The sequence below is a fragment of the Variovorax beijingensis genome (assembly GCF_007828835.1).
Taxonomy (GTDB): Bacteria; Pseudomonadota; Gammaproteobacteria; order Burkholderiales; family Burkholderiaceae_C; genus Variovorax; species Variovorax beijingensis_A.
Genome location: NZ_VIVL01000001.1, coordinates 551472 through 662615, shown reverse-complemented (window position 1 = coordinate 662615; position 111144 = coordinate 551472). Strand labels below are relative to the sequence as shown.

Sequence of the window (111144 nt, the reverse complement as noted above, 5' to 3'; positions counted from 1 at the left end):
TGCTTCAGTTGGCATCGTTTCCGATACCGCGAGAGCCATTCCGGACTCTCACTTACTCGACCCGGGATTGGGTCACTTCGTTCGATGTGCCCGCCAAGGCAACCGAACACCGTTTGTTTTTTGGCAACAGGAAGGCTTAAGCCTTCTTGGGACGCTTCGCGCCGTACTTGGAGCGCGACTGCTTGCGGTCTTTCACGCCCTGCAGGTCGAGCGAGCCGCGCACGATGTGGTAGCGAACACCGGGCAAGTCCTTGACACGACCGCCGCGAACCAGCACGACGCTGTGTTCCTGCAGGTTGTGGCCTTCGCCGCCGATGTAGGAGATGACTTCGAAGCCGTTGGTCAGGCGGACCTTGGCAACTTTACGAAGCGCCGAGTTGGGCTTCTTGGGCGTCGTGGTGTAGACGCGGGTGCAGACACCGCGGCGTTGCGGCGAGTTCTGCATGGCAGGGCTCTTCGAATTGATCTTTTCGACCGTTCGACCCTGACGCACCAGTTGATTGATGGTTGGCATGAATGAATTAGTCCCAAAACAACCCGGCTTTTGGCTGTGAAGCCGCCCCTGCCTTGTCGTGACGCAAGAAAAGGAAACCGGGAATAACGAAAACGTGAAACCCTTCGGAAAATTCCGAAAAGCCCACGAGTATAGCAGGCGGGCTTGAAACGGCAAGGACAGCGTCGGCCGGCGTTGCCTGGCGCTCTTCCTTACTTGATCCAGAGCCGGACAGCATCCCAGGCGCGGCCGAGGATGCCCGCCTGCTCGACGCCTTCCAGCGCCACCAGCGGCACGTCCGCCAGCGGCTGGTCGTCCAGGGTCACCTTGAGCGAGCCCACCGGCTGGTACTTGGTGAACGGCGCCACCAGCGGATCGGGACGCGCCACCTGGGTCTTGATCTTGCTGGCGGTACCGGTCGGTACCGCGACCACGATGGCTTCCGGGCGGCCCAGCTTGAGCGTGTTGGCCTTGCCTTTCCAGACCGCCGGCGTGGCGGCCGGCTGGCCGGCGTCGAACAAGCGCACGGCGTCATAGGCGGTGTAGCCCCAGTTCAGGAGCTTTTGCGATTCGTTCGCGCGCACGGTCTCCCCCGAGGTGCCCAGCACGATCGACAGCAGCCGGCGCCCGCCGGTCAGGTTGGGGAAGTCGCGCTTGGCGGTGGCGATCATGCAGTAGCCGGCCGCTTCGGTGTGGCCGGTCTTCAGGCCGTCGACGGTCGGGTCGCGGAACAGCAGCAGGTTGCGGTTGGTGTCGTTGGTCGACGGTGTGCCGGGATAGCGGTATTTCTTGATCGCGTAGTACTTGGCTTCCTCGGGGAAGTCGCGCACCAGGCGCGTCGCGAGAATGCTCAGGTCGCGCGCCGTGGTGGTGTGGCCGGGCGCGGTGAGGCCTTCGGGGTTCTTGTAGGTGGTGTTCTTCATGCCCAGCGCCTTGGCCTGGGCGTTCATGAGCTCGACGAAATGCTCCACGGTGCCGCCAACACCTTCGGCCAGCGCCACGGTGGCGTCGTTGCCCGACTGCACGATCAGCCCCTTGATCAGGTCTTCGACCGGCACCTGCATCTTGGGATCGATGAACATGCGCGAGCCGGGCATCTTCCAGGCGCGCTGGCTGACCGGCATGGTCTGGGTCAGCGTGATCTTCTTGGCGCGCAGCGCGTCGAACACGATGTAGGCCGACATCAGCTTGGTGAGCGACGCCGGTTCGACCGGGCTGTCGATGTCCTTCTGCGCAAGGATCTGGTTGGCCGTGACGTCGAGCAGCAGGTAGCTGCGCGCGGCGATCTCGGGCGGCGCCGGCACCTGGGCAGCGGCGATCATGCAAGCCGATGCGGCGGCGGCCAGCACCAGCGCGCGAAACGCGTCAAAAAAACGATTCATGGGAGCAATAGGAGAGAAGCGGGGAGGAGACGAAAACACAAGCCCGTGAGGCTTTTCATGCGGCGCCCGCGCGCAGATGGCGGACAACCAGGCTTTTGAGGAGGGGCAATTGTCCGTGAAAGAAATGGCCGCCCCCCGGAATAACCGTGACAGGCAGTGACTGCGGCCGCGCCCAGTCCATGACCGCCGCCAGCGGCACCGTGTCGTCGGCCTCGCCGTGGACCACCAGCGTGCGCTCGTGCGCCTCGGCCGGCAGCGTGGCGACGGAAAAGCGCGAAGCCGCCGTTCCAACGAGCACGAGCTGCCGCAGGTCGCGGCCGGCCCAGAGCTTTTCGGCCGCGCAGCTTGCCACGAAGGCGCCGAACGAGAAGCCGGCAATCGCCAGCGGGCCTTGGGGCGCGAGCTGGGAGATGACGTCCAGCATGTCTTCGCACTCGCCGCGCCCCTCGTCGTGCACGCCTTCGCTCGCACCCACACCGCGGAAGTTGAAACGCACCGCGGTCCAGCCGCAGGAGACGAATGCGCGCGCCAGGGTCTGCACCACCTTGTTGTCCATGGTGCCGCCGAACAGCGGATGCGGATGGGCGATCACGGCGATGCCGCGCGCAGCCTCGGCCGGCTGGTCGCGCTGCACCTCGATGACGCCGGCGGCGCCCTGGAGGCGAATCTTCTCGGTCTGGGAATTCATGGTGCGAGGAATGGAAGCACCCGGCCGCGAGGGTCCGGGCGCAGGGTACGAGCGCCGGACTTCGCGAAAAGTTCAGCGCCCGACATCGGGAGGCAGCAACAGGCGCTCGACGACCTGGCCGTTCTTCAGGTGCGAGTCGACGATCTCGTCGATGTCGTCGGCATCGACGAAGGTGTACCAGACCGCTTCGGGATAGACCACCGCCACCGGGCCGCCGGCGCAGCGGTCCAGGCAGCCCGCCTTGTTGACGCGCACCTTGCCGGGACCGGCCAGTCCAGCCTCCTTGACCTTCGCCTTGCAGCGGTCGAAACCCGCCTGGGCGTTGTGCAGGGCGCAGCAGTCTTCCCCGTTCTTGCGCTCGTTCAGGCAGAAGAAGATGTGGCGGCCGTAATAGCCGCGCGGCGCGGCGGAAGAGGAACTGGGCATCGGGAGATTTTAGTGACGCCCGCCGCAAGCCATCAGCCTGCCGGCCGCCCCCGGCGCGACAGCGCCGCCACCACATAGGCAAGGACCGCGAACGGCCACAGCCACCCGAGCCACTGCGCCAGGCCGTGGAAGCGGATGAAGCGCCCCTGCTCCCAGGTGGCGAGGGTCTGCGCGAAATAGGCGCTCTCGGGCGCCTGGTTCAGCAGGCTCAGCTGGATCACCAGCGCCACCAGCAGCAAGGCCGCGCACAGCCGGCGCGGTGCCCCGAGCAGCAGCACGCCGGCCACCATCGCCGTCGCAATGCCAACCTGCACCGGCAGGCCCAGCCAGGCCCATGCGTGCTCGGGGCCGTAGCTCAGCGCGGCCGACAGCGCCGAGGCGGCAATGCCCGCCAGCAGCGTGAGCGGCAGCAGCACGGCACGCCGGGCGACCGTGCGCGTCACCATGAAAGCCAGCAGGCATGGCACCAGGGCGCCGAGCATCACGCACAGCAGCTCGACGGCCGGCACCAGCGGCTCCAGCTCGAACTGGCGCAGCGGCATCCAGTCGATGAAAGGCGTGTCGAGCAGCCACTCCGAGACCGCGACCTCGAGGCGTTCGAACACCTGGCCGAGCCCGAAGGTGACGGCGGCCGGGAACAGCAGCGCCAACGGCCACAGCGCGAGCAGCACCAGCGCGCCGCGCGAGTCGTCGACGAACCACTGCGAGCGCGTGCGGCTCCAATGCGCCACCGCGCCGAGGCGCTCGAGCCCCGCCGCGAGCAGGGCCCCCAGCAGCGCGCCGGAGCTGTTCAGGCCCAGGTCGACATTGGAGGGAATGCGCGCGGGCAGATAGCTCTGCAGCGTTTCCATGGCAAAGGCCACGGCCGCGCCGGCCAGCGTGGCGCGCAGCACCGCGCGCCAGACGCTGGCGTCGCGCCGCGTTCGCAGCACCGCCAGCGCACACAGGAAGCCGAAGGGAACGTAGCCGCCCACGTTGATCGCGAAATCGAAGCCCGTCCAGTACTTGGGCCACGACGCCGACAGGTAGGCCCAGGGGGCGATGCCCTGGTCGCGCCAGTCGGCGAACGGGTACAAGCTGGCATAGACGATCAGCGCGGCGTAGGCCAGCGCCAGGGGCAGCGCGGCGGACTTGTGCTGTGTCTCCACCGTGGCTTTCGGGCTCAGAACGGCTTGACGACCACCAGCACCACGATGCCGAGCAGCAGCAGCACCGGCAGTTCGTTGAACCAGCGGTACCAGCGGTCGTTGCGCTGGGTGCCTCCGGCCACGAAACGGCGCAGCAGCACGCCGCAGGCATGGTGATACCCGATCACTGCCAGCACCAGCGCCAGCTTGGCATGCAGCCAGCCGTTGCCGGGGCCGCGCCCGATGCCATAGCCCAGCCAGAGCCAGAGGCCGAAACCCAACGCCGGAATGGCCAGGAAGGTGGTGAAGCGCAGCAGCTTGCGTGCCATCAGAAGCAAGCGCTCGCGTTCGGCCACGGACTCGGGCGGCACCATCGCCAGGTTGACGAAGATCCGGGGGAGGTAGAACAACCCCGCGAACCAGCTGGCAATGAAGACGATGTGAAGAGATTTAACCCAGAGCATGGGGCCAGTTTAGTGGCGGGACCGCACCATGCACGTCGGGCTTTGGCGCCGGCGCGGATGCAGCGGGCAAAAAAAAGCCCGACGTCTTCACGTCGGGCTGGGAAGCCCTTTTGCTGTCACACATCAAGGCACCCGCTCAGGGAGGAAAAGCGGGGAGCGGTAAACCGCCCGCTTTTGAATTTAACAAAGGCGAAACAAAGTTTCAAGCGGCTCGGGCCAGATTCTTTGACAATTCCGCGCAAAAAAAGAGAACCTTTGGTCTACGCATCCGGAGGGTTGTCGGACAACACTTGGCCAGCCGCTCAGCGCACGGGCGGAGGCTTCAGGCACAATTTTCCGCCTATGACGCCATCTTCCTTTGCCATGTATCCCGCCGGCCGGCCGCGCCGCCTGCGCCGCGACACCTTCACCCGCAACCTGGTCAGGGAGCATGCGCTGACGGCGCACGATCTCATCTATCCGGTGTTCGTGCAGGAAGGCGAGAAAAAACGCGACGCGGTGGCGTCGATGCCCGGCGTGGATCGCCTGAGCCTGGACCTGCTGCTGCCGGTGGCAGAACAGTGCGTGGAGGCCGGCATTCCGGTGATGGCGCTTTTTCCGGTGATCGACGCCAGCCTCAAGACGCCCGCGGGCGACGAGGCCTTCAATCCCGACGGACTGATCCCGCGCGTGGTCGCGGCACTCAAGTCGCGCTTTCCGGAACTCGGCGTGATGACCGACGTCGCGCTCGACCCCTACACCAGCCACGGGCAGGACGGCCTGCTCGACGACACCGGCTACATCCTCAACGACGCCACCGTGGAAGTGCTGGTGAAGCAGGCGCTCACACAGTCGCAAGCCGGCGTCGACATCGTGGCGCCGAGTGACATGATGGACGGCCGCATCGGCGCGATCCGCACCGCGCTGGAGGCCCGCGGCGACATCCATACCCGCATCATGGCCTACAGCGCCAAGTACGCGAGCGCCTTCTACGGCCCGTTCCGCGACGCCGTGGGCTCGGCCGCGACACTCGGCAAGAGCAACAAGAAGGTCTACCAGATGGACCCGGGCAACAGCGACGAGGCGCTGCGCGAGGTCGGCCTCGACATTGCCGAGGGCGCCGACATGGTGATGGTCAAGCCCGGCATGCCGTACCTCGACATCGTGCGCCGCGTGAAGGACGAATTCCGCGTGCCGACCTTCGCCTACCAGGTGAGCGGCGAATACGCGATGCTCAAGGCCGCAGCCCAGAACGGCTGGCTCGACCACGACGCGGTGGTGCTCGAGAGCCTGCTCGCCTTCAAGCGCGCCGGCGCTGACGGCGTGCTCACCTACTTTGCGCTCGACGCCGCGCGGCTGCTGCAAAAACAATAGCGCATGCGCATCTTCGAAATCGACCGCTCGCGCGTGAGCGAGCATCCGGCGCTGGCGCCTCTCGCACTGCCCGGGGCCTGTGCCGCGCAAGGCTATCTCTGGATTTCGCTCACACGCGAGGAATTCCGCGCCTCGCTGTCCGAGGTCCAGCAGATCCTGCAGTCGCTCTGCCAGGCGCAGCTGGTCGACCTGCACGTGGCGGACCTGCTCAACGACCAGCTGCCGTCGCACTACGACTACACCTCGCAATATGACGTGCTGGTGTTCCGGCGCCTCTCGAGCGGCCCTGGCCAGGCGGCGCTGGGCAACGGCAAGGGCACCACGGGCGGCGAGCCGCCCCTTCCCGCGCCGTTGCGCCGCGGCCCTCCCGTATTGCGCCGGGTCGACACCCGCCCGGTGGGTTTCGCGCTGTTCGACCGCGTGCTGCTGTCGGTGCACCCCGAGGACGGCGCGGTGCGCGATGCCTTTGCCGCCCGGCTGCTCGCCGCGGGATCGCCGGACGACAAGGGCGCCCCCGCGCTCGACGTGCGCGCCACCTCGGCCCGCGTGCCCACCGGCACCGCCGACCTGATGCTGCGCGTCGTCAACCAGATCGTCGACGGCTACCTGGACATGCGCCGCGAACTCACGCGCCAGCTCGACCACTGGCAGACCGAGCTGATCGATCCGCGCAGCCGCTTCACCAACTGGGGCGCGCTGATGGAAGCCCGGCAGTCGCTGCACCACCTGGACGAGATCTGCGAAGACCAGCGCGCGGCCATCCAGGACTGGATCGATTCGCTCGAGACGCTGCCCCCGGTCAAAGGCGAGGCGGAGCAGCGCGAGCGGGAACTGATCATGGTGCGAAGCCGCGACGTGCTCGAGCACATCGAGCGCGTGGTGCACCACGTGCACCGGCTCGAACAGAACGCGGAAACCGCGGTGCAGATGCATTTCAGCGTGCAGGGCCACCGCGCCAACGACATCATGCGGGTGCTCACGGTGCTGACGGCCATCTTCCTGCCGCTCAATCTCATTGCCGGCATCTTCGGCATGAACTTCGAGTTCATTCCGCTGGTGCACAAGGCGGATGGCTTCTGGATCGCCATGATCGCGATGCTGGTGATCGCGCTGCTGCTGGTGCTGGTGTTCTGGCGCAAGCGCTACCTGGCGCGCACGCGCTGAGGGCCCCGTCCCGCTTCAAAGCAAAAAAGCCACGCAATTGCGTGGCTTTTTTGCTTACCCGCGAGGGCCAGCGGTTTCGCCGGTCTTACTTGGCGACGGCGCCCGAGCCTTGCTGGGCCTGGACGCGTGCGTCCATCGGGTGGGGCATCGTCGAGATGACCTTGCTGTTGACGCGCGAGCCGCCGGTCACGTTCTGGTCGGGAGCGTAGGCCGTACGGACGGCTTCGGCTTCGACGAGCGCGCGGTCCTTCGACACGGCGACGGTTTCCGGGCCGCGCGAGCCGCGGGTCACGTTCTGGTTGGGAGCCGATGCGGTGCGCACGGCTTCGGCGTTGACTTCGTCGCGGCTCTTGGTCGAGACGGCGGTGTTCACGCCTTCGTAGGATTCGGCTTGGGCGCCGGTGGCGGCCAGCAGGGTCAGGGCAGCGGCGGCGAGGATGTGCGAAGTCTTCATTTCAATTCCTTGTATTGGTTGGATGGTTCGTCCACCAGGCTCGCTCGTTCATTCGTCCGTGCTCACCTGTGCGGCGAGTTTCCAACTGAACGGCCTGTGTAAATCACGCGGAACAGAGACACGGTGTTTCCTCTATTGAAACAATGACGCACCGGCAGCATGCACACGAACCGGGCGCACCGGCGCCTGCAAATGCCGGGGCTTCCCCGAGAATCGAAGCGGGCCGGCCGCGGAACGGAAACAATGGGCGCTTTGACTTTGACATGGACAGTCTCGATCTGATCAGAACCTTCCGGGAAGTGGCCTCGCATGGCAGCTTCTCGCACGCGGCCAAGAAGCTCGACATGTCGAAGGCGACGGTCAGCAAGTACGTGGCGGAACTCGAAACCCGCTTCGGCGTGCGGCTTCTCAACCGCTCCACGCGCTCCGTGAGCCTGACCGATGCCGGGCAACTGCTGCTCGAGCGCAGCACCCCGGTGCTCGAAATGGTGGAGCTCACCCAGGCCGAGCTGCAGGAGCGCGCCAGGCAGCCCGGCGGCCGGCTGCGGATTTCAGCGCCGCACGGCATGGGCAACGGCGAGTTTCCGAGCCTGCTGGCCGACTTCATGCGCTACTACCCGGACGTGAGCATCAGCCTGCAGCTGACCAACCGCACGGTCGACCTCGCGGAAGAAGGCATCGACGTCGACATCCGCAGCGGCCCGGTCGAGGACGCCAACCTGATCGTGCGCAAGCTGATGCTCATGGAGATGGTGGTCTGCGCCTCGCCGGTGTACTGGAAGAAACACGGCAAGCCCGAGCATCCACGCGACCTCTCGGCGCACGAGGCGCTCACGCATTCGCTGCTGGGCGCCCAGCCGGTCTGGCGCTTCGACGACGGCGGCGAGCCGCTGGACGTGCCGGTGAAGAGCCGCATGGACTGCACCGAGGGTGCGCCGCTGATCCGGGTCGCGATGCACGGCTTCGGCGTGATCTACCTGCCCTCGATCCTCGTGCAGTCGCACATCGAGCATGGCGAGCTGGTGCCGGTGCTGCAGGGCTATGCGCGCAAGGACATGTGGCTGTCGGCCGCCTACCTGCAGCGGCGCCACAACAGCGCGGCGCTGCGCGCGCTGCTCGACTTTCTGCAGACCCGCGTCGGCAAGGGGCCGGGCTCGCGGAAGAAATAGGCCGGGCCCCGGCCGCACTCAGCCGACGTGTTTGGCAAAGAACCCGAGCGTGCGCGTGCGCGCGAGCTTGGCGGCCTCGGCGTTGTAGGAGCCGCGCTGGTCGCAGTTGAAGCCGTGGCCCGATTCGTAGACGTGCACCTCCACCTCGGGATGCGCCTTCTTGAAGGCCTCGATGGTGTCCAGCGGGATCCAGTGGTCCTGGTTGCCGAAATGCGCGAGCACCGGCACCTTGGGCTGGCGCGCGGTTTCCTCCGGCGTGGTCATGCCGCCGCCGTAGTAGGGCGCCGCAGCGGCAATACCCGGAACCAGGCTGGCGGCGCGCCAGACCAGCAGGCCGCCCCAGCAATAGCCCACGATGCCGACCTTGCCGGCTTTCGACGCATAGGCCACGGCGGCCTCGATGTCCTGCAGCACGCCGGGCGCGGGCAGCGCCTCGACCGCGGTCTTCAGCGCGAAGCCGGCCTTCATGTCCTCGTCGCTGTAGCCGAGCTCGACGCCGGGCTTCACGCGATGGAAGGTCGAGGGCGACACCGCCAGGTAGCCGTCCGCCGCATAGCCGTCGGCCACCGAGCGGATGTGCGAGTTGACGCCGAAGATCTCCGGCACCACGACCACCGCGCCGCGCGGCTTGCCGGCCGGTTCGGCCACGTAGGCGGGAAAGGTGAAGCCGTCCTTGGCTTTCAGATCGATGAATTGACCCATGTTGTCTTGCTCCTTGAATGGCAACTGAAAGGAAAAGGAATGCCGGTTACTGGCGCAGCGCGCGTTCGACGAAGTCGAGCCGGTCCTGGCCCCAGAATATCTCGCCATCGATGACATAGCTTGGCGCACCGAACACCTGGATGTCGATCGCTTCCTGCGTGTAAGCCTCGTAACGCTCCTGCACCGCCTGGCTCTGCGACTGCTCCGCGCGCTTGGGCGACAGCCCGCATTCGACGACCAGCGAATCGAGCACCTTCGGGTCGCCGATGTTGCGCTCCTGCACCCACACGGCCGCGAACACTGCCGCGCACATGCGCATGGCGGCCTCGGTGCCGTCGTGCATGTCGACCGCGATGATGACCCGGGCCGCATCGTCGCTGGCCACCGGAAAGAACTTCGGCCTGGTGTTCAGCGGCAGGCCGAGGTGGCGCGAACAGCGCGCGAGGTCGACCAGCCGGTAGGCCTGGCGCTGCGGCGCGCGCTTGCCCAGCGGCAGCCCGCCCGACACCGGGAACACGCTGCCCAGGTCGATCGGCCGCACGCGCACCGTGGCGCCGGCAGCCGCAGCGATCGCGGCAAAGCGGGAATGCCCCAGATAGGTCCATGGGCTCTGTGGCGCAAAGTAGTAGTCAATCGTCTTGTCAGTGCTCATGCGCGTGCCCCCGATGATGTAATCCAAGCCAACGGTTTTAACTGACACGCAGTTTCTCTGCAGGAGGTAGGTTTTGGACCAGGTGCTCTTGATCACGGGCGGCGGCCGCGGCATCGGCGCCGCCACCGCCCTGCTGGCGGCGCAGCGCGGCTACGCGGTGGCTGTCAACTACGCGAGCAACTCGCTCGCCGCCGACGAGGTGGTGCGCGCCATTCGCGCGGGCGGCGGTACCTCCATTGCCGTGCAGGCCGACGTGGGCGACGAAGCCCAGGTGCTGGCCATGTTCGAGAAGGTCGATGCCAGGCTCGGCCGGCTCACGGCTCTGGTCAACAACGCCGGCGTCGTCGACGTGCAGGCCCGCGTCGACGAAATGAGCGTGGCGCGGCTGGAACGCATGTTCCGCATCAACGTGATCGGCAGCTTCGTCTGCGCGCGCGAAGCGGTTCGGCGCATGAGCACCCGGCACGGCGGATCGGGCGGCGCCATCGTCAACGTCTCGAGCGCCGCCGCGCGGCTGGGCTCGCCCGGCCAGTACGTCGACTACGCGGCCAGCAAGAGTGCCATCGACACCTTCACCATCGGCCTGGCCAAGGAAGTGGCCGCCGAGGGCATCCGCGTCAACGCGGTGCGCCCGGGCCTGATCGACACCGAGATCCATGCCTCCGGCGGCATGCCCGAGCGCGCCTTCGAGCTCGCGCCCACCGTGCCGATGCAGCGCACCGGCAGCGCGGAAGAAATTGCCGGCGCGATCCTGTGGCTGCTGTCCGCCGAGGCGAGCTACACCACCATGGCCCTGCTCGACGTGACCGGAGGGAGGTAGAAGTGAGCACCTCGATGGACCTGATCAAGCCGCTGGTCACGCTGGTGGCCATCGTCAACCCGCTGGCCATCGTGCCCTTCTTCATCCATTACACGCAGGGCTACTCGGATGCGCAGCGCCGCCACACGGTGCGCATGTCGGCCTTCAGCGCCTTCGTGGTGATTGCGGTCAGCGCGCTGATCGGGCTGCAGCTGCTGGCGTTCTTCGGCATCTCGATTGCCAGCTTCCAGGTGGGCGGCGGCCTGCTGCTGCTCATGAGTTCGCTGTCGATGCTCAACGCCAAGCCGGCCGAGAGCAAGACCAATGTCGAGGAACTGCGCGCCACCGAGGTCAAGGCGTCCATGGGCGCCTCCATTGCGGTGGTGCCGCTCACCATTCCGCTGCTCACCGGGCCGGCCACGATCTCCACCGTGGTGATCTATGCCGACAAGACGCAGCACCTGTGGGAGCTCGGGCTCCTGGTGGGGTATGGCGTGGTGGTGGCGCTGGCCACCGCGCTGGCGTTTTCGCTCGCGCAGCCGATCGCGCGCGTGCTCGGCAAGACCGGCATCAACATCATGACGCGGCTCATGGGCCTGATCCTCGCGGCGCTCGCGGTCGAGGTCATGGCCGACGGCCTGGGCAAGCTGTTTCCGATCCTGCAGCGCGTGGGCTGACCGAATCAGCCCAGCATCTTCTCGATGACTCGCCAGTGCGCGGGCTCGACCGGCGTGATCGACAGCCGGTTGCCCTTGCGCAGCACGACGAGCTCGGCCAGCTCGGGCCTGGCACGCAGCTCGGGCAGCGGCAGCAGGCGCGTCTTGCGAACGGCCTGCACGTCGACCAGCAGCCAGCGTGGATCGTCCTTCTTCGAGGCCGGGTCGTAATAAGGCGACGTCGGGTCGAACTGCGTCGGGTCGGGCTTGATGCCCGAGGCCACGCGCGCAAGGCCTGCGATGCCGGGCTCGGGGCAGCTCGAGTGGTAGAACAGCACGCCATCGCCGACCTTCATGCCGTCGCGCATGAAGTTGCGTGCCTGATAGTTGCGCACACCGGTCCAGGCCACGGTGGCGTTGGGCGCGGCGAGCGCATCGTCGATCGAGACCTCGTCGGGCTCGGATTTCATCAACCAGTAGTTGGGCATGGTCCCGCTATGGTGTCACATAGTCGGACACGACGACCCATTTCCCATCCTTGATCTGGGACAAGCGCGACTGGTCGTTGCCCAGGCGCTTGGTCGCGGTGTACGAGCTCTTGGGGCTGCCGAACATGTCGGGCTCGAAGGTCATGCTGTCCATGGACTTGATGAAGCTGTCGGTCGTGAGGTTCGGGCCGGCCTTCTGCGCCGCCTTGATGAACGAATCGATGATGACGTAGCCATACACCGAGAACACCGTCGGGTCTTCGTTGAACTTGGTCTTGTACTTGTTGGCCCAGAAGCGCAGCGGCTGCGACTGCTCGTCGGTGTAGGGGTTCTGCACCGTCATGGTGGCGTAGATGCCGTCCATGGCCTTGCCGCCGAGCTTGTGGATCAGGTCGGTGTAGGAGGCGCTGGAGCCCAGGAAGGTCGGGTTGAAGCCGGTCTTGCGCGCCTCGCCCACGGTGCCGATGGTCTCGCGGATGATGGTGCCGAGCACCACGAGGTCGCAGTTGGCGGCCTTCATCTTGGCGACCTGCGAGCTGAAGTCGGTGGCGCCGCGCTTGAACGAGGTCTTCTCGGCCAGCTCCATGCCGGCGGTCTTCAGGCCCGCCTCGGCGCCGCGCAGCACCTCGAGCCCGAATTCGTCGTCCTGGTAGATGGTGCAGACCTTCTTGGCGCCCTTCTCCTTGATCATCTTGGGCAGCGCCAGGCGGATCTGGTCGTAGTAGGTGGCCGCGAACGAGTACTTGAGCCGGTTCAGCGGCTCGTACATTTCGCGCGCCGCGGTGATCGGCATGAAGTTGACGATGTTCTTCTCGAACTGCACCGGCATGGCCGCCATGTTCTGCGCCGTGCCGATGTGGCCAGCCATGATGAAGATCTTCTCCTGGTTGACCAGCTTCTGCGCCGCGAGCACGGCCTTCTTCGGGTCGTAGCCCGAGTCCTCCACGAAGAGCTTGAGCTTGCGGCCGTGGATGCTGCCCTGCTCGTTGAGCTCGTCCACGCGCAGCTGCATGCCGTTGCGCGCCTGCTTGCCGAAGCCCGCGAGCGGGCCCGACAGGTCCTGGATGGTGCCGATGCGGATTTCGTCCTTGCTCACGCCCTGCTGCTGCGCGGACGCGAACGTCGCGACCAGGCCCAGCACGGCCAGGGTCGTCACTGTCTTGAGCTTCATCATGGCGTTGTCTCCTCGGGTTGACGAAAAATGAATCAGCGGTACATGGCTTCGATGCGCTCCGCGTACTTGGCCTGCACCAGCTTGCGCTTGAGCTTCATCGTCGGCGTGAGCTCTTCGTCCTCGGCGCTCAGCTGCGTTTCGAGCAAAAAGAATTTCTTGATCTGCTCGACCCGCGCGAACCTGGCGTTGACACGGTCGATCTCGCACTGGATCAGGCCCAGCACCTCCTGCGCGCGCGTCAGGCTTTCGTAGTTGCTGAATGGCACGTCGTGATCCTGCGCAAACTTCTCGACGTTCTCCTGGTCGATCATGACGATCACCGTGAGGTAGGGTTTCCTGTCGCCGATCACCACTGCGTCGGTGATGTAGGGGCTGAACTTGAGCTCGTTCTCCAGCTCGCTCGGCGTGATGTTCTTCCCCCCTGCCGTGATGATGATGTCCTTCATGCGGTCGGTGATGCGGAAATACCCTTCCGCGTCGACCGTTCCCACGTCGCCGGTGTGCAGCCAGCCGTCGGCGTCGATGGTCTCGGCGGTCTTCTCCGGCAGGTTGAGGTAGCCCATGAAGATATTGGGGCCGCGCACCAGGATTTCGCCCGTCTGCGGATCGAGGCGCACCTCGTTGTAGCTGGTGGCCGGGCCGATCGAGCCCGGCCGGATGCGCGAAGGCGGCACGCCGGTGGAAGCGCCGCACGATTCCGTCATGCCCCAGACCTCCAGCATGGGCACGCCCAGCGCGAGGTACCAGCGCACGAGCTCGGGCGAGATCGGCGCCGCGCCGGTCACGAGGAAGCGCGCGCGGTGGATACCGATGAGCTTGCGAACGTTGTCGAGCGCCAGCCAGCGCGCCAGGCGGAACTTCAAGCGCAGCCAGGCGCCCACCGGCTGGCCCTGGAGCACGCGCTCGGCAATCTGCCGGCCGACGCCGATGCTCCAGCCATAGGCGGCCTGCTGCAGGCGGCTGGCTTCCTTGAGCGCGATCATCACGCCCGAGTAGAACTTCTCCCACACGCGCGGCACGGCGGTGAACACCGTGGGCGAAATCTCGCGCACGTTCTCGGGCACCGTTTCCGGGTTCTCGACGAAGTTGAGGATCGAGCCGGTGTACATCGCGAAGTATTCGCCGCCCATGCGCTCGGCGATGTGGCACAGCGGCAGGAAGCACATGCGCTCGTCGCCTTCGCCCTGCGCGAGCAGCGTGTTGTAGCCGCGCATGGTGTAGACCAGCCCACGGTGGCTGTGCATCGCGCCCTTGGGCTTGCCGGTGGTGCCCGAGGTGTAGACCAGGATCGCGAGGTCTTCCGGGCGGCAGGCGGCGATGCGCTGCTCCAGCGCCTGCGGATGGGCCTGCAGGTGGTCGCGGCCGAGTGCGCGCAGGGCGTCCAGGCTGATGACGCCCGGGTCGTCGAGGTCGCGCAGGCCTTTCATGTCGAACACGACGACCTTGCGCAGCATCGGCAGCCGCGCGCGCACTTCGAGCGCCTTGTCGAGCTGCTCGTCGTCCTCGACGAAGAGCACGGTGGTGCGCGAGTCCTCGCAGAGGTAGCGCACCTGCGAGGCCGCGTCGGTGGGATAGATGCCGTTGGACACGCCGCCGCAGCTGAGCACGGCGACGTCGCACAGCACCCATTCGATGACGGTGTTGGCGAGGATCGACGCGCATTCGCCCGGCCCGAAGCCGAGCGCCAGCAGGCCGCCCGCAATCTCGCGCACGGCCTCGGCGGTCTGCCGCCAGGTCCAGGCGCGCCAGATGCCGAATTCCTTCTGCCGCATCCAGACCTTGTCGGCGCGCAGCTCCACGGCCTTCCAGAACACGGCGGGGATGGTCTCGCCCGGCACGACGATGCCGGGACTCGGCTGCAGATGCGCGAGGTCCCAGAGGCCTGCTGGAGCGCGCAGGGCAGTTGTGCTCATGCCTTCATCTCCAGGTCTTCTTCTTTTTCCAGCGCCGCTCGCCGCGCACGCCGTCGTCCTTGACGCCGAGGTAGAACTCCTTGATGTCCTCCTTTTCGCGCAGGCGTTCGCAGGTATCTTCCATGACGATGCGGCCGTTCTCGAGCACGTAGCCGTGGTCGGAAGCGTTGAGCGCCATGTTGGCGTTCTGCTCCACGAGCAGGATGGTGGTGCCGCGCTCGCGGTTGATGCGCACGACGATCTCAAAGATCTCCTTCGTCAGCTTGGGGCTGAGACCGAGGCTGGGCTCGTCGAGCAGGATCAGATGCGGCGCGGCCATGATGGCGCGCGAAATGGCGAGCATCTGCTGCTGGCCGCCCGAGAGCAGGCCGGCATCCTGCGCGGCTCTTTCGCGCAGGATGGGGAAGTAGGTGTAGACGCTCTCCATGTCGCGCGCCACGCCGTCGCGGTCCTTGCGGGTGTAGGCGCCCATCAGCAGGTTGTCCTTCACGGACAGCAGCGGGAACACCTCGCGGCCTTCGGGCACATGGCTCAGGCCCTGCTGCACGATGTAGGCCGGGTCCTTGGCAGTGATGTCCCTGCCCTGGAACTCGATGCTGCCCTTTCTCGGGTCGATGATTCCCGAGATCGTTTTGAGGATCGTCGTCTTGCCTGCGCCGTTGGAGCCCAGCACGGTCACGATCTCGCCTTGCCTGACTTTCAGGCTCACGCCGCGGATGGCCTTGATGGGGCCGTAGGCGCTTTCGACGTTGAGTAGTTGGAGGACGACGTCGGTCACTTCGTTGTCCCTTGAGGATTTGCTCGATCGTTTGACAAGAACGGGGAGCGGCGTTGGGGCCCCTGCCCCGGGCCGGCCGACGTCACCGGCCCTTCGGGCTTCCCTGCGCTGCTCGCGACAAGCGGGGTCTCGCAGAACTCGCTTCGCTCAAACAGCTGCGAGCCCTGATCCGCTTGTCGCTCCGCTGCTCGGCGGCGCCTCAACGGCCCGCCCGGGGCAGGGGCCCCAACGCCGTGGACACGCTCAGGGTGGTTCCACCTCCGACCGAGCCCGGTGTGCGGTGCGGGGTGGGCGCCCCCTCTGTGCCGCTGAGGAGCGCAGCTTTCCGCGGATAAGGGCTCGCCCTTGTTTGAGCGAAGCGAGTTTGGGCGAGACCCCGCGGAAAGCGAGCACCGGAAGGGAGCCCGAAGGGCCGGCATAGTGGGGGCGACCGCGCCGCACCGCATACCGGGCGCCGCCAACGAAGCGGCGAACAGAACATTCACGCCCCAACCCTCCTCAAGCTGCTCACGTCATCCACAGTCCCGAGATAAGCCTCGATGACACGCGCATCCGCCTGCACCTCGCGCGGCGTGCCGGTAGCCAGCACCTCGCCCATGTTCATCGCGAGCACGCGGTCCGACACCTTCGACACCAAGGACATGTCGTGCTCGACCATCAGCACCGACACCCCCAGCTCATGCTGGATGTCCTGGATCCAGAACGCCATGTCCGCCGTCTCTTCGACGTTGAGCCCGGACGATGGCTCATCGAGCAGCAGCAGCTTGGGCTCGGTGCACAGCGCACGCGCGAGCTCCACCACCTTGCGCACGCCGTACGGCAAGCCGGCCACCATCGAATCGCGGTGATGCTGCAAATCCAGCAGATCGATCACCTGCTCCACCTTCTCGCGTGCCGCAATTTCCGCGCGCCGCGTGGCCGGCGTGAAGAACACCTCGCTCCAGAACCCCGTCTGCCGATGCGTGTGGCGGCCGATCAGCAGGTTGTGCAGCACCGTCGCATGCTCGAAGAGTTCGATGTTCTGGAAGGTGCGTGCAATGCCGAGTGCCGCAATCGCGTGCGGCGCCTGATGTGTCAGCGCCAGCGGCCCGGCCGCCCCGCCATGCCACGTGATCTCGCCCATGGTCGGCGTGTAGATCCGACTGATCAGGTTGAACACCGTCGTCTTGCCCGCGCCGTTCGGTCCGATCAGCGTGAACACCTCGCCGCGCCGCACGTCGAAGCTCACCTTGTTGACCGCGAGCACGCCGCCGAAGCGCACGCTCAGGTCCCTGGCCGAAAGAAGGATGTCGCCGCTGCTCGTCATCTAAGGCGGTCCGACTTTGTGAAGGATTTCTGCCGCTTGAACAACCCCTTGCGGTAGAACGGAAAGAGCTGCAGCCAGGTGCGGATCTTGAGCCAGCGGCCATACAGCCCCAGCGGCTCGAACAGCACGAAGGCGATCAGCACCAGCCCGTACACCAGCCCCTGCAGACCCGGCGCCTGCCCGATCACGGCCGGCAGCCAGTCCTTGCCCATCGAGATCAGCTGCGGCATCGCGATCAGGAAAATCGCGCCCAGGAACGCGCCATGCACCGAGCCCAGGCCGCCGATCACCACCATCAGCAGCAGGTCGATCGACTGCAGGATGTTGAACTGGTCGGGCGAGATGAAGCTCAGCTTGTGCGCATACAGCGCGCCGCCCAGGCCCGCGAGCGCGGCCGAGATCGCGAACGACATCGTCTTGTAGCGCGCCAGGTGAATGCCCATGCTCTGCGCCGAGATTTCCGAATCGCGGATCGCCACGAAGGCGCGGCCGGTCGGCGAACGCAGCAGGTTCAGGATGCCGAGCGTGCTGAGCACCGCCACCACCAGGCACAGGAAGTAGAAGCCATTGCCCGACCCGAGCGACCAGCCGAACAACTGCGGCGGCTTCACATGCAGCCCCGCGTTGCCGCCCGTCACGCTCTCCCAGCGCGCGAACACTTCCTCGACGATGAAGCCGAACGACAGCGTGGCGATGCCCAGGTAGATGCCCTTCACGCGCAGGGCCGGCAGCGCGACCACCACGCCCACTGCCGCCGACAGCGCCGCGGCCGCGAGCAGCGCAATCGGAAACGGCACGCCCAGGTTGGTCAGCACCCCTTGCGTGTAGGCTCCCGCGCCAAGGAAGGCCGCATGCCCGATCGAGAACTGCCCCGTGAAGCCCGCCAGCAGCATCAGGCCCAGCCCGACGATGCCGTAGATCAGCACGAAGGTCAGCTGCGCGAGCCAGTACTCGTCGATCGCCCAGGGCGCGGCGACGAGGAACGCGGCGAGCAGGCCGTACCAGAACACATGGCCGCCGTGCTTGGCGAGGCGGATGTCCTGGTCGTAGCTGGTCTTGAAGATGAAGCGCATGAATCAGGTCCGTCGCCGGGCCGCCCCAAGGCGGACCTGCGCCCCCTCGGGGGGCAGCGAGTACACGAAGTGACGAGCGTGGGGGCACATGCTTCTACACCTTCTTGCGCAGCTTCTCGCCAAAGAGACCGTTCGGCTTGATCATGAGCATCAGCAGCACCACGATGTACGGCGCCGTGTCCTTGAAGCCGTCGGGCAGGTAGAAGCCCGCGAACGATTCGACGATGCCGATCACCAGCCCGCCGACGATGGCGCCCGGCAGGCTGCCGAAGCCGCCCACCACCGCGGCCGGAAAGGCCTTGAGTCCGATGAAGCCCATGTTCGCGTGCACGAAGGTGATGGGCGCGAGCAGCATGCCGGCAATGGCCGCGACCGCCGCCGCGAGCCCCCACACCAATCCGTTCAAGCGCTTCACCGGAATGCCCATGTAGTACGCCGCGAGCTGATTCTGCGACGAGGCCTGCATCGCGATGCCGAGCTTGCTGTAGCGGAACATCGCGAACAGCAGGCCGCAGAGGATGGCCGTGGCGATGATGATCGCGAGCTGCTCGAGGTTGACCACCAGCCCGCCCAGCTTCCAGATCTGGTCCTTGTAGGGCACGGGCAGCGTGTGGGTGTCGGTGCCGATGCCCGGCACCATGGTGATGAGCCCGCGCGCCACGTAGGCGATGCCGATGGTGAGCATCACGATCGAGAATTGCGGCTGCCCGAGGATCGGGCGGATCACCACCAGTTCGAGCAGCACGCCGAAGGCCGTCATCGCCACCACCGCGAGCAGGGCCGCGAGCCAGAACGGCATCCCGAACAGCGACATGCCGGCAAACGCGCCGAAGGCGCCGAGCATCATCAGGTCGCCCTGCGCGAAGCTCACGGTTTCGGTGGCCTTGTAGATCAGCACGAAGCCCAGCGCGATCAGCCCATAGATGCAACCTTGTGCAATGCCCGACAGCAGGAGTTGGAGGATCTGCATGGGGCCTCTTCTTGCGGCTACTGCCTGAAGCCGCCGGCTGCGTCGTGCAGCGCGAGGCGGCGCGAGCCGGCCAGGATGTCGCTGGGCTTCAGGCCGTAGACCTGGCGGATCGAATGGCTGAAGTGCGTCGAGTCGGGGTAGCCGGTGTCCAGCGCGATGTCGGTCAGCGTGCTGGCCTGGCGCACGTGGCGCAGCAGGCTGCGCGCGCGCTTCCAGGCGCGGAAGGCGCGAAACGCCATGCCGGTTTCCTGCTTGAACAGATGCAGGAAGCGCGAGAACGACAGGTGCACCGAGGCCGCGCAGTCTTCCGCCGAGGTGGGTGCGGCCGGATCGGCGTTGATGGCGTCGATCACCTTGCGGATGCGCGCATCGAGCGCGCGCGGCGCCAGCGGCCCGCCGAAGAACAGCGCATCGAAATCGAAGCCGTCGAAGTCCGTGCCGCGGCCCGACGCGGCGAGCAGGTGCGCATGGGCGTTGCGCATGCGCCGCACGAAGGCCGGCGCATCGACCGGCCCGCAGTGCTGCATGAAGGCCGGCATCCGCGCGGGATCGACCGACTCCGATTCGATCAGCAGGTTGAAGATGAGCGGATGCGCGCTTTCCACGCGGTGCGGCACCTGCGGCGGCACCACCAGCAGCTCGCCCGCCTGCCAGGCGCCGCCGCCGACGCACAGGCGGTTCGGCGGCGCGCCGGCGGGCGACACGTACACCCCGTACCCGCCCATGGTGCGCTCGGCCGCGGCCCCGAGCAGTCCGGCGTAGAACACACGCTGGTGCGTGAGCCACATCAGGCGCTCCCCGCGCTGCGCGCCGCCGCTTTCCGGCGGCGCCGCCTTCGTTCGCTGCATGGTGTCTGTCTCCTGCATCGGGCCGCCGCCGGCCCGGGACCGGCGCTGCGTTGGCTGGATCGTAGCGGCGGGGGCCGGCTGCGCGGCGTGCATTTGCGCGGGGACTTTCCCTAGGGCTTGCTGGCGCTATGGCGCGAGCGCGCGGCGAAGCTCGGCGCAGCACAGCGCGACGGCCGTGTCGGCCTCGTCGAGCACCTTGCCCATGGTGATGAAGCCATGGATCTGGCGCTCGAAGCAGACGTATGCGGCGCGGTTGCCGGCGGCGGTCAGCGCCTCGGCGTAGGCCATGCCTTCGTCGCGCAGCGGGTCGTAGCCGGCGGTGAGCACCAACGCAGGCGGCAGGCCCGAGAGATCGGCGCACAGCAGCGGCGACGCGCGCCAGTCGAGGTCGTGCCGGGGGTCGTCGATGTAGTGGTCGTGGAAGTACGCCATCGTGTCGCGGGTCAGCAGGTAGCCCTGGCCGTTGGCCTGGTGCGAGGGATGGCCGCGGCGCATGTCGGTGGCGGGATAGACCAGCAGCTGGAAGGCGATCGGCAGGTCGCCGGCATCGCGCGCGGCAATGGCCGCCACCGCGGCGAGGTTGCCGCCTGCGCTGTCGCCGCCCACCGCGAGGCGGCTTGCATCGAGGCTGAGCGAGGCGGCTTCGCGGCGCACCCAGCGGGTGGCGGCCAGCACGTCGTCGACGGCAGCCGGGAAGCGGTGCTCGGGCCCCATGCGGTAGTCGATCGAGGCGACCGCGCAGCCCGCGCCGTTGGCAAGCGAGCGGCACAGCACGTCGTGCGTGTCGAGGTCGCCGATGACCCAGCCGCCGCCGTGGAAGTACACGAGCACCGGCAGCGCGGCATGGGCCAGGGAACCCAGCGGGCGGTAGAGCCGCACCGGGATGGTGCCGTACGGCCCGTCGGCCTCCAGTCCGCGGACTTCGGCGACCGGCGGGGCCTCGGGTTGGGTGGTGGCGCGGCGCTCGCGATAGAAGGCGCGCGCCTCGGCCGGCGAAAGCGTGTGCGTGGGCGGGATGCCGCGCGCCTCGATGAAGTCAAGCAAGGCGCGCGCCTGGGGGTGCAGCATGGTGTCTCCGGTGGATCGGTCCGACCATGCCCGCGCCGCCCTGGCGCGGCTTGCGAAAACTGGCTAAGCCTTGCGCGGCTTCACGCGCGCTGCGGCTTCCTTGGCCAGCCTGCGGGCCGTGCCGGTATCGGCCGCATGCACCAGCGCCACGCCCATGCGGCGCTTGGCAAAGCTCTCGGGCTTGCCGAACAGGCGGATGTCGCTGCCGGGCACCTGCAGCGCCTCGGCCACGCCGTCGAAGGCGATGCCGGCAGCATCCACGCCGCCATAGATCACGGCGCTGGCACCGGGGCTCTTGAGCGAGGTGTCCACCGGCAGGCCGAGGATGGCGCGCGCATGCAGCTCGAACTCGTTCTGCCATTGCGTGGCCATGGTCACCATGCCGGTGTCGTGCGGACGCGGGCTCACTTCGTTGAACCAGACCTCGTCGCCCTTCACGAACAACTCGACGCCGAACAGGCCCTGGCCTCCCAGGTCGGACGTGACGGCCTCGGCAATCTGCTGCGCCTTCTGCAGCGCGGCCGGCGCCATCGGGTGCGGCTGCCAGCTTTCGACGTAGTCGCCGCTCACCTGCACATGGCCGATGGGTTCGCAGAACCGGGTCTGCACCGCGCCGGCCGCGTCCCTGGCGCGCACCGTGAGCAACGTGATCTCGTAGTCGAAGTCGATGAAGCCCTCGACGATCACGCGGCCGTGGCTCACGCGGCCGCCGGCCATGGCGTAGTCCCAGGCCTTCTGCACGTCGGCCGGGCCGTCGATCTTGCTCTGGCCCTTGCCGGAGCTGCTCATCACGGGCTTGACGATGCAGGGATAGCCGATGCCCGCGTCGATGGCCGCCTGCAACTCGGCCAGCGAGTCGCAGAACTTGTAGGGGCTGGTGGGCACGCCCAGCGTCTCGGCGGCCAGGCGGCGGATGCCTTCGCGGTCCATCGTGAGGCGGGCGGCACGGGCGGTGGGAATCACGCGCACCACGCCGGCGTCCTCGAGCTGCTGGAGCATCGGCGTGGCGATGGCCTCGATCTCGGGCACCACGAGCTGCGGCTTCTCGGCCTCGATCAGCGCCTTCAGCTGCTCGGGGTCGCTCATGGTGATGGTGCGCGCATGGTGGGCCACCTGCTGGCCCGGCGCGTTCTCGTAGCGGTCGACCGCGATGGTCTCCACGCCCAGGCGCTGCAGCGCGATCAGCACCTCCTTGCCGAGTTCGCCGGAGCCCAGCAGCATCACGCGGGTGGCCGAGGGGGAAAGAGGGGTGCCGAGGGTGGTCATGGTCGGAGTCGAAAAGAGGGAAGAAAAAGCAATCGCAGCACTGTAAGCCACCCGCGGGCCACCGGTGTCACGCGCGGCAACGGCGGCCGGGCGGGGCTGCTTCACAATCGATCTCCTGCCGCGGTGGCGCGTCCACCCGCTCCCTCTTTTTTCGCTTTCATTCTTCAAGGAGTTTTCTCATGACGATTCAGACCGTCGGCATCATCGGCGCCGGAACAATGGGCAACGGCATCGCGCAGGCCTGCGCGGTGTCGGGCGTCAACGTGGTGATGATCGATGTCGCCCAGGCGGCGGTCGACAAGGGCCTGGCCACCATCTCGGGCAGCCTCGACCGGCTGATCAAGAAGGAAAAGCTCACGGCCGAGCAGAAGACTGCCGCGCTCGCGCTGATCAAGGGCTCGACCGATTACAACGACCTGAAGGGCGCGCAGCTCGTGATCGAGGCCGCCACCGAGAACCATGCGCTCAAGCTCAAGATCCTCAAGCAGGTCGACGAGCTGCTGGCGCCCGAGGTGATCATCGCCTCCAACACCTCCTCGATCTCGATCACCCAGCTCGCGGCCGCCACCTCGCGCGCCGACCGCTTCATCGGCATGCACTTCTTCAACCCCGTGCCGATGATGGCGCTGGTGGAGCTGATCCGCGGCTACCTCACGAGCGACGCCACGCACGACGCCGTCAAGGCGCTGGCCGAGAAGCTCGGCAAGTCGCCGATCACGGTGAAGAACGCGCCGGGCTTCGTGGTCAACCGCATCCTGGTGCCGATGATCAACGAGGCCTTCTTCGTGCTGTCCGAAGGCATCGCCACGGCCGAAGACATCGACGCCGGCATGAAGCTGGGCTGCAACCAGCCGATCGGCCCGCTGGCGCTGGCCGACATGATCGGGCTGGATGTGTGCCTGGCCGTGATGGAGGTGTACCTCGAGCAGTTCGGCGATTCCAAGTACCGGCCCTGCCCGCTGCTCAAGGAGATGGTGGCTGCGGGCCAGCTCGGGCGCAAGACCGGGCGCGGCGTGTACACCTACTGATCTGGCGTCCGACAAGAACAAGGAGACAAACGCCATGACCGCGACACCCACCACCCCGCCGGCAGAAGGCTGCATCGACACCCAGGTGCTCGACCACGTGCTCTTGATCGGCATCAACCGCCCCGCCAAGCGCAACGGCTGGACGCCGCCGATGTTCAGGCAGCTGGCCGAGGCCTACACCCGGCTCGACGACGACCCGGCGCTGCGCGTGGGCGTGCTGCATGCCTTCGGCGACCACTTCACGGCCGGGCTCGACCTGCCGGCGGTCACCGAGTACATGAAGCGCGGCGAGAAGGCGATTCCGGCGGGCCTGGTGGAGCCGCACGACTTCGGCCTGCCCGGCTACCGCCGCCGCACCAAGCCGATGGTGGCGGCGGTCAAGGGCATCTGCTTCACGGTGGGCATCGAACTGATGCTGGGTGCCGACATCGTGGTGGCGGCCGACAACTGCCGCTTCTCGCAGATGGAGGTGCAGCGCGGCATCATGGCCACGGGCGGCGCCACGCTGCGCATGGCCGAGCGCGCGGGGGTGGGCAACGCCATGCTGCATTTGCTCACGGCCGACGAGTTCGACAGCGCCGAAGCCTATCGCCTGAACTTCGTGCAGAAGGTGGTGCCGGCCGGACAGGAGCTCGACGCGGCGCTGGCCATTGCGCAGCGCATCGCGGCGCAGGCCCCGCTGGCGGTGGTGGCCACGCGGCTCAACGTGATCAAGGCCGTCGAACAAGGACCGCTCGCGGCCGTCTCGGAATTCATCGAGACACAGAAGCGGCTGTCGAACAGCGAGGACGCGGCCGAAGGCGTGCGTTCCTTCGTCGAGCGGCGGCCCGCGCGCTTCAGCGGCCGTTGACGCTGCCGGCGGGTCAGCCGCGTGCCTGGGCAATCACCAGCAGGCCGTCCATGATCAGGCTTTCGACCAGCTCGAAGTCCCCGTTCATCACGGGCGCCATCTTCCAGCCCGCGCCGCCGGTCATGTAGCAGGCGGGCTCGGCGCCGCAGTGCGAGCGCACGTGCTGCACCATGCGCTCGACCGCGCCGGCAATGGCATAGGTACCCCCGCTGGTGAGCGCGTCGCTGGTGTTGGTGGGGAATTCGCGCACCTCGCCGGTCGGCACGTGCAGGCCGGCCGTGCCCGACTCCAGCGCACGCAGCATGATGCCGTGGCCCGGCAGGATCAGGCCGCCCAGGAACTTGCCGCCGGCATCGATGGCCTCGACCGTCACCGCGGTGCCGATCATCACCACCACCATCGGCCGCGCCGGCCCCGCGTCCAGCATCCGGTGGCGTGCACCGATCATCGCCACCCAGCGGTCGGCGCCCAGCCGCGTCGGATGGTCGTAGCCGTTGACGATGCCGGCCTCGGCCGCGCTCGACACCACCCAACGCGGGGCGCAATCGAAGCGCTCGACGATCTGCTCCTCGGCGCGGCGGCGCACCGCGTCGCCGGCCACCACGCAGCCGAGCATGGAGCCGGGCGCGGGCAGCTCGGCCCAGGGGCCGTCGGCCAGCCGCTCGATGTGGTCGAGGAACTCCGCCCCATGCGCCTGCAGCGCGGCCCCCGGATGCGCCGCATCGTAGAGCGCCCATTTGAGGCGGGTATTGCCGATGTCGATCGCGAGGAAGGGGGATGCCATGGGCGGGATTATTGCGACTTTGTCGTGATCGATGCTGGCACGTCTTTGACACACGCGGCGCGGACCTACGCGCCCATGCCCGGTTTCGCCGCTACATTCGCGATTCCCCTCAACCAAGGCGCAAGGAGAGAACCATGGGTTTGCTCAGTTTCATCAAGGAAGCCGGCGAGAAGCTGTTCGGCGGATCGTCGGCGCAGGCGGCCGAGCCGGATGCCAACGCCAAGGCCGCGGCGGCCATCAAGACCTACATCGAGACGCAGAATCTCGGGCTCACGGGCCTGGAAGTGACCTACACCGCGAGCAGCGGCGTGGTGACCCTGGCCGGCCAGGCGCCTTCGCAGGAAGCCAGCGAAAAAGCCGCGCTGGCCGCGGGCAACGTGGCCAATGTGACGAGCGTCGACAACAAGCTGGTCGCCCCGCCCGCACCGCCGGCCCAGTACCACGACGTGGTGAAGGGCGACACGCTGTCGGCCATCTCCAAGAAGTACTACGGCGACGCCAACAAGTACAACGTGATCTTCGAGGCGAACAAGCCGATGCTGAGCCATCCGGACAAGATCTATCCGGGGCAGAAGCTGCGCATTCCGGTGCTGTGAGCTGATTCAGCCAGCTGCAATGAAAAAGGCCCACTGGTTTCGGTGGGCCTTTTTGTTTAGTTCTGCTTCCAGGGCAGCCCGCGCTTGCGCCAGCCGCCGATCTGCCCGCGGTGGCCGCTCTCATCCGGATTGCCCTCGAAACCTTCGAGGATGTTGTAGGCCTCCAGCCCCAGTTCGGTGGCGCGCCGTGCGGCGGCGATGGAGCGCACGCCGCTGCGGCACAGCAGCACCAGCTTCTTTTTGCCGTCCTCGCCCGCCGCGCGGATGCCGCCGTCGAAGGCCGGGTTGAGCGCCATGCCTGGCCACTGCTTCCAGGCCAGCGGCACGGCGCCGGGCACGTAGCCGACCCATTCGCGCTCGGCGTCGGTGCGCACGTCGACCAGCACGGCCTCGCCGCTGGCCATCCACTGCGCGGCCTGCTCGGGCGTCACGTCGCCGGCATAGCCTTTTTCCCCAACGGGTTCAGTCATCTCTTTCATTCCTTCCAATCGATAGGGTTACTTCACTGGCAACAGCCGTCTTCACGCTGTTCGGCGTCCTCGCCGGATGATGGAATTTTTCACCAGTTCGTGAAAACCCTGTTTGTCACATATTCCAGCGCGCCAAAGATGCGGATGGGCCTGCCGAACATCGCGCCAAGAAGGCGGGCAGGGTTTCTTCGGTCAGAAATTGTATGGAGAGAGACAAGATGACAGACAGCAAATCGCCCGGCCGCCGCAACCTCCTGAAGGGTGCCGCCGTTGCCGCAGGCGCCATGTCGGCGCCGATGGTCAGCATGGCCCAGACCACCTCCCTGCGCTTCCAGAGCACCTGGCCGGCCAAGGACATCTTCCACGAATATGCGCAGGACTTCGCGAAGAAGGTCAATGACATGGCGGGCGGCCGCCTCAAGATCGAGGTGCTGCCCTCGGGTGCGGTGGTGCCGGCGTTCCAGCTGCTCGAAGCGGTGAACAAGGGCACGCTGGACGGCGGCCATGGCGTGGTCGCCTACCACTACGGAAAGAACTCGGCGCTCGCGCTGTGGGGTTCGGGTCCGGGCTTCGGCATGGACGCCAACACGGTGCTGGCCTGGCACAACTACGGCGGCGGCAAGGCGCTGCTCGACGAAATCTACAAGAGCCTGAACATGGAGGTGGTGTCGTACCTCTACGGCCCCATGCCCACGCAGCCGCTGGGCTGGTTCAAGAAGCCGGTGGCCAAGGTGGAAGACATGAAGGGCCTGAAGTTCCGCACCGTGGGCCTGGCGGTCGACATGTTCACCGAGATGGGCACGGCGGTGAACCCGCTGCCCGGCAGCGAGATCGTGCCCGCGCTGGACCGCGGGCTGATCGATGCGGCCGAGTTCAACAACGCCTCCAGCGACCGCGTGCTCGGCTTTCCCGACGTGGTGAAGAACTGCATGCTGCAGAGCTTCCACCAGTCGGGCGAGCAGTTCGAGGTGCTGTTCAACAAGGGCAAGTACAGCGCGCTGCCGCAGGAACTGCGCTCCATCATCGACTACGCCGTGCAGGCCGCGAGTGCCGACATGAGCTGGAAGGCGGTGCAGCGCAACTCGCAGGACTATGCCGACATGAAGAAAGCCGGCATCAAGTTCTACAAGACGCCCGACGCGGTGCTGCGCGCGCAGCTTGCTGCCTGGGACAAGACGGTGGAGAAGAAGTCCGCAGAGAACCCGCTGTTCAAGAAGGTGCTCGACTCGCAGCGCGTGTTCGCGGAGCGCGCGCTGCAGTGGCAGAACGACTACGGCGTCGATTTCAAGATGGCCTACAACCACTACTTCGGCAAGAAGAAGAGCTGACACCGGTCGGTGTGCGCTTCGTGTCGCTTCGCCAAACCTCTTGCAGGGAGCAACACCTGTGGCCCGGCAAAGCCGGTTCCACGGTGTTCCACGGATGGGTCCTGCCTATCAACATGACATGAACACCCAACGCTTCCTCCACGCCGTCGACCGGTTCAGCATGGTCGTGGGCAAGACCTTCTCTTGGCTCATCGTGGCGCTGATGCTGCTGGTGTGCGGCGAGGTCTTCAAGCGCTACGCGCTCAACGCACCCACCGCCTGGATCTTCGATGCCAACAACATGCTCTACGGGACGCTCTTCATGATGGGCGGCGCCTACACGCTCTCGCAGGCCGGCCACGTGCGCGGCGACTTCCTCTACGGCAGCATGAAGCCGCGCACGCAGGCCGCGCTCGACCTGGTGCTGTTCATCCTCTTCTTCCTGCCCGGCGTGGTGGCGCTCACCTGGTCGGGCTGGACCTACTTCGGCGAATCGCTGGCGATGCGCGAGCAGACCTTCAATGCCGTCCCGATTCCGCTCTATCCCTTCAAGTTCGTCATTCCGGTGGCCGGCGCCGTGCTGCTGCTGCAGGGCATTGCCGAGATGGTGCGCTGCGTGCTGTGCCTGAAGACCGGCGCGTGGACGCCGCGCCTGAAGGACGCGGAAGAGATGGACGTGGTCGGCGAGCAGCTCGCCGGCAGCACCCATGTGGACGAAGCCGACAAGCGCGAGGTGATCGACAAGGCCAAGGCCATCGAGCAGGCTGCGCAGCAGCGCAAGAGCGGCACGGCAGGAGGTACCCAGTGAGCGACCCCGCACTCGGCCTCTCGATGCTCGGCCTGATCGTGGTCGTGATCATGCTGGGTTTTCCCACGGCGTTCACGCTGATGGGGCTGGGCATGTTCTTCGGCTTCATCGCCTTCCACGATCCCGCCGCGCACTGGCTGGACAACAGGATCTTCGACCTGATGGTGCAGCGCGCCTTCGGCGCCATGACCAACGAGACGCTGCTGTCGATCCCGCTGTTCGTGCTGATGGGCTATGTGATGGAGCGCGGCGCGCTGGTCGACAAGATGTTCCACAGCGTGCAGCTGGCCTTCCGCCGCGTGCCGGGGTCGCTCGCGGTGACCACGCTGATCGTCTGCACCTTCTGGGGCATTGCGAGCGGCCTGGTCGGCGCGGTGGTGGTGCTGATGGGCGTGATCGCGATGCGGCCGATGCTCAACGCCGGCTACGACACGCGCCTGGCGGCCGGCGTCATCACGGCGGGAGGCACGCTCGGCATCCTGATTCCGCCCTCGGTGATGATCATCGTGTACGCGGCCGTGGCCGGGCAGTCGGTGGTCAAGCTCTATGCGGCGGCGATGTTCCCGGGCTTCTTCCTCGCCTTTCTCTACCTGATCTACGTGATCGGCTGGGCCATGCTGCAGCCGAAGGTCGCGCCCAAGCTGCCGCCCGACCAGCAGCGCGCACCCATCTCACCCTGGGTCGCGCACATCGCAGCCAGCTATTCGCCGCGCATGCTGCCCGCGCTCGCAGCGGCCGTGGTGTCGCCGGCGCGCGCGCTGCGCGGCGCGGCCGAGGGCGTGCGCATCACCTGGTGGATGCTGCTGCGCAGCCTGCTGAGCGCGCTGGTGCCGCTGGCGCTCGCGGCCGCGACGCTGGGATCGGTCTGGTGGTACGTGGCGATCTACTCGCAGGCGGACAACAACAGCGGCAACGCGCCGGTGGCGCAGCAGCAGCAGCAGCAGGCGGCGCCCGAAGCTTCTTCCGGAACCGGGCTGGCCGAGCCGCCGGCGTCCGACGCGCCGAAGGAGCCTGCCGCGGAAGGCGGCCTGCAGGAGCCGCCGGGCGGCGTCGAGGAGCCTCCCGGCAGCGAAGCCCCGGCCCCCGCGGCGGCCGAGGGCGGCCTGCGGCAGCTCGGCGAAGCGGTCGATGCGCCGAAGACCGCCGCCGTGCCCGAGGCCTTCTACACCGGCTTCCTGCTGGCCAGCCTCTTCACGCTCGCGCTGCTGGCCTGGTACTACTGGCGCATGGACGCGGAGCAGTTCGAGATCCTGCGCATGCTAGTGTCGTCGGTGATGCCGCTGGCCACGCTCACCCTGGTGGTGCTGGGCGTGATCCTGTTCGGCATCACGACCGCCACCGAGTCGGCCGCGGTGGGCGCGGCCGGCGCCTTCCTGATGGCATGGCAGGCCGGCACGCTGAACTTCAAGAAGATCAAGGAGGCCGTGTTCCTCACGCTCAAGACCACCTCGATGGTGTGCTGGCTGTTCGTGGGCTCGGCGCTGTTCTCGGCGGTGTTCGCGCTGCTGGGCGGCCAGCGCATCGTCGAGGAATGGGTGCTGGGCATGAACCTCAGCCCGCTGCAGTTCCTGCTGCTGTCGCAGGCGATCATCTTCATCCTGGGCTGGCCGCTCGAATGGACCGAGATCATCGTGATCTTTGTGCCCATCTTCCTGCCGCTGCTCGCGCATTTCCAGATCGACCCGCTGCTGTTCGGCGTGCTGGTGTTCGTGAACCTGCAGGCGGCGTTCCTCTCGCCGCCGGTGGCGATGTCGGCCTTCTACCTGAAGGGCGTGTCGCCGCCGCACGTGACGATCAACCAGATCTTCGCGGGGATGATGCCCTACATGCTGATCGTGATCCTGTGCATGGTGTTCATGTACATCTGGCCGGGGCTGACGCTGTGGCTGCCACAGTACCTGTATGGATGAGGCGCCGCCGGTGCCGCGGCGGCACTGCGAGCGGAACCAGACGGAGAACGCCGGCGCTCAGCGGCGCCGCTCCACGTACGGCCGCGCCTGCAGCAGCACGATGCGCTCGCCCACCGTGGCCCATTCGATGTCCTGGTCGACGCCGTTGAACGCGCGCTTCACGGCCGTCCCCACGGTGGCCAGCCGCACCACCAGCTCGTCGGTCAGCACGTTGCGCCCGGCCTCGACCGGCACCTCCTTCACGCCGCCGTCCCTGTCCAGCTGCAGCGCCGTCTCTTCGGCCGAGCGGCTCAGCACCTGGATCGCTTTGGACCAGCTCGAATACATCACCTGCTCGGCCACGCGCCGCCCCTCCACCACGCGGATGCCGATGCCGCGCTTGGCCGAGATGTAGGTGGCGTGCGGATGGCCGGCGTCGAAGGGGTCGCGCGTGATCATCACGCCGGCGCTGGTGGAATCGATGGCCGTCTGCACGAACACGCCCATCAGCACCGACTCGGCGCCGAAGCCCGCGGCGCTGCGCGCCTCCCAGGCCTCGGGGTTGAACACCGAGGCCCAGACCTTCTTCACCGCGAGTTCGAGCGCGTCGCCGGTCTTGACGTTGGGCACGGTGGTGTAGAGCCCCGCGCCACTGAAGCCGGGCAGGTCTTCGGAGTTGGACGAGCTGCGCACGAACACGCCGCCACCGCCGAGCTGCGCCTGCCATGCGGCCCGCCATGCCGCAGCGCTGGCCGCATCGACCGGCCACTGCACGATCTCGTCGCGCAATTGCGCCAATGCCTTCTGCCGGATCTGCGGATCGCCCGCGAAACCGGGCTGCTGCCGCATGCTGGCGATGCGCCCGGCCAGGCCGTTCGCGCGCATGAAGCGGTCGTAGTGCGCGAACGGAATGCAGAAGCCGTCGGGCACGGTCGTGCCCGGAATGCGCGCGGCCAGCATGGCGCCGAGGTTGGCAGCCTTGGCGCCGCATTGCGCACTGTTCCGGGCGCGCAATGACGCCAGCGGCAGCAGGCGCGTCTCGCGCAGGTCCGGCTTCGCGGCCTTGCCGCTGCCCGGCAGTGCGCCGGTGGCCGCCGCACGCGCCGCGCGCGGCGGCAGCGCGGCGATCTCTTCCGCCGTGAGGCGGCGCACCTGGTAGCCCGACGCGGCCACCTTGAGCGCCACCCACTGCCCCGCGTGCTCGCGCAGCACGGCCGCGGCATCGCGCACATAGGCGTTGGGAATGCCCCAGCCCTTGGCCAGCAGGTTGACGTGCGACAGCGCGGTGGACGGCCGCTCGGTCAGCACGCCGGCCACGGGCGGCAGGCCGATCGGCACCTGGCGCAGCACGGCAATGTCGTCGGGCAGCAGCGCGTTCAGCGCATTCGCGCCCGAGGCCTCGTCCACGATGCGCACGCGGCCCGTGGCCGTGCCCAGGTTCATCGGCATGTAGGGCTGCTCGCGGATCAGCGCCTCCTGGCTGACGAAGCCGATGCCCGCCTCGTTCGCGATGCGTTCATGCAGCGTCGAGTTGGTCTTGAATTTCACGGACGCGAAGAAGCTGGCCTTCACCTGCGCATCGGCCTCGCGCAGCAGCGCGGGCGTGAGCCGGTCGCCTTCCCAGAACTCGTAGGTGAAGCTGCCGATGTTCTGCTGCCAGCTCAGCGTGCCGAACAGGAAGCGGCGATCGGGCACGAGGTAGTTGCGGTCGATCTCGCGCTTGCCCGCGCGCGGCGCGAGCCCGGTCTCGCGCACGAAGCGCACATGCAGCTGGTAGCGCGGCGTGTCGATGTAGTAGGTGCGCACCGGCCTCGCATGGCGGTCGACCGCGAACAGGACGTGGGCCAGTTGCATCGGGGTGCCGGCGTCGTACACGCGGGCCAGGGTGTCGAAGTCGCCGCGGCTGCGCAGCATCGGCAGCGACGCGGGTGCGGCCGGCCGCGCCGGAGGCTGCGCGCCTTCCGGAGCCGCCTTGTTGTTCTGCTGCTGGTAGTAGGAAGGCTTGCGCGCGAGCTGCGCGCCCGCGGGCGCGGCGGCAACAATGGCCATCGCGGCGCAGGCGAGCGCTGCCGCCCACCGGGCCGCACTATTGTTTCGGTAGCGCAATTCGCCCAGTGCACAGGCGTTCTTGTTGTTTTTCATGCCGAGTCCTCGATTACAAGCGGTTGCCGAATGTGCGTGCGCTTCACCAAGCAGGGGACATGCGCTGACAGCGGCAGCGGATTCTCGCGCGTTACATATCCAACGCTTTCATCCGGCCCCGGGAACCAGAGACAAACCCATGAACCGCCCCGCCTTTCCTGATCTTCACCGGCCATGGCACCGATGGCTGCTCGGCTTCGCGCTGCTGTGCCTCGGTGCGGCGGCCAGCGCACAGCAGGACCCGCCGGGACGCGTGGCGCGCCTGAACCTGCAGCAGGGCACGGTGAGCTTCGCGCCGGCCGGCGAAGACAGCTGGTACGACGCACAGCCCAACCGCCCCATCACCACCGGCGACCGGCTCTGGACCGACCGCAATGCGCGCGCCGAAGTCCACATCGGCTCGGCCGCGCTGCGCATGGACGGACAGACGCATGTCGAATTCTCCGAACTCGACGACGACACCGTGCGCCTCACCGCGAACCAGGGCAACCTGCAGCTGCGCGTGCGCGACGACCTCGCGGGCCAGCGTTTCGAGGTGGACACCGGCAACCTCGCGGTCGTGATCGACGCGCCCGGCGAATACCGCGTGGCGGCCGACCCGGCGGCCGGCACCACCTGGATCGCGGTGGCTTCGGGCCGCGTCACGCTCTATGGCGAGAACGGCGAATCGCAATCGCTGGGTGCGCGGCAGCAGCTCACCGTATCGGGCCGCAACCTGGCCGCGGTGGGCGGTGCGCCGGCGCAGAGCGGGAGCTTCGACGCGTGGGTGGCCGAACGCAACCGCATCGAGGACCAGTCGATCTCCGCACGCTATGTGTCGCGCGAGGTCGTGGGCTACCAGCAGCTCGACGCCTACGGCGACTGGCAGAGCGACCCGACCTACGGCGACGTCTGGTTCCCGCGCGGCGTGGACGCCGACTGGGCGCCCTACCGCGACGGCCAGTGGGTCAACATCGCGCCCTGGGGCCTGACCTGGGTCGACGCCGCGCCCTGGGGCTTTGCGCCTTTCCACTACGGCCGCTGGGCACGCGTGGGCCCGCGCTGGGCCTGGGTGCCGGGACGGCCGGCCGCACGGCCCGTGTATTCGCCCGCGCTGGTCGGCTTCGTGGGCGGCGGCGGCGCCAACGCCGCCTTGCAGATCGGCGATGGCCGCAGCGGCGTGGGCTGGTTCCCGCTGGCCCCCGGCGAGGCATGGCGGCCCGGCTATCGTGCGAGCCAGCGCTACCTCGACCAGGTGAACCGCATGGCGGCCTACCGCAACCGGCAGGCCGAGCTGCGCAACGGCTTCTATGCCAACCAGCAGATGGCGGGCGCCGTGACCGTGCTGCCGGCCGATCGCTTCGGCCGCGGCCCCTTCGGCCGGCGCGACCTGGTGCGGCTGCCGGACGACCGCTTCGCGCGCGTGCCGGTCGCGCCGGCGCCGGGCATCCCGATGCACAACTTCGGCGGCGGCTTCGGCCGGCCGGCCGCGGTGGCACCGCCGACGCAGCTGATGGCGCGCGAGCAGCAGGAACTGCGCTACGAACAGGCGCGGCGAACCCAGCAGATGCAGCAGGCGCAGGCGATCCAGCAACAGCAGCAGCAACAGCAGCAGATGGAATGGCAGCGCCAGCAGGGCTTGCGCCAGCAGCAGGAATGGCCGCAACGCGGCGCCCAGGACCAGTGGCAACAACGGCAGCAGCAGCAGATGCAGCTCCAGCAACAGCAGCAACAGGCTTTGCGGCAACAGCAGGAGGCGCAGCAGCGTGCAGCCCAGGCGCAGGCCCAGGCACAAGCCCAGCAGCAGATGCAGCAGCAACAACGCGCGGCACAGCAGCAGGCCCTGGCTCAGCAACAGATGCTGCGCCAGCAGCAGGAGGCGCAGCAACGCGCCGCCCAGGCGCAGCAGCAGATCCAGGCACAACAGCAGGCCCAGCGCCAAGCCCAGGAAGCGCAGGTGCGCGCGATGCAGCAGCAACGCGGCTTCACCGCACCAGCTCCAGCGCAGCCTCAACCTCAGGCCCAGCCGCACCTCCCTGCGCAACCGGGCCAGTCCGGCGCCGACGACCGCCGGCGGCTCTGGACCTCTCCCGACCAGCGCTGAACGCCGGTCTCACGGCGCGGCAGCGCCACCGCGCCGTGCAAGCCCCGCCGCAAGCGGCGCTCTTGGCCGGCGGCTACAGTCGCCGCCAAGGAGCGTCTTTCCATGCGCACATTCGACTTCGATCTTTTCGTCATCGGCGGCGGCAGCGGCGGCGTTCGCGCAGCCCGCATGGCGGCCCAGCAAGGCGCACGCGTGGCCTTGGCCGAGGCGGCCGAACTCGGCGGCACCTGCGTCAACGTGGGCTGCATTCCGAAGAAGCTCTACAGCTACGCGGCCGGCTATGCCGAATCCTTCGAGGAAGCCGCGGGCTATGGCTGGCAACTGCCGCAGGCGCCGCAATTCGACTGGGCGCACCTCAAGGACCAGCGCGCAAAAGAAATCAAGCGGCTCAACGGCGTGTATGCCTCGCTGTTGAAGAATTCCGGCGTCGTGCTGGTCACGGGCTGGGCGCAGCTGCTCGACGGCCACACGGTCGAGGTCGACGGCAAGCGCCACACCGCGCGCCATCTGCTGGTGGCCACCGGCGGCACGCCCTACGTGCCCGACATCCCGGGCCGCGAGCACATCGCCACCTCCGACGCGATGTTCGACCTCGACCCGTTTCCCAAGCGCCTGCTGGTGGTGGGCGGCGGCTACATCGCCTGCGAGTTCGCATCGATCTTCAACGGCCTGGGCGCCCAGGTGACGCAGCTGCATCGCCGCGCACACCTGCTCACCGGCTTCGACGACGACGTGCGGCAGTTCCTGGCCAACGAGATGGGCAAGGCGGGCGTCGAGGTGCGGCTGAACTGCGAGGCCACCTCGATCACGCGCGGGGCGCACGGGCTCACGGTCACGCTCGCGCGCGGCCAGCAGATCGAAGCCGACACGGTGCTGTTTGCGACCGGCCGCGTGCCCAACACCCAGGGATTGGGCCTCGAAGCGGCGGGCGTCAAGCTCGACGAGCGCGGCGCCATCGCGGTCGATGCGCACTACCGCAGCTCGGTGCCGTCGATCCATGCGGTGGGCGATGTGTCCACGCGCGTGCAGCTCACGCCGGTGGCGCTGGCCGAGGCGATGGTGGTGGTCGATGAACTGTTCGGCAAGGGCCGGCGCCGGCTCGACTACGAGTTCATTCCGACGGCCGTGTTCACGCACCCCAACATCGGCACCTGCGGCTACACCGAGCTCGACGCGCGCGCGAAGTTCGGCGACGTGGCGGTGTTCTCGAGCGAGTTCAAGTCGCTGCGCCACACGCTGTCGGGCCGCACCGAGCGCACCTTCATGAAGCTGGTGGTCGACAAGGCCAGCGACCGCGTGGTCGGCCTGCACATGGTGGGCGCCGATGCGGGTGAGGTGGTGCAGGGCTTTGCCGTGGCGATGCGCGCGGGCGCGACCAAGGCGCTGTTCGACAGCACCATCGGCATCCACCCGACGGCGGCCGAAGAGTTCGTGACGATGCGCGAGCCCATGCCGGGCTAGCGCTGCTTGTTTTCGAGCAGCTTCACCATCACGAACAGCACGCGGTTGGCGGGCGTGGGCACGCCCAGCGCCTCGCCGCGGCGCACGACGAAGCCGTTGAGGTGGTCGATTTCGCTGGGCTTGCCGCGTGCGAGGTCCTGCGCGGTCGATGAATACTGCGAGGGCATCGACTGCGCAATGCCGCGGATGGCCGCATCGGTATCGCCCGGGATTTCGACGCCGTCGGCCTTGGCCACGGCCAGGCATTCGGCGACCACGTCGCGGATCACCTCGGCCACGCCCGTGCCCTTCACGAGTTCGCCGTAGGGCAGCTGCGACACGGCCGACAGCGCGTTGTAGGCGCAGTTCAGCACCAGCTTGGCCCAGAGCGAGCCGCGCACGTTGCCGGAAATCTGCGTGGGCACGCCGGCGGTCACCAGCTGCTGCGCAACCTGTTCGCTGCGGCGCGAAGGCGCAATCACCAGCTCGCCGCGGCCGTGGTGCTTCACGTGGCCGGGGCCGGCCATCTCGGTGGCCACATAGACCACGGCGGCGGCCACCTCGCTGGACGGCAGCACCGCGCGCACCCGCTCGTCGTTGTCGACGCCGTTCTGCAGCGTGAGCACCAGCGCATCGGGCGAGAGATGCGGCTTGATCTGCGCCGCGGCCGCTTCGGTGTCGGTGGACTTCACGCAGAACAGCACAAGCTGGGCGCCCTGCACCGCGCTGGGCTCGGTACTGGCGCCGAGCGGCACCTGCTCGTCGAAGGCCTTCGTCTCCAGCCGCAGCCCGTTCGCACGAACCGCCTCCACGTGCGAAGGCCGGCCGATCAGCACCACCTCGTGGCCCGCGCGCGCCAGCATGGCACCGTAGTAGCAGCCGACTGCGCCGGCGCCCATGACTGCGACTTTCATCGTTTCGCTTCCTTGGTTGTCTGACTGTTCGAGTACAGAGATTAGCGAAGCCTGCTGCCTCATGCCTGCGTGCCGCGCGATTTCACGCCCTCCTCCATCAGCCATTCCCGAAACGCCACGAAGGCCGGCAGGTCGAGCCGGTCCGGCCGATAGCAGAGGTAGTGCCCCTGGTCCACGCGCACCGGCATGCCGCAGGGGCTCAGCAGCGATCCCTCTGACAGCTCCTCCTGCACCAGCAGCTTCGGCACCAGCCCGATGCCCAGGCCGCTGAGGGCCGCCTGGATCAGCGCCGAATACTGCGCGAAGCGCGGCCCGGCCACGGTCTGCACCTCGGGCACGCCGTGCTGCGAGGCCCACTGGCGCCAGGCGGTGGGCGCGCCCTCATGGTGCAGCAGCGTGTGGGCGACGACGTCGGCCGGCTGCGCGATGCGGTGGCGCTGCTCGACCAGCGCGCGCGCCGCGATCAGCACGAATTCCCTGCCCGCGATGTATTCGGACACCACGCCGGGCCAGCCGTCGGGGCCGTAGCGAATGGCGGCATCGACGCCGGCCGGGATGCCGTCGCTGGGCTCCAGGTGGCGGCTGAAGCTCAGCATCACATGGCGGCTCTTCTGGCTGAAGGCCGGCAGGCGCGGGATGAGCCACTTGGTGAGGAAGGTGGGCACGCTCGCGAGCGTTAGCAGACCGGCGCCGGCATCGCCCGAGCGCGCCTCGAAGGTCGCGGTCTCGATGGCGCGCAGCCCGCCCGAGATCTTCTGCCAGTACACCCGCCCCTGCGGCGTGAGCTGCACGCCGCGGCCGTTCTTCTGCAGCAGCTCGCGGCCCAGGAAGGCCTCGAGCCCCGCGATCTGCTTGCTGACCGCGCTCACCGTGATGCACAGGGCGCCGGCCGCGAGCGTGATGCTCTGGTGGCGCGCCACGGCGTCGAAGGCCAGCAGTTCCTGGATGGTGGGGCAGTCGCGCTTCATGCATGGCTCCGGTTGATGAAAGCTCCGTGAAAAACACTTTCCGATTGCTCAAGCGTCGTCATCCAGCTTTCACCCATAAGTACGCATGTGCTTCCTAGAATTCGCTGGAGCGCGGCAACTGGCCGTGCGCGAAAAAGTAGCGCACCCGGAAAGTATGCCGGCTGCACAAGACATCGGGAGACATCCACTTGGTTCGCGGCATCTCGCTCATCTACGGCCTGTACCTGCTGCTGCCGATCGCCCTGCTGCTGGTCGGCAGCTTCGGCGGCAACTGGACCAACACGCTGCTGCCCACGGGCATCACCGGGCAGTGGTACCTCGACCTCTGGCTCGACAGCTCATTTCGCAAGGCCTTCGTGAGCAGCCTGGTGGTGGCCATGTCGGCCTGCGCGATCAACACCGTGCTGGCGCTGCCGCTGGCCTATGCGCTGTACCACGGCGCTGGGCGCGGCAGCAGCCTGGCGGCGCGCATCGTGAGCGCCATGCCGATCGCGGTGCCCGCCATCACGCTGGCCTTCGGCTACATGATCGTGTTCAACACCGACCTCGCGCCATGGCTGGGTTCGATGCCGCTCTTGATCGCGGCGCACGCGATCCTCACGCTGCCCTACCTCACCAACACGCTGCTGGCCGACCTGCGCCACCTGGACCTGGGCCGGCTGGAGCAGGCGGCCGCGACGCTCGGCGCCTCGGGCTGGCAGCAGTTCACCGGCATCGTGCTGCCCAGCCTGCGGCAGAGCCTGATCAGCGGGCTGGTGATGGTGGCCGCCATTTCGGTGGGCGAGTTCGGCGTGTCGAACCTGCTCACGAGCTTCCAGAACCGCACCTACCCGGTGGTGCTGCTGCAGGCCTTCTACGGCGCGACGGGTTTCGCCTGTGCGGCCACGGTGATCCTGCTGGTGCTGGCGAGCGCGTCGGCCCTTCTTTCTTCCTCCCTTGTGAAGCAGCGCGCATGAGCCTCCTCCTCGACAACGTTAGCTACAACTACCCGGGCAGCACGCACGGCCTGCACGAGGTGTCGCTCGATGTGCGCACCGGCGAGCTGGTGGCGGTGATCGGGCCGAGCGGCTCGGGCAAGTCGACCCTGCTCAAGCTGGTGTCGGGCCTGGAAACCGGCCACACCGGCCGCATCGCGCTCGACGGCGAAGACATGTCGCGCACGCCGGTGCACCAGCGCCACATCGGCATGGTGTTCCAGAGCTATGCGCTGTTCCCGCATTTGAGCGTGCTCGACAACGTGGCCTACGGGCTCAAGCTGCGCAAGGTGGCTGCGGTCGAGCGCCGCAAGCGCGCGCAGGAGCTGCTCGACGTGGTGGGACTGGGCGAATACGCGCAGCGCGCCGTCGCGCAGCTCTCGGGCGGCCAGCAGCAGCGCGTGGCCCTGGCGCGCGCGCTCGCCATCGACCCGCGCGCGCTGCTGCTCGACGAGCCGCTCTCGGCCCTCGACGCCAGCGTGCGCGGCCACCTGCGCGACCAGATCCGCTCGATCCAGCAGCGCTTCGACGCCACCACGCTGCTGGTCACGCACGACCAGGAAGAGGCGCTCGTGATGGCCGACCGCGTGGCCATGCTCAAGGACGGCCGGCTGCTGCAGATCGCGACGCCGCGCGAGATCTACGAGAACCCCGCGAGCCGCGCGGTGGCGGAGTTCGTCGGGCTCTCGACGATCCTGCCCGCGAATGTCGGCGCGCCGGACCGGCTGGACCTCGGCTTTGCCGAGCTCGCCGCACCCACGGGCGGCCGCACGGCCGGCAGCGCGGTGCATGTGCTGGTGCGGCCCGAGCACATCCAGGCCGATCCGCCGGCCGGCAGCATCAACCGCCTCGCGGGCCGCACCGGCGCGCAGCGCTACCTGGGCGCGCTCACGCGCTACGACTTCGAGGTGGCGGGTGCGGGCAAGCCCTTCCTCGCCGAATCGGCGACGCCCGCCGCCGAAGCGATTGCCATCGCGCCCGAACACCTTCGCCTGCTCGACCACTGACCTTTTTTCCCCTCCAAGGAGCCACCCCATGCAACGCAGACATCTGATCCAGGCCGCCGGCGCACTGCCCGCACTGTCATTGGCCTCCCTCGCGGCCCGCACCGCCTTCGCCTTCGACGGCCCGGAGCTCTACGCTGGCGAGAAGGCGCTGTACGCCGAGGCGCAGAAGGAAGGCCTGTGCGTCTCCTTCGACACCGGCCCCGAGTGGGCCAACTGGAAATCGCTGTTCCGCGACTTCAAGAAGCGCTACCCCGAGATCGAGCTGACCTACAACGACATCGGCTCCGCCGCCACCGTGGTCGCACTCGAAAAGACCAAGCGCCGCCCGCAGGCCGACACCGCCTACTACTTCGCGGCCTCCGCCGTCGACGCCGCGAAGAAGGACGTGGTCGCGCCCTTCAAGCCCGTGAACTTCGACAAGCTGCCGCCGGTGTTCCGCGAGGCCGAGGGCCGCTGGTTCACCATCCACACGCTCAACATCGCCTTCCTGGTCAACAAGAAGCTGGTGAAGAGCGTGCCCACCGGCTGGGCCGACCTGCTCAAGCCCGAGTTCAAGAGCACGGTGGTCTACCTCGACCCGCGCTCCACCGGCATCGGCCAGGTGCTGACCTTTGCCGCGGCCTATGCCAACGGCGGCAGCGTCGACAACGTACAGCCCGGCACGGACTACCTCGGCAAGCTGCATGCGGCCGGCAACGTGCTGCGCGTGGAAGGCACGACGCCGTACGCCAAGTTCCTCAAGGGCGAGATCCCGGTCTGGATCAGCTACGAGAACGATGGCCTCAAGGCCAAGCACGTCGACGGCATGGGCGACGCGGTGGAGGTCGTGATCCCGAAGGAAGCGAGCGTGGCCGCGCCCTATGCGATCAGCCTCGTGAAGAACGGCCCCAACCCCAATGCCGGCAAGCTGTGGCTCAACTTCATCATGAGCGAGGCCGGCCAGTCGCTGTTCGCGCAGGGCTTCGTGCGGCCTGCCGTGCCGGGCACGCCGCTCTCCGCCGATGTCGCGGCCAAGATGCCGGCCGCGCCGCAGATCCGTCCGCTCGACGTGGTGAAGGCCTCGGAACGCAAGGCCGAAGTCGACAAGCTCTGGGCGCAGGCCGCACTGGGCAAGTAGGCCGCCATGCGACGCTTTGGCGCCTGGCCGGCCTGGGCCTTCATGGCGCTGTTCTTCGCGGTGCCGCTGGCGGCGCTGCTGCCCGAGGCCTTCGGCGACGGCGGCAGTGCCTTCGGGCGGCTGTTCGGCAACCCGCTGTTCCTGGGCGCGCTGCGCAACACGCTGGGCCTGGGCCTCGCGGCGGGCGCGATCTCGGCGCTGGTGGGCACCTGCATCGCGATCGAACTCGCGCGCCAGCCCGAGGGCCGGCGCCAGTGGATGATGACCCTGCTGGGCTTGCCGCTGGCCTTCTCGGGCCTCGTGATCGCCTACGGCTTCATCCTGGCCTTCGGGCGCGCGGGCTTCGTGACGCAGCTGCTGGCCGGCCTGGGTGCGGACCCGGCCGCGCTCGGCAGCTGGATCTACAGCGTGTCGGGCCTGGGTTTTGCATATGCGTACTACCTGATCCCGCGCGTGGCGCTGTCGCTGTACCCGGTGTTCGCCAACCTCGACCTGCGCCCGGCGCAGGCGGCGCGCACGCTGGGCGCCTCGCGGGCGCGGGCCTTCCGGGATACGGTGCTGCCCGAGGTGATGCCCTCGGTGCTGTCGAACGCCTGCATGGTGGCCGCGATCGCCATGGGCACCTATGGCACGGCGTTGGCGCTGGTGGGCACGCAGCTCAACATCCTGCCGCTGATGCTGTTCGCGCAGGTGGGCGACGGCGGTTCGGATTTTGCGGTGGCAGCGGCCTTGTCGCTGGTGCTGATGGTGGTGTGTGTGATCGTGATGGGAGTGGGCGATGTCCTTACGCGAAGGCGCGAGCGCGGTGCGGCCGGCGCCGGTCATTGAGGCGCTGGCGCGCCTGGCGCAGAAGCAACAGGGACCGGCGCGCCACCGCCAGCCGGTGGCCATCCTCGGCCCCGGCGACGGCGGCCCGGCCGAATGCGAGGCGGCCTACGCCGTGGCGCATGCGCTGGCCGGTGCTGGCATGGCGGTGGTCTGCGGCGGACGCGGCGGCGTGATGGCCGCGGCCTCGCGCGGCGCCGCCGAGGCCGGCGGCATTGCCGTGGGCATCCTGCCCGAGGACGACGACCGCAATGCCAACGAATGGCTCAGCGTGGCCATTCCCACCGGCATGGGCGAGATGCGCAACGGCATCATCGCGCGCAGCGGCGTGTGCCTGGTCGCCATCGGCGGCAACATGGGCACGCTGTCGGAAATGGCGATGGGGCTCAAGTGGGGCAAGCCGGTGTTCGTGATGCATGGCGACGTCGAACTGCCGGGCGCGGTGCAGGCTGCGGATGTGGACGACATGCTCGCCAAGGTGCTGGCCTGTCTTCTCGCCTGAGCCGGTTGCGGGGGCAGCAGCCGGCACGGCCGCATTGCACAATGCCGTCATGCCCTACATGCCCACTTTCGTCGCCCCCGCCCGCTTCAACGACGCCGCCGCCGCGCTCGAACAGGTCAAGTCCATCTACCAGGGCGGCCTGGCGCATCTGCGCGAATCGATGCTGCGCTTCGTGGCCGGGGAGGCGCTGCCGGGCCGGGTGCGGGCCTGCTACCCCTTCGTGCGGGTGCACACGCATACCGTCTCGCGCCACACGCCGCCGGCCAACGCGGGGCTGAGCTACGGCTTCGTCGCCGGGCCCGGCCGCTACGAGACCACGCTGACGCGGCCCGACCTGTTCTCGCGCTACTACCTCGACCAGTTCCGCCTGCTGCTGGAAAACCACCAGGTCGAGATCGAGGTGGGCACCAGCACGCAGCCGATTCCCATCCACTTCTCCTTTGCCGAGAACGACCACATCGAAGGCACGATGAGCGAGGAGCGGCGCGCGCTGATGCGCGACGTGTTCGACCTGCCCGACCTGGGCGTGATGGACGACGGCATCGCCAACGGCACCTACGAGGCGCTGGCGGGCGAGGCGCAGCCGCTGTCGCTCTTCACGGCCGCGCGCGTGGACTACTCGCTGCACCGGCTGCGGCACTACACCGGCACCGCGCCCGAGTGGTTCCAGAACTTCGTGCTGTTCACCAACTACCAGTTTTACATCGACGAGTTCGTGCGCCTGGGCCACGAGGCCATGGCCGATGAGAAGAGCGAGTACGTCGCCTTCATCGAGCCCGGCAACGTGGTCACGCGCCGGCGCGGGCTGGCCGCCGGCGCCAGCACCAGCTATGGCGGCCTGCTCGACGGCAGCCAGGGCACGGCGCCGCCGCGCCTGCCGCAGATGCCGGCCTACCACCTGGTGCGCGAGGACTGCAGCGGCATCAGCATGGTGAACATCGGCGTCGGCCCGGCCAATGCCAAGACCATCACCGACCACATCGCCGTGCTGCGCCCGCATGCCTGGATGATGCTGGGCCACTGCGCGGGCCTGCGCAACGCGCAGCAGCTCGGCGACTACGTGCTGGCGCATGCCTACGTGCGCGAGGACCACGTGCTCGACGAGGAGCTGCCGCTGTGGGTGCCGATCCCGGCACTCTCGGAAATCCAGCTCGCGCTGGAAAAGGCGGTGGCCGACGTCACGCGCTACACCGGCCCCGACCTGAAGAAGATCATGCGCACCGGCACGGTGGCGAGCACCGACAACCGCAACTGGGAGCTGCTGCCGGGCAACCAGCCGCAGCGCCGCTTCAGCCAGAGCCGGGCCGTGGCGCTCGACATGGAAAGCGCCACCATCGCGGCCAACGGCTTCCGCTTTCGCGTGCCCTACGGCACCTTGCTGTGCGTGAGCGACAAGCCGCTGCATGGCGAGATCAAGCTGCCGGGCATGGCCAACCACTTCTACCGCGAGCGCGTGGAGCAGCACCTGCGCATCGGCATGCGGGCCATCGACATCCTTCGCGAGCAGGGTTCGACCCGGCTGCACAGCCGCAAGCTGCGGAGCTTCGCGGAGGTCGCTTTTCAGTAATAGTTGGCACTTCCTAGGGTTTACACCTACTACCAGATGTAGGCGGGCGACGCATTTCGCGGACATCATCTGGAAACATTGTTCACAACTGGAAACAAAATGCCTCGCTCGTCGCCCGAGAAGCTTTCTCGCCGCAACTTCAATGCATGGATGGCGGGCGCGGCCGCCGCTGCGGGCGCGGGGCATGCCGTCCTGTGGCCCCGTTCGGCCGGAGCGGCGGAGCCGCAACTTGTTTCCAGGCTGCGCATCGTCATTCCGGCCAACGAAGGCGGCGGCTGGGACCAGACCGGCCGCGCGCTCGGCGCGGCGCTGCTGGCCTCGGGCGCGGCAGGCGAGGTGGTCTATGAGAACATCGGCGGCAAAGGCGGCACCATCGGTCTCGCAAAGTACGTCGAGAAATACGACGCCGACCCCGACACGCTGCTGATGAGCGGCATGGTCATGGTCGGTGCGGTGGCACTGCAGAAACCGGCCGTCACCATGGCCCAGGTCGCGCCGGTCGCGCGCCTCACCAGCGACTACGAAGTGGTGGCCGTGAAGGCCGACTCCCCCATCAAGACACCGAAAGACCTGATCGCCCAGCTGCGTGCCGATGCGGCCAAGGCCGTCATCGCGGGCGGTTCGGCCGGTGGCGTGGACCACATGTACGCCGGCATGCTGGCCCGCGTGGCCGGCAACACCGCGGGCCTGGTCTACCAGCCGTACCCCGGCGGCGCGCAGGTGGTGGAAGCGCTGGTCACCGGCAAGGCCGTGGCCGGCATCTCCGGCTTCAGCGAATTCAGCGCGGGCCTGTCCAACGGCACGCTGCGCGCCATCGGCGTGTCGTCGAAGCGGCCGTTCCTGGGCATTCCGTCGGTGCGCGAGCAGGGCGTGGACGCTGACCTGGCCAACTGGCGCGGCGTGCTCACCGGCAAGAAGGTGACCGAGCAACGCCGGGCCGTGTTGCTCGAGGCCGTGCACCGCGCCACCAACGCCGATGTCTGGCAGAAGACCATCAAGCGCAACAACTGGGATGCGTACTGGATGGCAGGCAAGGATTTCGAGAGCTTCCTCGAACTCGACCTGGCGATGGCCGGGCCGATGATCTACCTGCTCAAACTCAAGGCCTGACGGCGCTCTTCAGGCAAAGAGCTCGGGCATCTCGCGCTGCGCCCTGGGCGTGAGCGCCAGCGCGCGGCCGTCGAGTTCCTGGCGTACCCAGCCACGGCGCAGCGACAGCTGGAGCCAGGCCGCGCCGAGCGCGCCGCCCAGGTGCGGGCGGCGCTCGCTCCAGTCGAGGCAGGCGCAGGCAAAGCGCCGGCGCGAGCGGCGCACCGCATCCACCTCGACCCCCAGGCTCTCCAGCGCGATCGCGCCCTCGGGCGTGAGTTCGTACGCGCCGCTGTGCAGGCCGCTGAGCCAGCCCTGCGCATGCAGCCGGTCGTGCAGCGCGACGCCCGCCGTGCCGGCCATGTGGTCGTAGCAGGTGCGCGCGGCGCGCAGGCGGCTCGGCGTGCTGGGCTTGAACTGCTCGGCGCGCGGCGCGCCGGCCACCACCATCAGGCTTTCGAGGGCGGCCGCCACGTTGTCGCCGGCCAGCCGGAAGTAGCGGTGCTTGCCCTGCACCAGCAGCTCGACCAGCCGCTCTTCCTTGAGGCGCGCGAGGTGCGCGCTGGCGGTGGAGGCGGCCACCTCGGCGACGGTGGCCAGCTCGGTCGCGGTGCGCGCGTGGCCGTCCATCAGGCAGCTGAGCATGCGGGCGCGCGCGGGTTCGGCGATGGCGCCTGCAAGGCGGGCCAGCTGGAGATCCACGGTGGAGGATGAGTGCGTGTCCATGCGCCGATCGTAAGACCCGCCCGCAATCGACACTTCGTTCACGGGCGAAGTGTGGCCGCGGTGCCGGCTGCACACTGGACGCCATGAACACCAGCCCCACTTCCCTCGCCGGCCGGCCTGCCGATCCGGTCGCGGCCGTCACGCATGCCGATCCCTATCCCTTCTATGCCGAACTGCGCGCGGGGCCGCCGCTCGCGTGGAACGAGACGCTGCGCCTGTGGGTCACGAGCCGCGCGGAGGTCGTCGAATCGCTGCTGCTCGCGCACGGCGCGCTGCGCGTGCGGCCGGCGGCCGAGCCGGTGCCGCGCGCCATCGTGGGCAGCGCGGCGGGCGAAGTGTTCGGCCATCTCGTGCGCATGAACGACGGCACGGCGCACCAGGCCCATCGGCCTGCGCTGCAGCGTGCGCTGGCGGGGCTGGACCTCGGAGCCGTTCGCGCAGCGGCATTGCGGGTCGCGCACGGCGTGCCGGTGCAGCCCTTGTCGGACGCGCTGTTCTCCATGCCGGTGCGGGCCGTCGCGCACCTGCTGGGCTTTGGCGATGAAGCGCTGCCGCGGGTGGACCGGTGGATGCGCGATTTCGTCGCCTGCCTGTCGCCGCTGTCGACAGCAGAGCAGCTGCAAGGCGCCAGCGCCGCCGCGGGCGAGCTCATGGCGCGCTTCGAAGCGCTGGCCGCCGGCGCAGCGCCGCGCGATGGAACACTGCTCTCGGCCGTGCTCGCCGAAGGCGAAGCCAGCGCGCCGCTCCCGCGCTCACTGCTCGCGAACCTCGTCGGCCTGCTCTCGCAGACCTGCGATGCGACGGCCGGCCTGCTGGGCAACAGCCTGATCGCGGTGATGCGCGAACCATCGCTGCCGCAGGCAGCGCAGACCCAGGGCGGGCTGCAGGCCATCGTGGAAGAGACGGCGCGGCACGACCCCTCGGTGCACAACACGCGGCGCTTCGTGGCCGAGCCCGTCACCATCGCGGACACGCCGCTGGCAGCGGGCGACACGGTGCTGCTGGTGCTGGCCGCGGCGAACCGCGATCCCGCGCTCAACCCCGAGCCCGAGCGCTTCAGCCTCGTGCGCGCGCGGCGCCGCATGCTCGGCTTCGGCCACGGCGTGCACGCCTGCCCGGGCCAGGCGCTGGCCTGCACGCTGGCCGCCGCGGGGCTGGAGGCGGTGCTGCATCGCAGGCCTGACCTCGCGGCACTGCGCGAACGCGGCTGGCACTACCGGCCTTCGGTCGCCGCGCGCATTCCGGTCTTTCATTGACGGGAATGCGAAGGCCGTTCAGGCGCGCGCGGAAGCCCAGCGTCCGGTGCCTTCCAGATGGGGCGACAGCGCCGCATCGCCCCAGCGCAGCGGCAGGGCCGCGGGCCGGCGCAAGGCGTGCTCGACGTGCAGCCGCAGCAGCCGCTCGGCACCTTCGAACTCGGCGATCTCGGGGCCGTTGAGCACCAGCTCCGCGGTGGCCGCCACATGCAGCAGATCGCCGCTGTCGTAGTCGATGAACAGCAGGCCCGCGCGCGGATGGGCCGCCAGGTTGCCCAGCGTGTTGAAGAAGCGGTTGCCGTTGAAGTCGGGCACCGTGAGCACGCCACCGTCGTCGACGCGAACGAAGCCGGGCCGGCCGCCGCGGTGCGACACGTCGACGCCATGCGAACGTGCATCGGCTTCGTCGCCGGCAGCCGCCTCGTCCGGGTAGGCCGTGGCGATGAACAGCGTGTCGGCGCTGCCGATGAGACGCTGCGCGTCGAGATCGAGCGTGTCGAGCCGCTGCACGGGCGCGCTGCCGTCGCGCGCGGGCACCAGTTCCGGCTCGCGCGCCTGGATGTAGCGCGGGCAGTTGCCGAAGCTCTGCTGCACCGCGACCATGAAGCCGCGAGCATCGAGCGCCTCGACCGTGCCGTTCATGCGGTTGCGCCGCCGCGTGTGCGGCTCGATGCCCAGCAGGCCGAGCGCGGCGCCCTGGGCGAGCTGCCCGGCCAGCGGATCGCCAGTTGCCGGCAGCGCGTCGACGCGCAGGTGCGTGGCACCGGGCGAATGCGCGAAGCCCGCGGGCGCCGCAAGCACGCTGGCCCAGGGCTGCAGATCGGCATCGAGGCTGCCGACCACGAGGAACGGCAGCTGCGCGAAGAATTCGCGGTGCTGGTCGGGCATGTAGTCGCGGATCACGCGCGGCCCCATGGCCTCCATGCGCTCGCGCCAGCCCGTCTGCAGTTGCAGTGCGCGCTCGCCGGCGTGGAAGGGCGCGGCGATCATGATTCAGCCGCCGCCAGCCCGACCGGCGTGCGCACCATCGGCACGAAGCCGGGCAGGGCCTCCACGCGCGCGAGCCAGGCACGCACCTGCGGGTAGGCATCGAGCGCCACGCGGCCTTCGGGCGCATGCGCCACGTAGGCGTAGTTCGCGATGTCGGCCAGCGTGGCCGCGGGCCCGGCCAGGAAGGGCTGCTGCCCGAGGTGGATCTCCATCACCGCGAGCAGCGCATGCGAACGCGTGACGGTCTCCGTGGGATCGGCGGCCCGGCCGAACAGCACCATGACGCGTGCGGCGGCCGGCCCGTAGGCCAGCGGCCCCGCGGCCACCGAGAACCAGCGCTGCACGCGCGCCGCGCCCACCGGGTCGCGCGGCATCCAGCGCGCCGGGTCGGCCGAATAGCGCTCGTTGAGGTAGACCAGGATCGCGTTGGAATCGGCCAGCGTCGTTTCGCCATCCTCGATCACCGGCACCTGGCCGAAAGGGTTGCGCGCCAGGAACTCGGGCGTGCGGTTGTCGCGCTTCTTCAGGTCGAGCTCGATGACCTCGAAGGGCAGGCCGAGCATCGAGAGGAACAGCCGCACCCGGTGCACGTGGCCCGAGATGGCGCTGCCATAGAGCTTGATGGGTTGGGCGGGAAGGGAGGCGATGGCGTTCATGGTGGTTCTCTGCAATGTGGAGTGGGCGTGATCGGGATTCTTCTCTCTTGCGCTGAATGAAGGAATAGCCATTCCTGCATTTGACTGCTGCGTCAATCGGTTTAATCCTGTTTAATCGCGCCATGGATCGTTTCAAGGCCATGCAGACCTTCGTGCAGATTGCCGACCAGGGCAGCCTGACCCGCGCCGCCGAGGCGCTCGGCAGCTCGCTGCCCGCGGTGGTGCGCGCGCTCGCCGCGCTCGAGGCGCACCTGGGCGTGCGCCTGTTCCACCGCACCACGCGCCGCCTCTCGCTCACCGAGGAAGGCCGCCACTACCTGCCGAGCGCGCGCGAGGTGCTGCTGGCGGCCGATGCCGCCGACCTCGCGCTCAAGGCCGAGGCGCGGGAGCCCGCGGGCCAGCTCACCATCACTGCGCCGGTGCTCTTCGGCCACATGTACGTGGCGCCCGCCATCACGCGCTTCATGCAGCGCCACGACAAGGTGCGCTGCAGCGTGCTGCTGCACGACCGCACGGTGAACCTGCTGGAGGAAGGCATCGACGTGGGCATCCGGATCAGCCCGCTGGCGGATTCGTCGCTCGTGGCGCAGACGCTCGGCACCATCCGGCGCGTAGTGGCGGCGAGCCCCGAGTACCTCGCGCGCCACGGCACGCCACGCCATCCGCGCGATCTCCATGGCGCCCCCTGCGTGCGCGGCCGCATCGACGCGCCGCCGCAGTGGATGTTCCACGACCGCGGCAAGACCGTCAGCGTGACGCCGAGCTGCCGCCTCGAGTTCAACCACCTCGCCCCGGCCATCGAGGCCTGCGCCGCGGGCATGGGCTTCGGCACCTTCTTCTCCTACCAGGTGCTGCCGCATGTGGCGCAGGGCCGGCTGCAGCTGGTGCTCGAGGATTTTGAGCCGCCGCCGCGGCCGGTGAGCGTGATCTATCCGAACGCGCGGCTGCTGCCGGCCCGCACGCGGGCCTTCATCGACTGGATGAAGGCCGAGTTCAACGGCCTGCGGATGTGACGCCCCGGTTGCCGGATACGGTTCCGAACCTGCGCTGCTTGTCCATCGGTTGAAGCGATTGCGGCAGCGTTCGCGAGCCTGGGCCAGAATGGCCGCGTGCCATCCTCCTCTTCCACCCCCCTCTTTCACGCCAGCCATCTGCTCAAGCGCTATGGCGGCACCACGGTCGTGGACGACCTGTCGTTCGAGATCGCGCCCGGAGAATGTCTTGGCGTGATCGGCCCGAACGGCGCCGGCAAGACCACCACGATCCGCATGTGCCTGGGCCTGACCGCGCCCGACGGCGGCGAGATCTCCGCGCTGGGCCTGCAGATGCCGCGCGATGCGCTGGCCATCAAGGCGCAGCTCGGCGTGGTCTCGCAGTTCGACACGCTCGACCCCGACTTCAGCTGCGCCGAGAACCTCGTGGTGTATGGCCGCTACTTCGGCTTCAGCAAGGCGCAGGTGCGCGAGCGCGTGCCGCAGCTGCTGGAGTTTGCGGCGCTCTCGCACAAGGCCGATGCAAAGCCGGGCGAGCTCTCGGGCGGCATGCGCCGGCGCCTCTCGCTGGCGCGTGCACTGGTGAACGACCCGAAGCTGCTGATGCTCGACGAACCCACCACGGGACTCGACCCGCAGGCCCGCCACCTGATGTGGGAGCGCCTGCAGGTGCTGCTGCAGCAGGGCAAGTCGATTCTGCTGACCACGCATTTCATGGACGAGGCCGAGCGCCTGTGCTCGCGCCTGCTGGTGCTCGACCACGGCCGCAAGATCGCCGAGGGCCGCCCGCGCGATCTGATCGCCGAGCACCTGGAACCCGACGTGGTCGAGGTGTATGGCAACGGCGCGCTCTCGCTGGCCGAGTCGCCGGAACTGAAGGCGATGGCGGCGCGCGTGGAAGTGAGCGGCGAGACGGTGTTCTTCTACACGCAGGACGCGCGCCGGCTGCTCGATGCGCTCACGCGGCACGGCCGCCTGCGCACCTTCCACCGGCCCGCGAACCTCGAAGACCTTTTTCTCAAGCTCACGGGCCGGCAGATCCGCGAGGACGGCTAGGGTGAAATCATGAACACGACGACTGCAAGTTCTTCTGCTGCCGCGGCACCGCCGCCGGCCCGTTCCGTGTGGCGCGCGCCCGAGATCTCGTTGCGCTGGTGGCCCGTGTTCCTGCGCAACCTGCTGGTGTGGCGAAAGCTCGCGATACCGAGCCTGATCGGCAACATCGCCGAGCCGCTGATCTGGCTCGTGGCCTTCGGTTACGGCATGGGCGCGCTGGTGGGACAGGTGGCGGTGGACGGCGTGAAGGTGCCCTACATCCTGTTCCTCGCGAGCGGCTCGATCTGCATGAGCGCGATGAATGCCGCGAGCTTCGAGGCGCTGTACTCGGCGTTCTCCCGCATGCAGGTGCAGAAGACCTGGGACGGCATCATGAATGCGCCCGTCGGGCTGGACGACATCGTGCTGGCCGAGATGCTGTGGGCGGCGTTCAAGTCGATCTTCACCGTGACCGCGATCCTGTTCGTGATGCTCGGGCTGGGCATCAGCCACAGCCCCAAGCTGATCGTCGCTTGGATGGTGCTGATCGGCGCGGGCATCACCTTCTCCTCGATCGCACTGATCTTCAATGCGCTTGCCAAGAGCTACGACTTCTTCACCTATTACTTCACGCTGTTCATGACGCCGATGATGTTCTTGAGCGGCGTGTTCTTTCCTTTGGAACAACTGCCTTCCGCCGTGAGGGCCGTGGCGGCATGGCTGCCGCTGACCAATGCGGTGGCGCTGGTGCGGCCGCTGTTCATGGACCAGTGGCCTGGCGACTGGTGGCTGCATGCGGGGGTGCTGGCGGTGTATGCGGTTGCGGCTTTCTGGGTGGCGCTGGCGTTGACTCGGAAGAGGTTTGGGGGGTAGGTGTTTTTTTTGGGTTTCGGGGCCGGGTCTCGCCCCGGCGGGCGACTCACTTTCTTTGCTTCGCCAAAGAAAGTAAGCAAAGAAAGGCGACCCCTACTGTCTGCGTCCCTCCGCTTCGCTGCGGGCAACCTGCGGTGCTCGATTCCGGCGGGGGTCCGCAGAACTCGCTTCGCTCAAACAGCTGCGGCCCTGATCCCGCCTCCATCTGCGCTCCTCGGCGCATACAGAAGGGGTGGGAGCGGGTGGCCTTCGCTTCGCTCGGCCCCAATACCAACAGCCCAACTCAATACCAACAGCCCAACCACCGCAGGCGCTGCGCGCCTGCGGTGGCTTGGTGGCCGAGCGCAGCAATGGCCCGTTCGGTTTGCCCTCCCCTCTGGCTGCGCCGAGGAGCGCAGGGTTTCGCGGATCAGGGCTCTCAGCTGTTTGAGCGAAGCGAGTTCTGCGAGACCCCGCGAAACCCGAGCACCGCAGGTTGCCCCGTAGCGCAGCGAAGGGGTCGCAGACAGTGGGGTCGCCTTTTCTTTGCTTACTTTCTTTTGGCGAAGCAAAAGAAAGTGAGGCCGCCGCCGGGCGGAATCCCGGCCCCGGAAAGCCAACACCCAAAATGAGCCCAAAACAATTACATTGCACACAATTAAATTGCTCGCTACAATTCCAGCCATGCGCAGCAGCCCCACACAAGCCACAGACGAAATGCTCAAGCTGGACAACCAGCTCTGCTTCGCCGTCTATTCCGCCTCGTTGGCCATGACCCGCCTCTACAAGCCGGTGCTGGAAAAGCTGCAGCTCACCTATCCCCAATACCTGGTCATGCTCGCCCTCTGGGAACATGACGGGCCGATGGTCTCCGAGCTCGGCGAGCGCCTCTCGCTGGATTCCGGCACGCTCACCCCGCTGCTCAAGCGGCTCGAAGCCACCGGCTACGTGGCCAGGGTGCGCGACGCGGCCGACGAACGCCGCGTGCACATCACGCTCACCGCTGCGGGCCGCAGGCTCAAGGCCCGCGCCGCGAACGTGCCCGAATGCCTGATGGCCGCCGCCCAGTGCTCGGTGCCCGAACTGATTTCGCTCACCCAGCAGATTCAGTCGCTGCGCGACCGCATCAAGAAGGCGGCCTGACAGGCACACCGGTTTTCTCCCCGCTTCGATCGAAAGAGAGAGAAGCTTTTTTCACCCTCCCTCCATCATCAAAGGAATCACCATGACCACCAAGCTCGACAAGGTTCTCTACACCGCTGAAGCCCACACCGTCGGCGGCCGCGACGGCGCAGGCAAGTCCAGCGACGGCGCCATCGACGTCAAGCTCAGCTCGCCCGGTTCGGGCAAGCCCGGCACCAACCCCGAGCAGCTCTTCGCGGTCGGCTATGCCGCCTGCTTCATCGGCGCAATGAAGGCCGTCGGCCCGAAGATCGGCGTCAAAGTGCCTGAAGACGTGGCCATCGACTCCAGCGTTTCGCTTGGCCCCACGAACGGCGGCGCCGCCTACGGCATCGCCGTGAAGCTGGCGATCACGCTGCCCGGCCTCGACGCCGACCAGAAGCAGAAGCTGGTCGACACGGCCCACCAGGTCTGCCCGTACTCGAACGCCACGCGCGGCAACATCGACGTCGAGCTCTCGATCGCCTGATTCCGCGCCCTGCGCAACAACAAAAAAGCGTCCCGGCCACAAGCCGGGGCGCTTTTTTCATGGCCGAGCTTGTCTCACGGGTGACGCGGAAAAGGGAAGCGCGATAGCGCCTTTCATCGAGCTTGGCTAATGTGGCTGCAGCACGCGCCATCCCCGCAACCCACACCACCACCATGGAGATCGACACCATGAGCAGCACCACCAGCCTCCTGATCCGCAAGGGCGAACTCGCCACCACGCGGCTGCACACCGCCGCCGACCAGCCGCTCGCAGACGGCCAGGTGCGCGTGCGCATCGACAGCTTTGCGCTCACCTCCAACAACATCACCTACGCCGCCTTCGGCGATGCGATGAGCTACTGGCAGTTCTTCCCGTCCACGGAAGAAGGCTGGGGCAGCATCCCGGTATGGGGCTTCGCCAGCGTGGTGCAGTCGCTGCACCCGGGCGTGGCGGTGGGCGAGCGGCTCTACGGCTACTGGCCGATGTCGTCGGGCGCCGTGCTGAGCCCCGACCGCCTCTCGCCCGGGCGCTTCACCGATGCCGCCCCACACCGCGCCGAGCTGCCCGCGGTCTACAACCAGTACTTCCGCTGCAACGCCGACCCGCTCTACACCTCGGACACCGAAGACGTGCAGGCGCTGCTGCGCCCGCTGTTCATCACCTCGTGGCTGATCGACGACTTCATGGCCGACAACGATTTCTTCGGCGCCAACACCCTGCTGCTGTCGAGCGCATCGAGCAAGACGGCCTATGGCACCGCCTTCCAGCTGCACCAGCGCGAAGGCATCGAGGTGATCGGCCTGACCTCGCCCGCCAACGCGGCCTTCTGCGAGAGCCTGGGCTGCTACCACCGCGTGGTCACCTACGACGCGCTCGAGGGCATCGCGGCCGGCACGCCCTGCGTCTATGTGGACTTCGCGGGCAACGCCGGCCTGCGCAACGCGATCCACGCGCGCTTCTCCAACCTCAGATACAGCTGCTCGATCGGCGGCACGCACGTCGAGCAGCTCGCGGCCAAGGGCGCGGGCAAGGACCTGGCAGGCCCGCGCGCCACGCTGTTCTTCGCGCCGGCGCAGATCAAGAAGCGCACCGCCGAGTGGGGCGCCGACGAATTCGGCCGGCGCATGGTGGCCGCCTGGCACCACTTCCTGGCCACGGTGACCGACGCGAAGAAGCCCTGGCTGCGCGCCGAGCACCACCACGGCGGCGAAGCGGTGCAGGCCGCCTATGCGCAGGTGCTGGCCGGCAAGGGCGACCCGCGCACCGGCCATATCCTTTCGCTTTACAAACAACCGGGCGGCCTCTGACATTCCGGGGGCCGGGGTAGCGACAATCGCTGCATGACCCTTTCCCCCGCAGCGCCCGCGAACACCCATCCTTACGAGAGCCTCACACCCGACGTGGTGCTCGACGCCCTCGCAACGCTCGGCCTGCACGGCGACGGCCGGCTCACGGGTCTGAACTCCTATGAAAACCGGGTCTATCAGGTCTACCTGGAAGACCGCAGTGCGGTGGTGGTCAAGTTCTACCGCCCCGAGCGCTGGAGCGAGGCCGAGATCCTCGAGGAGCACGGCTTCTCGCTCGAGCTGGCGGCGGCCGAAGTGCCGGCCGTGGCGCCGCTGGCTTTCGACGGCGCCACGCTGCACCGCCACGGCGGCTTTGCCTTCAGCGTGAGCCCCTACCGAGGCGGCCGCGCGCCGGAGCTGGACGATTTCGAAGTGCTCGAATGGGTCGGCCGCTTTCTCGCGCGCATCCACACGGTGGGCAGCGCCAGGCCTTTCGAGGCCCGGCCCGCGCTCGACCTGCAGACCTTCGGCATCGCCTCGCGCGACTGGCTGCTGGCCCACGACAAGGTGCCGCTCGACGTGCAGCGCGACTGGGAAAAGGCCTGCAACGAAGCGCTGGACATGATTGCCGCCACCGCGCTGGCGGTGAACGCCCCGGCCTCCGACTTCCAGCCGCGCAAGCTGCGCCTGCATGGCGACGTGCATCCCGGCAACATCCTGTGGACGCCGACCGACCGGCCCGGCGGCGGCCCGCACTTCGTCGACCTGGACGATGCGCGCACCGGCTTCGCGGTGCAGGACCTCTGGATGCTGCTGTCGGGCGAGCGCGCGCAGCGCACCGCGCAGCTCTCGGGCCTGCTCGACGGCTACGAGCAGTTCCGCGAATTCGACCGCCGCGAACTCGCGCTGATCGAGCCGCTGCGCACCCTGCGGCTCATCCACTACAGCGCCTGGCTCGCGCGGCGCTGGGAAGACCCGATCTTCCCGATCAACTTTCCGTGGTTCGGCTCCAGCGACTACTGGAAGGGCCAGATCCTCGTGCTGCAGGAGCAGTGCGAGCAGATGGCCGAAGAGCCGCTCTACGCTTAGGGCGCCGCTTCGGCCGCGAGGCTTTCTGCCACGCCCTGCAACAGCCGCTCGGCCAGCACGTTCGGCGGCCCGCTGCGCCACACGCCGTAGGCCTCCGATTGCGCCACCGCGCGGTCGAGCGGCCGGAACACCGCCCCGCGCAGAGCCGAATGCCGCATGGCCTGCGGCACCAGCGCGACGCCCATGCCCTGCGACACCAGCGAGACCACCGCGAGCCAGTGGCGCACCTCGTGCCGCACCTCGGGCAGGAAGCCGGCGTCGGCGCAGATCGACAGGATGCGCTCGTGGTAGTCGGGCGAGGCCTCGCGCGAGAACAGCACGAAGGGCTGGCTGCGCAGGTCGGCCGGCGCGAGCACGCGCTTGCGCGCCAGCGCGTGGCCTGCGGGCAGGCAGCACACGAAGGGCTCGGACAGCAGCAGGCGGTGCTGCAGCTCGGGCGGCATGCGGCTGGTGTGCACGAAGCCCAGGTCGAGACGGTCGTGCAGCAGCTCGGCGATCTGCACGCCGGAATTGATTTCGGCGAGCGTGACGCGCACCGCCGGGTGCCTGGCCTGGAACGCGCGCAGCGCCTGCGGCAGGCCGCGGTAGAGCATCGCACCGACGAAGCCGATGCGCAGCCTTCCCGCCGAGCCCGCGGCCACGTCGCGCGCCTCCAGCGCCGCCTCTTCCGCCTGCAGCAGCAGCCGCCGCGCCGAGATGCGCAGCGCCTCGCCCGCATGCGTGAGCCGCACCTCCTTGCTGTTGCGCTCGAACAGCCGCGCCCCCACCGACTCCTCGAGCTGGCGGATGGCCACCGACAGCGGCGGCTGCGAGATCGACAGGCGCCGCGCGGCGCGCCCGAAATGCAGCTCCTCGGCCAGCACGGAAAAGTAGCGCAGGTGTCGCAGTTCCATGGATAGGTAAATCGAATCGAACAAGACCTAATCGATATTAGACACGGATCGTCGGGGCCCCAACAATGCGGCGAACCAGGAGACAGACGCATGGCCCAGAACGACGCCACCGCCGCGCACGCCCACCCGATCCCCGACCGCCACGGCCAGAACCTGTTCACGGCCGACACCGAGCTGCACAGGCTGCTCGCGCTCTACCTGCCCGCCGATCTGCTGGCCCACATGCAGCCGCATTTCGAGCGGCTGGGCGGCCTCGCGGGCGGCCTGCTCGACGACCTGGCCGGCACCGCCGACCGCAACCCGCCCACGCTGAAGCAGCGCACCCGCACCGGCCTGGACGAGCAGAAGGTCATCAAGCATCCGGCCTACGTGGAGATGGAGCGCCTCGCGCTCAGCGAATTCGGCCTGGCCGCGATGTCGCACCGCGAGGAGACGCTGGGCTGGAAGGGCCGGATGCCGCCGCTCGTCAAGTACGTGCTGACCTATCTCTTCGTGCAGGCCGAATTCGGCCTGTGCTGCCCGGTGTCGATGACCGACTCGCTCACGCGCACGCTCAAGAAGTTCGCGAGGCCCGAGCTGGTCGCGCGCTTCCTGCCGCGGCTCACGTCGCTGGACTTCGACGAGCTTGCGCAGGGCGCGATGTTCATGACCGAGCAGGCCGCGGGCTCCGACATCGCGGCCACTGCGACGATGGCGCGGCAAGAGACTGATGGCAGCTGGCGCATCACCGGCGACAAGTGGTTCTGCTCCAACCCCGATGCCGACTTCGCGATGGTGCTCGCGCGCGCCGAGAACGGCCTGCCCGGCATGAAGGGCGTGTCGCTGTTCCTGCTGCCGCGCCGGCTCGAAGACGGCAGCCTCAACCACTACCGCATCATCCGGCTGAAGGACAAGCTGGGCACGCGCTCGATGGCCAGCGGCGAGATCCGGCTAGAAGGCGCGATTGCGTATCTGGTGGGCGAGGAAGGCCGCGGCTTCGTGCAGATGGCCGACATGGTCAACAACTCGCGCCTGTCGAACGGCGTGCGCGCCGCCGGCCTCATGCGCCGCGCGGTGGCCGAGGCCGAGTACATCGCCGCCGAGCGCCGCGCCTTCGGCCGCACGCTCGACCAGATGCCGCTGATGCAGCGCCAGCTCGACAAGCTGCGCCTGCCGGCCGAACAGGCGCGCACCATGGTGTGCCAGACCGCGCTGGCACTCGCGCGCTCCGATGCCGGCGAGCCCGATGCCTACTCGCTGCTGCGCATCCTCACGCCGCTCATCAAGTTCCGCGCCTGCCGCGATGCGCGCAAGGTGACGGGCGATGCGATGGAAGTGCGCGGCGGCTGCGGCTACATCGAGGAATGGAGCGATCCGCGGCTCGTGCGCGATGCGCACCTGGGCTCGATCTGGGAAGGCACCAGCAACATCGTGGCGCTGGACGTGATCCGCGCCGTCAAGCGCGAGGGCTCGCTGCCGGTGCTGCGCGCGCACTGCGAGAAGCTGCTCGCCGATGCGGAACTGGCACCGGCTTTTGCGGCGGCGCTGCGCGATGCGCTGGCGCGCGCCGCCGCGCTGGCCGAGACGGCCGCCCGCGAAGGTGGCGACGTGCTGGCGCGGCAGGCCGCCTCGGCGCTCTACCACTGTACGAGCAGCATCGCGATGGCCTGGGAGGCGGCACGCAGCGGTTCGGCCGCGCGCCTGCGCTGGGCCCAGTTGGTGCTGCTGCACCGCGTGCTGCCGCGCGACCCGCTTGCGCCCGACGCGATGCCCGCGGACTGGAACCTCACCGCGATGCACGCCGCCAACGTCGTCGCCTGATTCACGACACAAAAAACGGAGACATCACCTTGCGACACCTCACTCACTTCTTCGCGGCCCTGGCCGCCTGCGCCGCGCTGCTGGGCGCCGCACCCGCCGTGCAAGCCCAGGGGCCCTTCCCTTCCAAGCCCCTGATGCTGGTCGTGCCCTTCCCGCCCGGCGGCCCGACCGACGCCATGGCCCGCACGCTGGCCGCCGAGATGAAAGACCGCCTCGGCCAGCCGATGATCGTGGAGAACCGTGCGGGCGCAGGCGGCAACATCGGCGCCGACTACGTGGCGCGCGCTGAGGCCGATGGCCACACGCTGCTGTTCGGCACCTCGGGCCCGCTCGCCATCAACGCGAGCCTCTACCGCAAGATCGGCTACGACCCCGTCAAGAGCTTCGCGCCCGTGATCCAGGTCGGCTACCTGCCGAACATCCTGGTGGTGAACCCCGCGCTGCCGGTGAAGGACGTGCGCGAACTCGTCGCCTATGCCAAGGCCAACCCCGGCAAGCTCAGCTATGCGTCCTCGGGCAACGGCGCCTCGTCGCACCTGGCGGGCGTGCTGTTCAACTCGGTGGCCGGTACCGACCTGCAGCACATCCCGTACAAAGGCACCGGCCCCGCACTCAACGACCTGCTCGGCAACCAGGTCGGCATGACCTTCACCGACATCCTCACCGCGCTGCCGTACGTGAAGGCAGGCAAGCTGCGCGCGCTGGGCGTGGCAACGGTCGCGCGTTCGCAGGCGCTGCCCGATGTGCCGACGATTTCGGAGCAGGGCTACAAGGGCTACGACGTGAGCGTGTTCTTCGGCATCGTGGCGCCGGCCGGCACGCCCGCGGACCGCGTGAGCAAGCTCAACCAGGCCTTCGCCGAGGTGCTGAACTCGCCCAAGGTGAAGCAGATGTTCGCGGCGCAGGGCCTGGAAGCCTCGGCGGACACTTCGCCGCAGAAGCTCGGGCAGTTCATCGTGAGCGAGTCGGCCAAGTGGAAGGACGTCGTCAAGAAGTCAGGGGCGCAGCTGGATTGATTTCGCCTTGTTGTTCGGGGCGCGCTCACGCCGACGGGGTACCTTGCTCCGCGAATGTCCTCCGGCCTGCGGCCTCCCCCTTTATTTCGCTGCGCAAGGCACCCCATCGACGCGAGTGCTTTCAGAGCACTGCTTGATCGGCGGCAAACCAGCAGCGTGCCCCGGTGCACAGGGCATCGGGTGCTCCCCGCAGCGAAATCAAGGAGGAGGCCGCAGGCCGGGGGACATTCGCGGAGGGGAGTACCCGGTGGCCTGTGCACGCGCCCCGGACAACAGCACCAAGAACAACAGCGCCAGGAACAAAAGCCCCACACACAAAAGCACGGAACATCGAAATGACACAACCCCAAGGCGCCCTCGCCGGCATCCGCGTCCTCGACATCTCGCGCATCCTCGGCGGCCCGTACTGCGGCCAGATCCTCGGCGACCACGGCGCCGACGTGCTCAAGGTCGAACCGCCGCAGGGCGACGACACGCGCACCTGGGGTCCGCCCTTCAAGGACGGCGTGGCCTCGTACTACCACGGCCTGAACCGCAACAAGCGCGTGCAGCACCTCGACTTTTCCACCGACGAAGGCCGCAAAGCACTGCTCGCGCTCGTGGCCGAGGCCGACGTGCTGATCGAGAACTTCAAGACCGGCACCATGGAGCGTTGGGGCATCGGCTACGAGACGCTCTCGCAGCGCTTTCCGCGCCTCGTCTGGTGCCGCGTCTCGGGCTTCGGCGCCGACGGTCCGCTGGGCGCGCTGCCCGGCTACGACGCCGCCGTGCAGGCCATGACCGGCATCATGAGCATCAACGGCGAGGCCGACGGCGGCCCGCTGCGCGTGGGCCTGCCGGTGGTCGACATGGTCACGGGCCTGAACGCGGTGATCGGCGTGCTGCTCGCGCTGCAGGAGCGCAACCGCAGCGGCCGCGGCCAGTTCGTGGAGGCGGCGCTGTACGACAGCGGGCTCTCGCTGCTGCATCCACATGCGGCCAACTGGTTCATGGATGGCACCGAGCCCCGCCGCACCGGCAACGCACACCCCAACATCTATCCCTACGACGCGCTGGCCACGGGCACCGACCCGGTGTTCGTGGCGGTGGGCAACGACCGCCAGTTCGCGAGCCTGTGCCGCTGCATCGGCCTGCCCGGGCTGGCCGACGACCCGCTCTACCGCACGGCCGGTGCGCGCTCGGTGCACCGCGCAGGGCTCAAGCAGCAACTCGAGGCGGCGATGGCTGCGTTCGACGGCCGTGCGCTGGTCGAGCAGCTGATGGCCGCGGGCGTGCCGGCCGCGCCGGTGCTGCCGGTGGATGCCGCGCTCGCGCATCCGCACACGGCGCATCGCCAGATGGTGGTCGAGATGGAAGGCGGCTACCGCGGCATCGGCGCGCCCGTGAAGCTCAGCCGCACGCCGGCGAGCTACCGGCACGCGCCGCTCACGCCAGGCGAGCGCTTCCTGCCCGAATCCGCGGCCGGCGCCAGCGCCTCATGACTCGGGCCGCACGCCCGCGCCCGCCTTGGGCGCATGGAAGGCCTGCATGAACGCGCCCTGCAGTTCCGCCGGCAGGTCGGGCCGGTGGCACATCGCATAGCCGAGGCTCGGCGGATCGTCGGCGAGCGCAACGAAGCGGATGTCGGGCCGCGCAATGCAGGCAAGCGATTCCACCACCAGCCCGATGCCCGCACCGGCCGCCACCAGCCCCACGAGCGAGATCGACGAACTCGCGCACTGGTTGACCTGAGTGGTGATGCCGGCGCGCGCAAGGTACGAAGCAATGCGGTCGAACACCACCGGCCCGATGTCGCGCCGCACCCCGACCAGCGTCTGCTGGCGCAGGTCCGCCGCCGCGATGCGCCCGGCGCCTGCCAGCGGATGCGCGGCCGGCACCACGGCCATGAAGCGGTCGCGGGCCACCTCGCGCACCACGAGGTCGTCGCGCGAGGACGGCGGATGCACCACCGCCAGGTCGAGCCTGCGGTGCGCCACGGCTTCCTCGAGCTCGTCCGACAGGCCTTCGGTCAGCGCCAGCACCACGCCCGGGTGCGCGGCCGAAAAGGCACGCATCGCATCGGGAAAGAAAGACAGCGCCGCGATGGGCGTGACGCCGATCTCCAGCCGGTCGAAGGCGCCGCGCCCGATGGCGCGCGCGGCCTCGTCGGTTTCGGCGGCGCGCGACAACAGGCGCCGGGCATGCGGCAGCAGGCGCGCGCCCTGCTCCGTCAGCCGGACGCCGCGCGCCTGCCGGTCGAACAGCGCAAAGCCCAGGGCCTCCTCGAGCCGCTGCACCCGCACGCTGAGCGCGGGCTGCGAGATGGCGAGCAGCGAAGCCGCGCGGCGGATGTTGCCGATCTCGGCGAGCGTGACGAAGCATCGCCATTGCTTGAGTTCCAAGGAGCGGTCTCCAGCACAGCGCCGCAGGCAGCGGCGATCAGGGTGCGATCGGATTGCCCGGCGTGCCGGGGCTACCGGCTGCAGGAGCGGCGGCATCGGCCACCGGGCGGTAGGAAACACGCACCGAGGAAGGCGGCGGCACCGCTCGCGGCGCAGAGGCGGCGGCCGGCTGGGTCACACCGCCCTTGGTGACCGTGACCGGCGCAGCGGTTGGAATCGCCGCCACGGGCGCCACACCCGTGATGCCGGAGGTACCGGAAACCGGGACCGTGGCCCCCACCGCCGCCGTCGTGACCGGCGCGGCGCCGCCTGCAGGCGCGTAGCCGGCCTTTCCGGCATTGGGATCGTGCAGCACCACGCTCTTGCCCACGCCCACGCCGGTGCCGATCGGACCGATGCCGACGCCGACACCCACGCCCGCATTGCCGGCCACCACGCCGGTGTTGTTGACCGCCACGCCCGCGCCGAGCGGACCCCAGCCGGTGTTGAGCCCGACGGAGAAATTGCCGTCCTTGGTGGCGCCCAGCCCGAGCGAGAGTCCGGGCACCAGCGGAATGCCAATGTGATAGTGCGAACAGCCGCTCACCGCCGCCAGCAGCAGCGCCGCCGCGACGGCGGCCGCTGCACGGGCGGTGCGCGGCCGGGCGTTCACACCAGCAGCGCGTTGACGCGCCTCACGTAGGCCGCGGGATCGGCCGGCAGGCCGCCTTCGGCCAGCAGCGCCTGGTCGAACAGGATGTTCGCAAGATCGTCGAAGTGCTCGGAGCCGTCGAGCTTCTTCACGAGCGCGTGCTCGGCGTTCACTTCGAGCACGGGCTTCAGGTCGGGTGCCGGCTGGCCGGCCTGCTTGAGCATGCGCGCGAGCTGCGTGCTCATGCCGCCGTCCTGCACCACCAGGCAGGCCGGTGAATCGACCAGGCGCGTGGTCACCCGCACGTCCCCGGCCTTGTCCTTGAGCGCTTCCTTGAGCTTCTCGAGCAGCGGCTTGAAGGATTCGGCGGCTTCCTCGGCGGCCTTCTTCTCGGCCTCGTCCTGCAGCTTGCCGAGGTCGACCGCGCCCTTGGCCACGCTCTGCAGCGGCGTGCCGTCGAACTCGGTGAGGTAGTTGAGCGCCCATTCGTCGACGCGGTCGGTCATCAGCAGCACCTCGATGCCCTTCTTCTTGAAGACCTCGAGCTGCGGGCTGTTCTTGGCGGCGGCGAGCGTGTCGGCCGTGATGTAGTAGATCGCGTCCTGGCCTTCCTTCATGCGCGCCTTGTAGTCGGCAAAGCTCACGCTCACGGTGTCGCTCGTGGTGGAGGCGAAGCGCAGCAGCTTGGCGATGCGGTCGCGGTTGCCGAAGTCCTCGCCCAGGCCTTCCTTGAGCACGGCGCCGAACTCGGCATAGAACTTGGCGTACTTGCCCGATTCGTCGGCCGCGGATGCCGCTGTTTCGGCGGCCGTCGGCGCATTCTTGTCGACCACGTCGGTCACGGACTCGGTCGGCTCGGGGGCCGGCACCGATTCGCCGGAGCCCACGTCGATCTTGCCCTCTGCGCTTTCCGGCCCGGTCTTCTGCTTCTTGGCCAGGTCTTCGAGCATGCCGAGCACGCGCTTGGTGCTGCCTTCGCGGATGGCCTTCACGTCGCGGCTTTCCTGCAGCAGCTCGCGGCTCACGTTGAGCGGCAGGTCGGACGAGTCGATCACGCCCTTCACGAAGCGCAGATAGCTGGGCAGCAGCGCCTCGGCGTCGTCCATGATGAAGACGCGCTTCACGTAGAGCTTGACGCCCGCGCTCTTGTCGCGGTTCCACAGGTCGAATGGCGCCTTCGACGGAATGTAGAGCAGCTGCGTGTACTCGGTGCTGCCTTCCACGCGGTTGTGGCTCCAGGCGAGCGGCGCCTCGTAGTCGTGGCTGATGCTCTTGTAGAACTCTTCGTACTGCTCGGGCGTGATGTCCTTCTTGGGGCGGCTCCAGAGCGCGCTGGCCTTGTTGACGGTTTCCCATTCGCCGGTCTTGACCATGTCGCCGGGCTGGTCGTTCTCGCCTTCCTTCCACTCCTCCTTTTCCATGAGGATGGGCAGCGAGATGTGGTCCGAATACTTGCCGACGATCTGCTTGAGCTTCCAGGCGTTGAGGTATTCGTCGGCGTCGTCGCGCAGGTGCAGCGTGATGCGGGTGCCGCGCTCGGGACGCGTGATGTCGGCCACCTCGAAGTCGCCGGCGCCGCCGCTCGTCCAGCGCACGCCCTGCTCGGGCGGCAGGCCCGCGCGCCGCGACTCGACGGTGATCTTGTCGGCCACGATGAAGCCCGAATAGAAGCCCACGCCGAACTGGCCGATGAGCTGCGCGTCGGCCTTCTGGTCGCCGCTGAGCTTGCTCACGAAGTCCTTGGTACCACTTTTGGCGATGGTGCCGAGGTTCTCGATGGCCTCCTGGCGCGACAGGCCGATGCCCTTGTCAGTGATGGTGATGGTGCGCGCGGCCTTGTCGAAGGAAAGGCGCACGTCCAGCTCGGGCTGGTCCTCGTAGAGCTCGGGACGGTCGATGGCCTCGAAGCGCAGCTTGTCGCAGGCGTCCGATGCGTTCGAGATCAGCTCGCGCAGGAAGATTTCCTTGTTCGAATAGAGCGCATGCGTGACGAGGTGCAGCAGTTGCGCGACTTCAGCCTGGAACGGGAGTTTCGTGTTGGAAGAATCAGCCATGGGAAGAGAAGAAATATCGAAGCCAAAAAATTCTAAGCCGGGCGGCCTTGACCGCACGCTCGACTCGCCAACTCTGCGAGTTGGGGCTTTCGCCCCGAAAAACAATAGGCCTACCTGGCCTGCGATTCCACCTCGCGGGTCCAGCGGTCGATCAGCCGCTTGCGCTCGGCGGCCCTGCCGTACTTCTCGAAGTCGTACTTGATGAGCTTCACGTCGCTCATCGACGGAATGCGCGCATCGGGCTTGAAGGTCTTGTTGGCGGGCGACTGCAGGCTGCCGACCTGCCCCCCGATCGCCTGGCCGGCCGGGCTCATGAGCCAGTCGTAGTAGCGCTTCGCATTCTCCTTGTTGCGCGCGCCCTTGACCAGCGCGATGCCGCCCACCTCGTAGCTGGTGCCCTCGCAGGGCGCGGCGGTCTTGACCGGAAATTTGTCATACCGCCAGCGCTCGAAGCCGAAGATGAAGCTCACGCCGATGGCCACCTCGCCCTTGGCGACGTTGGGCGCCTGCGCCTGGCCGCTGCGGGTGTAGCTGGTGACGTTGCGGTGCAGCTTCCTCAAATAGTCGAAGGCCGCGTCCTCGCCCATCTGCTGCACCAGGCCCGCGATGATGGTGTAGGCCGTGCCGCTCGAGGCCGGGTGCGAGATCTCGATCTCGCCCCGGTATTCGGGCTTGACCAGGTCGGCCCAGCATTTGGGCTCGTGCAGCTTCTTGCGCTTGAGCAGCTCGGTGTTGAAGCCGAAGCCGATGGCGCTGGTGTAGAAGCCGCCCACCATGTTCTGCGACATCGCGTACTGGCGCACCGACCAGTCGTGCAGGTCGTTGATGTAGGCCGGCCGGTAGGCTTCGAGCAGGCCCTGCTCGGCGGCCTGCAGGAACGGGTCGCCGGTGCCGCCCCACCAGATGTCGGTCTTGGGATTGGCCGCCTCGGCGCGCAGCTGGGCGCCGATCTCGCCGGTGCCCTTGTGCGCCTGCTGCACCCGGATGCCAGTCTCGCGCGTGAAGGCCGCGGCCGCGGCTTCGCACCAGCCCGCGTCGGTGCTGCACAGCGCGTTCACCGTGCCCTGCGCGGCGGCGCCGGCAGAAAAAAGCAGGGCCATGGCGCCCGCGCATGCGGCAAGGGCCGCGGCATTCCTCTGGACAAAGGGGCGCATGCGTTCTCCGGTGAATGAGTGACTGGCTGGCTGAAGGATGAAAGGCGACGAAAGGATAGCGGGCAAAGCCGCTCAGCGGGCCGCCAGCAGCGGCGGCAGGTGCTCGGCCAGCCAGTCGACCACCACCCGGGTCTTGTGGGGCAGGTAGCGGCTGCGCGAGCGGATCACGTTGAGCTCGAAGCCGAAAGGCCGCGGCTCCTCGAACACGCGCACCAGCGTGCCGGCCGCCAGCGCATCGGCTGCCAGCCAGGCCGGCAGGCGCGCGAGCCCCATGCCGCCGATGGCGGCTTCGAGCAGCACCTCGGCGCTGTCGCAGCGCAGCCGCGAGGGCAGCACCACTTCGGCCAGCCGGCCTTGCGCGTCGTGGAAGCGCCAGGGCGAGATCTGCCCGTCGCGGGCGTAGAACACCGCCTCGTGCGACGGCGATGCGCCCAGTTCGGCCACGCTGCCCGGGCGCCCGCGTTCGGCCAGGTAGGCCGGCGCGGCGCACAGCACCATCCACTGCACGCCGACCGGCCGCGCGACCAACTCGGCGCTGTCGGCCAGCTCGCCGCTGCGGATGGCCAGGTCCAGCCCGTCTTCGACCAGGTCCACGCGCCGGTCGTTGAAGGAAAGCTCCAGCGACAGCCCCGGATGCCGGCGCGCCAGCGCGAGCAGCAGCGGCCCGACCTTCAGCCGCCCCAGCATGGCCGGCATGCTCAGGCGCACCAGCCCGGCGGCGGTGCTGCGCGCGGCGTCGGCCATGGCCTCGGCGGCATCGAGTTCGGCCAGCACGCGCCGGCAGCGCTCGTAGTAGCCATGGCCTTCCTCGGTGAGGCTCTGGCTGCGCGTGGTGCGCAGGAAAAGCCGCGTGCCCAGCCGCGCCTCGAGCCGCGCAATGCTCTTGGCCACCGCGGAGCGGGTGACGTGCAGCCGCTCTGCCGCACGCGCAAAGCTGCCGGCCTCCACCGCGGCCACGAACTCTTCGATGCCTTGGAGGCGTGGACTCATTGGATACTTTCAGGCGCCATAGAGTTGAAAATTATCCACCACTGGATATATCAACTCGCCAATAGCATGAAGGCTTCTTTTTTTGTGGAGGCTTTTTCATGCAGGCAAGCAGAACGCTCAGGCGCTGGCAACTTTCTTCCTTCGGCCGCGAGCAGCTCGAACAGGTGGCGCTGCCGCTGCCCACGCCCGGCCCGGGCGAGGTCCTCGTGCAGGTGGGCGCGGTGTCGCTCAACTACCGCGACCTGCTGATGATCCGCGACGGCATGGGCATGAAGTTCGACCTGCCCTTCACGCCCGGCTCGGACATGGCCGGCACGGTGGTGGCCGTGGGCCCGGGCGTGCAACGCCTGGCCGTGGGCGACCGCGTGGTCAACACTTTCTGGGGCGGCTGGATCGACAGCCACTGGCCGGCCGAGGCCGTGCCGATGGGCGGCCCCGGCCCGGGCATGCTCGCCTCGCACGTGCTGATCGACGCGGCCTGGGCGGTGGCCGCGCCGGCCACGCTCGATTTCGCGCAAGCCAGCACGCTGCCGTGCGCCGGCCTCACGGCCTGGTTCGCGCTGGCCGAGACCGGCGCGCTGCGGCCCGGCCAGACCGTGCTGGTCCATGGCACCGGCGGCGTGGCGCTGTTCGGCGTGCAGCTGGCGCGGCTCCATGGCGCGCGAGCCATCGTGGTCACGGGCAGCGAAGAGAAGCGTGCGCAGACGCTGGCGCTGGGCGCCAGCGAAGTGCTGATGCGAGACAGCGACTGGCCGGCCGAAGTGCGCCGGCTCACGCAGGGCCGCGGCGCCGACCATGTGCTCGAACTCGCGAGCGGGCCGAACCTCGACCGCTCGCTGCAGGCGGTGGCGCAGGGCGGGCGCGTGTCGATCATCGGCATGCTCGGCGGCGAAACGCTCAGCGCTTCGTACTACGCGGTGGTGCTCGGCCGCGTCACGGTGCAGGGCATTGGCGTGGGCCATCGGCGCGCGCTCGAAGACCTGGTGCGCGCCGTCGACGCCAATGCGCTCGAGCCCGTGATCGCGGCGCGATACGCCTTCGATGACTTGCCCGATGCGCTCGACCATCTCGCGCGCGGCGCCTTCGGCAAGATCGTCGTCGTGCCCTGACCAAGCCCTTTAGCGGTTTGCGCAACGCGTGTCAGAAACAAAAGACCGCTGAACTGTGAACAGGTTCCGCCAGCTGCAACAACATGCGTGACGCATGCTGTTTACGTTCCTAGAATCCGCCCGCGCGCGGCCCCCGGCCACGCAATTTTTTTCAACTTCTGGAGGGATGGAGCAGATGGAACATAGCACCTACAAAAAGTGGTCGGCCGAGTTCATTGGTACTTTCTGGCTCACGCTGGGCGGCTGCGGAAGCGCGGTCCTGGCGGCGGCCTTTCCGAACAACCTGGGCATCGGCTTCCTGGGCGTCGCGCTGGCGTTCGGCCTGACGGTGGTGACCGGCGCCTATGCGCTCGGTCCCATCTCGGGCGGCCACTTCAATCCGGCGGTGTCGATCGGCCTCGCGGCCGCGGGGCGCTTCAAGGCCTCGCAGCTCGCGGGCTACATCGTCTCGCAGGTGCTGGGTGCGATTGCCGCGGCCGGCGTGCTCTACCTGATTGCCACCGGCAAGCCCGGCGCCGACATCGGCGGCTTCGCCACCAATGGCTTCGGCGAACACTCGCCCGGCAAGTACGGCATGACGGCCGCGCTGGTGTGCGAGGTGGTGATGACCGCGGTGTTCCTGATCGTGATCCTCGGCGCCACCGCCAAGCGCGCGGCCGGCGGCTTCGCGGGCCTGGCCATCGGCCTGTGCCTCACGCTGATCCACCTGATCTCCATTCCGGTCACCAACACCTCGGTGAATCCCGCGCGCAGCACGGGCCCGGCGCTGTTCGGCCCGTCGTACGCGGTGTCGGAGCTATGGCTGTTCTGGGTGGCGCCCATCGCGGGCGCGATCATCGGCGCGCTGATCTACCGCGCGCTGCTCGGCAACAGCGACGACTGATCAACTGCCGCTGGCCGACTGCACGAGCGGCAGCGCGGTCGACTGCCCGATCGACTCGGTGCCCGTCGCATGCGAGGCCGCATAGGCGCCGGCCTGCACGTCGGACACCGGCGTCGTCGAGTTCATGGCCGGCGCGCTGGTCGACTGGCCGATGGACTCGGTGCCGTCGGGACGCGCGGCGGCCATCGCGCCGGCCTGCACGTCGGGGTTCTCGGGCGAATTCATCTGCAGCGGGTGGTAGTCGGAGCCGTCGGTGGTCTCGGCCGACGCATTCACGGCACCGAGCGCCGCGAACGCGGCGAAGGAGCCAAGGGCAAGAAGCTTGAAGGAAGTGCGCATGGTGTGTGCTCCTGAGGGTTTGTCTCCGGCCGCGTGCCATCGCGCGAACTGCGCGTGGCAGGGCCTGGATGCACTCTAGGCAGCCCGGCTGAGCGCGCCGTGAGCAGGAAATTAGCCGGGCGTGAGCGGCGCCGTTGCCGCAGTCGCCGCCGGCGGCAGGTGCACCCGGGCCAGCAGCCCCGGCCCGCCGCCACCTTCTGCCTCATCGCGGTTGCGCAGCTCGATGCGCAGGCCATGCCGCTCGGCGGCCGTGCGCGCAATCGCCAGCCCGAGCCCGCTGCCGCCGGCCGGAGCGCCCGGCACGCGAAAGAAGCGGTCGAACACGCGGCCGATCGACGAGGCCGGAATGCCCGGCCCGTTGTCGAGCACGTCGACCACCGCATGGCCGTCGACCTCGTGCAGCCGCACGTCGACCACTCCGCCTTCGGGCGCATAGCGCAGCGCGTTGTCGATCAGGTTGTCGAACACGCTGCGCAGCTCGGCGGCCGGCGCCTGCACCACGGGCGCGATCGATCCCTCGAAACCGATGTCCACGCGCCGCGCGTCGGCCAGCACCATCAGCTGGCTCACGCTCTCGCGCAGCAGGGTCTCGATGTCGACCGCTTCGCGCGAGGGCGCGAGCGGGCGTCCCGGCGCGTCCTGCCGCGAGAGGCTCAGCAGCTGCTCGATCAGGTGCTGCGCGCGCGTGACGCCGGCCTCGAGCTGGTTGAAGCGCTCGGTGGCTTCGCCCGCGGGCACGTGCGCGCGCAGGTTCTCGATCTGCAGGCCGATCGCGGCCATCGGCGTGCGCAGCTCGTGGGCCGCGTCCTGCACGAAGCGGCGCTGCGTGGCGAAGGCGCTGCGCATGCGCGACAGCAGGTGGTTGAAGGCCTGGACCAGCGGCGCGATCTCGTCCGGCACGCGCGCCAGCGACAGCTCGGTGGGGCTGCGCTCGTCCTGCGAGGCCACGTCGCGCGCCACCGCGCGCAGCGAGCGCGAAGCCGCCGACACGATGAGCCAGAGGATCAGCAAGGCCAGCGGCAGCAGCAGCGCGATGGGCAGGCCTTCGAGCAGCGCGCGGCGCAGCGCCCGGCGCCGGCGGTAGTCCTCGTTCTGCAGCACCTGCACGCGCGGCTGGTCGGCGCGCGGCCCGGCCTCGGCCGTGAACACGCGCCAGCGCGACGGCGTGGGCGCATCGGCGCGCGCATCGCTGAAACCCGGCCGCGGCTGCAGCGGCACCACGGCCAGCGGCGGCCAGGAGCTTGCGCGCAGCGTGCGGCCATCGGCGCTCCAGAGCTGCACCACGAAGGCGCCGCGCACCAGGGCGGCGTTGCCGTCGAGCGGACGCGGCGTGCGCGGCGGATCGCTGCCTGCATAGGAATCGGCGACCAGCCGCATCTGCTCGTCGAGCGCGTTGTGCACCAGGTCGCCATAGGCCACGAAGGTGAACCACGCCGTCAGCGCCGCCGCCACCAGGTGCAGCGTGACGAGCCAGAACAGCAGTTGGGTGCGCAGCGAGCGCGGGCGCCACCAGCGGCCGCCGCGCACAGAGGTCATTGGCAAACCTCCGTGCTTCGCACTGCGGTGCGAGCCCCCTTCGGAGCGGCCGGGCGGGGGCTCATGCCGCAACGCGCCAGCCGAGCCCGCGCACGTTGCGGATCGAATCGGCACCGAGCTTGCGGCGCATGCCGTGGATCAGCACGTCGATGGCGTTGCTGGTCACTTCCTCGCCCCAGCCGTAGATGCGGTTCTCGAGCTGCTCGCGCGAGAGGATGGCGCCGGGCCGCTCGAGCAAGGCGTGCAGCAGCGCGAACTCGCGCGCGGTGAGCGCCTCGCGCGCCCCATCGACCAGCACCTCGCGCGTGGTGAGGTCCAGCTGCATCGTGCTGCCGCCGATCAGCGAATGCGCGGCGCCGTCGCGCCGGCGCACCACGGCCCGCATGCGCGCGAGCAGTTCGCGGAATTCGAAGGGCTTCCGCAGGTAGTCGTCGGCGCCCAGGTCGAGGCTGTGGATGCGGTCGTCCAGGCCGTCGCGCGCGGTGAGCACCAGCACCGGCGTGGCATCGCCGCGTTCGCGCGCGCGGCGCAGCACCTCGGTGCCGTCCTGCCGCGGCAGGCCCAGGTCGAGCAGCACGCAGGTGTAGCCGCCGTCGCCGAGCGCGCTCTGCGCCAGTTCGCCGTCGCGCACCCAGTCGGCCGACCAGCCCGCGCCCTCGAGCGCCTGCTTCAGGCTGCGCCCGATCATCTCGTCGTCTTCCACCAGCAGCACACGCATTGCGGCGACTCCTTGGGCGCCAAGGTAGCACGCGATCGGGATGACCGGTAGTGCCCTGCGCCGCGGCGCAGCGTAGAGGCGAAGTCTTAGGCGGGGCTTAGCACGCGAACCTCGTGCCGCTCGCCCTCGCCATCCGCTGCAAAGGCCAGCAGGCGCATGGCCTCTTCCTGCACGCCGAGCCGCTCGGCCTTCGGCCAGCGGGTGAAGGGCTCCAGCACCACCGCGGCCGTGTTGTTCTTCGCGCGCTCGATCTTCCAGACGCCCGCGACGAAGCCGTCGAGCAGCACCGTGCCACGCACGATGCCGTTGGCAGTGAACACGCGGGCGCGGTGCGCCTCGCTCATCACGCGGCTGCGGTCGGCATGCGAGAGCAGCAGGTTGTCCCATTCGGCGACGAGGCGCGGCGGCGCGGGCGTGTCAGGCCCGGGGCGCGGCGCGCGCGGCAGGTCGAACAATTCCTGGCCCTGCTCGCCGATGAAGCTGCGCAGCTGCGGCTGCAGGCGCTCGGCCACGGCCTTCCAGCCCGCGAGGCCCGACCATGCGCCGGCATCGGCGAGCGTGGCGGGGCCGAAGGCCGCGAGGTAGCGCAGCAGCAGCTCGTCCTGCGTGGCCGGTGCGGCATCGGCGGCGGATTCGCCGAGCCACTGCGCGATGGGCTGCAGCCGTGCGCTCTGGTGCGAGTCCCAGCTGCCCGCGGGCGGCAGGTGCACCAGCGGCACGCTGTTGCGGATGAGTGCGGCGAGCGAAGCGGGCTCGCGGTCTTTCCAGCGCGCCGCAAGAGCCTGGCCGAGTTCGGAGCTGGTGAGCGGGCCTTCGCGCAGCAGCGCGAGGCCCGCCTGCACCACCACCGCACGGTCGATGCCTTCGAGCGCCCGCGCGTGGCTGCTGCCCTTCAATCCGCGCTGGTGCACGGACTCGAGCAGCGGCCGCCAGGCCAGTGCGTCCTTTGCGGCCATCAGGTGCAGGGTCGCGCGCATCGTCGACATGCGCACGACGCGTCGCTGCTTGAGGGCTTCGGTCAACTGCTCGCGGCGAAAGCCTTCGAGCCGGCTCCACAGGCCGATGTAGGGCGGGTTCGGCGCCTGCGCCTGCAGCCCCGCGAGCTTTTCGATGGCCTGCGCGGGCGTCGCCTTGCGCCGCTCCAGCAGCATCTGCCGCGCCAGCGTGGCCCGGTTCAGCGCGCGCTGGCTCAGCACCACGGCCATCGGCAACGGCTCAGAACTTCTCGTGCGGAGCGAGGTAGCGCCACTGACCGACGGGCAGGTTGCCGAGCATCACGCGGCCGATGCGCACGCGCTTCAGGCCCACCACCTTCAGGCCGACCAGTTCGCACATGCGGCGGATCTGGCGCTTCTTGCCCTCGGTGAGCACGAAGCGCAATTGCTCGGGGTTCTGCCATTCGACCCGTGCCGGCTTGAGCGGCTGGCCGTCGAGGCTCAGGCCGTGGCGCAGCCTGGCGAGCATTGCGGGCGGGAAGACCGCCTGCACATTGGTCGTGACGGGATCGTCGTCGTCCATGCGCACCAGCTGCCCGGTGGGCGCGGGCTGGCCCAGGCCGTGGTAGGCCACGCGCACCAGGTACTCCTTCTCCATCACCGAGTCTTCGCCGATCAGCTGGCGCGCGATGCGCCCGTCCTGCGTCATCACCAGCAGGCCGATGGAATCGATGTCGAGCCGCCCGCACGGCGCGAGGCCGCGCAGCTGCTGCGGGCTGAAGAAGAAGCGCGCGTTGTCCTCGGCCCAGCGGTTCTGCGGCGTGAAGAGGGTCACCGCGGGCTCATGGCCGTCCTCGGCCTGGCCGCTCACATAGCCGATGGGCTTGTTGATGAGGATGGTGACCTGGTTCGCCTGCTGGCCCTTGGCGGCCTTGTCGACCTCGATGCGGTCGGACGGCGTGACCTTCACGCCCATTTCGGCCGGCTTGCCGTTGACGCGCACCCAGCCGTTGGCGATCCACTCATCGGCCTCGCGGCGCGAGCAGAGGCCGAGCTCGGCCATGCGTTTGTTGAGGCGGATCGGGGCGGGGGCGTCGGTCATGCGGGGCGCGGTCGGTTGGGGGCGGGTCACGCCCGGTGAAGCGGTGCGCAGCCGCATTTTCGCCGATGGGCGGCCGCCCGCGGGATGTGTCGCAATGCATGGGGATAATGCGCGCCAATGGCCCGCCGACGGCCCGGACCCGCATGACCAAAATCCTGATCCTCAGTGTGAGCGCCGGCAACGGCCACGTGCGCGCAGCGCAAGCCCTCGAAGCCGCCGTGCAGTCGGCCCCGCCGCACACGGCGGTCCATATCGATGCCATGGCCCATGTGGCCGGCGGCTTCCGCAAGGTGTACACCGACTGGTACATCCAGCTCGTGAACCGCGCGCCCGAGCTGTGGTCCTACCTGCACCAGCGCACCGACGCCACGCCGCACCACGCGCCTTCGCAGCGGCTGCGCCGCGGCATCGAGCGGCTGAGCACCGGCGCCCTGCTGCGCGAGATCCGCCGCGAGAAGCCCGACGCCGTGATCTGCACCCACTTCCTGCCGGCCGAGCTGCTGATGCGCGAGCGCAACCGCGGCCGCATCGACTACCCGGTGTGGCTGCAGATCACCGACTACGACCTGCACAACATGTGGCTGGTGCCGGGCATGGCAGGCTACCTGGCCGCCACGGAGGAAGTGGCCTTCAGGCTGCAAGCGCGCGGCATTCCCGCGGAGCGCATCCACGTGACCGGCATCCCGGTGATGCCGGCCTTCTCCGAGCCCGACGCGCCGGCGCTCGCGCGCAATGCCTGCGCCGCGGCGCTCGGCCTCGATCCCGCACGGCCGGTGCTGCTGATGGCTTCGGGCGGCGCCGGCGTCGGCGACCTGGCGAGCATGGTCGAGCGCGTGCTTTCGCTCGGCGGCGACAGCGGCTTGCAGGTGATTGCCGTGGCCGGCCGCAACACCGAGGCGCACGGCAGGCTGCAGGCCCTGGCCGCGCGCCATCCGGGGCGCGTGGTCGCCATCGGCTTCACCCACGAGATGCACAGGCTCATGGCGGCGGCCGACCTGGTCGTGACCAAGCCCGGCGGGCTCACGGTGTCGGAATGCCTGGCGCTCGGCAAGCCGATGCTGCTGATCTCGCCGATTCCGGGCCAGGAAGAGCACAACGCCGGCTTCCTGATGGAAGAAGGCGCGGGCTGGCTGGCCTACGACGCCATCGGCCTCGACTACAAGGTGGCACGCCTGATGGCCGACCCCGCCAAGCTCGCGGACATGGCCGAATGCAGCCGCGCGCTCGGCAAGCCGCGCGCGGCGGCCGCGGTGCTGCGCCACGTGCTGGGCGAAGCCGCATGACGGGCGCCGTGGAGAAGACGGGCGTGGCCCGCACGCTCGGCTACCTGGCATGGGTGGTGGTGATGGCCTTCTTCTTCGCCAATGCCGAGATCCAGATCGAAGGCGGCGCCGGCTGGGCCACCTCGCTGCCCACCTGGCGCATCGAGAACAGCATCTGGCTCGACATCTTCTGGGGCGGGCGCGCGATGACGGGCTACCACGCCTGGGTCTTCACCTTCATGGTGCTGGTGTTCCTGGCGCCGCTGGCCTTCAACGGACGCTGGACGTGGCGCGATTTCGGGCTGGCCGTGGCCGGCCTGATCGTGTTCTGGGTCTGCGAGGACTTCCTCTGGTTCCTCATCAACCCGGCCTTCGGCTGGGCGCGCTTCAATGCGGTGGATGCCTTCTGGCACAAGCACTGGATCTGGGGCGCGCCGGTCGACTACTGGGGCGGCCTGGCGGTGGCCCTGCTGATTTTGGTGACGCGGCACTGGCGGCGCGCGAAATGAGCGCAAGGAAATACAAGCGCAGGAACGGCAGCGGCGCCGCCGCGGCGCACGCCGCGCCGCGCCCCGGGCACTGGGCCGATCCGCTCGACGCGCTCGGCGTCGAGAACCTGCACCGCATCACGCCCACGCTGTACCGCAGCGCGCAGCCGCGCATCGCCAACGTGGCGGCGCTGAAGGCGCTGGGCATCGGCACCATCGTGAGCCTGCGCTCCTTCAACGACGATCGGAAGGTGTTCGCGGGCAGCGGCATCCGCCTGGTGCGCGTGCCGATCAACACCTGGTCGATCGACGACGCCAAGGTGCTGCGCGCGCTGGTGGCCATTCGCGAGGCCGAGAAGCAGGGGCCGGTGCTGATCCACTGCATGCACGGCGCCGACCGCACCGGCGTGGTCGCGGCGGCCTACCGCATGGCGGTGCAGGGCTGGGACAAGGAGAGCGCGCGCCAGGAGATGTTCCGCGGCGGCTACGGCTACCACACGCTGTGGCGCAACATTCCGCGCTACATCGATCGCTTCGATGCAGAGAAGATGGGCCATGCGCTGGCCCACGCACCGACGGTTCCCGCGGTGTCTTGAAGGCGTCTGCAGCTTTCGCACGCCGCTCCTATACTGGCCGCCCCGTGGCCCTGGGCCACCTTCGAACCTGCCTCTTTCACGAGGCTCAAGGGGCTCATCCATGGCACTGCAACTGCGCTCCCTCATCCGTGCGAACGGCGAACTCGAACTCTCGCTGCACGACGAGCCGATTCCCGAACCCCAGGCGCACGAGGTCGTGATCCGCGTCGAGGCCTCGCCGATGAATCCGTCGGACCTGGGCCTGCTGTTCGGCGCGGCCGACATGGGCACTGCCAAGGTCTCCGGCACGCCCGAGCGGCCGATCGTCACGGCCACCGTGCCCGAGCGCGCCATGCCGGCCATGGCCGGGCGGCTGGACCAGTCGATGCCGGTCGGCAACGAAGGCGCCGGCGTAGTGGTGAAGGCCGGTTCGTCGCCCGCGGCGCAGGCGCTGCTGGGCAAGACGGTGGCCGCGATCGGCGGCGCGATGTATTCGCAGTACCGGGCCGTGGCGGCGGCCCAGTGCCTGGAACTGCCCGCGGGCACCGCGCCGGCCGAAGGCGCATCATGCTTCGTGAACCCGCTCACTTCGCTCGGCATGGTCGAGACGATGCGGCGCGAAGGCCACAAGGCGCTGGTGCACACGGCCGCCGCATCCAACCTGGGCCAGATGCTCAACAAGATCTGCCAGAAAGACGGCATTGCGCTGGTCAACATCGTGCGCAAGCCCGAGCAGGAAGCACTGCTGCGCGGCATCGGCGCGAAGTACGTGTGCAGCACGAGCTCGCCCACCTTCCTCGACGACCTGACGCAGGCCCTGGTCGAGACCGGCGCCACGCTGGCCTTCGATGCCACGGGCGGCGGCAAGCTCGCGGGCCAGATCCTCGGCTGCATGGAAGCGGCGCTGAACCGCACCGCCAAGGAATACAGCCGCTACGGCTCGACCACGCACAAGCAGGTCTACATCTACGGCGGCCTCGACCGCTCGCCGACGGAGTTCGTGCGCAACTTCGGCATGGCGTGGGGCATGGGCGGGTGGCTGCTGTTTCCGTTCCTGCAGAAGCTCGGGGACGAAGGCGCGCAGCGGCTGAAGGCGCGCGTGGTGGCGGAGTTGAAGACCACGTTTGCGAGCCACTACACGCGGGAGGTTTCGTTGCTCGAGGCCTTGCAGCTCGATGCGATCGGGGTGTATGGGAAGCAGGCGACGGGGGAGAAATTTCTGCTCAATCCGAACAAGGGCGTGGCGGCTTGAATGCCGCTGCCCTCACCCCTGCCCTCTCCCGGAGGGAGAGGGAGCAATAGCCCGACACCATCTCGCCGCTCCGTCTTGTCCCCTCTCCCTCCGGGAGAGGGCTAGGGTGAGGGCTCTGTGCCCCCGACAAAGCGCGGCGCCCGCCAGCTAAACCACCAACCGATACCCCACGGCCGTTTCGGTCAGCAGATGCCGCGGCTGCGCCGGATCCGCTTCCAGCTTCTGCCGCAAATGCCCCATGTAGATGCGCAGATAGTGGCTCTGGTCGGTATGCGACGGGCCCCACACCTCGCGCAGCAGCTGGCGCTGCGTGAGCACGCGGCCGGCGTTGGCGACCAGCACTGACAGCAATCGGTACTCGGTCGGCGTCAGGTGCACCTCGGCACCAGCGCGCCGCACGATGCGCGCGGCGCGGTCCAGTTCGACCTCGCCGAAACGGAACACCGCTTCTGCCGTTTCGTCGCCGCCCGCCGCGCGCGGCCGGCGCAGGTTGGCGCGCACGCGCGCGAGCAGCTCGCCGGTGCCGAAGGGCTTGGTCAGGTAGTCGTCGGCGCCGGCATCGAGCGCGGCGATCTTGTCGGCCTCGTCGCTGCGCGCGGACAGCACGATGATCGGCACGGCCGACCAGCCCCGCACATCGCGGATCAGGGAGACGCCATCGCCGTCAGGCAGGCCGAGGTCGAGCACCAGCAGGTCGGGCTGGCGCGTGCCGGCCGCTGCGAGCCCGTCGCGCAGCGTGCCGGCCTCGTGCACCAGCCAGCCTTCGGCCTCGAGCGCACCGCGCACGAAGCGCCGGATCTGCGGCTCGTCCTCGATCACGATGGCGGTGGGCGATGGCATGGATTCAGAATTGTGCTTCGGCTGTTTCCGGTGGTTCCCGGCGCGGCAGGGTGACCGTGAATTCTGCACCGCCGCCCTGCGCATTGGCCGCGGCAATCTCGCCGCCGTGCGCGCTCACCACGGCGCGGCAGATCGCCAGCCCCAGGCCCACGCCCGGCGTGGCCGACTCGGTTTCGCCGCGCGTGAACTTGTCGAACAGCTTCTGCTCGCGGCCCAGGAGCGCGGCGGGCAGGCCCGGGCCGTGGTCGCGCACCGTGAGCCTCAGCGTGCCGGGCTCGGCCCGCGCGCCGACCACGATGGGCGGCGCGCCGTACTTGGTGGCGTTCTCGATCAGGTTGACCAGCACGCGCTCGATCAGCACGGCATCGAATTCGACCAGCGCAAGCCCGGGCTCGAGCGCGGTCTGCACCACGGTATGGCCGAGCGCGGTGCGCGCCGCGCGGATGGCCGAGCCGACCACCTCCTCCACCGACTGCCAGTCGCGCCGCAGGTTCACCGCGCCGCCCGCAATGCCGCTTTCGAGCCGCGCCATGTCCAGCAGGTTGTTGACCAGCGCATGAAGCTCGTGGGCCTGCGCGACGATGGCGCGCGCCGCCTCGGCATGCGCCTCGGGCGGCAGCGTCTGCAATGATTCGGCCAGCGCGATCAATGCGGTGAGCGGCGTGCGCACGTCGTGCGAAATGGCGCCGAGCAGCGCGTTGCGCAGGCGCTCCGATTCCATCTCGACCACCGCCTGCTGCGCCACCTCCACATAGTGCACGCGCTCCAGCGCAATCGCGATCTGCCGGGCCAGCGTGTCGAGCTGCTGCGCCTGCTCCGGGATCAGCAGCCAGCGCGGCTGCGCCGGCGAGAGCGCGAGCACGCCGCGCACGCGCATCGGGGCCTGCAGCGGCACGTAGTGCCAGGGCTGGGCCGCCAGCGTGGCGGTGGCCAGGCCCGCAGGCTGGCCGTGGCGGAAGGCCCAGTCGGCCACCTGCGCATCGAAGCCCTCAGGCGGGCTCTTGGGCAGCACGAGCTGGTCGGCCGCATCGGTGACCAGCACCAGCGCCTGGCCGCCGAAGTGCCCCTGCACCGCGGCGGCGCCCAGCGCCACCACCTGCGTGCTTTCCAGTGCGGCCGAGAGTTCGCGCGTGAGTTCGAACAGCGAGCGCGCGCGCCGCTCGCGGCTGGTCGACACGCCGGCCGCAAAGCGCAGCCCCGCCATCAGCTGGCCCACGAGCAGGCCCACGCCGAGCATGACCGCGAAGGTCAGCACGTACTGCACGTCGCTCACCGCGAACGACAGGCGCGGCGGCACGAAGAAATAATCGAACGCCGCCACGTTGAGCAAGGCCGCAAGCGCCGAGGGCCCGCGGCCGAAGCGCATGGCCACGCCGACCACGCCCAGCATGAACAGCATCACGATGTTGGACAGCTCCAGCACGCGGGCCAGCGGCGTGCAGACCAGCGTGAGCACGACGCTCGCGGCCGTGGCCCAGGCATAGCCCGGCCAATGGACAGGCGCCTTCTCGTGGTCGTCGTCATCGGCGCGCGTGGCGGCGATGGGCGCGCGCGCCAGGCGGCGCGAGCTGTCGGCGCGGCCGACTTCCATGATGTCGAGCGCGGGCGCGCGCCGTGCCAGCGCGCGCGAAAGCGGCATTGGCGTGGCGGGCCACCAGCGGCGCCAGCCGCCGGGCCGCTCCGGGCGCCCCAGCACCAGCGTGGCGCAATTGAGCCGCCGCGCCTCTTCGGCCAGCTGCTCGGCCACGTCGGAGCCGGTGAGCACCGCGGTGGCCGCACCCAGTTCCTCGGCGAGCTTGAGCACCGCGAGGATGCGGTCGCGCTCCTCGGCGGCGAGCCGCTGCAGCCGCGGCGTCTCGACATATGCGGCGTGCCAGCGCACATTGAGCTGCCCCGCAAGCCGCGCCGCAGTGCGCACCGTCTGCGCGTCGCCCTCGTGCGGCCCGACGCACGCGAGGATCGCGCCCGAGGTGTTCCAGGCCTGCAGCGCGCCGCCCTGCCCGTCCTTTCCGTTGCGGCCGGCCGCGCCCGACTGCTCGACGCGCCAGCCGCGCACGTCGTCTTCCACATGCTCGGCGGTACGGCGCAGCGCAATTTCGCGCAACGCGATCAGGTTGCCCTTGCGGAAGAAGTTCTGCGCGGCACGCTCGGCCTGCTGGGGCAGGTAGACCTTGCCGGCGGCGAGCCGCGCCGCGAGTTCGTCGGGTGTGACGTCCACCAGCACCACCTCGTCGGCTTCGTCGAGCACGGTGTCGGGCACGGTCTCGTGCACCCGCACGCCGGTGATGGCGCCGACCGTGCCGTTGAGGCTTTCGAGATGCTGCACGTTGAGCGCCGACCAGACCTCGATGCCCGCGGCCAGGAGCTCCTGCACGTCCTGCCAGCGCTTGGCATGGCGGGAGCCGGGCGCATTGGTGTGGGCCAGCTCGTCGACCAGCAGCACGGCGGGCTTGCGCGCGAGGGCGGCATCGAGATCGAATTCGGCGAGCCTGCGGCCGCGGTGGTCCACCTCCCGCAGCGGCAGCAGCTCGAGCCCCGCGAGCAGCGCCGCGGTTTCGCTGCGGCCATGGGTCTCGGCCACGCCGACCAGCACGTCGCGCCCCGCGGCACGCTCGCGCTGCGCGGCGCTCAGCATGGCCCAGGTCTTGCCGACGCCCGCGCTCGCGCCGAAGTAGATGCGCAGCTTGCCGCGCAGTGCGCGCGCCTCGTCGCTGCGCAGTTGCGCAAGCAGGGCATCGGGATCGGGGCGGGTGTCGGGCATGGTGCTGGCGGTGGCTGCGCAGGTTAGCGCATCGGCGCGCCCTTGCGGCGCTTGGCATGCCGCCGCGCGGTGCGCGAAAGCGCCCACCAGGCAAAGACCAGCGGCGCGAAGAGTGCTGCAAATGCCAGCAGCAAGTGGAAGAGGTCAGTGGCCATCGAGCGCGAGATTCAATGCCAGCACATTGACGCGCGGCTCGCCCAGCCAGCCCCAGAGCGGCGCCTGCGTGTGGCTGGCGACCAGCGCCTTCACCTGCTCGGGCGGCAGTCCGCGCACGCGCGCCACGCGTGCTGCCTGGTAGAGCGCGGCGGCGGGGCTGATGTCGGGGTCGAGCCCGCTGGCAGAGGCCGTGACCAGATCGACCGGCACGGCCGCGGTATTGCCCGGGTCGACGGTGCGCAGCGCCTCGATGCGCGCCTTGACCGCATCGGCCAGCGCCGGGTTGAGCGGCCCGAGGTTCGAGCTGCCCGAGGCGCTCGCGTTGTAGGGCTGCGGCGCGGTGGCCGAGGGCCGGCCCCAGAAGTGCTTCGGATCGCCGAAGTTCTGGCCGATGAGGCTGGAGCCCACGGCCCTGCCGTCGCGCACGACCAGGCTGCCGGCCGCCTGCGACGGAAACAGCGCCTGGGCCGCGCCGGTGACGGCCAGCGGATAGACCAGGCCGGTGAGCGCACTCAGCAGTGCGAAGAGCACCAGCGCGGGACGAATGATGTTGTTCATGGTGAAGAGCTCCTCAGACCAGATGGACTGCGACCAGCAGCCAGTCGATCAGCTTGATGCCGATGAAGGGAACGAGCAGGCCGCCGAGGCCATAGATGGCCAGGTTGCGGCGCAGCAGCGCGGCCGCGCCCACCGGCCGGTAGCGCACGCCCTTGAGCGCGAGCGGAATCAGGAACACGATGACCAGCGCATTGAAGATCACCGCCGAAAGAATCGCCGACGACGGGCTCGCGAGCCGCATCACGTTGAGCGCGCCGAGCTGCGGATAGGTCGAGACGAAGATCGCCGGAATGATCGCGAAGTACTTCGCCACGTCGTTCGCGATCGAGAAGGTGGTGAGCGAGCCGCGCGTCATGAGCAGCGCCTTACCGGTTTCCACCACCTCGAGCAGCTTGGTCGGGTTCGAGTCCAGGTCGACCATGTTGCCGGCCTCCTTCGCCGCCTGCGTGCCGCTGCCCATGGCCACGGCCACGTCGGCCTGCGCGAGCGCGGGTGCGTCGTTGGTGCCGTCGCCGGTCATCGCGACCAGGCGGCCTTCGGACTGGTACTGGCGGATCAGCGCGAGCTTGTCCTCGGGCGTGGCTTCGGCCAGGAAGTCGTCGACGCCGGCCTCGGCCGCAATGGCCGCGGCGGTGAGCTTGTTGTCGCCGGTGATCATCACCGTCTTGATGCCCATGCGGCGCAGCTCGGCAAAGCGCTCCTTGATGCCGGTCTTGACGATGTCCTTGAGCTCGACCACGCCGAGCACGCGATTGCCCTCGGACACGGCCAGCGGCGTGCTGCCGCGGCGGGCGGTTTCCTCGGACGCGCGCAGCACCTCGGCCGGCATGCTGCCGCCGATCGATTCGACATGCCGGCGGATCGCATCGACCGCGCCCTTGCGCAGCAGCACCGCGTCGGCATCGAGGCTGTTCGGCGCGGCCGGCAGGTCGACGCCGCTCATGCGGGTCTGGGCAGTGAACGGCACGAAGCGCGCGCCTTCGACAGATGCGGCCTCCAGGCCATCGCGGCGAGCGAGTTCCACGATGCTGCGGCCCTCGGGCGTTTCGTCGGCCAGAGACGCGAGCATCGCGGCGCGTGCGAGGCGGCCCTTCGGCACGCCGGGCGCGGGCAGGAAGGCACTCGCCTGGCGGTTGCCGTGCGTGATGGTGCCGGTCTTGTCGAGCAGCAGCACGTCGACGTCGCCGGCCGCTTCCACGGCGCGGCCCGAGGTGGCGATCACGTTGGCCTGCATCATGCGGCTCATGCCGGCCACGCCCACGGCCGAGAGCAGGCCGCCGATGGTGGTGGGAATCAGGCACACCAGCAGCGCCACCAGCGCGGTGAGCGACACCACGGCGCCCGCGCCTGCGGCCTCCACGCTGAACAGCGAGAACGGCAGCAGCGTGACGGTGACCATCAGGAACACGAGCGTGAGCGCGACCAGCAGGATGGTGAGCGCGATCTCGTTGGGCGTCTTGTGGCGCTTGGCCGCCTCGACCATGCCGATCATGCGGTCGAGGAACGACTCGCCCGGGTTCACCGAGATGCGCACTACCAGCCAGTCGGACAGCACGCGCGTGCCGCCGGTCACCGCCGAGAAGTCACCGCCCGATTCGCGCACCACGGGCGCCGATTCGCCGGTGATCGCGCTCTCGTCGACCGAGGCCACGCCTTCGATCACCTCGCCGTCGAGCGGGATGACGTCGCCGGTCTCGACCAGCACCACGTCGCCCCTTCGGAGATTCGGCGCCTGTTCGGGAAGCCACTGCGCGCCGTGGTGCGGCTCCTTGAGCTTCTTGGCCCAGGTGTCCTTGCGCAGGCCGCGCAGCGAAGCGGCCTGCGCCTTGCTGCGGCCCTCGGCCAGGGCTTCCGCGAAGTTGGCGAACAGCACGGTGAACCACAGCCAGATGGTGATGGCCAGCACGAAGGCAGGCCTCATGCCGGTGTCGCCCGGGAAGCTCAGCGAATGCACCCAGAGCAGCGTCGTCAGGATGCTGCCGACGTAGACGATGAACATCACCGGGTTGCGCCACTGCGCGCGCGGGTCGAGCTTGACGAAGGCGGCCCATAGCGCGGGCTTGACCAGCGACGCATCGAGCAGCGAGAGAGTTGTCTTTGTATGAATCATGGTGCGCTCCTTCACTTCCAGAGCACGAGGTGTTCGACCACGGGCCCGAGCGCCAGCGCCGGCACGTAGTTGAGGAGGCCGACCAGCAGCACCGTGCCGATCAGCAGCGAGACGAACAGCGGCCCGTGCGTGGGCAGCGTGCCGCCGGTGACGGGCAGGCGCTGCTTGGCCGCGAGCGAGCCGGCAATGGCCAGCACCGGCACGATTACCGCGAAGCGGCCGAGCCACATCGCAAGCCCGAGCAGGCCGTTGTAGAACGGCGTGTTGGCCGAGAGGCCCGCGAAGGCGCTGCCGTTGTTGTTGGCAGCCGAGCTCAGCGCATAGAGGATTTCGGAGAAGCCGTGGGCGCCGGGGTTCGCGATGCCGGCCTTGCCCGCACCGGCCAGCACCGCCATCGCCGTGCCCGCCAGCACCAGCACGGGTGTGACCAGGATGGCGATGGAGATCAGCTTCATCTCGCGCACCTCGATCTTCTTGCCGAGGTACTCGGGCGTGCGGCCGATCATCAGCCCCGCGATGAACACCGCGAGCATCGCGAAGATCAGCATGCCGTACAGGCCGCTGCCCACGCCGCCGAACACCACCTCGCCCAGCTGCATCAGCACCATGGGCACCATGCCGCCGAGCGGCGTGAAGGAGTCGTGCATCGCAATCACCGCGCCGCACGAGGCGGCCGTGGTGACGGCGGCGAAGAGCGCCGAGGCATCGATGCCGAAGCGCACTTCCTTGCCTTCCATGTTGCCGCCGCTTTGCAGCACGCCATGCAGCTGGTCGACGCCGAGCGCGCCGAAGAGCGGATTGCCGGCCTGCTCGGCGGGAATGACGACCATCACCGCGGCCACGAACATCACCGTCATCGCCGCGAGCACCGCCCAGCCCTGGCGCAGGTCGCCCACCACGCGGCCGAAGGTGAAGCACAGCGCCGCCGGGATCAGGAAGATCGCGAGCATCTGCAGCAGGTTGCTGAGCGCGGTCGGGTTCTCGTAGGGATGCGCCGAGTTGGCGTTGAAGAAGCCGCCGCCGTTGGTGCCGAGCATCTTGATGGCTTCCTGCGAAGCCACCGGCCCCATAGCGAGCGTCTGCGTCCTGGTGGTGGCGTCTTCCATCACCGGCTCACCCTTCTCGTTCTTCAGCGGCTGGCCGTCGGCACCGTTCTTCGGCTGCTGGAAGGCCGTGGCCTCGACCGTTTCTACGGTCTTGTAGGCCTCGAAGTTCTGGATCGCGCCCTGGCTCACGAAGAACACCGCGAGCACGAACGACAGCGGCACCAGCACCCACAGCGTGATGCGCGTGAGGTCGGCCCAGAAGTTGCCGACCAGGCCCTTGGCCTTGCCGTCGCCGCGCCGCGCGAAGCCGCGGATCAGCGCGAAGGCCACCGCGATGCCCGTCGCGGCCGAGAAGAAGTTCTGCACCGCGAGCCCAAGCATCTGCGTGAGATAGCTCATGGCCGACTCGCCGCCGTAGCCCTGCCAGTTGGTGTTGGAGACGAAGCTCACCGCGGTGTTGAAGGCCGAATCGGGCGAGATGGCACCCATGCCCGCGGGATTCAGCGGCAGCCAGCCCTGCAGGCGCTGTAGCGCATAGACGAAGACCGCGCCCACGGCATTGAAGGCCACCAGCGCGAGCGCGTAGCGCAGCCAGTGCATCGATTGCTCGGGGCGCGTGCCTGCGAGCCGGTAGAGCGGCGCCTCGACGCGCTGCATCCAGCGCGGCACGCGCTCGTTGCACAGCGCGGCAAGGAATTTGCCGACAGGCCAGGCCAACACCAGCAGTGCGGCCAGAAAAAGAGCCAACAGGCCCCATGCGGAAGAAGTCATTTCAGAACTCCTCGGCACAGATCAGCGCGAACACGAGGTACGCGAACAGGAGCACGGCCACCAGCGCGCCGAAGCCGTAAAGTGCTTCGAGGCCGATCACGATGCGGCCCCTTGCGCCGTTCCCGCCGCATTCTTCGGCGCGCCAAGCCGGTCCAGCCCGACGGCCATGGCCGCGGCCACGGCCCACAGCGCCAGAAGGGCGCCCATCCAGACGAAGTCCATTCATCACTCCTCAAGCGAAAACAAGGACTCGAGTCTCGGCAGGCGTCCGTAAAAACGGGAAACAGAGTCGGCCAGGGCGCATAAAGAAACCGTAAAAGCGTCCCCTCTTTTCCAAGGGGCTCGACAACACCTCGGCCGCCGCTTGATAATCAAAGCAGCTTCTTTGAATAAGAAAGATGACCTCGCGCCCCCTCGACGCCAAGCCCGCCTGGATGCCGCACCAGCCGGCGGACCGCATCCTGTCCACGCTCAAGACCCGTGGCGCGCTCGGCATTCCCGACATCGCCAAGGTGCTCGACGTCACGGTGGAGGCCGTGCGCCAGCAGATGGCCAAGCTGCAGGCCGAGGGCCTGGTCGATGCCGAGAGCCGCCCCGCGGGCCGCGGCAGGCCCACGCAGATATGGCGCCTCACCGGCGCCGGCCACGCGCGCTTTCCCGACACGCATGCCGAGATGACGGTGCAGATGATCGGCGCCGTGATCAGCGTGTTCGGCGAGAAGGGCATGGACCGGCTCATCGGCGCGCGCGAGGAGGCCATGCGCGCCAACTACCGCGAGGCCATGCGCGGCACGCGCAGCCTCAAGAACAAGCTCGAGCGGCTGGCCGACATCCGCAGCCGCGAGGGCTACATGGCCGAGTTCCGGCCCGAGGGCGACGGCTTCCTCTTCATCGAGAACCATTGCCCCATCTGCGCCGCGGCGCGCGCCTGCACCGGCTTTTGTCGCAGCGAGCTGCAGCTCTTCGACGAAGTGCTGGGCCCCGGCGTGAGCGTGAGCCGCGTCGAGCACGTGCTCGCGGGCGCGCGGCGCTGCGCCTACCAGGTGAGCCCGAAGAGCGCGCCCTGATTCGATTCGATTTCTAAACCCGAAAGGAAAGCCCCACCATGGAACACACCCTGCCGCCCCTGCCCTACGCCCTCGACGCGCTGGCACCCGAGTACTCGAAGGAAACGCTCGAGTACCACTACGGCAAGCACCACAACGCCTACGTGGTGAACCTCAACAACCTGCAAAAGGGCACCGAGTTCGAATCGATGCCCCTTGAGGAAATCGTCAAGAAGTCCAGCGGCGGCATCTACAACAACGCCGCCCAGATCTGGAACCACACCTTCTTCTGGAGCTGCATGAAGCCCCAGGGCGGCGGTGCTCCGAGCGGTGCGCTGGCCAAGGCCATCGATGCCAAGTGGGGCAGCTACGACGCGTTCAAGGAAGCGTTCGTGAAGTCGGCCGTGGGCAACTTCGGTTCGGGCTGGACCTGGCTGGTGAAGAAGGCCGACGGCTCGCTGGACATCGTGAACATGGGCGCCGCGGGCACGCCGCTGACCACCGGCGACACCCCGGTGCTGACGGTGGACGTCTGGGAGCACGCCTACTACATCGACTACCGCAACCTGCGCCCGAAGTTCGTCGAGACCTTCCTGGCCAAGCTGGTGAACTGGGACTTCGCGGCCAAGAACTTCGGCTGAGGAACCGGGTTCGGCCCGGCGGGCATCCTCATCACCCGTTGATGAGGTTGAGGATGTTGCCGTCCGGGTCCTTGAACCACGCGACCTTCATGTCGCCCATGACATGGATGTCGCCTTCGAGCCTTGCGCCGGGCATGTCGTAGTGCTCGAAGCGCACCCCCTTGGCCTTGAGCGCGCCCACGAGCCGCTCGATGTCGCCACCGACCGGCCAGGTCACGGCCGTGGCCTGGTTGGTGCCCGCGAAGGCCGAGCGGTACACGTTGATGCGGGAGTTGCCGCTGCGGTAGACGATCACCTCGTCGCCCTCGGCATCGACCTGCGCCAGGCCCAGCGTGTCTTCATAGAAACGGCGCGCCACGGCGAGGTCCTTCACCGCAAGATTGGCCACCGCGTTGATGTTTCCGAGCATGAGAGTCTCCTGTGAAGCCCAGCGCGCAGTGGACGCGCGGCGGGCGAGCCAAAAATACTCAACCATTTGGTGGAGTATTTGACTCGCGGCGGCCCGTGTCAAGACCGCGCTAGTTGCTCGCGTGCTCGTGAAGCTGGGGGGCTGTTTTGTAGGAGGATGATGTAAGCCGCTGTTGCAGGGCCGAAAGCAACCCAAAGTAGTCATCGCGAACGCACACGCGCAATTCGTGAAGGAATACACATCGCGCGGCCGCCGCAGCTTGAGCGGTTTTCAACGAAGCGTTCAGCGCCGGGCAACCACGTTGCGCGCCAGCAGGCACAGGATCTCGTACATCAGCGTGGCGCCCAGCAGCGCCGTGTTGCCCGACGGGTCGTAGGGCGGCGATACCTCGACCACGTCACCACCCACGAGGTTCAGGCCGTCCAGGCCGCGCAGCAGCCCCAGGGTTTCGCGCGTGCTCATGCCGCCAACTTCGGGGGTGCCGGTGCCGGGCGCATAGACCGGGTCCAGGCCATCGATGTCCAGCGACAGGTAGGTGGGTCCGTCGCCGACGATGCGCCGCGCTTCCCGCACGATGGCTTCCACGCCCTTGGCCTCGAACTCCTCGATGAAGACCACGCGCATGCCGCTGTCCAGCGAGTAGCGCCAGCCTTCGTCGGAATTCTGGGCCCCGCGGATACCGATCTGGATGGTCCGCCTGGGGTCGAGCAGGCCCGCCTCGACCGCACGGCGGAACGGTGAGCCATGGCTGAACTTGGAGCCGCGGAAGTCGTCCCAGGTGTCGGTGTGCGCGTCGATGTGCACCATGCCCAGCGGTTCGCGCGGCGCCATGGCCTGGAATATGGGGAAAGTGATCGAGTGGTCGCCGCCCGCGGCCAGCACCGTCTTTCCGGCCGCGAACAGAGGCTCGAAGAAGCGGCGGATGTCTTCGTGCGAATGCTCCAGGTGGAACACGTCGGTGAAGGGCACGTCGCCGACATCGGCCACGCGGCAGGCTTCGAAGGGATTGAAGCCCGTCACGTGATGGATGGCGCGTGTCATGGACGACATGTTGCGGATCTCGCGCGGACCGTAGCGCGCGCCCGGACGCGCCGTGACGCCGCCATCGAAGGGCACGCCGGCGAGGGCGATGTCGAGATCTTCGAGGCGCTGCGCGAAGGGCACGCGCATGAACGTCGGAATGCCGCTGTAGCGCGGCAGCGCCTGCATGGCAGTGTCTGTGCTCATCGAAGGCATGAGGTCTCGATTGAAATCAGAAGGTGGCGGGAGTGTTGACCCACAGCACGCGGGCCGGCGTTTTGCCGGGATTTCGGTAGCTGTGCGGAACGTCGCTGGAGAAGTAGAACGAGTCGCCGGTGGAGAGCCGGTAGACCTCGTCGCGCAAGCGCAGCTCGAATTCGCCTTCGATCACGTAGCCCACCTCCTCGCCGGAATGCGCGATCTGCTCCAGGCTTTCGGCCTTGGGCTCGAGCACGTGGATGTCGGCCTGCATCAGCTGGCCCCGGATGGGCACGATCACGCGCTCGAGCTTCACGCCGCTCTTCTTGCCGCGCGCGCCCGTGAACTCGATCACCGGCCGCTCGGCCGCGCGCGTCACTGGCGAGCTGGGCGGCGCGAAGGCGGCCGTGAGCTCGGCCACGTTGGTGTCGAGCGCGCGCGCCAGGCGGTGCAGGTTGGCCAGCGACGGCATGACCTGGCCGCGCTCCACCCGCGACAGCAGGCTTTCGGAGCAGCCGGCCGCATCAGCAAGTGCCTTCAGCGTGAGGCTGCGCACCATGCGCGCATGCTTGAGCCGCGGCCCGAGCGCGGTGAATGCGAGCGAGTCGTCGTCAGGCAGCGGGGCGCTGCTGTCGGCGGTGTTTTTCTTCGTTGTCTTGGCAGTGCGCATGGAGTGGTCAGGAGGCCGGCCTCGTGCCGGGAAGGTCAGGCATTCGCCATCACGGTGAAGTGCACTTCGACCGGGCGGTTGTCGTTGATCGGAATGATGTCCTGCGGGCAGGCCGACATCACGGCGACGCAGTCCATTTCGGCGCGAAGGTCCACGTAGTCCCCTGCCTTGGAAACGGGCGGGAGCCAGTCTACGCCGCCATCGGCGGCCACCGGAATGTTCATCCAGAGGTTGAGCGGCTGCGGCACCTCGCGCGCGCGCAGGCCAATGGCTTTCAGCGCCATTCGCATGTTGTCGGCGCAGTTGTCGTGATAGTCCGCCACGCCCAGGTTCTGGTAGCGGTAGGCGTCGCAGGCGGCCATGAGCGTGTCGTGCACGCCGGGCGAGGTGTCGGCCAGCAGGGTCATGATGGGCCGGCGGCGGTTGGTGGCCAGCGGGTCGCCGGCCTTGGGGATGATGCGGTCGATCACGGCGCGCGCGTGCTCCATCGACATGAACTCGCTCAGGTCGTCGGCCTTGAAGGCCCAGAAGTCGCACACCTGGCTGCCGTGCGTGTTGATGACGCGGATCACCTGGCCCTTGGCCAGCCGCACGGCGCGGCCGTTGCGCGCCGGCACTTCGTAGACCTTGCCGAGTTCGGGCGTGCCGTCGGCGGACACGGGTTCGCGCAGCGTGTTGTTCGCGCCGACGGGTTCGCCGTTGTCGGCCACGGCGGCGGGGGAAGCGGAGGACGGATGTTCCATGGTTCTATTCCTTGGGGTGCTCGGGAGGGGTGGAGGGAAAGACCGGCTCGGCCAGACGCACCAGGCACCAGGCCAATGCGCGCGTACAGGCCGTGAGGTCTGCGATGGGGGTGTCTTCGTCCGGGTGATGGCTGATGCCGGCGCAGCTGGGCGCGAACAGCATCGCGGCAGGGCAGAAGCCCGCCAGCGGCATGGCGTCGTGGAAGGCGCCGGACACCATGTCGCGGTGGCTCAGCCGCAGGGCGAGGCAGGCTTCGCGCGTCAGGTTCACGAGTGCGCCGTCGAACTGCACGGTGGGCTTGTCCTGCAGCACCTCGATGCGGCCGCCGGCAGGGAGCGTGGCGTCGAGCAGCGCGCGAACGGCATCGAGTGCGCCCGCTTCGGGGTGGCGGGCATCGACGGTGAAGGCGACGCGGTCGGCAATGGTGTTGATCGAACCGGGGCTGCATTCCCAGCGCCCGATGGTCACGCGCAGCCGCTCGTCGCCGCACTGCGCCGCGTGTTCGAGCAGCGCGTGGGCCATGCCTATCGCCTTGGCCTGCGCGTCGTCGCGCGCGGCCAGCGGCGTGGTGCCCGCATGCGCGCTGCGCCCTGGCACAGTGACGCGAAACCAGCGCACGCCCTGAATCGCCGCCACGCAGCCCACCTGCAGGCCGTTGGCTTCCAGCACGGGGCCTTGTTCGATGTGGGCTTCCACGTAGCTGTGGACGGGACGCGCCAGCGGCGTCTCGAGGCCGATCCAGCCCTGCCGCCGGGCCTCGGCATGGAAGTCTTCTCTCGCCGCATCGCGCGCGGCCTCGAAGCGCACACCTTCGCCGTCGCACGCGTCGAGGAATGCCCCCAGGCGTTCCGGTGCGGTGAAGGACACCGAACCCATCAACCCGGGCGCGAAGCGCGAGCCCTCCTCGTTGGTCCACATGACCACGTCGAGCGGCCTGTGGGTGCGCACACCGAGCCGGTCGAGCGCATCGAATACTTCCAGCCCCGCCGCGACACCAAAGGCGCCGTCGAGCCAGCCACCCAGGGGCTGGGTGTCGATGTGGCTGCCGGTCATCACGGGCGCAAGGCCCGCATCCTGGCCGTCGCGGCGCACGAACACGTTGGCCGCCGCATCGATGCCGACGCGGTAGCCGGGTCGTTGCCCGAAGGGCTGCACCAGCCAGCGCCGCGCCGCAAGCTCCGGCGTGCTCAGTGCCTGGCGCGCCACGCCGCCTGTGGCCGCGCCGCCGTGCACCGCCAGCCCGCGCAGGCGCGCGTCGAGGCTCGCGGCAGCGACCGCACCAGCCACGTCGTCCGCGACGGCGTTGGCCCTCATGATGTCGATGGCCTTCATTGCACGCTCCCCATCGCGGTGTTGTTCAGGCTGCGGCGAATCCAGGGCTGGAGAAAGGACTGGATCCGCGGATGCGTCGGCTGGTGGATCACCTCACGCGGAGTGCCGATCGTCACGATGCGGCCCTTCTCCATGAACACGATGCGGTCCGACACCTCGGCCGCGAAGCTCATCTCGTGCGTCACCATGATCATCGTCATGCCGCCGCGCGAGAGCGACTTGATGACCTCGAGCACCTCGTCGACCAGTTCGGGGTCGAGTGCCGAGGTCGGTTCGTCGAGCAGCATCACCTCGGGCCCGACCGCCAGTGCCCGCGCGATGCCCACGCGCTGTTGCTGCCCGCCGCTCAAGTTGGGCGGCCGCGCGTCGGCCTTGGCCGACATGCCCACGCGCGCCAGCGCCTCGCCGGCCACGGCGCGGGCCTGGTCCTCGCGCAGGCCCTTGGCCAGCGTCAGCGGCGCCATCACGTTGGCCAGCACCGTCATGTGCGGCCACAGGTTGAACTGCTGGAACACCATGGCGACCGGCGCACGCACCTCGGCAATGATCCGCTCGCTCTCGCGCGCCAATGCACCGGCCGCGTTCCTGCGGTAGCCGAGCAGCGCACCACGAATGCGGACCTCGCCCTCGTCGTAGGCTTCGAGAAAGTTCATGCAGCGCAGCAGCGTGGTCTTGCCCGAACCCGAGGGCCCGATGAGCGAAACGACCTCGCCCTTGCGGACGTCCAGGTCGATGCCGGCCAGCACGCGGTTGTCGCCGAAGGACTTGCCGACGCCGCGCATGGAAACGATGGGGATGGTCACGGGTGCGTTCATGGAGGGAGGCTTCTCAGAGGGCCGAACGCGTACGCAGCGCCCTGGCCGCGCGGTTGATGAGCAGCGAGAGCCCCCAAATAGCTCAGTGCCAGCAGCAGGTAGGGTTCGACATAGACGAACTGCTCGGACACGACCTTGCCCGCCGTCATCGTCAGCTCCGGGTAGGTGATGACGGAGGCCAGCGCGGACTCCTTCATCAGCAGGATGGTCTGGCTCGCGATCAACGGCAGGCTGGCGCGCAGGGCTTGCGGGCACTCGATGGTGGTGAATATCTGCCGCGACGACAGCCCCATGCAGCGGCCGGCCTCGATCTGCCCGCGCGGAATGCTTTGCCAGCAGGCGCGAAATATCTCTGCGAAGTACGCGCCGCCGTAGACCGCCAGCGTCAGGCCCGCGGCAGCGAAGGGGTCGAGCGAGATGCCCGCATTCGGCAGACCGAAGTACACGATGAAGAGATGGATCAGGAACGGTACGCCGCGCCAGATGCCCGTGTAGCCCCAGTAGAGCCACGCCGCCGCGCGCCACCCGGTTTCGCGCAGCGCATGAAAGCAGAAGCCGACGACGAGGCCGCCCGCCAGGCCGGTGAGCGTGAGCATCACCGTGCGCCAAGCCGCGGCGCCGAAGGCAGGCAGCAGCTCGCCGAGCAGCGAAAAATCGATCATGTGCGCCCCATCCGGCTGCGCAGCCAGCTGCCCAGCAGCAGTACCGCACCAGTCATCAGCAGGTAGCAGGCCCCCACTGACAGGTACACCTCCAGTGGCCTGAAGTTGGACGCCACGATCTGCCGGCCGCCGCGCGCGAGGTCGGCCACCGAAATCACGGAGACGATGGCCGAGCTCTTCACGACATCGATGCCCTCCGACACCACCGCCGGCCACACTGCCCGCGCAAGCTGCGGCAGTTGCACGTGCCTGAAGATGCGCGATGGCGAGATGCCGAACGAGGCTGCGGCCTCGATCTGCCCTGCCGGCACCGCGACCAGGCCGGCTCGCAGGATCTCGCACTGGAACGCGGCGGAGTTCAGGCCCAGCGCCACGATGGCCACCAGCAGCGGCGGCAGGTCGATGCCGTAGGCGCTGGGCAAATAGAACAGCATGAGCAGCTGCACGAGCAGCGGCGTGCCGCGAAAGAAGCTCAGGTAGGTGCGCACCGCGGCGGGCACCAGGCCTCGGCCGCCGCGGCGCAGCGACAGGCCCAGCAGCACGGCGCCCCACGCGAAGCCCAGCAGGATGGCCGCCACCGCGACCGCCAGCGTCATGGCGGCGCCCTGCAGCAGCACCGGCAGGTAGGCGGCCAGGCGCTCGGAGAGTGTCGCGGCGTTCATCGCGGGCGGGCTTCGTTGGCTATGCGTTGGCTAAGTGTCGGTCGCGGCTTCGCTCACATCTGGGGCACCGGCACCGCATCGGTGGGCACATCCATCGTGAAGCCGAACCACTTCATCTGCAGCGCCTTGAGTTGCCCGCTCTTCTGCGCACGCGCGATGCCGTCGCTGAAGAACTTGACCAGCGGCGCGCTGTCCGCGTCCTTGCGGCCGACCCAGCCGAAGTAGGTCTTGGGGCCGATCGGCGCGGGGATGACCGCATAGACGTCGCCGCGCGTCTTGACCAGCGTCGCAAGATTGGACAGCGACTGCGCCACCGCTGCCAGCCGGCCGGCAGCGAGGTCGGCATAGGCCTCGTCGAAGCTCACGTATTCGCGGATGGTGACCGCCGGCTTGCCTTCGGCCTGCAGCTTCTTCGCGTACTCCTGCAGGGCGCGCAGCTGGGCCGAACCGGCTTGCGAGCCGACCGTCTTGCCGGCGATGCCCGCGGGATCGGTCAGGGCCGCGTCGTCCTTGCGCTTGACCAGCGCAGTGGTCGCATCGGCGATGGGCACGGTGAAGGCGAACTTGTCGGCGCGCTCCTTGGTGAGCGTCACCGAGGTCACGACGAAGTCGAAGCGCTTGGTCGCCAGCCCCGGCAAGATGCCCTGGAACGGCACGTCGAACTGCTTGACCTTGACGTCCGGCAGGTCGGCCAGGATCAGGCGCATGAGGTCGGGCCCGTAGCCCACGATCTTTCCGTCCTGCAGGTACTCGAAAGGCGCGAACTGCGCCTCGGTGCCGATGACGATTTCCTTCTTGCTCTTCACCGTCTCCAGCATGTCGGCGCTGTGCGCGGCACCGATCAGGAACAGGGAAAGAACGCCAGCGAATGCGCGACTGAACAGCATGACAAGGCCCTCGAATGTGAAGTAAAGGCGGGTGCGTTGGGTGGAGTTCCACAAGTCACTTGCATTTGTGCAAGTGACTTGCATAAAAAGCATACAAGTTTCGTGCCAGGCAAGATGAGTTCTCGCGGCACAGGCGTGGTGCAAAAAAGCGCGTCGGGCGCACTGGCGGAGTGCCCGAGCCCCCCGCAAGTCGATATGAGGCCCATCGCGAACGAAGAAATCCGCCGAGCGCGGGTTCCGGCACACTGCACCTTTGGTGCAGTGGGGTCATGCCCGAAGACTGCAACCCTGAAATCGCCCCGATAAAGAGACAACACCCATGATCCGCAAGCTCACCTGCTCGCTGGCCCTCGCGCTGGCACTTCCCCTGGCCTTCACCGCCCCTGCACAGGCGCAGTCCTACCCCGCCAAGCCCATCCGCATGATCGTGCCCTTCCCGCCCGGCGGCGGCACCGACATCCTGGCGCGGCTGGTCGCGCAGAAGCTCACCGAGGCCAACCACTGGACCGTGGTGCCCGACAACCGCGGCGGCGCCGGCGGCACCATCGGCATTGCGGAGGCCGCGCGCGCCGCGCCCACGGGCTACGACATCGTGATGGGTCAGAAGGACAACATGGTCGTCGCGCCCTGGCTCTACAAGAACCTGAGCTACCACCCGGTGAAGGACCTCACGGCCGTGGCCCACGTGGCCTACACGCCTGTGGTGATCGTCACGCAGGCCAACTCGAAGTTCAAGACGCTCGACGACGTGGTGAAAGCCGCGCGCGCCGCGCCCGACACCGTCACCTACGGCTCGCCGGGCAACGGCACCACCATCCACCTGGCCGGCGAGATCTTCAACGGCGCCGCCCAGATCAAGATGCGCCACGTGCCCTACAAGGGCTCCAACGCGGCCATGATGGACGTGCTCGCGGGCAACGTCGACCTGATGGTGTCGTCGGTGCCCTCGGCGCTGGCGCAGATCAAGGCGGGCAAGCTGCGCCCGCTGGCCGTGACCTCGGCCAAGCGCAGCACCTCGCTGCCCGAGACGCCCACCGTGGCCGAGCTCGGCTACAAGGGCTTCGACGTGTCCACCTGGTACGGCCTCTTCGTGCCCGCCAAGACGCCGAAGGACGTGATCGCCACGCTGAATGCCGAAGTCAACAAGCTGCTGGCCACGCCCGAGATGAAGGCCGCCATCATCGCCCAGGGCGCCGAGCCGCAGGGCATGACGCCCGAACAGTTCGAGTCGCTGCTGAAGACCGACTACGAGAAGTGGAAGGGCATCGTGCAAGCCTCGGGCGCGACCATCGAATAAGCCCGGCGTCGCGGAATGGCGTCTCCACCACAGGCCGCACCGACGGCACGGAGACACCGATGGCAGCACAGCGCAAGAATTCGAAGAACGCCTTTCTGCTGAAGACATCCGCCCTGGCAGCGGTTGTTGCCCTGGCGCAGGGCTGCGCGCAGACGCCGCCCGGCACCACCGCGCCGCTGGCCGCCATCCCCTCGGAGGCCAGTGTGGCGGCCCACGTGGCCACTGCCACGCGCGCGGCCGGCACCGACCTCAAGCCCCTGCTGACCCTGTGCCAGCCCGCCCCCGCGGCCCGGCCGCCGCAGGACGCGCTCGACAAGAGCCTCACCGCATTCATCAACCGGCCCGCGCCGCCGCCGGGCCAGGCCTTCGACAACCTGTACTTCGTGGGCGCCGACTGGGTCAGCGCCTGGGCGATCAAGACCTCGCAGGGGATCATCCTGATCGATGCGCTCAACACCGAGGCCGAGGCCGCGGCGCTCATTGAAGGCGGCATGCGCAAGCTGGGGCTCGACCCGGCGCAGATCAAGTACGTGATCGTGACGCACGGCCACGGCGACCACTACGGCGGTGCCGGCTACCTCGCGCAGAAGTACCGTGCGCGCGTGGTGATGAGCGAGGCCGACTGGACCATGACCGAAACCCGGCTCGAGTTCGCGACGCCGATCTGGGGCGCACCGCCCAAGCGCGACATTTCGGTGAAGGACGGCGACCGCATCACGCTCGGCGACACCAGCGTGACGCTGTACCTCACGCCGGGCCACACCATGGGCACGATCTCGCCGGTGTTCGACGTGAGCGCGGGCGGGCGCAAGCACCGCGCGATGCTCTGGGGCGGCACGGGCTTCAACTTCGGCAAGGACGTGCCGCGGCTGGACGCCTACATCGGCGCCACGCAGCGCATGGGCGCGATCGCGCAGAGCCAGCGTGTCGACGTGCTGCTGTCGAACCATTCGAACATCGATGGCTCGCAGGCCAGGCTCGCCGCCCTGCGCCAGCAGCCTGCGCCGGCCGCGAACCCCTTCGTTCTGGGCACACCGACTGTGGAGCGCGCGCTGGCCGTGATGGGCGAATGTGCGCAGGCGCAGCGCGACCGGTTTTTGCTGTAGCGACGTCGCCTTGCTCCTTCCCCCTCTGGGGGAAGGTTGGGATGGGGGCTGCCCCGCATTTGGCGCTGCGAGGGAATTGATGCCGCCGTGCCCCCACCCCTGCCCTCCCCCGGAAAGGGAGGGAGAAATGCGGGATCAGTCCGGCGTGAACTTCTTGTTGAAGATGTCGACGTCCGATGCCAGCTCGAAGGTCGCCACCTGGCCCATCTTGCCGTCACTCAGGCGGCAGGCGGAGAACAGGCTGTAGCGGCCCTTGAAGTAGAACTCGTCCATCACGATCAGCGCGTACGGATACGGCACGAAGACCTGGTGCTCGAAGATGACGCGGTGCACGTTCCTCGGCGACGGAAAAAGCTTGTAGTCGCCGGTATCGATCGACTTTGCGGTGGCCATGGTGTGCTCGCCTTGCCGGCGCTCAGGCCGGGTCGCGCACGTCGGCCACGGGGTTGCGGCCGAAGTCCTCGCGCGCCAGGTACTTGAGCACCTTGGCCGCGGCGGTGGCGGGACTGTCTAGCCGGCCTTCCTCCTTCATGCTCACGAAGCGCGTGCGGTCCGGGAACTTTTCGGCCGATGCGCCGCGCAGCTGCACCTGCATGTCGGTGTCGATCACGCCGGGTGCGAGCGAGACGATGCGTGCGCCGTTCGGTGCGGCAGCCTCCTCGAGCGCGACGGCGCGCGAGAAGTGGTCCATGCCGGCCTTGGCGGCGCAATAGGGCGCCTGGCTTCCCATGGCATTGCGCCCGAGGCCCGACGAAATGTTCAGCACCTTGCGCGTGCCGCGCCATTCGCGGGTCGCGCCCAGGAAGGCGGCCGTCAGCAGCATCGGTGCTTCGAGGCCGATGCGCAGCGCCTGCGAAAGATCGCCATCGGCCGCGGCCGAGAGCGGCGCCGGATTGCCCACCGTGCCGGCGTTGTTGATCAGCGTGGCGCTGTCGAAGCGCCGGGCGTCCTGCGAGGCGAGCCAGTCGCGCACGCGCGCAGCGGCCGAAACCGGGTCGGCCAGGTCCTGTTCCCATTGCATGATTTCGACGCCACTGCCTGCCTTGGCCGCTTGACCGGCGAGTTCGGGGCTCTGGCGGCGCGAGATGCACAGCAGCAGGTTGCCGGGCTGGAGAAGCTGCTCGGCCATGGCGCGACCGAGGCCTCGGGAAGCGCCGGTGATCAGGTAGAGATGAGAGGTGGGCATGGGCGATGTATGAGGGTCGGGAAAGCCGTTCGACGGAGCCGGTGAATATAGAAGATGCCGATCCTGCGGGTAATGGCCTGGCTCATTCTCGTTCGCCGGTCCGCTCGCGTTTCCGCCATTTGACAACTCACCGCTCCAGCACTAGGCTGAGCTTGCAGAACGTAATACTTTTGCTTTACCCAAACCTGGGTCAGGAGGCATCATGCTAAGGATCATTGCAGCCCTGAGCGCCACGCTCATGCTCGCTACCGTGACCGCGGTGGCGCAGGAACCAGCCCCATCCAGCCACAAGGGCATGGCCAAGGCCGGTGGAGCCAAATCCGACGCCGCCGCCATCAGCAAGGCAACGAGTGCCGCGCCGCCGGACATCGGCCGCCATGCCGCGGTCATGGCCATGGGCGCCGACGGCAAGATGAGGGAGTTGCGCCCCGGCACCAATGGTTGGATGTGCATGCTCGATCTCGTCGGCGATTCGATGTGCCTCGACAAGACGTGGCAGGCCTGGGGCGACGCCTGGATGAACAAGAAAGACCCGCCGAAGCCGCAGGCGGTGGGCGTGGCCTACATGCTCAATGGCGACAAGGGCGCCAGCAACACCGATCCCTATGCGACCAAACGAACGGCTGACAACCAGTGGGTCGTGAGCGGACCGCACATCATGATCCTGCCGACGGAGGCGAGTCAGCTCGAGTCGTATCCGACGGACTGGACCAAGGGTGGTCCGTGGGTGATGTGGAAGGGAACGCCCTACGCCCACATCATGGTGCCTACGAAGGCAATGGCGAAATAGGTGCGCGCCGCCCACCCTACCCGCCGCGAAACTGCCCCCTCAAAAAACCCCGATGGCGCGCAATATGCGCCATCTGCGCCGGCGCAATCGTTCCGTCCAGGTCGTGCTCGTCGGCGCCATTGAGCACCGCGTTCGCATGCCCCATCGCGCGCTCGACGATCTCATGCTCGCTCACGCCGAGCTGCGCGCCCAGGTCCATGGCCACGCGCCGCATCGCGCGCTGCGAGAGCATCCACATGGCGCCGAAGCGGTCCCATGCGAGCGCGGCCTGTTCGGCTTTCTCATGGTCGGCCAGGATGTCCTTGAGCGGCCTGGCGAGCAGTTCGTCCATGGCTTCGAGCCGCTCGCTCAAGGCGGCGTTACGCTGCGCCAGCTGATCGGGCGTCGGGCCTTCTTCTTCGTTCTTCGAAGGTTGTCGAGGCGGCGGCACATAGCCCGCCAGGTCGGCATCGGCGGGCACGATGCGGAGTTGGTCGTCGAGGCTCATGGCTTGCGTTCCCGTTCTTCAATGTCAATGCCGGTGTCGGCGGATGCGTTCTTGCGGCCGCTCATCGCGCTCGCGCGCAGGCCCGGCAGGTCGAGCACGCGCAGCCCACCGTACTCCACGCGGATCAACCCTTCTGCCGACAGGCCGTTGAGCGCCTCGTTCACGCGCTGGCGCGACAGGCCGACCAGGTAGGCCAGCTCCTGCTGCGTGATGCGCAGGACCTCGCCCACGCCCGGATAGAGCACCGGGTTGAACAACGACACGAGGTTGCGTGCCACGCGCGCGTCGGGGTTGTTGAGCCGGTCGATCTCCAGCGCCGCGATGAACTGCCCGAGCCGTTCGTTGAGCTGGTTCATCACGAAGCGGTTGAAGCCGATCGAATGATCGAGCAGCCAGTGGAAGCTCTCGATCGGCAGCCCCGCCACCACGCTGCGCCGCAGCGCCTGGATGTTGTAGCGGTAGGGCTCGCGCTTCATGACCGTGCCTTCGCCGAACCAGCCGCCGGGCGGCACGCCGGTGTAGGTGACGGAGCCGCCGTCGGCGTTGTCGTTGCTCATCTTGAGCAGGCCCTCGACCACGCCGAACCAGTAGGTAGGCGAGCGGCCGACGCGGCAGACCAGGTCGCCGACCTCGGCCTCGCCCACCACCAGCGCGGCTTCGGCGCGGCGGCGCTCGGCCGGTGTGAGCGTGGGCAGCCAGGGAATGCCGTCGAGCTCGGCAGCGTTGGCAGGGCGCACGCGGTCCTTGATCGAACCGCCGAGCACGCTGTGTTGGGAATTGCCGTGAGGCATCGGGAAACTCCGGGGAGTAGTGTCCCTAGGATTGTCGTTGGAACGACAACCTGGCGTCAAAGTGGGGCCTACGATCCGCCCACTGTGCAAACTACCGCCCCCACCTTTCCCCGTCTGCTGCTTGCGCACGCGCAAACCCAGCCCCAGGCGCCCGCCATCCGCGAGAAGGACCTCGGCATCTGGCAAACCTGGAGCTGGAGCGCCGTGGCGCAGGAAGTGCGCGAAATGGCCTGCGGCCTGGCGAGCCTGGGCTTCAAGCCCTTCGACAACCTGTCCATCGTGGGGGCCAACCGCCCGCACCTGTACATGGCGGTGCTTGCGGCGCAGAGCCTGCGTGGCGTGCCGGTGCCGCTCTACCAGGACGCGGTGGCCAGCGAGATGGTCTTCATGCTGCAGGACGCGGCCATCGACTTCGTGATCGTCGAGGACCAGGAGCAGGTCGACAAGCTGCTCGAGTGCCGCGAGCTGCAGAAGGACCAGCAGCACGGCATCCGCCACATCATCTACGACGACCCCAAGGGCCTGCGCCACTACGACCAGCCCGGGCTCATGAGCTACGAGCAGCTGCGCGAACTGGGCCGCGAATTCGACAAGGCCCACGTCGGCTACTACGACCGCGCGGTGGCCAGCGGCGAGGCCACCGATGTCGGCGTGATCCTCTACACCTCGGGCACCACCGGCCGGCCCAAGGGCGTGTGCCAGACGCATGCGAGCTTCATCGCGGCGGGCCGCGGCGGCGTGGAGACCGACAGGCTCGGGCCCGGCGACAACATCATGAGCTACCTGCCGATGGCCTGGGTGGGCGACCACCTGTTCTCGGTGGCGCAGTGGCTGGTGGGCGGCTTCACGCTCAACTGCCCGGAGTCGAGCGAGACGGTGATGAACGACATGCGCGAGATCGGACCGAGCTATTACTTCGGCCCGCCGCGCACCTTCGAGGGCCTGCTCACGGCCGTGTCGATCCGCATGGAAGACGCGGCGGCTCCGAAGCGCTGGCTGTACGGCAAGTTCATGGCGCTCGCGCAGCGCGTGGGTGCGGACATTCTCAACGGCGCGCCAGTGAGCCTGGGCGACCGCCTGATGTACGGCCTCGGCAACCTGCTGATCTACGGACCGCTGCGCAACGTGCTGGGCATGAGCCGCATCCGCGTGGCCTACACGGCCGGCGCGGCCATCGGGCCCGACCTGTTCCGCTTCTACCGCTCGATCGGCGTCAACCTCAAGCAGTTCTACGGCCAGACCGAGACCTGCGCCTACGTCTGCCTGCAGCAGGACGGCAAGGTCAAGCTGCAGACGGTGGGCACCGCGGCACCGGGCATCGAACTGAAGATCGCGGACGACGGCGAGGTGCTGGTGCGCGGCGTGTCGGTGCTCAAGGAATACTACAAGCGCCCCGACGCCACGGCCGAGGTGCTCGACGCCAACGGCTACTTCCACACCGGCGACGCCGGCGTGCTCGACAGCGAGGGCCACCTGCGCATCATCGACCGCGCGAAGGATGTGGGCCGGCTCGCGAGCGGCGCGATCTTTGCCCCCAACTACATCGAGAACAAGCTCAAGTTCTTCCCGCAGATCAAGGAAGCCGTGTGCTTCGGCAACGGGCGCGACGAGGTCTGCGCCGCCATCAACATCGACTTCGAGGCGGTGGGCAACTGGGCGGAACGGCGCGGACTGGCCTACGGCGGCTATGTCGATCTGGCCGGCAAGCCCGAGGTGCTGGCGCTGGTGGGCGAGTGCATCGCCAAGGTGAATGCCGACCTTGCGAGCGAGGACGGCATGGGCGAGACGCAGATCGCGCGCTTCCTGGTGCTGCACAAGGAGCTCGATCCCGACGACGACGAGCTCACGCGCACGCGCAAGGTGCGGCGCGGCTTCATCGCCGAAAAGTACGCGGTGCTGGTCAGCGCGCTCTACGGCGGCAGGACCGAGCAGTTCATCGAAACCCAGGTCAAGTTCGAGGACGGACGCACCGGCGCGGTGAGCGCCACGCTGAAGATCGTCGAGGCCAGGACCTTCCCCATCGTGAAGGCCGCGGCATGAGCAGCAACAGAAAAGTCGGCGACGTCATCCTCGACGTGCAGAACATCAGCTTGAGCTTTGGCGGCGTGAAGGCGCTCACGGACATCAGCTTCAACGTGCGCGAGCACGAGGTGCGGGCCATCATCGGCCCGAACGGCGCGGGCAAGAGCTCGATGCTCAACTGCATCAACGGCGTCTACTGGCCGCAGCAGGGCTCCATCACCTTTCGCGGCCAGACCTTCAAGCACATGAACTCGCGCCAGGTGGCCGAGATGGGCGTGGCGCGCACCTTCCAGAACCTGGCGCTGTTCAAGGGCATGAGCGTGCTCGACAACATCATGACGGGACGCAACCTCAAGATGAAGAGCGGCCTGTTCGCGCAGGCACTGCGCTGGGGTCCGGCCGAGCGCGAGGAATTGCGGCATCGCGAGTTCGTCGAGCACATCATCGACTTCCTGGAGATCCAGGCGCACCGCAAGACGCCGGTAGGCCGCCTGCCCTACGGCCTTCAGAAGCGCGTGGACCTGGGCCGCGCGCTCGCGATGGAGCCGCAGGTGCTGCTGCTCGACGAGCCGATGGCCGGCATGAACGTGGAAGAAAAGCAGGACATGAGCCGCTTCATCCTCGACGTGAACGACGAGTTCGGCGCCACCATCGTTCTCATCGAGCACGACATGGGCGTGGTGATGGACATCTCCGACCGCGTGGTGGTGCTGGACTACGGCAAGAAGATCGGCGACGGCACGCCGCACGAGGTTCGCAACAACGAAGACGTGATCCGGGCGTACCTGGGCGTGGAGCACTGACATGGGCTTTTTCCTCGAAACCCTCTTCGGCGGCCTCATGGTCGGCATGCTCTATTCGCTGATCGCCATCGGCTTCGTGCTGATCTACAAGGCCTCGGGCGTCTTCAACTTCGCGCAGGGCGCGATGGTGCTGTTCGCGGCCCTTGCGATGGCGCGCTTCGCCGAATGGTTCCCGCAGTGGTTCGGCTTCGAAAGCCAGGTGCTCGCGAACATCCTGGCCTTCATCGCGGCCATGGGGGTGATGGTGATCGTGGCCTGGCTGATCGAGCGGCTCGCGCTCAGCAAGCTGGTGAACCAGGAAGGCATCACGCTGCTGATGGCGACGCTGGGCATTGCCTACTTTCTCGACGGCGTGGGCCAGACGATCTTCGGCAACGACATCTACAAGATCGACATCGGCATGCCCAAGGAACCGCTGATGGTGCTGCAGGGCACCTTCCAGGGTGGGCTGCTGCTGAGCCAGGAAGACCTGGTTGCCGCGCTGGTGGCCGCAGGCCTCGTGGTGGTGCTGGCGATCTTCTTCCAGAAAACCGCCACGGGCCGCGCCCTTCGCGCCGTGGCCGACGACCACCAGGCGGCGCAGTCGATCGGCATTCCGCTCAAGCGCATCTGGGTGATCGTGTGGTCGGTGGCGGGCTTCTCGGCACTGGTGGCCGGGATCATCTGGGGCTCCAAGCTGGGCGTTCAGTTCTCGCTCTCGCTGGTGGCGCTGAAGGCGCTGCCGGTGGTGATCCTCGGCGGGCTCACCTCGATACCGGGCGCGATCATCGGCGGCCTGCTGATCGGCGTCGGCGAGAAGCTCTCTGAAATCTATCTCGGCCCCATGCTCGGCGGCGGCATCGAGATCTGGTTCGCCTATGTGTTGGCGCTCGTCTTCCTGCTCGTGCGGCCTCAAGGCCTGTTCGGCGAAAAGATCATCGATCGGGTCTGAAATGTTTTATAGAGAAAACGGCCAGTTCAAGTCGAGCTACCGCGCCGACCAGCAGATCTTCCCGATCGCGCAGGACCGCATCGCCATCCTGGTGCTGCTGCTCGTGGCCTTCATCGTGGTGCCGCTGGGCGTCTCGGACTACTGGATGCGCGCCATCCTCACGCCCTTCCTGATCCTGTCGCTCGCGGCGCTGGGCCTCAACATCCTGGTGGGCTACTGCGGGCAGATCTCGCTCGGCACGGGCGCCTTCATGGCGGTGGGTGCGTATGCGGCCTACAACTTCCAGGTGCGCATCGACGGCATGCCGCTGATCGCGTCTCTGCTGCTGGGCGGCCTGTGCGCCACGGTGATCGGCGTGCTGTTCGGCATTCCGAGCCTGCGCATCAAGGGGCTGTACCTGGCCGTGGCCACGCTGGCGGCGCAGTTCTTCACCGACTGGGCGTTCCTGCGCATCCAGTGGTTCACCAACAATTCGTCGTCGGGCTCGGTGAGCGTGGCGGGGCTCAACGTGTTCGGCGTGCCGATCGAGTCGCCGGTGCAGAAGTACCTGTTCTGCCTCATCTTCGTGGTGGTGTTCGCGCTGCTCGCGAAGAACCTGGTGCGCAGCGCCATCGGCCGCGAGTGGATGGCGATGCGCGACATGGACGTGGCCGCCGCGGTGATCGGCATCCGCCCGGTGTACGCCAAGCTCACGGCCTTTGCGGTGAGCAGCTTCATCGTCGGCGTGGCGGGCGCGCTGTGGGGCTTCGTCCACCTGGGCGCATGGGAGCCGGCGGCGTTCAGCATCGACCGCTCGTTCCAGCTGCTGTTCATGGTGATCATCGGCGGGCTCGGCTCGATCATGGGCAGCTTCTTCGGTGCCGCGTTCATCGTGCTGCTGCCGCTCTTCCTGAACCAGCTGCCGGGCTGGCTGGGCTTCTCGATCTCGACCGCGCTGGCCTCGCACCTGGAGACCATGATCTTCGGCGCGCTGATCGTGTTCTTCCTGATCGTCGAGCCGCACGGCCTGGCGCGGCTGTGGTCCACGGGCAAGGAAAAGCTGCGGCTCTGGCCCTTTCCCCACTGATTTTCCGTTCGTAGAAACCGGCACCGAGGTGCCCACATAAGGAGACAGGCATGAAACTGAAATCGCTCGCTCTGACCGCCGCCCTGGTGGCCAGCACCCTCGGCGCGCTGCTTGCGCCATCGCTCGCGCAAGCCCAGGCCAAGGAACAGTTCTTCCCGCTGCTGGTGTACCGCACCGGCCCCTATGCGCCCAACGGCACCCCATGGGCCAACGGCAAGCAGGACTACATCAAGTACATCAACGCGACCGGCGGCATCAACGGCGTGAAGATCACGTTCGAAGAGTGCGAGACCGGCTACGCCACCGACAAGGGCGTGGAGTGCTATGAGCGCCTGAAGGGCCGCCCGGGCGTGACGCTGTTCGACCCGCAGGCCACCGGCATCACCTTTGCGCTGACCGACAAGGTGCCCACCGACAAGATCCCGCTCATCACGCTGGGCTACGGCCTGTCGGCGTCGCAGGACGGCAGCGTGTTCAAGTGGAACTTCCCGCTGATGGGCAGCTACTGGACCGCGGCCGACATCCTGATCCAGCACATCGGCAAGAAGGAAGGCGGCATGGACAAGCTCAAGGGCAAGAAGATCGCCCTCGTGTACCACGACTCTCCGTTCGGCAAGGAGCCGATTCCGCTGCTGCAGGAGCGCGCCAAGCAGAACGGCTTCGAGCTGTCGCTGATTCCGGTCACCGCGCCCGGCGTGGAGCAGAAGTCCGCCTGGCTGCAGGTGCGCCAGTCGCGCCCCGACTACGTGCTGCTGTGGGGCTGGGGCGTGATGAACTCCACCGCGCTGAAGGAAGCCGTGGCCACCGGCTATCCGCGCGAGAAGATGTACGGCGTGTGGTGGGCCGGCGCCGAGCCTGACGTGAAGGACGTGGGCGCCAATGCCAAGGGCTACAACGCGCTGGCGCTCAACACCTCGGGCGCGGAGCCGAAGGTGATCCAGGAGATCCTCAAGCAGGTGCACGACAAGGGCCAGGGCACGGGGCCGAAGGACGAAGTGGGCTCGGTGCTCTACACCCGCGGCGTGATCATCCAGATGCTGGGCATCGAGGCCGTGAAGCGCGCGCAGGAACGCTTCGGCAAGGGCAAGGTCATGACCGGCGAGCAGGTGCGCTGGGGCATGGAGAACCTCGCGCTCGACCAGAAGAAGCTCGATGCACTGGGCTTCTCGGGCGTGCTGCGTCCGCTGAGCACTTCGTGCCAGGACCACATGGGCTCGACCTGGGCGCGCGTGCACACCTGGGACGGCGCCAAATGGGGCGGCATGTCCGACTGGTACCAGGCCGACGAGCAGATCATCAAGCCGATGGTGAAGGTTGCGGCCGAGAAGTACGCCGGCGAGAAGAAGCTGACGCGCCGCGACGCGGCGGACTGCAGCATGTGACCGCTTGAAGAACCGTGGCGGCTCGCAGGAGCCGCCATTCGAAAGCGCAGCCCTTGTTGTTCTTTCGAATGCTTCGGACCACACCATGAGCGAACCCAACATCATCCTCAACGTCAACGGCATCGAGGTCATCTACAACCACGTGATCCTCGTGCTCAAGGGCGTTTCGCTCGTGGTGCCCGAGGGCGGCATCGTGGCGCTGCTCGGCGGCAACGGCGCGGGCAAGACAACCACGCTGCGCGCGGTGAGCAACCTGCTCGCAGGCGAGCGCGGCGCGGTCACCAAGGGCACCATCGAACTGCGCGGCGAACGCATCGAGGCGCTGTCTCCGGCCGAGCTGGTGAAGCGTGGCCTGATCCAGGTGATGGAAGGCCGCCATTGCTTCGCGCACCTGACGATCGAGGAAAACCTGATGACCGGCGCCTACACGCGCACCGACGGCAAGGCCGCGGTGCAGCAGACGCTGGAGAAGGTGTATGCGTACTTCCCGCGGCTGAAGACGCGGCGCACCTCGCAGGCGGCCTACACCTCGGGCGGCGAGCAGCAGATGTGCGCGATCGGCCGCGCGCTGATGGCCAACCCGACCATGGTGCTGCTCGACGAGCCCTCGATGGGCCTGGCACCGCAGATCGTGGAAGAGGTGTTCGAGATCGTGAAGGACCTCAACACCAAGGAGCGCGTGACCTTCCTGCTGGCCGAGCAGAACACCAACATGGCGCTGCGCTACGCCGACTACGGCTACATCCTGGAGAACGGCCGCATCGTGATGGACGGCGAGGCGAAGAGCCTGCGCGAGAACGAGGACGTGAAGGAGTTCTACCTTGGCGTCGGCGGTGCGGATCGCAAGAGCTTCCGCGACGTGAAGAGCTACAAGCGCCGGAAAAGGTGGCTGGCGTGATGGCCCACCCCCGTTCCTCGCTCACTGCGTGTAGCTCGATTCCCCCCTCGAGGGGGCGCACCCGGCGGCCCGGCAAAGCCGGTTCCGCGGGTGCCCGCGAACGGGCTTCGTTGCGCTCGCCATCCCATGAAGAAGGGCATTGAATCCATGACCGACCACTACGACGCCCTCGAAATCCGCGACCCCGCCGAACGCGAGCGCGACCTGCTGGCCGCGCTGCCGAAGCAGATCGCACAGGCCCAGACCGCCGCGCCCGCGTTCGCGAAGATCCTCGACGGCGTGAAGCCCGCCGACATCACCACGCGCGAAGCACTCGCCAAGCTGCCCGTCACGCGCAAGACCGAACTGCTCGAACTGCAGAAGCAGCGCCGCGCCGACGACCCGTTCGGCGGCTTTTCCACCATCGGCCGCGGCACCCGCATGCCGCGCGTGTTCGCGAGCCCCGGCACCATCTACGAACCCGAGGGCGAGGCGCGCGACTACTGGCGCACGGCGCGCGCGCTGCATGCCGCGGGCTTTCGCGGCGGCGAGCTCATCCACAACAGCTTCAGCTACCACATGACGCCCGCCGGCTCCATCATGGAAAGCGGCGCGCGGGCCATCGGCTGCACCGTGTTCGCGGGCGGCACCGGCCAGACCGAGCAGCAGCTCGAAGCCATGGCCGACCTGAAGCCCGAGGGCTATGCGGGCACGCCGAGCTTCCTCAAGATCCTCCTGGAAAAAGCCGAGGAGAAGGGCCTGAAGCTGCCCTCGCTCACCAAGGCGCTGGTGTCGGGCGAAGCCTTTCCTCCGAGCCTGCACGACTGGATCGCCGCGCACGGCGTGCAGGGCACGCAGTGCTATGCCACCGCCGACCTCGGCCTGATCGCCTACGAGACCAGCGCGCGCGAAGGCCTGGTGCTCGATGAAGGCGTGCTGGTCGAGATCGTGCGTCCCGGCACCGGCGACCCGGTGCCCGACGGCGAGGTGGGCGAGATCGTGGTGACCACTTTCAACCCCGACTATCCGCTGGTGCGCTTCGGCACCGGCGATCTTTCCGCCGTGCTCGCAGGCACCTGCCCCACCGGCCGCACCAACAAGCGCATCAAGGGCTGGCTCGGCCGCGCCGACCAGACCACCAAGGTGCGCGGCATGTTCGTGCACCCCTCGCAGGTGGCGGAGATCGCGCGGCGCTTTCCGGAAGTGCAGCGCGCGCGCCTCGTGGTCTCGGGCGAAATGGGCGACGACCAGATGACCTTCAGGCTCGAATGCGCAGCAGGTGCGCCGGCCGGGCTCGAGGCGCGCATTGCCGATGCGGTGCGCGAAGTGACCAAGCTGCGCGGCACCATCGAGCTGGTGGCGCCGGGTACCCTGCCGAACGACGGCAAGGTGATCGAGGACGCGCGCAGCTACAAGTAGCGGCGGTAGAACCGGCGCGTGAGCGCGCGCATCGCCAGCACCAGCAGCACCAGGTAGACCGCCGACAGCAGGACTGCGAGCGCCACGAGGCGTCCGTCGCTGCTCGTCCCCGAGAAGCTCGCGCTCGCGACCCACAGCAGCCCGCCGAGCGCAAGGGCGGCGCAGGCCAGCTGCAGCAGCACGAAGGCAGACACCGCGGCCGCCACGGCCCGGAACGGACGCGCCTGCGCGGGCCCCGGCGCGGCGCCGAGCCAGCCGCCCCAGAACGCCAGCGCAAAGACCAGCAGCGGCACCGCGAACCAGCCGAGCAGAAGCGGCACCAGGTCCGAATCCCTCGAGGTGTCGACCCAGCCGCTTGCCGCGTGGCCGATCCACAGCTGCAGCGAGACAAGAGTCGCGGCGGCCACGAGTGCCACCGCGCGGCGAGGCGGTGCGATGCCCGCGCCGTCGTCCGCCGCGCCGGGCGATGCATCCACGGGCGCAGTGCCGCGCTCGCGCAGCGCGAAGCGGGCGGCCAGCCACACGCTCGCGACGAGCACGAGCATCTGGATGGCCGACTGCACGAGCATCGACACCCCCATGACCGGGCGCAGGCCGTACGTGCCGACGCGCTCGTGCAGCGGCCCACCGGGCATGAAGAGCAGCTGCGCCTGGTAGAACAGCGGCGTCAATGCCAGCATGTTGACGAGCCTTGCCGCAAGGAACACGGCACCGAAGCGGCTGCCGGCCCCGCGAAGCTGTGCGGTGCGCACCGCGCCGCGTTCGTCGAGCGCCTGGCGCGCATGGCACCACGCCAGCGTGGCCGCCAGCAGCCATACCGAGACGGCGCGCGACAGCAGCAGCACCCATACGCCGGGCTGCGCATACACGCCGCGCATCTGCTCGCCGTGTGGCGAGGAAGGCAGCAGCTGCACCGCCATGGTCACCGCAAACAGCGCCGCATCGACCGCCACCGCGATCCATGCGAAATTTCCGGGCAGGCGCTGCGCGCGCTCGAACGAAGAGGATGCGGCCATGGGATGGGAGCGTACCGGAACGCGCGGCCCCATCCGCGTGCGCGCCGCACCGGCCGCATGCTCAGTGGATCGCGGCCTCGTGTGCGAGTTCGAACATCGTCGTCATCTCGCGGATGAACGCGGGCAGGTCGCCGGGCTTGCGGCTTGTCACCAGGCCGCTGTCGACCACCACCTCCTTGTCGAGCCACTTCGCACCGGCGTTGTGCAGGTCGGCGCGCAGCGAAGGCCATGAGGTCATCCTGCGGCCCTTCACACCGCCGGCATCGATGAGCGTCCATGGTCCATGACAGATGGCCGCGATGGGCTTGCCCGACTCGACGAAGGCACGCACGAAGGCCACGGCCTTCTGGTTGATACGCAGCGCGTCGGGGTTGGCGACGCCGCCGGGCAGCAGCAGCGCGTCGAAGTCGTCGGCATTGGCGTTCTTGAGCGGCACGTCGACCTCGAAGGTGTCGGCGGGCTCGAGCTGCTTCCAGGCGCGCACGCTGCCGTCGAGTGGCGAAACGATCTGCGTCTGCGCGCCGGCATGGTCGAGCGCCTTGCGCGGCTCGGTCATCTCGGCCTGCTCGAAGCCGTCCGCCACGAGGATGGCAACCTTCATTCCGTCCAGTGAAGAAGAAGAGATGGTGGGCATGGGTGAGTCACTCCTTGAAGGTGGTTTTTTTGATGGCAATGACACTTCACCCTAGGGCCCACGCCCGCGGCGCGCATCGGCGCGCGCCGGGTCCGCCTGTCGGACGGTTCGACGGGCGGCAACCTTCTCTTACGGCACGCTGCCGCTATTTGCGGCAGCTGGCCGGCAGCGCCTTTTCGGGCAGGCCGTCGCCGGCCACGCAGTTCCAGGCAATGCCGTCCTCGGTGGCCGAGGGCTCCATGCGCAGCGTGCCCTTGGCCTTTGGAAGCACCACATCCACCACCATGCTGTCCGGATCGAGCGTCAGCTCCGAGCCGCCGAGCAGGGTCTCGGGCGCGCCGGCGGTGGCGAGGGAATCGGGAATCTCTTCCTTCTGCTTGTAGTAGTTGCCGAGCGCTTCGCGCACCGGCGCGGCTTCGGACCAGGCCTGCGAAACGGCTGCCCGCGACTCGTAGTCCTTGTAGGCCGGAAGAGCCACCCCAGCCAGCACGCCGATGATGACCACCACCACCAGGAGCGCCAGCGCGCCGCCGCCGGCACGGCCGGTGTACGGCACGAAGACCGCGAGCAGGTAGGCCACCGGATTGCGGCTCGGCAGCTTCGCGCCCGGATCGATGGCGCGCGCGACGCGCTTGGTGAGCCAGGGATAGCCGGCGATCAGTTCATGGAACGAGGCCCAGAAGCCGCTGTTGCCCACCGACTGGTCGGCGTAGCGCTGCAGGTCGACGTGGCGCCACTGCTGCGCGCCGGCGGCCAGCGCCACGAGCGCGCGGGGCGCGGAGTCGGGCTGCTTGCAGCAGGCGGCGCCGTGCAGGTCGCAGGTGTATTCCTGGGCCCGCGAATAGGCGGCGCCGAGCAGCGGCAGCCACAGCACCGGGGCGCGCCAGATGTGGCCCGTGAGGTGGCCGCGCCGGATGTGGCCCAGCTCGTGGCCGATGTAGAAGTTGATGCCGTCGGGCTGGGCCTCCATGGCGTCGACCACGTCGGACAGCAGCACCACGAAGTTGCGGCCGAAGAAGCGCGTGGCAAAGGCATTGAAGATGCCGTCGCCATGCAGCAGGTAGGCCTCGGGCGGGTTCTGGATGCCCAGATGGCCGCAGCAGGCCTCGAATCGCGCATGCAGTTCCGGCAGCTGGGTGGGCGAAAGCTTCACGGCCGTGCCCTTGATCCAGGCGATGACGGCCGACTGTGCGAACACGTAGGCGATGAAGCCGAGCAGGACATAGACGAGCGCGATGCCCAGGGTGCCCAGCACCAGCAGCGCCCAGACCAGCAGGCCGAGCCCGAGCGTGATGTTGCCGAGCCAGCGCTCGCGCGGATAGACCCATGGATCCATTGGAATTTCCTCCTCGATGCGGGCCCGAAGGCCTGCGGTGTTGTGGTTTTTCTTCGCGCCTCCCCAGGCGCGACTTGCGAGCGCGCATCATGCCCCAGGAAGGGGCGGATTTCGGCCCGGGCCTAAGGGCTATTCGCTATTCGTCAGGTCATGGTCAGCCTTTATGATCGCGGCCGTTTTTGAATTTCACCAACCGAGAGACACACATGAAGAAATTGCTTGCACTCACGGCGTTCGCCGCTGCTGCCG

General features: G+C 68.4%; 112 protein-coding genes (1 of these 112 cut by a window edge). 50 read left to right on the top strand and 62 right to left on the bottom strand.

Annotation, left to right across the window (positions count from 1 at the left end):
• Positions 1-136 precede the first annotated feature (136 nt).
• From rpsL to FB547_RS03165, 6 genes are all read right to left on the bottom strand, one after another.
• Complete coding sequence (gene rpsL, locus FB547_RS03190) at positions 137-514, bottom strand: 30S ribosomal protein S12 (RefSeq protein ID WP_013543948.1); 378 nt, start codon at positions 512-514, stop codon at positions 137-139.
• 191 nt (positions 515-705) lie between these two features.
• Positions 706-1875: a D-alanyl-D-alanine carboxypeptidase family protein gene (locus FB547_RS03185; RefSeq protein ID WP_145739587.1), complete on the bottom strand. Its 1170-nt coding sequence runs from the start codon at positions 1873-1875 to the stop codon at positions 706-708.
• Positions 1876-1930: 55 nt separating this feature from the next.
• Complete coding sequence (locus FB547_RS03180; protein WP_145739585.1) at positions 1931-2563, bottom strand: alpha/beta hydrolase; 633 nt, start codon at positions 2561-2563, stop codon at positions 1931-1933.
• Positions 2564-2635: 72 nt separating this feature from the next.
• On the bottom strand, positions 2636-2989 hold the full coding sequence (locus tag FB547_RS03175; protein WP_015867673.1) for a (2Fe-2S) ferredoxin domain-containing protein: 354 nt from the start codon (positions 2987-2989) through the stop codon (positions 2636-2638).
• A 32-nt stretch (positions 2990-3021) separates the two neighbouring features.
• Positions 3022-4137, bottom strand: coding sequence for a VanZ family protein (locus FB547_RS03170; protein ID WP_145739584.1), 1116 nt, complete (start codon positions 4135-4137; stop codon positions 3022-3024).
• A gap of 14 nt (positions 4138-4151) precedes the next feature.
• Complete coding sequence (locus FB547_RS03165) at positions 4152-4580, bottom strand: CopD family protein (RefSeq protein WP_015867675.1); 429 nt, start codon at positions 4578-4580, stop codon at positions 4152-4154.
• A 363-nt stretch (positions 4581-4943) separates the two neighbouring features.
• Here FB547_RS03165 and hemB point away from each other — a divergent pair, with 363 nt between their 5' ends.
• Both hemB and FB547_RS03155 read left to right on the top strand, forming a co-directional pair.
• A complete protein-coding gene (hemB, locus tag FB547_RS03160; RefSeq protein WP_145740538.1) occupies positions 4944-5933 on the top strand; it encodes a porphobilinogen synthase in 990 nt (329 codons plus the stop codon).
• 3 nt (positions 5934-5936) lie between these two features.
• A complete protein-coding gene (locus FB547_RS03155) occupies positions 5937-7097 on the top strand; it encodes a magnesium transporter CorA family protein (RefSeq protein WP_145739582.1) in 1161 nt (386 codons plus the stop codon).
• An 85-nt stretch (positions 7098-7182) separates the two neighbouring features.
• Here the strand turns inward: FB547_RS03155 and FB547_RS03150 are convergent, their stop codons facing one another.
• On the bottom strand, positions 7183-7551 hold the full coding sequence (locus FB547_RS03150) for a DUF4148 domain-containing protein (protein WP_145739580.1): 369 nt from the start codon (positions 7549-7551) through the stop codon (positions 7183-7185).
• 263 nt (positions 7552-7814) lie between these two features.
• On the opposite strand from FB547_RS03150, the gene FB547_RS03145 reads away from it, so the two are divergent.
• Positions 7815-8720 carry a LysR family transcriptional regulator gene (locus tag FB547_RS03145; protein ID WP_145739578.1) on the top strand — a complete coding sequence of 302 codons (906 nt, stop codon included), beginning with the start codon at positions 7815-7817 and terminating at the stop codon, positions 8718-8720.
• An 18-nt stretch (positions 8721-8738) separates the two neighbouring features.
• Here the strand turns inward: FB547_RS03145 and FB547_RS03140 are convergent, their stop codons facing one another.
• A complete protein-coding gene (locus FB547_RS03140) occupies positions 8739-9422 on the bottom strand; it encodes a dienelactone hydrolase family protein (RefSeq protein WP_145739576.1) in 684 nt (227 codons plus the stop codon).
• 46 nt (positions 9423-9468) lie between these two features.
• On the bottom strand, positions 9469-10074 hold the full coding sequence (locus FB547_RS03135; RefSeq protein ID WP_145739575.1) for a 2-hydroxychromene-2-carboxylate isomerase: 606 nt from the start codon (positions 10072-10074) through the stop codon (positions 9469-9471).
• Positions 10075-10147: 73 nt separating this feature from the next.
• Between FB547_RS03135 and FB547_RS03130 the strand changes: the two genes are divergently transcribed.
• Both FB547_RS03130 and FB547_RS03125 read left to right on the top strand, forming a co-directional pair.
• Positions 10148-10894, top strand: a complete 747-nt coding sequence (locus FB547_RS03130) for an SDR family oxidoreductase (protein WP_145739573.1) — start codon at positions 10148-10150, stop codon at positions 10892-10894.
• Positions 10895-10896: 2 nt separating this feature from the next.
• Complete coding sequence (locus FB547_RS03125; protein WP_015867683.1) at positions 10897-11550, top strand: MarC family protein; 654 nt, start codon at positions 10897-10899, stop codon at positions 11548-11550.
• Between the two features lie 5 nt (positions 11551-11555).
• Here FB547_RS03125 and FB547_RS03120 read toward each other — a convergent pair whose 3' ends face one another.
• The 10 genes from FB547_RS03120 to purT all read right to left on the bottom strand — a co-directional run bounded on the left by FB547_RS03120 (position 11556) and on the right by purT (position 22413).
• Entirely contained in the window at positions 11556-12017 is a 462-nt protein-coding gene (locus tag FB547_RS03120; RefSeq protein ID WP_145739571.1) for an EVE domain-containing protein, read from the bottom strand.
• A gap of 7 nt (positions 12018-12024) precedes the next feature.
• Entirely contained in the window at positions 12025-13188 is a 1164-nt protein-coding gene (locus tag FB547_RS03115; RefSeq protein WP_145740537.1) for an ABC transporter substrate-binding protein, read from the bottom strand.
• 35 nt (positions 13189-13223) lie between these two features.
• A complete protein-coding gene (locus FB547_RS03110; protein ID WP_145739569.1) occupies positions 13224-15104 on the bottom strand; it encodes an AMP-dependent synthetase/ligase in 1881 nt (626 codons plus the stop codon).
• Positions 15105-15108: 4 nt separating this feature from the next.
• Entirely contained in the window at positions 15109-15882 is a 774-nt protein-coding gene (locus FB547_RS03105) for an ABC transporter ATP-binding protein (protein ID WP_145739567.1), read from the bottom strand.
• A gap of 481 nt (positions 15883-16363) precedes the next feature.
• Positions 16364-17188 carry an ABC transporter ATP-binding protein gene (locus tag FB547_RS03100; protein WP_145739565.1) on the bottom strand — a complete coding sequence of 275 codons (825 nt, stop codon included), beginning with the start codon at positions 17186-17188 and terminating at the stop codon, positions 16364-16366.
• Complete coding sequence (locus FB547_RS03095; RefSeq protein WP_145739563.1) at positions 17185-18261, bottom strand: branched-chain amino acid ABC transporter permease; 1077 nt, start codon at positions 18259-18261, stop codon at positions 17185-17187. Before FB547_RS03095 ends, FB547_RS03100 begins: the two co-directional genes overlap by 4 nt.
• A gap of 94 nt (positions 18262-18355) precedes the next feature.
• Positions 18356-19231 carry a branched-chain amino acid ABC transporter permease gene (locus FB547_RS03085; RefSeq protein WP_145739559.1) on the bottom strand — a complete coding sequence of 292 codons (876 nt, stop codon included), beginning with the start codon at positions 19229-19231 and terminating at the stop codon, positions 18356-18358.
• Between the two features lie 17 nt (positions 19232-19248).
• Positions 19249-20079, bottom strand: coding sequence for a helix-turn-helix transcriptional regulator (locus FB547_RS03080; protein ID WP_145739558.1), 831 nt, complete (start codon positions 20077-20079; stop codon positions 19249-19251).
• Positions 20080-20205: 126 nt separating this feature from the next.
• Positions 20206-21147, bottom strand: a complete 942-nt coding sequence (locus FB547_RS03075; protein WP_145739556.1) for an alpha/beta hydrolase — start codon at positions 21145-21147, stop codon at positions 20206-20208.
• A gap of 63 nt (positions 21148-21210) precedes the next feature.
• Entirely contained in the window at positions 21211-22413 is a 1203-nt protein-coding gene (gene purT / locus FB547_RS03070; protein WP_145739554.1) for a formate-dependent phosphoribosylglycinamide formyltransferase, read from the bottom strand.
• 179 nt (positions 22414-22592) lie between these two features.
• On the opposite strand from purT, the gene FB547_RS03065 reads away from it, so the two are divergent.
• Complete coding sequence (locus FB547_RS03065; protein ID WP_145739552.1) at positions 22593-23441, top strand: 3-hydroxybutyryl-CoA dehydrogenase; 849 nt, start codon at positions 22593-22595, stop codon at positions 23439-23441.
• A 34-nt stretch (positions 23442-23475) separates the two neighbouring features.
• On the top strand, positions 23476-24291 hold the full coding sequence (locus FB547_RS03060; RefSeq protein WP_145739550.1) for a crotonase/enoyl-CoA hydratase family protein: 816 nt from the start codon (positions 23476-23478) through the stop codon (positions 24289-24291).
• A 13-nt stretch (positions 24292-24304) separates the two neighbouring features.
• On the opposite strand, the gene FB547_RS03055 is transcribed toward FB547_RS03060, so the two are convergent.
• Entirely contained in the window at positions 24305-25075 is a 771-nt protein-coding gene (locus tag FB547_RS03055) for a type III pantothenate kinase (RefSeq protein WP_145739548.1), read from the bottom strand.
• Positions 25076-25209: 134 nt separating this feature from the next.
• On the opposite strand from FB547_RS03055, the gene lysM reads away from it, so the two are divergent.
• A complete protein-coding gene (gene lysM / locus FB547_RS03050; RefSeq protein WP_145739546.1) occupies positions 25210-25671 on the top strand; it encodes a peptidoglycan-binding protein LysM in 462 nt (153 codons plus the stop codon).
• Between the two features lie 56 nt (positions 25672-25727).
• Here lysM and FB547_RS03045 read toward each other — a convergent pair whose 3' ends face one another.
• On the bottom strand, positions 25728-26141 hold the full coding sequence (locus FB547_RS03045) for a rhodanese-like domain-containing protein (protein WP_145739544.1): 414 nt from the start codon (positions 26139-26141) through the stop codon (positions 25728-25730).
• A 218-nt stretch (positions 26142-26359) separates the two neighbouring features.
• On the opposite strand from FB547_RS03045, the gene FB547_RS03040 reads away from it, so the two are divergent.
• The 3 genes from FB547_RS03040 to FB547_RS03030 all read left to right on the top strand — a co-directional run bounded on the left by FB547_RS03040 (position 26360) and on the right by FB547_RS03030 (position 30166).
• On the top strand, positions 26360-27469 hold the full coding sequence (locus FB547_RS03040; protein ID WP_145739543.1) for a TRAP transporter substrate-binding protein: 1110 nt from the start codon (positions 26360-26362) through the stop codon (positions 27467-27469).
• A gap of 118 nt (positions 27470-27587) precedes the next feature.
• Positions 27588-28256 carry a TRAP transporter small permease subunit gene (locus FB547_RS03035; protein WP_145739541.1) on the top strand — a complete coding sequence of 223 codons (669 nt, stop codon included), beginning with the start codon at positions 27588-27590 and terminating at the stop codon, positions 28254-28256.
• The gene (locus FB547_RS03030) at positions 28253-30166 is read left to right on the top strand and encodes a TRAP transporter large permease subunit (RefSeq protein WP_145739539.1); all 1914 of its coding nucleotides are present in this window, start codon (positions 28253-28255) and stop codon (positions 30164-30166) included. The genes FB547_RS03035 and FB547_RS03030 overlap by 4 nt, the downstream gene beginning before the upstream one ends.
• A gap of 57 nt (positions 30167-30223) precedes the next feature.
• On the opposite strand, the gene FB547_RS03025 is transcribed toward FB547_RS03030, so the two are convergent.
• Positions 30224-32287 (bottom strand): PEP/pyruvate-binding domain-containing protein, encoded by a 2064-nt coding sequence (locus FB547_RS03025; RefSeq protein ID WP_145739537.1) that lies wholly within the window; start codon positions 32285-32287, stop codon positions 30224-30226.
• A gap of 139 nt (positions 32288-32426) precedes the next feature.
• Between FB547_RS03025 and FB547_RS03020 the strand changes: the two genes are divergently transcribed.
• Entirely contained in the window at positions 32427-34370 is a 1944-nt protein-coding gene (locus FB547_RS03020; RefSeq protein ID WP_145739535.1) for a DUF6600 domain-containing protein, read from the top strand.
• Positions 34371-34472: 102 nt separating this feature from the next.
• Positions 34473-35831 carry a glutathione-disulfide reductase gene (gene gorA / locus FB547_RS03015; protein ID WP_145739533.1) on the top strand — a complete coding sequence of 453 codons (1359 nt, stop codon included), beginning with the start codon at positions 34473-34475 and terminating at the stop codon, positions 35829-35831.
• Here gorA and FB547_RS03010 read toward each other — a convergent pair.
• Both FB547_RS03010 and FB547_RS03005 read right to left on the bottom strand, forming a co-directional pair.
• Entirely contained in the window at positions 35828-36724 is an 897-nt protein-coding gene (locus FB547_RS03010) for a ketopantoate reductase family protein (protein WP_145739531.1), read from the bottom strand. The two genes, gorA and FB547_RS03010, sit on opposite strands and share 4 nt — an antisense overlap.
• Before the next feature lie 59 nt (positions 36725-36783).
• On the bottom strand, positions 36784-37692 hold the full coding sequence (locus tag FB547_RS03005; RefSeq protein ID WP_145739529.1) for a LysR substrate-binding domain-containing protein: 909 nt from the start codon (positions 37690-37692) through the stop codon (positions 36784-36786).
• 188 nt (positions 37693-37880) lie between these two features.
• On the opposite strand from FB547_RS03005, the gene FB547_RS03000 reads away from it, so the two are divergent.
• From FB547_RS03000 to FB547_RS02970, 7 genes are all read left to right on the top strand, one after another.
• On the top strand, positions 37881-38648 hold the full coding sequence (locus FB547_RS03000) for an ABC transporter permease (RefSeq protein ID WP_145739527.1): 768 nt from the start codon (positions 37881-37883) through the stop codon (positions 38646-38648).
• On the top strand, positions 38645-39673 hold the full coding sequence (locus FB547_RS02995; RefSeq protein ID WP_145739526.1) for an ABC transporter ATP-binding protein: 1029 nt from the start codon (positions 38645-38647) through the stop codon (positions 39671-39673). Before FB547_RS03000 ends, FB547_RS02995 begins: the two co-directional genes overlap by 4 nt.
• A gap of 28 nt (positions 39674-39701) precedes the next feature.
• Positions 39702-40790 (top strand): extracellular solute-binding protein, encoded by a 1089-nt coding sequence (locus FB547_RS02990; RefSeq protein WP_145739524.1) that lies wholly within the window; start codon positions 39702-39704, stop codon positions 40788-40790.
• Between the two features lie 6 nt (positions 40791-40796).
• Entirely contained in the window at positions 40797-41618 is an 822-nt protein-coding gene (locus FB547_RS02985) for an ABC transporter permease (RefSeq protein ID WP_145739522.1), read from the top strand.
• Positions 41569-42117 (top strand): TIGR00725 family protein, encoded by a 549-nt coding sequence (locus FB547_RS02980; protein ID WP_145739519.1) that lies wholly within the window; start codon positions 41569-41571, stop codon positions 42115-42117. Before FB547_RS02985 ends, FB547_RS02980 begins: the two co-directional genes overlap by 50 nt.
• 49 nt (positions 42118-42166) lie before the next feature.
• Positions 42167-43684 (top strand): AMP nucleosidase, encoded by a 1518-nt coding sequence (locus FB547_RS02975; RefSeq protein ID WP_145739517.1) that lies wholly within the window; start codon positions 42167-42169, stop codon positions 43682-43684.
• Positions 43685-43783: 99 nt separating this feature from the next.
• On the top strand, positions 43784-44794 hold the full coding sequence (locus FB547_RS02970) for a Bug family tripartite tricarboxylate transporter substrate binding protein (protein ID WP_370878959.1): 1011 nt from the start codon (positions 43784-43786) through the stop codon (positions 44792-44794).
• 9 nt (positions 44795-44803) lie between these two features.
• On the opposite strand, the gene FB547_RS02965 is transcribed toward FB547_RS02970, so the two are convergent.
• Positions 44804-45499, bottom strand: a complete 696-nt coding sequence (locus FB547_RS02965) for an ArsR/SmtB family transcription factor (protein ID WP_145739515.1) — start codon at positions 45497-45499, stop codon at positions 44804-44806.
• 83 nt (positions 45500-45582) lie between these two features.
• Here FB547_RS02965 and FB547_RS02960 point away from each other — a divergent pair, with 83 nt between their 5' ends.
• A complete protein-coding gene (locus FB547_RS02960; RefSeq protein ID WP_145739513.1) occupies positions 45583-46755 on the top strand; it encodes a cytochrome P450 in 1173 nt (390 codons plus the stop codon).
• A gap of 18 nt (positions 46756-46773) precedes the next feature.
• Here the strand turns inward: FB547_RS02960 and FB547_RS02955 are convergent, their stop codons facing one another.
• Complete coding sequence (locus tag FB547_RS02955) at positions 46774-47745, bottom strand: pyridoxamine 5'-phosphate oxidase family protein (RefSeq protein ID WP_145739511.1); 972 nt, start codon at positions 47743-47745, stop codon at positions 46774-46776.
• A complete protein-coding gene (locus tag FB547_RS02950; protein WP_145739509.1) occupies positions 47742-48401 on the bottom strand; it encodes a glutathione S-transferase family protein in 660 nt (219 codons plus the stop codon). The genes FB547_RS02955 and FB547_RS02950 overlap by 4 nt, the downstream gene beginning before the upstream one ends.
• Before the next feature lie 122 nt (positions 48402-48523).
• Between FB547_RS02950 and FB547_RS02945 the strand changes: the two genes are divergently transcribed.
• The 7 genes from FB547_RS02945 (at position 48524) to FB547_RS02910 (ending at position 55306) form a co-directional block, all read left to right on the top strand.
• Complete coding sequence (locus FB547_RS02945) at positions 48524-49414, top strand: LysR family transcriptional regulator (protein ID WP_145739507.1); 891 nt, start codon at positions 48524-48526, stop codon at positions 49412-49414.
• Positions 49415-49471: 57 nt separating this feature from the next.
• Positions 49472-50449 carry an ATP-binding cassette domain-containing protein gene (locus FB547_RS02940; protein WP_186454112.1) on the top strand — a complete coding sequence of 326 codons (978 nt, stop codon included), beginning with the start codon at positions 49472-49474 and terminating at the stop codon, positions 50447-50449.
• 9 nt (positions 50450-50458) lie between these two features.
• On the top strand, positions 50459-51301 hold the full coding sequence (locus FB547_RS02935; protein ID WP_145739503.1) for an ABC transporter permease: 843 nt from the start codon (positions 50459-50461) through the stop codon (positions 51299-51301).
• 663 nt (positions 51302-51964) lie between these two features.
• On the top strand, positions 51965-52423 hold the full coding sequence (locus FB547_RS02925) for a MarR family winged helix-turn-helix transcriptional regulator (RefSeq protein WP_145739501.1): 459 nt from the start codon (positions 51965-51967) through the stop codon (positions 52421-52423).
• A gap of 82 nt (positions 52424-52505) precedes the next feature.
• A complete protein-coding gene (locus tag FB547_RS02920; protein ID WP_145739499.1) occupies positions 52506-52931 on the top strand; it encodes an organic hydroperoxide resistance protein in 426 nt (141 codons plus the stop codon).
• A gap of 188 nt (positions 52932-53119) precedes the next feature.
• Positions 53120-54238: a DUF2855 family protein gene (locus FB547_RS02915; RefSeq protein ID WP_186454101.1), complete on the top strand. Its 1119-nt coding sequence runs from the start codon at positions 53120-53122 to the stop codon at positions 54236-54238.
• A gap of 33 nt (positions 54239-54271) precedes the next feature.
• Positions 54272-55306, top strand: a complete 1035-nt coding sequence (locus FB547_RS02910) for a serine/threonine protein kinase (protein WP_145739495.1) — start codon at positions 54272-54274, stop codon at positions 55304-55306.
• Here the strand turns inward: FB547_RS02910 and FB547_RS02905 are convergent.
• Positions 55303-56199 (bottom strand): LysR family transcriptional regulator, encoded by an 897-nt coding sequence (locus FB547_RS02905; protein WP_145739493.1) that lies wholly within the window; start codon positions 56197-56199, stop codon positions 55303-55305. The genes FB547_RS02910 and FB547_RS02905 overlap by 4 nt on opposite strands.
• 90 nt (positions 56200-56289) lie before the next feature.
• Between FB547_RS02905 and FB547_RS02900 the strand changes: the two genes are divergently transcribed.
• From FB547_RS02900 to FB547_RS02890, 3 genes are all read left to right on the top strand, one after another.
• Positions 56290-57999 (top strand): acyl-CoA dehydrogenase family protein, encoded by a 1710-nt coding sequence (locus FB547_RS02900; RefSeq protein ID WP_145739490.1) that lies wholly within the window; start codon positions 56290-56292, stop codon positions 57997-57999.
• Between the two features lie 29 nt (positions 58000-58028).
• On the top strand, positions 58029-59015 hold the full coding sequence (locus FB547_RS02895) for a Bug family tripartite tricarboxylate transporter substrate binding protein (RefSeq protein WP_145739488.1): 987 nt from the start codon (positions 58029-58031) through the stop codon (positions 59013-59015).
• Positions 59016-59350: 335 nt separating this feature from the next.
• Entirely contained in the window at positions 59351-60496 is a 1146-nt protein-coding gene (locus tag FB547_RS02890; protein WP_145739486.1) for a CaiB/BaiF CoA transferase family protein, read from the top strand.
• On the opposite strand, the gene FB547_RS02885 is transcribed toward FB547_RS02890, so the two are convergent.
• The 5 genes from FB547_RS02885 to FB547_RS02865 form a co-directional block, all read right to left on the bottom strand.
• Positions 60491-61396 (bottom strand): LysR family transcriptional regulator, encoded by a 906-nt coding sequence (locus tag FB547_RS02885; RefSeq protein WP_145739484.1) that lies wholly within the window; start codon positions 61394-61396, stop codon positions 60491-60493. The genes FB547_RS02890 and FB547_RS02885 overlap by 6 nt on opposite strands.
• A 37-nt stretch (positions 61397-61433) precedes the next feature.
• Positions 61434-62048 (bottom strand): hypothetical protein, encoded by a 615-nt coding sequence (locus tag FB547_RS02880; protein WP_145739482.1) that lies wholly within the window; start codon positions 62046-62048, stop codon positions 61434-61436.
• Positions 62045-64081 carry a molecular chaperone HtpG gene (htpG, locus tag FB547_RS02875; RefSeq protein ID WP_145739480.1) on the bottom strand — a complete coding sequence of 679 codons (2037 nt, stop codon included), beginning with the start codon at positions 64079-64081 and terminating at the stop codon, positions 62045-62047. The genes FB547_RS02880 and htpG overlap by 4 nt, the downstream gene beginning before the upstream one ends.
• Before the next feature lie 110 nt (positions 64082-64191).
• Positions 64192-65235: an ABC transporter substrate-binding protein gene (locus FB547_RS02870; RefSeq protein WP_145739478.1), complete on the bottom strand. Its 1044-nt coding sequence runs from the start codon at positions 65233-65235 to the stop codon at positions 64192-64194.
• A 72-nt stretch (positions 65236-65307) separates the two neighbouring features.
• Positions 65308-66225 (bottom strand): LysR family transcriptional regulator, encoded by a 918-nt coding sequence (locus FB547_RS02865; protein ID WP_145739476.1) that lies wholly within the window; start codon positions 66223-66225, stop codon positions 65308-65310.
• 98 nt (positions 66226-66323) lie between these two features.
• Between FB547_RS02865 and FB547_RS02860 the strand changes: the two genes are divergently transcribed.
• Positions 66324-67334, top strand: coding sequence for a zinc-dependent alcohol dehydrogenase family protein (locus FB547_RS02860; RefSeq protein ID WP_145739474.1), 1011 nt, complete (start codon positions 66324-66326; stop codon positions 67332-67334).
• A gap of 175 nt (positions 67335-67509) precedes the next feature.
• Complete coding sequence (gene aqpZ / locus FB547_RS02855; protein ID WP_145739472.1) at positions 67510-68217, top strand: aquaporin Z; 708 nt, start codon at positions 67510-67512, stop codon at positions 68215-68217.
• Here aqpZ and FB547_RS02850 read toward each other — a convergent pair whose 3' ends face one another.
• From FB547_RS02850 to FB547_RS02830, 5 genes are all read right to left on the bottom strand, one after another.
• Entirely contained in the window at positions 68218-68556 is a 339-nt protein-coding gene (locus FB547_RS02850; protein WP_145739470.1) for a hypothetical protein, read from the bottom strand.
• A 111-nt stretch (positions 68557-68667) separates the two neighbouring features.
• Complete coding sequence (locus FB547_RS02845; RefSeq protein ID WP_145739469.1) at positions 68668-70092, bottom strand: sensor histidine kinase; 1425 nt, start codon at positions 70090-70092, stop codon at positions 68668-68670.
• Positions 70093-70153: 61 nt separating this feature from the next.
• The gene (locus FB547_RS02840; RefSeq protein ID WP_145739467.1) at positions 70154-70810 is read right to left on the bottom strand and encodes a response regulator transcription factor; all 657 of its coding nucleotides are present in this window, start codon (positions 70808-70810) and stop codon (positions 70154-70156) included.
• A gap of 86 nt (positions 70811-70896) precedes the next feature.
• The gene (locus FB547_RS02835; RefSeq protein WP_145739466.1) at positions 70897-72015 is read right to left on the bottom strand and encodes a winged helix DNA-binding domain-containing protein; all 1119 of its coding nucleotides are present in this window, start codon (positions 72013-72015) and stop codon (positions 70897-70899) included.
• Positions 72016-72025: 10 nt separating this feature from the next.
• Positions 72026-72847, bottom strand: coding sequence for a pseudouridine synthase (locus FB547_RS02830; RefSeq protein WP_145739465.1), 822 nt, complete (start codon positions 72845-72847; stop codon positions 72026-72028).
• Positions 72848-72990: 143 nt separating this feature from the next.
• Between FB547_RS02830 and FB547_RS02825 the strand changes: the two genes are divergently transcribed.
• The 4 genes from FB547_RS02825 (at position 72991) to FB547_RS02810 (ending at position 76424) form a co-directional block, all read left to right on the top strand.
• A complete protein-coding gene (locus FB547_RS02825; RefSeq protein ID WP_186454100.1) occupies positions 72991-74130 on the top strand; it encodes an MGDG synthase family glycosyltransferase in 1140 nt (379 codons plus the stop codon).
• Positions 74127-74618, top strand: a complete 492-nt coding sequence (locus FB547_RS02820) for a hypothetical protein (protein WP_145739461.1) — start codon at positions 74127-74129, stop codon at positions 74616-74618. The genes FB547_RS02825 and FB547_RS02820 overlap by 4 nt, the downstream gene beginning before the upstream one ends.
• The gene (locus tag FB547_RS02815; protein ID WP_145739460.1) at positions 74615-75193 is read left to right on the top strand and encodes a dual specificity protein phosphatase family protein; all 579 of its coding nucleotides are present in this window, start codon (positions 74615-74617) and stop codon (positions 75191-75193) included. The genes FB547_RS02820 and FB547_RS02815 overlap by 4 nt, the downstream gene beginning before the upstream one ends.
• Positions 75194-75293: 100 nt before the next feature.
• The gene (locus tag FB547_RS02810) at positions 75294-76424 is read left to right on the top strand and encodes a zinc-binding dehydrogenase (RefSeq protein WP_145739458.1); all 1131 of its coding nucleotides are present in this window, start codon (positions 75294-75296) and stop codon (positions 76422-76424) included.
• Between the two features lie 147 nt (positions 76425-76571).
• Here FB547_RS02810 and kdpE read toward each other — a convergent pair whose 3' ends face one another.
• From kdpE to FB547_RS33525, 8 genes are read right to left on the bottom strand one after another with little or no spacing between them, the layout of a single operon-like run.
• A complete protein-coding gene (kdpE, locus tag FB547_RS02805; RefSeq protein WP_145739456.1) occupies positions 76572-77264 on the bottom strand; it encodes a two-component system response regulator KdpE in 693 nt (230 codons plus the stop codon).
• Between the two features lie 4 nt (positions 77265-77268).
• Positions 77269-80025 carry a DUF4118 domain-containing protein gene (locus tag FB547_RS02800; protein WP_145739454.1) on the bottom strand — a complete coding sequence of 919 codons (2757 nt, stop codon included), beginning with the start codon at positions 80023-80025 and terminating at the stop codon, positions 77269-77271.
• Positions 80026-80048: 23 nt separating this feature from the next.
• Positions 80049-80180, bottom strand: coding sequence for a hypothetical protein (locus FB547_RS33530; protein ID WP_261380201.1), 132 nt, complete (start codon positions 80178-80180; stop codon positions 80049-80051).
• A complete protein-coding gene (gene kdpC / locus FB547_RS02795) occupies positions 80170-80739 on the bottom strand; it encodes a potassium-transporting ATPase subunit KdpC (protein WP_145739453.1) in 570 nt (189 codons plus the stop codon). Before kdpC ends, FB547_RS33530 begins: the two co-directional genes overlap by 11 nt.
• Positions 80740-80752: 13 nt before the next feature.
• A complete protein-coding gene (gene kdpB / locus FB547_RS02790; RefSeq protein WP_145739451.1) occupies positions 80753-82849 on the bottom strand; it encodes a potassium-transporting ATPase subunit KdpB in 2097 nt (698 codons plus the stop codon).
• 11 nt (positions 82850-82860) lie between these two features.
• Positions 82861-84666, bottom strand: coding sequence for a potassium-transporting ATPase subunit KdpA (kdpA, locus tag FB547_RS02785; protein ID WP_145739449.1), 1806 nt, complete (start codon positions 84664-84666; stop codon positions 82861-82863).
• Between the two features lies 1 nt (position 84667).
• A complete protein-coding gene (gene kdpF, locus FB547_RS02780; RefSeq protein WP_145739447.1) occupies positions 84668-84766 on the bottom strand; it encodes a K(+)-transporting ATPase subunit F in 99 nt (32 codons plus the stop codon).
• On the bottom strand, positions 84763-84888 hold the full coding sequence (locus FB547_RS33525; RefSeq protein WP_261380200.1) for a hypothetical protein: 126 nt from the start codon (positions 84886-84888) through the stop codon (positions 84763-84765). The genes kdpF and FB547_RS33525 overlap by 4 nt, the downstream gene beginning before the upstream one ends.
• A gap of 176 nt (positions 84889-85064) precedes the next feature.
• On the opposite strand from FB547_RS33525, the gene FB547_RS02775 reads away from it, so the two are divergent.
• Together FB547_RS02775 and FB547_RS02770 are read left to right on the top strand one after the other, a co-directional pair.
• Entirely contained in the window at positions 85065-85733 is a 669-nt protein-coding gene (locus FB547_RS02775; protein ID WP_145739446.1) for a helix-turn-helix transcriptional regulator, read from the top strand.
• 38 nt (positions 85734-85771) lie between these two features.
• On the top strand, positions 85772-86353 hold the full coding sequence (locus FB547_RS02770; protein ID WP_145739444.1) for a superoxide dismutase: 582 nt from the start codon (positions 85772-85774) through the stop codon (positions 86351-86353).
• A gap of 31 nt (positions 86354-86384) precedes the next feature.
• Here FB547_RS02770 and FB547_RS02765 read toward each other — a convergent pair whose 3' ends face one another.
• From FB547_RS02765 to FB547_RS02725, 9 genes are all read right to left on the bottom strand, one after another.
• Positions 86385-86762 carry a VOC family protein gene (locus tag FB547_RS02765; protein WP_145739442.1) on the bottom strand — a complete coding sequence of 126 codons (378 nt, stop codon included), beginning with the start codon at positions 86760-86762 and terminating at the stop codon, positions 86385-86387.
• A 282-nt stretch (positions 86763-87044) separates the two neighbouring features.
• On the bottom strand, positions 87045-87989 hold the full coding sequence (speB, locus tag FB547_RS02760) for an agmatinase (RefSeq protein ID WP_145739440.1): 945 nt from the start codon (positions 87987-87989) through the stop codon (positions 87045-87047).
• A gap of 25 nt (positions 87990-88014) precedes the next feature.
• Positions 88015-88650 carry a cupin domain-containing protein gene (locus tag FB547_RS02755; protein WP_145739438.1) on the bottom strand — a complete coding sequence of 212 codons (636 nt, stop codon included), beginning with the start codon at positions 88648-88650 and terminating at the stop codon, positions 88015-88017.
• A gap of 35 nt (positions 88651-88685) precedes the next feature.
• Positions 88686-89393 (bottom strand): DUF1989 domain-containing protein, encoded by a 708-nt coding sequence (locus tag FB547_RS02750; RefSeq protein WP_145739436.1) that lies wholly within the window; start codon positions 89391-89393, stop codon positions 88686-88688.
• 4 nt (positions 89394-89397) lie between these two features.
• The gene (locus FB547_RS02745) at positions 89398-90726 is read right to left on the bottom strand and encodes a M20 family metallo-hydrolase (RefSeq protein WP_145739434.1); all 1329 of its coding nucleotides are present in this window, start codon (positions 90724-90726) and stop codon (positions 89398-89400) included.
• Positions 90723-91541: an amino acid ABC transporter ATP-binding protein gene (locus tag FB547_RS02740; RefSeq protein WP_145739432.1), complete on the bottom strand. Its 819-nt coding sequence runs from the start codon at positions 91539-91541 to the stop codon at positions 90723-90725. The genes FB547_RS02745 and FB547_RS02740 overlap by 4 nt, the downstream gene beginning before the upstream one ends.
• Positions 91538-92203 carry an amino acid ABC transporter permease gene (locus tag FB547_RS02735; protein ID WP_145739430.1) on the bottom strand — a complete coding sequence of 222 codons (666 nt, stop codon included), beginning with the start codon at positions 92201-92203 and terminating at the stop codon, positions 91538-91540. The genes FB547_RS02740 and FB547_RS02735 overlap by 4 nt, the downstream gene beginning before the upstream one ends.
• Entirely contained in the window at positions 92200-92865 is a 666-nt protein-coding gene (locus tag FB547_RS02730) for an amino acid ABC transporter permease (RefSeq protein ID WP_145739428.1), read from the bottom strand. The genes FB547_RS02735 and FB547_RS02730 overlap by 4 nt, the downstream gene beginning before the upstream one ends.
• Positions 92866-92918: 53 nt before the next feature.
• Positions 92919-93752 carry a transporter substrate-binding domain-containing protein gene (locus FB547_RS02725; protein ID WP_145739426.1) on the bottom strand — a complete coding sequence of 278 codons (834 nt, stop codon included), beginning with the start codon at positions 93750-93752 and terminating at the stop codon, positions 92919-92921.
• Positions 93753-94071: 319 nt separating this feature from the next.
• On the opposite strand from FB547_RS02725, the gene FB547_RS02720 reads away from it, so the two are divergent.
• Together FB547_RS02720 and FB547_RS02715 are read left to right on the top strand one after the other, a co-directional pair.
• Positions 94072-95049, top strand: coding sequence for a Bug family tripartite tricarboxylate transporter substrate binding protein (locus FB547_RS02720; RefSeq protein WP_145739424.1), 978 nt, complete (start codon positions 94072-94074; stop codon positions 95047-95049).
• Between the two features lie 59 nt (positions 95050-95108).
• A complete protein-coding gene (locus tag FB547_RS02715) occupies positions 95109-96155 on the top strand; it encodes an MBL fold metallo-hydrolase (protein WP_145739423.1) in 1047 nt (348 codons plus the stop codon).
• A gap of 135 nt (positions 96156-96290) precedes the next feature.
• Here FB547_RS02715 and FB547_RS02710 read toward each other — a convergent pair whose 3' ends face one another.
• Positions 96291-96548: a hypothetical protein gene (locus FB547_RS02710; RefSeq protein ID WP_015867751.1), complete on the bottom strand. Its 258-nt coding sequence runs from the start codon at positions 96546-96548 to the stop codon at positions 96291-96293.
• A gap of 22 nt (positions 96549-96570) precedes the next feature.
• Entirely contained in the window at positions 96571-97341 is a 771-nt protein-coding gene (locus tag FB547_RS02705) for an SDR family NAD(P)-dependent oxidoreductase (RefSeq protein ID WP_145739421.1), read from the bottom strand.
• Between the two features lie 202 nt (positions 97342-97543).
• On the opposite strand from FB547_RS02705, the gene FB547_RS02700 reads away from it, so the two are divergent.
• Complete coding sequence (locus FB547_RS02700) at positions 97544-98131, top strand: hypothetical protein (RefSeq protein WP_145739419.1); 588 nt, start codon at positions 97544-97546, stop codon at positions 98129-98131.
• 16 nt (positions 98132-98147) lie between these two features.
• On the opposite strand, the gene FB547_RS02695 is transcribed toward FB547_RS02700, so the two are convergent.
• Together FB547_RS02695 and FB547_RS02690 are read right to left on the bottom strand one after the other, a co-directional pair.
• Positions 98148-98618 (bottom strand): hypothetical protein, encoded by a 471-nt coding sequence (locus FB547_RS02695; protein WP_145739417.1) that lies wholly within the window; start codon positions 98616-98618, stop codon positions 98148-98150.
• Positions 98615-99409: a Crp/Fnr family transcriptional regulator gene (locus tag FB547_RS02690; protein ID WP_145739416.1), complete on the bottom strand. Its 795-nt coding sequence runs from the start codon at positions 99407-99409 to the stop codon at positions 98615-98617. Before FB547_RS02690 ends, FB547_RS02695 begins: the two co-directional genes overlap by 4 nt.
• 84 nt (positions 99410-99493) lie before the next feature.
• Here FB547_RS02690 and FB547_RS02685 point away from each other — a divergent pair, with 84 nt between their 5' ends.
• From FB547_RS02685 to FB547_RS02655, 7 genes are all read left to right on the top strand, one after another.
• Positions 99494-101449 carry an AMP-dependent synthetase/ligase gene (locus FB547_RS02685; RefSeq protein WP_145739414.1) on the top strand — a complete coding sequence of 652 codons (1956 nt, stop codon included), beginning with the start codon at positions 99494-99496 and terminating at the stop codon, positions 101447-101449.
• Positions 101446-102234: an ABC transporter ATP-binding protein gene (locus FB547_RS02680; RefSeq protein ID WP_145739413.1), complete on the top strand. Its 789-nt coding sequence runs from the start codon at positions 101446-101448 to the stop codon at positions 102232-102234. Before FB547_RS02685 ends, FB547_RS02680 begins: the two co-directional genes overlap by 4 nt.
• 1 nt (position 102235) lies before the next feature.
• Positions 102236-103165, top strand: a complete 930-nt coding sequence (locus tag FB547_RS02675) for a branched-chain amino acid ABC transporter permease (RefSeq protein ID WP_145739411.1) — start codon at positions 102236-102238, stop codon at positions 103163-103165.
• A gap of 1 nt (position 103166) precedes the next feature.
• On the top strand, positions 103167-104231 hold the full coding sequence (locus FB547_RS02670; protein WP_145739410.1) for a branched-chain amino acid ABC transporter permease: 1065 nt from the start codon (positions 103167-103169) through the stop codon (positions 104229-104231).
• A gap of 50 nt (positions 104232-104281) precedes the next feature.
• Positions 104282-105613, top strand: coding sequence for an ABC transporter substrate-binding protein (locus tag FB547_RS02665; protein WP_145739408.1), 1332 nt, complete (start codon positions 104282-104284; stop codon positions 105611-105613).
• A gap of 85 nt (positions 105614-105698) precedes the next feature.
• Positions 105699-106511 carry an ABC transporter ATP-binding protein gene (locus FB547_RS02660; protein WP_145739406.1) on the top strand — a complete coding sequence of 271 codons (813 nt, stop codon included), beginning with the start codon at positions 105699-105701 and terminating at the stop codon, positions 106509-106511.
• A 147-nt stretch (positions 106512-106658) separates the two neighbouring features.
• Positions 106659-107909 (top strand): phenylacetate--CoA ligase family protein, encoded by a 1251-nt coding sequence (locus tag FB547_RS02655; protein ID WP_145740532.1) that lies wholly within the window; start codon positions 106659-106661, stop codon positions 107907-107909.
• Here the strand turns inward: FB547_RS02655 and FB547_RS02650 are convergent.
• The 3 genes from FB547_RS02650 to FB547_RS02640 form a co-directional block, all read right to left on the bottom strand.
• Positions 107900-108925 (bottom strand): hypothetical protein, encoded by a 1026-nt coding sequence (locus FB547_RS02650; protein ID WP_145739404.1) that lies wholly within the window; start codon positions 108923-108925, stop codon positions 107900-107902. The two genes, FB547_RS02655 and FB547_RS02650, sit on opposite strands and share 10 nt — an antisense overlap.
• Positions 108926-108986: 61 nt before the next feature.
• Positions 108987-109559 carry a type 1 glutamine amidotransferase domain-containing protein gene (locus tag FB547_RS02645; protein ID WP_145739402.1) on the bottom strand — a complete coding sequence of 191 codons (573 nt, stop codon included), beginning with the start codon at positions 109557-109559 and terminating at the stop codon, positions 108987-108989.
• 145 nt (positions 109560-109704) lie between these two features.
• On the bottom strand, positions 109705-110895 hold the full coding sequence (locus tag FB547_RS02640; RefSeq protein ID WP_145739401.1) for a M48 family metallopeptidase: 1191 nt from the start codon (positions 110893-110895) through the stop codon (positions 109705-109707).
• 206 nt (positions 110896-111101) lie between these two features.
• Between FB547_RS02640 and FB547_RS02635 the strand changes: the two genes are divergently transcribed.
• Positions 111102-111144, top strand: partial view of a tripartite tricarboxylate transporter substrate-binding protein gene (locus FB547_RS02635; RefSeq protein WP_145739399.1) — the beginning only. 932 nt of this gene lie beyond the right edge of the window; 43 of the gene's 975 nt are visible here — the first part of the coding sequence; its start codon is at positions 111102-111104; its stop codon lies beyond the right edge, outside the window.

Coding starts and splice junctions, on each gene's coding strand:
- rpsL (WP_013543948.1), bottom strand. CDS start 514: ATGCCAACCATCAATCAACTGGTGCGTCAGGGTCGAACGGTCGAAAAG.
- FB547_RS03185 (WP_145739587.1), bottom strand. CDS start 1,875: ATGAATCGTTTTTTTGACGCGTTTCGCGCGCTGGTGCTGGCCGCCGCC.
- FB547_RS03180 (WP_145739585.1), bottom strand. CDS start 2,563: ATGAATTCCCAGACCGAGAAGATTCGCCTCCAGGGCGCCGCCGGCGTC.
- FB547_RS03175 (WP_015867673.1), bottom strand. CDS start 2,989: ATGCCCAGTTCCTCTTCCGCCGCGCCGCGCGGCTATTACGGCCGCCAC.
- FB547_RS03165 (WP_015867675.1), bottom strand. CDS start 4,580: ATGCTCTGGGTTAAATCTCTTCACATCGTCTTCATTGCCAGCTGGTTC.
- hemB (WP_145740538.1), top strand. CDS start 4,944: ATGTATCCCGCCGGCCGGCCGCGCCGCCTGCGCCGCGACACCTTCACC.
- FB547_RS03155 (WP_145739582.1), top strand. CDS start 5,937: ATGCGCATCTTCGAAATCGACCGCTCGCGCGTGAGCGAGCATCCGGCG.
- FB547_RS03150 (WP_145739580.1), bottom strand. CDS start 7,551: ATGAAGACTTCGCACATCCTCGCCGCCGCTGCCCTGACCCTGCTGGCC.
- FB547_RS03145 (WP_145739578.1), top strand. CDS start 7,815: ATGGACAGTCTCGATCTGATCAGAACCTTCCGGGAAGTGGCCTCGCAT.
- FB547_RS03140 (WP_145739576.1), bottom strand. CDS start 9,422: ATGGGTCAATTCATCGATCTGAAAGCCAAGGACGGCTTCACCTTTCCC.
- FB547_RS03135 (WP_145739575.1), bottom strand. CDS start 10,074: ATGAGCACTGACAAGACGATTGACTACTACTTTGCGCCACAGAGCCCA.
- FB547_RS03120 (WP_145739571.1), bottom strand. CDS start 12,017: ATGCCCAACTACTGGTTGATGAAATCCGAGCCCGACGAGGTCTCGATC.
- FB547_RS03115 (WP_145740537.1), bottom strand. CDS start 13,188: ATGAAGCTCAAGACAGTGACGACCCTGGCCGTGCTGGGCCTGGTCGCG.
- FB547_RS03110 (WP_145739569.1), bottom strand. CDS start 15,104: ATGAGCACAACTGCCCTGCGCGCTCCAGCAGGCCTCTGGGACCTCGCG.
- FB547_RS03100 (WP_145739565.1), bottom strand. CDS start 17,188: ATGACGAGCAGCGGCGACATCCTTCTTTCGGCCAGGGACCTGAGCGTG.
- FB547_RS03095 (WP_145739563.1), bottom strand. CDS start 18,261: ATGCGCTTCATCTTCAAGACCAGCTACGACCAGGACATCCGCCTCGCC.
- FB547_RS03085 (WP_145739559.1), bottom strand. CDS start 19,231: ATGCAGATCCTCCAACTCCTGCTGTCGGGCATTGCACAAGGTTGCATC.
- FB547_RS03080 (WP_145739558.1), bottom strand. CDS start 20,079: ATGCAGCGAACGAAGGCGGCGCCGCCGGAAAGCGGCGGCGCGCAGCGC.
- FB547_RS03075 (WP_145739556.1), bottom strand. CDS start 21,147: ATGCTGCACCCCCAGGCGCGCGCCTTGCTTGACTTCATCGAGGCGCGC.
- purT (WP_145739554.1), bottom strand. CDS start 22,413: ATGACCACCCTCGGCACCCCTCTTTCCCCCTCGGCCACCCGCGTGATG.
- FB547_RS03065 (WP_145739552.1), top strand. CDS start 22,593: ATGACGATTCAGACCGTCGGCATCATCGGCGCCGGAACAATGGGCAAC.
- FB547_RS03060 (WP_145739550.1), top strand. CDS start 23,476: ATGACCGCGACACCCACCACCCCGCCGGCAGAAGGCTGCATCGACACC.
- FB547_RS03055 (WP_145739548.1), bottom strand. CDS start 25,075: ATGGCATCCCCCTTCCTCGCGATCGACATCGGCAATACCCGCCTCAAA.
- lysM (WP_145739546.1), top strand. CDS start 25,210: ATGGGTTTGCTCAGTTTCATCAAGGAAGCCGGCGAGAAGCTGTTCGGC.
- FB547_RS03045 (WP_145739544.1), bottom strand. CDS start 26,141: ATGACTGAACCCGTTGGGGAAAAAGGCTATGCCGGCGACGTGACGCCC.
- FB547_RS03040 (WP_145739543.1), top strand. CDS start 26,360: ATGACAGACAGCAAATCGCCCGGCCGCCGCAACCTCCTGAAGGGTGCC.
- FB547_RS03035 (WP_145739541.1), top strand. CDS start 27,588: ATGAACACCCAACGCTTCCTCCACGCCGTCGACCGGTTCAGCATGGTC.
- FB547_RS03025 (WP_145739537.1), bottom strand. CDS start 32,287: ATGAAAAACAACAAGAACGCCTGTGCACTGGGCGAATTGCGCTACCGA.
- FB547_RS03020 (WP_145739535.1), top strand. CDS start 32,427: ATGAACCGCCCCGCCTTTCCTGATCTTCACCGGCCATGGCACCGATGG.
- gorA (WP_145739533.1), top strand. CDS start 34,473: ATGCGCACATTCGACTTCGATCTTTTCGTCATCGGCGGCGGCAGCGGC.
- FB547_RS03010 (WP_145739531.1), bottom strand. CDS start 36,724: ATGAAAGTCGCAGTCATGGGCGCCGGCGCAGTCGGCTGCTACTACGGT.
- FB547_RS03005 (WP_145739529.1), bottom strand. CDS start 37,692: ATGAAGCGCGACTGCCCCACCATCCAGGAACTGCTGGCCTTCGACGCC.
- FB547_RS02995 (WP_145739526.1), top strand. CDS start 38,645: ATGAGCCTCCTCCTCGACAACGTTAGCTACAACTACCCGGGCAGCACG.
- FB547_RS02990 (WP_145739524.1), top strand. CDS start 39,702: ATGCAACGCAGACATCTGATCCAGGCCGCCGGCGCACTGCCCGCACTG.
- FB547_RS02985 (WP_145739522.1), top strand. CDS start 40,797: ATGCGACGCTTTGGCGCCTGGCCGGCCTGGGCCTTCATGGCGCTGTTC.
- FB547_RS02980 (WP_145739519.1), top strand. CDS start 41,569: ATGTCCTTACGCGAAGGCGCGAGCGCGGTGCGGCCGGCGCCGGTCATT.
- FB547_RS02975 (WP_145739517.1), top strand. CDS start 42,167: ATGCCCTACATGCCCACTTTCGTCGCCCCCGCCCGCTTCAACGACGCC.
- FB547_RS02970 (WP_370878959.1), top strand. CDS start 43,784: ATGCCTCGCTCGTCGCCCGAGAAGCTTTCTCGCCGCAACTTCAATGCA.
- FB547_RS02965 (WP_145739515.1), bottom strand. CDS start 45,499: ATGGACACGCACTCATCCTCCACCGTGGATCTCCAGCTGGCCCGCCTT.
- FB547_RS02960 (WP_145739513.1), top strand. CDS start 45,583: ATGAACACCAGCCCCACTTCCCTCGCCGGCCGGCCTGCCGATCCGGTC.
- FB547_RS02955 (WP_145739511.1), bottom strand. CDS start 47,745: ATGATCGCCGCGCCCTTCCACGCCGGCGAGCGCGCACTGCAACTGCAG.
- FB547_RS02950 (WP_145739509.1), bottom strand. CDS start 48,401: ATGAACGCCATCGCCTCCCTTCCCGCCCAACCCATCAAGCTCTATGGC.
- FB547_RS02945 (WP_145739507.1), top strand. CDS start 48,524: ATGGATCGTTTCAAGGCCATGCAGACCTTCGTGCAGATTGCCGACCAG.
- FB547_RS02935 (WP_145739503.1), top strand. CDS start 50,459: ATGAACACGACGACTGCAAGTTCTTCTGCTGCCGCGGCACCGCCGCCG.
- FB547_RS02925 (WP_145739501.1), top strand. CDS start 51,965: ATGCGCAGCAGCCCCACACAAGCCACAGACGAAATGCTCAAGCTGGAC.
- FB547_RS02920 (WP_145739499.1), top strand. CDS start 52,506: ATGACCACCAAGCTCGACAAGGTTCTCTACACCGCTGAAGCCCACACC.
- FB547_RS02915 (WP_186454101.1), top strand. CDS start 53,120: ATGAGCAGCACCACCAGCCTCCTGATCCGCAAGGGCGAACTCGCCACC.
- FB547_RS02910 (WP_145739495.1), top strand. CDS start 54,272: ATGACCCTTTCCCCCGCAGCGCCCGCGAACACCCATCCTTACGAGAGC.
- FB547_RS02905 (WP_145739493.1), bottom strand. CDS start 56,199: ATGGAACTGCGACACCTGCGCTACTTTTCCGTGCTGGCCGAGGAGCTG.
- FB547_RS02900 (WP_145739490.1), top strand. CDS start 56,290: ATGGCCCAGAACGACGCCACCGCCGCGCACGCCCACCCGATCCCCGAC.
- FB547_RS02890 (WP_145739486.1), top strand. CDS start 59,351: ATGACACAACCCCAAGGCGCCCTCGCCGGCATCCGCGTCCTCGACATC.
- htpG (WP_145739480.1), bottom strand. CDS start 64,081: ATGGCTGATTCTTCCAACACGAAACTCCCGTTCCAGGCTGAAGTCGCG.
- FB547_RS02870 (WP_145739478.1), bottom strand. CDS start 65,235: ATGCGCCCCTTTGTCCAGAGGAATGCCGCGGCCCTTGCCGCATGCGCG.
- FB547_RS02865 (WP_145739476.1), bottom strand. CDS start 66,225: ATGAGTCCACGCCTCCAAGGCATCGAAGAGTTCGTGGCCGCGGTGGAG.
- FB547_RS02860 (WP_145739474.1), top strand. CDS start 66,324: ATGCAGGCAAGCAGAACGCTCAGGCGCTGGCAACTTTCTTCCTTCGGC.
- aqpZ (WP_145739472.1), top strand. CDS start 67,510: ATGGAACATAGCACCTACAAAAAGTGGTCGGCCGAGTTCATTGGTACT.
- FB547_RS02850 (WP_145739470.1), bottom strand. CDS start 68,556: ATGCGCACTTCCTTCAAGCTTCTTGCCCTTGGCTCCTTCGCCGCGTTC.
- FB547_RS02845 (WP_145739469.1), bottom strand. CDS start 70,092: ATGACCTCTGTGCGCGGCGGCCGCTGGTGGCGCCCGCGCTCGCTGCGC.
- FB547_RS02840 (WP_145739467.1), bottom strand. CDS start 70,810: ATGCGTGTGCTGCTGGTGGAAGACGACGAGATGATCGGGCGCAGCCTG.
- FB547_RS02835 (WP_145739466.1), bottom strand. CDS start 72,015: ATGGCCGTGGTGCTGAGCCAGCGCGCGCTGAACCGGGCCACGCTGGCG.
- FB547_RS02830 (WP_145739465.1), bottom strand. CDS start 72,847: ATGACCGACGCCCCCGCCCCGATCCGCCTCAACAAACGCATGGCCGAG.
- FB547_RS02825 (WP_186454100.1), top strand. CDS start 72,991: ATGACCAAAATCCTGATCCTCAGTGTGAGCGCCGGCAACGGCCACGTG.
- FB547_RS02820 (WP_145739461.1), top strand. CDS start 74,127: ATGACGGGCGCCGTGGAGAAGACGGGCGTGGCCCGCACGCTCGGCTAC.
- FB547_RS02815 (WP_145739460.1), top strand. CDS start 74,615: ATGAGCGCAAGGAAATACAAGCGCAGGAACGGCAGCGGCGCCGCCGCG.
- FB547_RS02810 (WP_145739458.1), top strand. CDS start 75,294: ATGGCACTGCAACTGCGCTCCCTCATCCGTGCGAACGGCGAACTCGAA.
- kdpE (WP_145739456.1), bottom strand. CDS start 77,264: ATGCCATCGCCCACCGCCATCGTGATCGAGGACGAGCCGCAGATCCGG.
- FB547_RS02800 (WP_145739454.1), bottom strand. CDS start 80,025: ATGCCCGACACCCGCCCCGATCCCGATGCCCTGCTTGCGCAACTGCGC.
- FB547_RS33530 (WP_261380201.1), bottom strand. CDS start 80,180: ATGGCCACTGACCTCTTCCACTTGCTGCTGGCATTTGCAGCACTCTTC.
- kdpC (WP_145739453.1), bottom strand. CDS start 80,739: ATGAACAACATCATTCGTCCCGCGCTGGTGCTCTTCGCACTGCTGAGT.
- kdpB (WP_145739451.1), bottom strand. CDS start 82,849: ATGATTCATACAAAGACAACTCTCTCGCTGCTCGATGCGTCGCTGGTC.
- kdpA (WP_145739449.1), bottom strand. CDS start 84,666: ATGACTTCTTCCGCATGGGGCCTGTTGGCTCTTTTTCTGGCCGCACTG.
- FB547_RS33525 (WP_261380200.1), bottom strand. CDS start 84,888: ATGGACTTCGTCTGGATGGGCGCCCTTCTGGCGCTGTGGGCCGTGGCC.
- FB547_RS02775 (WP_145739446.1), top strand. CDS start 85,065: ATGACCTCGCGCCCCCTCGACGCCAAGCCCGCCTGGATGCCGCACCAG.
- FB547_RS02770 (WP_145739444.1), top strand. CDS start 85,772: ATGGAACACACCCTGCCGCCCCTGCCCTACGCCCTCGACGCGCTGGCA.
- FB547_RS02765 (WP_145739442.1), bottom strand. CDS start 86,762: ATGCTCGGAAACATCAACGCGGTGGCCAATCTTGCGGTGAAGGACCTC.
- speB (WP_145739440.1), bottom strand. CDS start 87,989: ATGAGCACAGACACTGCCATGCAGGCGCTGCCGCGCTACAGCGGCATT.
- FB547_RS02755 (WP_145739438.1), bottom strand. CDS start 88,650: ATGCGCACTGCCAAGACAACGAAGAAAAACACCGCCGACAGCAGCGCC.
- FB547_RS02750 (WP_145739436.1), bottom strand. CDS start 89,393: ATGGAACATCCGTCCTCCGCTTCCCCCGCCGCCGTGGCCGACAACGGC.
- FB547_RS02745 (WP_145739434.1), bottom strand. CDS start 90,726: ATGAAGGCCATCGACATCATGAGGGCCAACGCCGTCGCGGACGACGTG.
- FB547_RS02740 (WP_145739432.1), bottom strand. CDS start 91,541: ATGAACGCACCCGTGACCATCCCCATCGTTTCCATGCGCGGCGTCGGC.
- FB547_RS02735 (WP_145739430.1), bottom strand. CDS start 92,203: ATGATCGATTTTTCGCTGCTCGGCGAGCTGCTGCCTGCCTTCGGCGCC.
- FB547_RS02730 (WP_145739428.1), bottom strand. CDS start 92,865: ATGAACGCCGCGACACTCTCCGAGCGCCTGGCCGCCTACCTGCCGGTG.
- FB547_RS02725 (WP_145739426.1), bottom strand. CDS start 93,752: ATGCTGTTCAGTCGCGCATTCGCTGGCGTTCTTTCCCTGTTCCTGATC.
- FB547_RS02720 (WP_145739424.1), top strand. CDS start 94,072: ATGATCCGCAAGCTCACCTGCTCGCTGGCCCTCGCGCTGGCACTTCCC.
- FB547_RS02715 (WP_145739423.1), top strand. CDS start 95,109: ATGGCAGCACAGCGCAAGAATTCGAAGAACGCCTTTCTGCTGAAGACA.
- FB547_RS02710 (WP_015867751.1), bottom strand. CDS start 96,548: ATGGCCACCGCAAAGTCGATCGATACCGGCGACTACAAGCTTTTTCCG.
- FB547_RS02705 (WP_145739421.1), bottom strand. CDS start 97,341: ATGCCCACCTCTCATCTCTACCTGATCACCGGCGCTTCCCGAGGCCTC.
- FB547_RS02700 (WP_145739419.1), top strand. CDS start 97,544: ATGCTAAGGATCATTGCAGCCCTGAGCGCCACGCTCATGCTCGCTACC.
- FB547_RS02695 (WP_145739417.1), bottom strand. CDS start 98,618: ATGAGCCTCGACGACCAACTCCGCATCGTGCCCGCCGATGCCGACCTG.
- FB547_RS02690 (WP_145739416.1), bottom strand. CDS start 99,409: ATGCCTCACGGCAATTCCCAACACAGCGTGCTCGGCGGTTCGATCAAG.
- FB547_RS02680 (WP_145739413.1), top strand. CDS start 101,446: ATGAGCAGCAACAGAAAAGTCGGCGACGTCATCCTCGACGTGCAGAAC.
- FB547_RS02675 (WP_145739411.1), top strand. CDS start 102,236: ATGGGCTTTTTCCTCGAAACCCTCTTCGGCGGCCTCATGGTCGGCATG.
- FB547_RS02670 (WP_145739410.1), top strand. CDS start 103,167: ATGTTTTATAGAGAAAACGGCCAGTTCAAGTCGAGCTACCGCGCCGAC.
- FB547_RS02665 (WP_145739408.1), top strand. CDS start 104,282: ATGAAACTGAAATCGCTCGCTCTGACCGCCGCCCTGGTGGCCAGCACC.
- FB547_RS02660 (WP_145739406.1), top strand. CDS start 105,699: ATGAGCGAACCCAACATCATCCTCAACGTCAACGGCATCGAGGTCATC.
- FB547_RS02655 (WP_145740532.1), top strand. CDS start 106,659: ATGACCGACCACTACGACGCCCTCGAAATCCGCGACCCCGCCGAACGC.
- FB547_RS02650 (WP_145739404.1), bottom strand. CDS start 108,925: ATGGCCGCATCCTCTTCGTTCGAGCGCGCGCAGCGCCTGCCCGGAAAT.
- FB547_RS02645 (WP_145739402.1), bottom strand. CDS start 109,559: ATGCCCACCATCTCTTCTTCTTCACTGGACGGAATGAAGGTTGCCATC.
- FB547_RS02640 (WP_145739401.1), bottom strand. CDS start 110,895: ATGGATCCATGGGTCTATCCGCGCGAGCGCTGGCTCGGCAACATCACG.